The 113,336-nt window shown below is 70.4% G+C and carries 98 protein-coding genes, 3 tRNA genes, 1 other RNA gene and 4 pseudogenes (2 of these 106 cut by a window edge); 51 read left to right on the forward strand and 55 right to left on the reverse strand.

What is annotated here, in order from left to right; translation table 11 throughout:
• Positions 1-129, forward strand: partial view of a WecB/TagA/CpsF family glycosyltransferase gene (locus PGN25_00550; GenBank protein MEH3116144.1) — the final stretch only. Its footprint begins 729 nt before the window's first position; the window shows 129 of its 858 coding nt (coding positions 730-858); the start codon falls outside the window, past its left edge; it ends in the stop codon at positions 127-129.
• Positions 126-1,313, forward strand: coding sequence for a glycosyltransferase (locus PGN25_00555; GenBank protein MEH3116145.1), 1,188 nt, complete (start codon positions 126-128; stop codon positions 1,311-1,313). The genes PGN25_00550 and PGN25_00555 overlap by 4 nt, the downstream gene beginning before the upstream one ends.
• A 311-nt stretch (positions 1,314-1,624) precedes the next feature.
• Here the strand turns inward: PGN25_00555 and PGN25_00560 are convergent, their stop codons facing one another.
• The 7 genes from PGN25_00560 to PGN25_00590 all read right to left on the reverse strand — a co-directional run bounded on the left by PGN25_00560 (position 1,625) and on the right by PGN25_00590 (position 8,382).
• Positions 1,625-2,884 carry a hypothetical protein gene (locus tag PGN25_00560; protein MEH3116146.1) on the reverse strand — a complete coding sequence of 420 codons (1,260 nt, stop codon included), beginning with the start codon at positions 2,882-2,884 and terminating at the stop codon, positions 1,625-1,627.
• A gap of 216 nt (positions 2,885-3,100) precedes the next feature.
• Positions 3,101-3,628 carry a histidine phosphatase family protein gene (locus PGN25_00565; GenBank protein MEH3116147.1) on the reverse strand — a complete coding sequence of 176 codons (528 nt, stop codon included), beginning with the start codon at positions 3,626-3,628 and terminating at the stop codon, positions 3,101-3,103.
• The gene (locus PGN25_00570) at positions 3,628-4,608 is read right to left on the reverse strand and encodes an aldo/keto reductase (protein MEH3116148.1); all 981 of its coding nucleotides are present in this window, start codon (positions 4,606-4,608) and stop codon (positions 3,628-3,630) included. Before PGN25_00570 ends, PGN25_00565 begins: the two co-directional genes overlap by 1 nt.
• A 58-nt stretch (positions 4,609-4,666) precedes the next feature.
• On the reverse strand, positions 4,667-5,371 hold the full coding sequence (locus tag PGN25_00575; protein MEH3116149.1) for a Uma2 family endonuclease: 705 nt from the start codon (positions 5,369-5,371) through the stop codon (positions 4,667-4,669).
• A complete protein-coding gene (locus tag PGN25_00580; protein MEH3116150.1) occupies positions 5,368-6,219 on the reverse strand; it encodes a MoxR family ATPase in 852 nt (283 codons plus the stop codon). Before PGN25_00580 ends, PGN25_00575 begins: the two co-directional genes overlap by 4 nt.
• 264 nt (positions 6,220-6,483) lie before the next feature.
• Positions 6,484-7,137, reverse strand: a complete 654-nt coding sequence (locus PGN25_00585) for a hypothetical protein (protein MEH3116151.1) — start codon at positions 7,135-7,137, stop codon at positions 6,484-6,486.
• A 21-nt stretch (positions 7,138-7,158) separates the two neighbouring features.
• Entirely contained in the window at positions 7,159-8,382 is a 1,224-nt protein-coding gene (locus tag PGN25_00590; GenBank protein ID MEH3116152.1) for an ATPase, read from the reverse strand.
• 313 nt (positions 8,383-8,695) lie between these two features.
• Between PGN25_00590 and PGN25_00595 the strand changes: the two genes are divergently transcribed.
• A complete protein-coding gene (locus tag PGN25_00595; GenBank protein ID MEH3116153.1) occupies positions 8,696-10,585 on the forward strand; it encodes a cation:proton antiporter in 1,890 nt (629 codons plus the stop codon).
• Positions 10,586-10,613: 28 nt separating this feature from the next.
• Here PGN25_00595 and PGN25_00600 read toward each other — a convergent pair whose 3' ends face one another.
• From PGN25_00600 to rnpB, 9 genes and pseudogenes are all read right to left on the reverse strand, one after another.
• Positions 10,614-11,162: a thioesterase family protein gene (locus PGN25_00600; protein MEH3116154.1), complete on the reverse strand. Its 549-nt coding sequence runs from the start codon at positions 11,160-11,162 to the stop codon at positions 10,614-10,616.
• Positions 11,163-11,315: 153 nt separating this feature from the next.
• Positions 11,316-12,692, reverse strand: a complete 1,377-nt coding sequence (gene murD / locus PGN25_00605) for a UDP-N-acetylmuramoyl-L-alanine--D-glutamate ligase (GenBank protein MEH3116155.1) — start codon at positions 12,690-12,692, stop codon at positions 11,316-11,318.
• A gap of 155 nt (positions 12,693-12,847) precedes the next feature.
• On the reverse strand, positions 12,848-13,930 hold the full coding sequence (gene mraY / locus PGN25_00610) for a phospho-N-acetylmuramoyl-pentapeptide-transferase (protein MEH3116156.1): 1,083 nt from the start codon (positions 13,928-13,930) through the stop codon (positions 12,848-12,850).
• Positions 13,931-14,032: 102 nt separating this feature from the next.
• Positions 14,033-15,496, reverse strand: a complete 1,464-nt coding sequence (locus PGN25_00615; protein ID MEH3116157.1) for a UDP-N-acetylmuramoylalanyl-D-glutamyl-2,6-diaminopimelate--D-alanyl-D-alanine ligase — start codon at positions 15,494-15,496, stop codon at positions 14,033-14,035.
• Positions 15,493-16,957: pseudogene (locus PGN25_00620) on the reverse strand (UDP-N-acetylmuramoyl-L-alanyl-D-glutamate--2,6-diaminopimelate ligase). The gene PGN25_00615 and the pseudogene PGN25_00620 overlap by 4 nt, the downstream one beginning before the upstream one ends.
• A 138-nt stretch (positions 16,958-17,095) precedes the next feature.
• A complete protein-coding gene (locus PGN25_00625) occupies positions 17,096-18,955 on the reverse strand; it encodes a penicillin-binding protein 2 (GenBank protein MEH3116158.1) in 1,860 nt (619 codons plus the stop codon).
• A gap of 7 nt (positions 18,956-18,962) precedes the next feature.
• The gene (locus tag PGN25_00630) at positions 18,963-19,394 is read right to left on the reverse strand and encodes a hypothetical protein (GenBank protein MEH3116159.1); all 432 of its coding nucleotides are present in this window, start codon (positions 19,392-19,394) and stop codon (positions 18,963-18,965) included.
• Positions 19,391-20,446, reverse strand: coding sequence for a 16S rRNA (cytosine(1402)-N(4))-methyltransferase RsmH (gene rsmH, locus PGN25_00635; protein MEH3116160.1), 1,056 nt, complete (start codon positions 20,444-20,446; stop codon positions 19,391-19,393). Before rsmH ends, PGN25_00630 begins: the two co-directional genes overlap by 4 nt.
• A 465-nt stretch (positions 20,447-20,911) precedes the next feature.
• An RNA gene (gene rnpB / locus PGN25_00640) (RNase P RNA component class A) lies at positions 20,912-21,320 on the reverse strand.
• A gap of 197 nt (positions 21,321-21,517) precedes the next feature.
• Between rnpB and PGN25_00645 the strand changes: the two are divergent.
• Positions 21,518-21,697, forward strand: a pseudogene (locus tag PGN25_00645) (transposase).
• Here PGN25_00645 and PGN25_00650 read toward each other — a convergent pair.
• Positions 21,696-22,016 carry a hypothetical protein gene (locus PGN25_00650; GenBank protein ID MEH3116161.1) on the reverse strand — a complete coding sequence of 107 codons (321 nt, stop codon included), beginning with the start codon at positions 22,014-22,016 and terminating at the stop codon, positions 21,696-21,698. The pseudogene PGN25_00645 and the gene PGN25_00650 overlap by 2 nt on opposite strands.
• 116 nt (positions 22,017-22,132) lie before the next feature.
• On the opposite strand from PGN25_00650, the gene ligA reads away from it, so the two are divergent.
• Positions 22,133-24,577: an NAD-dependent DNA ligase LigA gene (gene ligA / locus PGN25_00655; protein ID MEH3116162.1), complete on the forward strand. Its 2,445-nt coding sequence runs from the start codon at positions 22,133-22,135 to the stop codon at positions 24,575-24,577.
• A 397-nt stretch (positions 24,578-24,974) separates the two neighbouring features.
• On the opposite strand, the gene PGN25_00660 is transcribed toward ligA, so the two are convergent.
• From PGN25_00660 to PGN25_00670, 3 genes and pseudogenes are all read right to left on the reverse strand, one after another.
• A tRNA-Gln gene (locus tag PGN25_00660) sits at positions 24,975-25,049 on the reverse strand.
• A gap of 90 nt (positions 25,050-25,139) precedes the next feature.
• A pseudogene (locus PGN25_00665) lies at positions 25,140-25,491 on the reverse strand (transposase).
• A 147-nt stretch (positions 25,492-25,638) separates the two neighbouring features.
• Positions 25,639-25,794 (reverse strand): annotated as a pseudogene (locus PGN25_00670) (IS256 family transposase).
• A gap of 127 nt (positions 25,795-25,921) precedes the next feature.
• Here PGN25_00670 and ubiE point away from each other — a divergent pair.
• From ubiE to PGN25_00700, 6 genes are all read left to right on the forward strand, one after another.
• Entirely contained in the window at positions 25,922-26,698 is a 777-nt protein-coding gene (gene ubiE / locus PGN25_00675; protein MEH3116163.1) for a bifunctional demethylmenaquinone methyltransferase/2-methoxy-6-polyprenyl-1,4-benzoquinol methylase UbiE, read from the forward strand.
• A gap of 25 nt (positions 26,699-26,723) precedes the next feature.
• Positions 26,724-28,286, forward strand: coding sequence for a 2-polyprenylphenol 6-hydroxylase (gene ubiB / locus PGN25_00680; protein ID MEH3116164.1), 1,563 nt, complete (start codon positions 26,724-26,726; stop codon positions 28,284-28,286).
• Between the two features lie 163 nt (positions 28,287-28,449).
• The gene (locus PGN25_00685) at positions 28,450-28,932 is read left to right on the forward strand and encodes a DUF6438 domain-containing protein (protein MEH3116165.1); all 483 of its coding nucleotides are present in this window, start codon (positions 28,450-28,452) and stop codon (positions 28,930-28,932) included.
• Positions 28,933-29,372: 440 nt separating this feature from the next.
• Positions 29,373-30,656 carry a bifunctional phosphopantothenoylcysteine decarboxylase/phosphopantothenate--cysteine ligase CoaBC gene (gene coaBC, locus PGN25_00690; protein ID MEH3116166.1) on the forward strand — a complete coding sequence of 428 codons (1,284 nt, stop codon included), beginning with the start codon at positions 29,373-29,375 and terminating at the stop codon, positions 30,654-30,656.
• Between the two features lie 80 nt (positions 30,657-30,736).
• Entirely contained in the window at positions 30,737-30,961 is a 225-nt protein-coding gene (locus PGN25_00695) for a DUF2188 domain-containing protein (protein MEH3116167.1), read from the forward strand.
• Between the two features lie 4 nt (positions 30,962-30,965).
• Complete coding sequence (locus tag PGN25_00700; protein MEH3116168.1) at positions 30,966-31,595, forward strand: hypothetical protein; 630 nt, start codon at positions 30,966-30,968, stop codon at positions 31,593-31,595.
• A gap of 291 nt (positions 31,596-31,886) precedes the next feature.
• Here the strand turns inward: PGN25_00700 and PGN25_00705 are convergent, their stop codons facing one another.
• Entirely contained in the window at positions 31,887-32,894 is a 1,008-nt protein-coding gene (locus PGN25_00705; protein ID MEH3116169.1) for a GNAT family N-acetyltransferase, read from the reverse strand.
• 379 nt (positions 32,895-33,273) lie between these two features.
• On the opposite strand from PGN25_00705, the gene speB reads away from it, so the two are divergent.
• Positions 33,274-34,287, forward strand: a complete 1,014-nt coding sequence (gene speB, locus PGN25_00710; GenBank protein MEH3116170.1) for an agmatinase — start codon at positions 33,274-33,276, stop codon at positions 34,285-34,287.
• Positions 34,288-34,434: 147 nt separating this feature from the next.
• On the opposite strand, the gene PGN25_00715 is transcribed toward speB, so the two are convergent.
• Positions 34,435-35,556, reverse strand: coding sequence for an HD-GYP domain-containing protein (locus PGN25_00715; protein MEH3116171.1), 1,122 nt, complete (start codon positions 35,554-35,556; stop codon positions 34,435-34,437).
• Between the two features lie 406 nt (positions 35,557-35,962).
• Here PGN25_00715 and PGN25_00720 point away from each other — a divergent pair, with 406 nt between their 5' ends.
• A complete protein-coding gene (locus PGN25_00720) occupies positions 35,963-36,145 on the forward strand; it encodes a hypothetical protein (GenBank protein MEH3116172.1) in 183 nt (60 codons plus the stop codon).
• Positions 36,146-36,249: 104 nt separating this feature from the next.
• Here PGN25_00720 and PGN25_00725 read toward each other — a convergent pair whose 3' ends face one another.
• From PGN25_00725 to PGN25_00740, 4 genes are all read right to left on the reverse strand, one after another.
• Positions 36,250-36,933, reverse strand: coding sequence for a GGDEF domain-containing protein (locus PGN25_00725; protein ID MEH3116173.1), 684 nt, complete (start codon positions 36,931-36,933; stop codon positions 36,250-36,252).
• The gene (locus tag PGN25_00730) at positions 36,927-37,475 is read right to left on the reverse strand and encodes a hypothetical protein (GenBank protein ID MEH3116174.1); all 549 of its coding nucleotides are present in this window, start codon (positions 37,473-37,475) and stop codon (positions 36,927-36,929) included. The genes PGN25_00725 and PGN25_00730 overlap by 7 nt, the downstream gene beginning before the upstream one ends.
• A 117-nt stretch (positions 37,476-37,592) precedes the next feature.
• On the reverse strand, positions 37,593-37,931 hold the full coding sequence (hspQ, locus tag PGN25_00735) for a heat shock protein HspQ (protein ID MEH3116175.1): 339 nt from the start codon (positions 37,929-37,931) through the stop codon (positions 37,593-37,595).
• Between the two features lie 59 nt (positions 37,932-37,990).
• Positions 37,991-39,040: a CoA ester lyase gene (locus PGN25_00740; protein MEH3116176.1), complete on the reverse strand. Its 1,050-nt coding sequence runs from the start codon at positions 39,038-39,040 to the stop codon at positions 37,991-37,993.
• 305 nt (positions 39,041-39,345) lie between these two features.
• On the opposite strand from PGN25_00740, the gene PGN25_00745 reads away from it, so the two are divergent.
• A complete protein-coding gene (locus PGN25_00745) occupies positions 39,346-40,647 on the forward strand; it encodes a patatin-like phospholipase family protein (GenBank protein ID MEH3116177.1) in 1,302 nt (433 codons plus the stop codon).
• A gap of 509 nt (positions 40,648-41,156) precedes the next feature.
• On the opposite strand, the gene PGN25_00750 is transcribed toward PGN25_00745, so the two are convergent.
• Both PGN25_00750 and PGN25_00755 read right to left on the reverse strand, forming a co-directional pair.
• Entirely contained in the window at positions 41,157-41,687 is a 531-nt protein-coding gene (locus PGN25_00750; GenBank protein MEH3116178.1) for an HTH domain-containing protein, read from the reverse strand.
• Positions 41,688-42,307: 620 nt separating this feature from the next.
• Positions 42,308-43,405, reverse strand: coding sequence for a replication protein RepA (locus tag PGN25_00755; GenBank protein ID MEH3116179.1), 1,098 nt, complete (start codon positions 43,403-43,405; stop codon positions 42,308-42,310).
• A gap of 753 nt (positions 43,406-44,158) precedes the next feature.
• On the opposite strand from PGN25_00755, the gene mazG reads away from it, so the two are divergent.
• Positions 44,159-45,013, forward strand: coding sequence for a nucleoside triphosphate pyrophosphohydrolase (gene mazG / locus PGN25_00760; GenBank protein MEH3116180.1), 855 nt, complete (start codon positions 44,159-44,161; stop codon positions 45,011-45,013).
• A 133-nt stretch (positions 45,014-45,146) separates the two neighbouring features.
• On the opposite strand, the gene PGN25_00765 is transcribed toward mazG, so the two are convergent.
• The 3 genes from PGN25_00765 to rimO all read right to left on the reverse strand — a co-directional run bounded on the left by PGN25_00765 (position 45,147) and on the right by rimO (position 47,386).
• Positions 45,147-45,314 carry a hypothetical protein gene (locus PGN25_00765; protein ID MEH3116181.1) on the reverse strand — a complete coding sequence of 56 codons (168 nt, stop codon included), beginning with the start codon at positions 45,312-45,314 and terminating at the stop codon, positions 45,147-45,149.
• 112 nt (positions 45,315-45,426) lie between these two features.
• Positions 45,427-45,849: a DoxX family protein gene (locus PGN25_00770; GenBank protein ID MEH3116182.1), complete on the reverse strand. Its 423-nt coding sequence runs from the start codon at positions 45,847-45,849 to the stop codon at positions 45,427-45,429.
• A gap of 190 nt (positions 45,850-46,039) precedes the next feature.
• Positions 46,040-47,386, reverse strand: a complete 1,347-nt coding sequence (rimO, locus tag PGN25_00775) for a 30S ribosomal protein S12 methylthiotransferase RimO (GenBank protein ID MEH3116183.1) — start codon at positions 47,384-47,386, stop codon at positions 46,040-46,042.
• Positions 47,387-47,749: 363 nt separating this feature from the next.
• On the opposite strand from rimO, the gene pabB reads away from it, so the two are divergent.
• The 3 genes from pabB to PGN25_00790 are packed head-to-tail and all read left to right on the forward strand — an operon-like array spanning position 47,750 to position 50,617.
• Positions 47,750-49,150, forward strand: coding sequence for an aminodeoxychorismate synthase component I (pabB, locus tag PGN25_00780; protein ID MEH3116184.1), 1,401 nt, complete (start codon positions 47,750-47,752; stop codon positions 49,148-49,150).
• On the forward strand, positions 49,147-49,773 hold the full coding sequence (locus PGN25_00785; GenBank protein ID MEH3116185.1) for an aminodeoxychorismate/anthranilate synthase component II: 627 nt from the start codon (positions 49,147-49,149) through the stop codon (positions 49,771-49,773). Before pabB ends, PGN25_00785 begins: the two co-directional genes overlap by 4 nt.
• Positions 49,760-50,617: an aminotransferase class IV gene (locus tag PGN25_00790; GenBank protein MEH3116186.1), complete on the forward strand. Its 858-nt coding sequence runs from the start codon at positions 49,760-49,762 to the stop codon at positions 50,615-50,617. The genes PGN25_00785 and PGN25_00790 overlap by 14 nt, the downstream gene beginning before the upstream one ends.
• Before the next feature lie 223 nt (positions 50,618-50,840).
• Here PGN25_00790 and pncA read toward each other — a convergent pair whose 3' ends face one another.
• The 4 genes from pncA to PGN25_00810 form a co-directional block, all read right to left on the reverse strand.
• Positions 50,841-51,467, reverse strand: a complete 627-nt coding sequence (gene pncA, locus PGN25_00795) for a bifunctional nicotinamidase/pyrazinamidase (protein MEH3116187.1) — start codon at positions 51,465-51,467, stop codon at positions 50,841-50,843.
• A gap of 82 nt (positions 51,468-51,549) precedes the next feature.
• On the reverse strand, positions 51,550-52,524 hold the full coding sequence (locus PGN25_00800; GenBank protein MEH3116188.1) for a quinone oxidoreductase: 975 nt from the start codon (positions 52,522-52,524) through the stop codon (positions 51,550-51,552).
• Between the two features lie 130 nt (positions 52,525-52,654).
• Positions 52,655-52,882 (reverse strand): hypothetical protein, encoded by a 228-nt coding sequence (locus PGN25_00805; protein MEH3116189.1) that lies wholly within the window; start codon positions 52,880-52,882, stop codon positions 52,655-52,657.
• A complete protein-coding gene (locus tag PGN25_00810; protein ID MEH3116190.1) occupies positions 52,879-53,082 on the reverse strand; it encodes a hypothetical protein in 204 nt (67 codons plus the stop codon). The genes PGN25_00805 and PGN25_00810 overlap by 4 nt, the downstream gene beginning before the upstream one ends.
• Before the next feature lie 266 nt (positions 53,083-53,348).
• Between PGN25_00810 and PGN25_00815 the strand changes: the two genes are divergently transcribed.
• The gene (locus PGN25_00815) at positions 53,349-54,590 is read left to right on the forward strand and encodes an FAD-dependent monooxygenase (protein ID MEH3116191.1); all 1,242 of its coding nucleotides are present in this window, start codon (positions 53,349-53,351) and stop codon (positions 54,588-54,590) included.
• A gap of 218 nt (positions 54,591-54,808) precedes the next feature.
• Here PGN25_00815 and PGN25_00820 read toward each other — a convergent pair whose 3' ends face one another.
• Positions 54,809-55,261, reverse strand: coding sequence for a DUF488 domain-containing protein (locus PGN25_00820; protein MEH3116192.1), 453 nt, complete (start codon positions 55,259-55,261; stop codon positions 54,809-54,811).
• Positions 55,262-55,458: 197 nt separating this feature from the next.
• Between PGN25_00820 and PGN25_00825 the strand changes: the two genes are divergently transcribed.
• The 6 genes from PGN25_00825 to PGN25_00850 all read left to right on the forward strand — a co-directional run bounded on the left by PGN25_00825 (position 55,459) and on the right by PGN25_00850 (position 62,321).
• Positions 55,459-56,310, forward strand: coding sequence for a GH25 family lysozyme (locus PGN25_00825; protein ID MEH3116193.1), 852 nt, complete (start codon positions 55,459-55,461; stop codon positions 56,308-56,310).
• Positions 56,311-56,595: 285 nt separating this feature from the next.
• Positions 56,596-57,357, forward strand: coding sequence for a Crp/Fnr family transcriptional regulator (locus PGN25_00830; protein MEH3116194.1), 762 nt, complete (start codon positions 56,596-56,598; stop codon positions 57,355-57,357).
• Positions 57,358-57,590: 233 nt separating this feature from the next.
• Positions 57,591-60,326 (forward strand): PAS domain S-box protein, encoded by a 2,736-nt coding sequence (locus tag PGN25_00835; protein MEH3116195.1) that lies wholly within the window; start codon positions 57,591-57,593, stop codon positions 60,324-60,326.
• 159 nt (positions 60,327-60,485) lie between these two features.
• Positions 60,486-60,896 carry a response regulator gene (locus PGN25_00840; protein MEH3116196.1) on the forward strand — a complete coding sequence of 137 codons (411 nt, stop codon included), beginning with the start codon at positions 60,486-60,488 and terminating at the stop codon, positions 60,894-60,896.
• A gap of 84 nt (positions 60,897-60,980) precedes the next feature.
• Positions 60,981-61,193: a hypothetical protein gene (locus PGN25_00845; GenBank protein MEH3116197.1), complete on the forward strand. Its 213-nt coding sequence runs from the start codon at positions 60,981-60,983 to the stop codon at positions 61,191-61,193.
• A gap of 309 nt (positions 61,194-61,502) precedes the next feature.
• Positions 61,503-62,321 (forward strand): class I SAM-dependent methyltransferase, encoded by an 819-nt coding sequence (locus PGN25_00850; protein ID MEH3116198.1) that lies wholly within the window; start codon positions 61,503-61,505, stop codon positions 62,319-62,321.
• A 60-nt stretch (positions 62,322-62,381) separates the two neighbouring features.
• On the opposite strand, the gene PGN25_00855 is transcribed toward PGN25_00850, so the two are convergent.
• The gene (locus PGN25_00855) at positions 62,382-64,460 is read right to left on the reverse strand and encodes a nitrate- and nitrite sensing domain-containing protein (GenBank protein ID MEH3116199.1); all 2,079 of its coding nucleotides are present in this window, start codon (positions 64,458-64,460) and stop codon (positions 62,382-62,384) included.
• Positions 64,461-64,827: 367 nt separating this feature from the next.
• On the opposite strand from PGN25_00855, the gene PGN25_00860 reads away from it, so the two are divergent.
• The 5 genes from PGN25_00860 (at position 64,828) to trmFO (ending at position 73,168) form a co-directional block, all read left to right on the forward strand.
• A complete protein-coding gene (locus PGN25_00860; GenBank protein ID MEH3116200.1) occupies positions 64,828-65,337 on the forward strand; it encodes a hypothetical protein in 510 nt (169 codons plus the stop codon).
• Positions 65,247-68,240 carry an excinuclease ABC subunit UvrA gene (gene uvrA / locus PGN25_00865; GenBank protein MEH3116201.1) on the forward strand — a complete coding sequence of 998 codons (2,994 nt, stop codon included), beginning with the start codon at positions 65,247-65,249 and terminating at the stop codon, positions 68,238-68,240. Before PGN25_00860 ends, uvrA begins: the two co-directional genes overlap by 91 nt.
• A 559-nt stretch (positions 68,241-68,799) precedes the next feature.
• Positions 68,800-69,729, forward strand: a complete 930-nt coding sequence (locus tag PGN25_00870; GenBank protein ID MEH3116202.1) for a transporter — start codon at positions 68,800-68,802, stop codon at positions 69,727-69,729.
• Between the two features lie 617 nt (positions 69,730-70,346).
• Complete coding sequence (locus PGN25_00875; protein MEH3116203.1) at positions 70,347-71,321, forward strand: S1C family serine protease; 975 nt, start codon at positions 70,347-70,349, stop codon at positions 71,319-71,321.
• 404 nt (positions 71,322-71,725) lie between these two features.
• Positions 71,726-73,168: a methylenetetrahydrofolate--tRNA-(uracil(54)-C(5))-methyltransferase (FADH(2)-oxidizing) TrmFO gene (gene trmFO, locus PGN25_00880; protein MEH3116204.1), complete on the forward strand. Its 1,443-nt coding sequence runs from the start codon at positions 71,726-71,728 to the stop codon at positions 73,166-73,168.
• A gap of 74 nt (positions 73,169-73,242) precedes the next feature.
• On the opposite strand, the gene wecB is transcribed toward trmFO, so the two are convergent.
• The 4 genes from wecB to PGN25_00900 are packed head-to-tail and all read right to left on the reverse strand — an operon-like array spanning position 73,243 to position 76,957.
• Positions 73,243-74,379, reverse strand: coding sequence for a UDP-N-acetylglucosamine 2-epimerase (non-hydrolyzing) (wecB, locus tag PGN25_00885; GenBank protein MEH3116205.1), 1,137 nt, complete (start codon positions 74,377-74,379; stop codon positions 73,243-73,245).
• A 20-nt stretch (positions 74,380-74,399) separates the two neighbouring features.
• Complete coding sequence (locus tag PGN25_00890) at positions 74,400-75,434, reverse strand: polysaccharide biosynthesis protein (GenBank protein ID MEH3116206.1); 1,035 nt, start codon at positions 75,432-75,434, stop codon at positions 74,400-74,402.
• Complete coding sequence (locus PGN25_00895) at positions 75,434-76,312, reverse strand: SDR family oxidoreductase (protein ID MEH3116207.1); 879 nt, start codon at positions 76,310-76,312, stop codon at positions 75,434-75,436. The genes PGN25_00890 and PGN25_00895 overlap by 1 nt, the downstream gene beginning before the upstream one ends.
• Before the next feature lie 30 nt (positions 76,313-76,342).
• Complete coding sequence (locus PGN25_00900) at positions 76,343-76,957, reverse strand: glutathione S-transferase N-terminal domain-containing protein (protein MEH3116208.1); 615 nt, start codon at positions 76,955-76,957, stop codon at positions 76,343-76,345.
• 540 nt (positions 76,958-77,497) lie between these two features.
• Between PGN25_00900 and PGN25_00905 the strand changes: the two genes are divergently transcribed.
• The 5 genes from PGN25_00905 (at position 77,498) to PGN25_00925 (ending at position 83,097) form a co-directional block, all read left to right on the forward strand.
• A complete protein-coding gene (locus PGN25_00905; GenBank protein ID MEH3116209.1) occupies positions 77,498-79,753 on the forward strand; it encodes a glycosyltransferase in 2,256 nt (751 codons plus the stop codon).
• Positions 79,750-81,069, forward strand: coding sequence for a glycosyltransferase (locus tag PGN25_00910; GenBank protein MEH3116210.1), 1,320 nt, complete (start codon positions 79,750-79,752; stop codon positions 81,067-81,069). The genes PGN25_00905 and PGN25_00910 overlap by 4 nt, the downstream gene beginning before the upstream one ends.
• Before the next feature lie 15 nt (positions 81,070-81,084).
• A complete protein-coding gene (locus PGN25_00915) occupies positions 81,085-82,263 on the forward strand; it encodes a hypothetical protein (protein MEH3116211.1) in 1,179 nt (392 codons plus the stop codon).
• A 124-nt stretch (positions 82,264-82,387) separates the two neighbouring features.
• Positions 82,388-82,612 (forward strand): hypothetical protein, encoded by a 225-nt coding sequence (locus tag PGN25_00920; protein ID MEH3116212.1) that lies wholly within the window; start codon positions 82,388-82,390, stop codon positions 82,610-82,612.
• A gap of 80 nt (positions 82,613-82,692) precedes the next feature.
• Complete coding sequence (locus tag PGN25_00925) at positions 82,693-83,097, forward strand: hypothetical protein (protein ID MEH3116213.1); 405 nt, start codon at positions 82,693-82,695, stop codon at positions 83,095-83,097.
• 180 nt (positions 83,098-83,277) lie between these two features.
• Here the strand turns inward: PGN25_00925 and PGN25_00930 are convergent, their stop codons facing one another.
• The 4 genes from PGN25_00930 to PGN25_00945 all read right to left on the reverse strand — a co-directional run bounded on the left by PGN25_00930 (position 83,278) and on the right by PGN25_00945 (position 84,592).
• Positions 83,278-83,826 (reverse strand): transposase, encoded by a 549-nt coding sequence (locus PGN25_00930; protein ID MEH3116214.1) that lies wholly within the window; start codon positions 83,824-83,826, stop codon positions 83,278-83,280.
• A gap of 123 nt (positions 83,827-83,949) precedes the next feature.
• Positions 83,950-84,153, reverse strand: a complete 204-nt coding sequence (locus tag PGN25_00935) for a hypothetical protein (protein MEH3116215.1) — start codon at positions 84,151-84,153, stop codon at positions 83,950-83,952.
• Between the two features lie 238 nt (positions 84,154-84,391).
• A tRNA-Arg gene (locus PGN25_00940) sits at positions 84,392-84,468 on the reverse strand.
• 47 nt (positions 84,469-84,515) lie between these two features.
• Positions 84,516-84,592, reverse strand: a tRNA-Pro gene (locus PGN25_00945).
• Between the two features lie 529 nt (positions 84,593-85,121).
• On the opposite strand from PGN25_00945, the gene PGN25_00950 reads away from it, so the two are divergent.
• The gene (locus PGN25_00950) at positions 85,122-86,066 is read left to right on the forward strand and encodes a LysR family transcriptional regulator (protein ID MEH3116216.1); all 945 of its coding nucleotides are present in this window, start codon (positions 85,122-85,124) and stop codon (positions 86,064-86,066) included.
• 49 nt (positions 86,067-86,115) lie between these two features.
• On the opposite strand, the gene PGN25_00955 is transcribed toward PGN25_00950, so the two are convergent.
• From PGN25_00955 to PGN25_00965, 3 genes are all read right to left on the reverse strand, one after another.
• Positions 86,116-86,988 carry an RNA polymerase factor sigma-32 gene (locus PGN25_00955; protein MEH3116217.1) on the reverse strand — a complete coding sequence of 291 codons (873 nt, stop codon included), beginning with the start codon at positions 86,986-86,988 and terminating at the stop codon, positions 86,116-86,118.
• A gap of 303 nt (positions 86,989-87,291) precedes the next feature.
• A complete protein-coding gene (locus tag PGN25_00960) occupies positions 87,292-87,885 on the reverse strand; it encodes a CarD family transcriptional regulator (protein MEH3116218.1) in 594 nt (197 codons plus the stop codon).
• 523 nt (positions 87,886-88,408) lie between these two features.
• Positions 88,409-88,747: a ferredoxin family protein gene (locus PGN25_00965; protein MEH3116219.1), complete on the reverse strand. Its 339-nt coding sequence runs from the start codon at positions 88,745-88,747 to the stop codon at positions 88,409-88,411.
• 475 nt (positions 88,748-89,222) lie between these two features.
• Between PGN25_00965 and PGN25_00970 the strand changes: the two genes are divergently transcribed.
• The 3 genes from PGN25_00970 to greA all read left to right on the forward strand — a co-directional run bounded on the left by PGN25_00970 (position 89,223) and on the right by greA (position 91,484).
• Positions 89,223-89,843 carry a hypothetical protein gene (locus PGN25_00970; protein ID MEH3116220.1) on the forward strand — a complete coding sequence of 207 codons (621 nt, stop codon included), beginning with the start codon at positions 89,223-89,225 and terminating at the stop codon, positions 89,841-89,843.
• A 151-nt stretch (positions 89,844-89,994) separates the two neighbouring features.
• Entirely contained in the window at positions 89,995-90,981 is a 987-nt protein-coding gene (locus tag PGN25_00975; GenBank protein MEH3116221.1) for an oxidoreductase, read from the forward strand.
• A 41-nt stretch (positions 90,982-91,022) separates the two neighbouring features.
• Positions 91,023-91,484, forward strand: coding sequence for a transcription elongation factor GreA (gene greA / locus PGN25_00980; GenBank protein MEH3116222.1), 462 nt, complete (start codon positions 91,023-91,025; stop codon positions 91,482-91,484).
• A 99-nt stretch (positions 91,485-91,583) separates the two neighbouring features.
• Here the strand turns inward: greA and PGN25_00985 are convergent, their stop codons facing one another.
• The 3 genes from PGN25_00985 to xseA form a co-directional block, all read right to left on the reverse strand.
• Complete coding sequence (locus PGN25_00985; GenBank protein ID MEH3116223.1) at positions 91,584-92,528, reverse strand: ribose-phosphate pyrophosphokinase; 945 nt, start codon at positions 92,526-92,528, stop codon at positions 91,584-91,586.
• 152 nt (positions 92,529-92,680) lie between these two features.
• Positions 92,681-92,908 carry a DUF4170 domain-containing protein gene (locus tag PGN25_00990; GenBank protein MEH3116224.1) on the reverse strand — a complete coding sequence of 76 codons (228 nt, stop codon included), beginning with the start codon at positions 92,906-92,908 and terminating at the stop codon, positions 92,681-92,683.
• A 241-nt stretch (positions 92,909-93,149) separates the two neighbouring features.
• Entirely contained in the window at positions 93,150-94,748 is a 1,599-nt protein-coding gene (gene xseA, locus PGN25_00995; protein ID MEH3116225.1) for an exodeoxyribonuclease VII large subunit, read from the reverse strand.
• Between the two features lie 198 nt (positions 94,749-94,946).
• On the opposite strand from xseA, the gene PGN25_01000 reads away from it, so the two are divergent.
• Complete coding sequence (locus tag PGN25_01000; protein ID MEH3116226.1) at positions 94,947-95,258, forward strand: hypothetical protein; 312 nt, start codon at positions 94,947-94,949, stop codon at positions 95,256-95,258.
• Between the two features lie 24 nt (positions 95,259-95,282).
• Here the strand turns inward: PGN25_01000 and PGN25_01005 are convergent, their stop codons facing one another.
• The gene (locus PGN25_01005; protein MEH3116227.1) at positions 95,283-95,498 is read right to left on the reverse strand and encodes a hypothetical protein; all 216 of its coding nucleotides are present in this window, start codon (positions 95,496-95,498) and stop codon (positions 95,283-95,285) included.
• Positions 95,499-95,766: 268 nt separating this feature from the next.
• On the opposite strand from PGN25_01005, the gene purD reads away from it, so the two are divergent.
• The 3 genes from purD to PGN25_01020 all read left to right on the forward strand — a co-directional run bounded on the left by purD (position 95,767) and on the right by PGN25_01020 (position 99,449).
• Positions 95,767-97,062 (forward strand): phosphoribosylamine--glycine ligase, encoded by a 1,296-nt coding sequence (gene purD / locus PGN25_01010; protein ID MEH3116228.1) that lies wholly within the window; start codon positions 95,767-95,769, stop codon positions 97,060-97,062.
• Positions 97,062-97,514, forward strand: a complete 453-nt coding sequence (locus tag PGN25_01015) for a nucleoside deaminase (protein MEH3116229.1) — start codon at positions 97,062-97,064, stop codon at positions 97,512-97,514. Before purD ends, PGN25_01015 begins: the two co-directional genes overlap by 1 nt.
• Positions 97,515-97,763: 249 nt before the next feature.
• Positions 97,764-99,449 carry a methyl-accepting chemotaxis protein gene (locus tag PGN25_01020; GenBank protein ID MEH3116230.1) on the forward strand — a complete coding sequence of 562 codons (1,686 nt, stop codon included), beginning with the start codon at positions 97,764-97,766 and terminating at the stop codon, positions 99,447-99,449.
• A 47-nt stretch (positions 99,450-99,496) separates the two neighbouring features.
• On the opposite strand, the gene PGN25_01025 is transcribed toward PGN25_01020, so the two are convergent.
• Positions 99,497-100,411, reverse strand: a complete 915-nt coding sequence (locus PGN25_01025; protein MEH3116231.1) for an alpha/beta hydrolase — start codon at positions 100,409-100,411, stop codon at positions 99,497-99,499.
• Between the two features lie 360 nt (positions 100,412-100,771).
• Here PGN25_01025 and PGN25_01030 point away from each other — a divergent pair, with 360 nt between their 5' ends.
• From PGN25_01030 to rsmD, 4 genes are all read left to right on the forward strand, one after another.
• Entirely contained in the window at positions 100,772-102,880 is a 2,109-nt protein-coding gene (locus tag PGN25_01030) for an EAL domain-containing protein (GenBank protein ID MEH3116232.1), read from the forward strand.
• A gap of 283 nt (positions 102,881-103,163) precedes the next feature.
• A complete protein-coding gene (locus PGN25_01035) occupies positions 103,164-103,340 on the forward strand; it encodes a DUF1328 domain-containing protein (protein ID MEH3116233.1) in 177 nt (58 codons plus the stop codon).
• A 108-nt stretch (positions 103,341-103,448) separates the two neighbouring features.
• Positions 103,449-105,248 (forward strand): pseudouridine synthase, encoded by a 1,800-nt coding sequence (locus tag PGN25_01040; protein ID MEH3116234.1) that lies wholly within the window; start codon positions 103,449-103,451, stop codon positions 105,246-105,248.
• Between the two features lie 10 nt (positions 105,249-105,258).
• Complete coding sequence (rsmD, locus tag PGN25_01045) at positions 105,259-105,834, forward strand: 16S rRNA (guanine(966)-N(2))-methyltransferase RsmD (GenBank protein ID MEH3116235.1); 576 nt, start codon at positions 105,259-105,261, stop codon at positions 105,832-105,834.
• A 174-nt stretch (positions 105,835-106,008) separates the two neighbouring features.
• On the opposite strand, the gene PGN25_01050 is transcribed toward rsmD, so the two are convergent.
• Both PGN25_01050 and PGN25_01055 read right to left on the reverse strand, forming a co-directional pair.
• Entirely contained in the window at positions 106,009-106,380 is a 372-nt protein-coding gene (locus tag PGN25_01050) for a hypothetical protein (GenBank protein MEH3116236.1), read from the reverse strand.
• Positions 106,373-106,693, reverse strand: a complete 321-nt coding sequence (locus PGN25_01055; GenBank protein ID MEH3116237.1) for a hypothetical protein — start codon at positions 106,691-106,693, stop codon at positions 106,373-106,375. The genes PGN25_01050 and PGN25_01055 overlap by 8 nt, the downstream gene beginning before the upstream one ends.
• Before the next feature lie 276 nt (positions 106,694-106,969).
• On the opposite strand from PGN25_01055, the gene PGN25_01060 reads away from it, so the two are divergent.
• The 4 genes from PGN25_01060 to PGN25_01075 all read left to right on the forward strand — a co-directional run.
• Positions 106,970-107,911, forward strand: a complete 942-nt coding sequence (locus PGN25_01060) for an aldo/keto reductase (protein MEH3116238.1) — start codon at positions 106,970-106,972, stop codon at positions 107,909-107,911.
• The gene (locus tag PGN25_01065) at positions 107,901-108,638 is read left to right on the forward strand and encodes an NAD(P)-binding domain-containing protein (GenBank protein ID MEH3116239.1); all 738 of its coding nucleotides are present in this window, start codon (positions 107,901-107,903) and stop codon (positions 108,636-108,638) included. Before PGN25_01060 ends, PGN25_01065 begins: the two co-directional genes overlap by 11 nt.
• Positions 108,635-109,987, forward strand: a complete 1,353-nt coding sequence (locus PGN25_01070) for an MFS transporter (protein ID MEH3116240.1) — start codon at positions 108,635-108,637, stop codon at positions 109,985-109,987. The genes PGN25_01065 and PGN25_01070 overlap by 4 nt, the downstream gene beginning before the upstream one ends.
• Positions 109,988-110,203: 216 nt before the next feature.
• Positions 110,204-113,336, forward strand: the 5' portion of a protein-coding gene (locus tag PGN25_01075) for an efflux RND transporter permease subunit (protein ID MEH3116241.1). Its footprint extends 98 nt past the window's final position; only the first 3,133 of its 3,231 coding nucleotides appear in the window; the start codon lies at positions 110,204-110,206; its stop codon lies beyond the right edge, outside the window.

The following is a 113,336-nucleotide window of genomic DNA, read 5'->3' on the forward strand; positions in this document are numbered from 1 at the left end:
CAGGCGCTCGCCCTCGAATGGCTGCACCGGCTGCTGAGCGAGCCGCGCCGGCTGTGGCGGCGCTACCTCGTCATGGCCCCGCTCTTCCTGTGGAAGGTGGCCCGCCGGCCCGAGCCGCGCCGGCCATGACCGGGAACCCCTTGCGCGTCCTCATCGTCCACAACCGGTACCAGATCCGGGGCGGCGAGGACGCGGTGGTGGAGCACGAGGCCGCCGCCCTCGCCCGCGCCGGCTGCACGGTCGAGACGCTGATCTTCCACAACGACGCCATCCGCACGCCGCTCGATCGCCTGCGCACGGCCTTCGAGGCGCCGCACGCGCCCCGCGGCATCGCCCGGGTCGTCGAGGCGGTGCGCCGCTTCCGGCCGGACGTGGTCCACGCCCACAACACCTTTCCGCTGGTCTCGCCGGCCGTGCACGGGGCGGTGCGGGCGCTCGGGCCCGTCACGGTGCAGACGCTGCACAATTTCCGCCTCGCCTGCGCCGGCGCCATGCTGATGCGCGACGGCGCGCCCTGCGAGACCTGCCTGACCGGCTCCTCCTACGCCGCCGTGCGCCACGCCTGCTATCGCGGCTCGCGGCTCGGCACCCTGGCGGTGGCGCGGATGATCGACCGGCACCGCCGGGCGGGCACCTGGACGCGGGACGTCGACGCCTTCATCGCGCTGACCGCCTTCGCCCGCGACCGCTTCATCGCGGCCGGGCTGCCGGCACGGCGCATCGTCGTGAAGCCGAACGGCCTGCCCGACCCCGGGACCCCCTCCGATGGACCGCGCGAAGACATCCTGTTCGCCGGGCGCCTCAGCCCCGAGAAGGGCGTGGAGACCCTGAAACGGGCGGCGGCCCGCCTCGCCGCGCCGGTCGATGTCGCGGGCGAGGGACCGTTGCGCGAGAGCCTGGAGGGCGCGCCCGGCCTCACCCTCCTCGGCGCCCTGCCCCGGGCCGAGACGCGGGCGCGGATCGGCCGGGCCGCCGCCCTCGTGGTGCCCTCGCTCTGGTACGAGGGGCTGCCGATGGTGGTGGCCGAGGCCTACGCCGCGGGCACGCCGGTCATCGCCTCGCGGATCGGCGCGCTGGCCCACCTCGTCGAGGACGGGGTGACGGGCCTGCTGGTGACGCCGGGCGACGCCGCCGACCTCGCCCGTGCCATCGAGCATCTGCGGACCCGCCCGGACGAGGCACGCCGGATGGGCGTGGGCGCCCGCGCCGCCTATCTGCGCGACTGGACCGAGGAGGCGACGACCGCCGCGCTGCTGGCGGTCTACCGCGGGGCCCTCGCCGCCCGCGCGGATACGGATCGCGCCATCGCCTGAGGGTCGGCCGCCTCATACCGTTTCCGATCGATCGCTTCGGGTTTGGCCCCCCTCCGTCATCGCGAGCGGCCGCGAAGCGATCCAGGGCGCGACAGATCCGGAAAGGCCGCGCCCTGGTTTGCCACGGCTTCGCCTCGCAAGGACGCAGGACAGGCCGAACTCATCAACCGGATATCGTATCATTCCCGTTCGGAAGGACGGGCGCCCGTCGAACGGCGAACCTCCCATCCACTCCCCCATCTTTCGAGGGGTCGCTCACGCGGCCACCTCGGGATGAGGCCGCGAAGAGGAGGGCCGTGTCGCTCGGGCGCTCACAGCGCGGATTTCCGCGCCGGCTCCGCGGCGGCGGTGCCCGGCGCGCGCGCCGCCAGCCGTTCGATGGCCGCGCTCACCAGCGCCTTCGAGGCGTGCAGCGTGCCGAGTTCGACCGAGGACATCGCCAGCATCACCGGCAGGAGATGCTCGGTCGGCGACCCGTCGTCGCGGAACAGCCCGAGGTCGTCGTCGGGCTTGAGGCCGACGCTGCCGGCGATCCGCGCCGCGTAGTTGCGGATGCGCGTCTCGTCGCCGGCGCAGACCGGGGCCGGCAGGCTGAGATCGAGCAGGCTTCCCTTCGGCAGCGAAGCGGCGATCGAGGGCAGGGCCGCGGCCTCCGCCGCCAGCCGGTCGGACGCCAGCAGGGCGGCGGGATCGGTCGCGCCGGAGCGCGCGGGCGCGCGGGCGGACACGGTGGTGGGCGTCGGAGCGAGGCTGGCGATCCGGGTCGGTGCGTCGGCGATGCCGGTGGCGATGTCGGCGGTGCCCTTCGGGATGGGCGCGATCGGCTTGCTCGAGCCTGCTCTCGCGGCCGCCGGTCTCGCCGCGGCGCGGCCGGGATGCCCGGCGAGGCGCGCGCGGGCGGACCAGGGCTGCACACGCAGGCCCCCCGCCGGAGGTGAGGCGACCCGGGCCACGCCGCCCCGCCCGTGGCGCGCGAGGAAGCGCGCCCGCAGCGTGCGGCCGATCCCCTGCGGCGCGACGGCTGCGGAGATCGCGGGCGCCTTCACCCGCTCGGGGCCTCCCGAGGATGCTCCCCGTGCCGCCGCGACCGGGATCGGGCGCACCGACCCGCACTCGGCCGGAGCCCAGCGCCGCACGATGGCGAGCGCCGTGCGCCGGCCGTGGTCGCGCTGGTAGCGGCGCAGGAGCTGCACCGCCGCGTCCGCGCCGTCCGCGGCGGTGGCGAAGCCGGTATGGCCCTCCGCGTCGCCGCCGAGCTCGCCGGTCCAGCCCGCCTGCTTGATGCACCAGTAATTGTTGAGCCGCACGCAGCGGGCGACGAAGCCGGGCTCGCTCGCGGCGTGCCGCACGACGAAGGCGAGGGAGCCCGGCGCGAGGTTCTCGCCCGCCTGGGCCCGCCAGTTCGACACCGCCCGCGCCACGAGGCCGAGGCTGGGCGGGGCCGCGGGCGCCGCCTCGGCCGTGCGCGGAAGAGTGCGCGCAAGAACGGGCAGGCGCGCCCGCGCCGCCTCGGCCGCTCTCTCGACCTGCGGCATCAGGGTCGTGAGGGCGAGGAGCGTTTCGAGGAGCACGCCGGTCTTCCCCTTCGATGTGTCGGCTCGGCCGTTCCCCGGGGGAACGGCGCAGGGCGGCGAAGGGTTCTGCGCCGATCGTCGGCCGGCGGGCGCTTCTCATACCAAGCTGCATGGAATCCGACCGATGGCCGGCTTCCCTGCGTCCGGCGGACGCCCGCCGCCGCGCCTTCGCGCGGGCAACCGACGATGAGTCGGGATCATCGCCGGTTGGTATCAATCGTCCTCCGTCTCCCCCGCGAGCTGGCGCGGACGCACGAAGTGCAGGAGGCGCCCGCCGCCGAAGGCGACGTCCGCCCATTCCGCGGCCTCGAATTCGAACGCCGCGAGCGCCGCGGTGGGGAACTTTTCACGCAGATCGCGCTGCAGATCCTTCGGTCCCTCGCCGACGAGGCGCAGCGCCAGGTCGCCGAGACCGGGGTTGTGGCCGATCACGAGAAGCGTCTTCGCCGTCGCGGGGGCGGAGCGGATCGCGTCGAGGATGCGCCCGGCCGGTGCCTCGTAGATCGAGGGCACCGTTTCCATCGGCGTCTCCGGACACGCCGCCCGCACCGCCTCCCAGGTCTCCCCGGTGCGCCGGGCGGGCGAGACCATGGCGTGGTCGGGGGTCAGGCCCTCGCGCGCCATGTAGGCGCCCGTCAGCGGTGCGGCCTCCCGCCCGCGGGGATTGAGCGGACGGTCGATATCGGCCACGCCCGGCGGGTAGGCGGATTTGGCGTGGCGCAGGAGCAGCAGGCGGCGCATCACTGGAAGCCGGCCACGGCGTGGGGGACGTAAGGCGCTTCGAGCCGCGCGATCTCGTCCTCGGTCAGGGTCAGATCGAGGGCGGCCGCGGCGTCGTCGAGATGCTGCGGCTTCGAGGCGCCGACGATCGGTGCCGCCACGCCCGGTTTCCGGATGACCCAGGCCAGCGCCACCTGCGCCCGCGGCACGCCGCGGTCGCGCGCCACCTCGGCCACCGCCTCGACCACCTTCCGGTCCGCCTCCACCGTGGCGTCGTAGAGGTTCTTGCCCACGAGATCGCTCTCCTGCCGGGCGCTGCCCTCGTCGAAGTCGCGGGTCAGCCGGCCGCGGGCGAGCGGGCTCCAGGGCAGGAGGGGGATGCCCTGGTCGGCGCAGAGCGGCATCATCTCCCGCTCCTCCTCGCGGTGGAGCAGGTTGAGGTGGTTCTGCATGGTGGAAAACCGCGTCCAGCCGTTGAGGTCGGCGGTGTAGAGCGCCTTGGCGAACTGCCACGCGAACATCGAGGAGGCGCCGATGTAGCGGGCCTTGCCCGCCTTCACCACGTCGTGGAGCGCCTCCAGCGTCACCTCGATCGGCGTGGCGTAATCCCAGCGGTGGATCTGGTAGAGATCGACGTAATCGGTCCCGAGCCGCTTCAGCGAGGCGTCGATCGCCGAGAAGATCGCCTTGCGCGAGAGGCCGCCGGCATTGGGCTGGCTTTTGAGCGGATAATACACCTTCGTGGCGAGCACGATGCTGTCCCGGTCCGCGTACTCCTTCAACGCGCGTCCGACGATCTCCTCCGACGTGCCGTCGGAATAGTAGTTCGCCGTGTCGAAGACGTTGATGCCGAGGTCCAGCGCCCGCCGGATCAGCGGCCGGCTCTCCTCCTCCCGCAGGGTCCAGGGATGCGGGCCCCGCTCCGGCACGCCGTAGGTCATGCAGCCGAGGCAGAGCGGCGAGATGTCGAGGCCGGTGCGGCCGAGTTTTTTCGTGTGCATGGGGCGATCACGCGGCGGAAGGGCGGAGCCGCTTAACTGGGGCGGCGATGCGGGATCGTCACCGTGCGGGATGATCTCCGCCGCGCGGTTTGAGCGGCGTACCCTCGTAAAGCGCCGCGAGCGGGCATTCGAGGCCGAATGCAGTGAGGAGCAGCCGTGTCTCGAATCCGATCAGAGTGTCCGAGCGCCAACCGGAAGCGGTCCGGATCGACAACCGGATCTGTGGCCGCTCCTGCTCGATGATGAGCACAGCCTCGCAGGACGGATGGGTCAGGTAGAGATCGCGCTTGATGTCGATCCATCGACGGTTCGGTCCGGGGATCACGGCCTCGTCGGTGCCCGAGACGATCTCCGCAAGCAGGTAGGCGCGCTCCACGAAGCGTTGGCCCGGCTCATAGTCCGAGCCGATGACCGCCACGTCCGGTTCCGGCCGGTAGGCATCGTCGGCACCGAGTTCGATCCCAGGCCTCTGGCAGGCCAGCCGCGCCGGATCGTGGGATTCGAGGGCGTCGTTGAGCAGCCGTTCGAGGTTGCTGGCGATGCGGTTATGCGCCAGCGAGGCGGGCGCCATCATGATTGGACACCCTGCCACCAGCTCCCATCGTTCGCGATCAGGACGCTGTTCCTGGAAGCGGCGGAAGGCGGGCGCGGACATCGCCTGCGCAGCATGGTCTGCGATTGCGAGCGGCACGACGGTGCTCTCCCGATCATGAGGCCCTTCCATCAGCCTGCCACAACGGCGATCCGAAAGCGATTCCGTCACCCGCCCCGCCCCTCCCGACGCATCATGAAGGCGAGCTTCTCGAACAGGCTCACGTCCTGCTCGTTCTTGAGGAGCGCCCCGTGCAGCGGCGGGATCAGCTTGGTCCGATCGCGCTCGCGAAGCGTTTCGGGCGCGACGTCCTCGGAGACGAGGAGCTTGAGCCAGTCGAGCAGTTCCGAGGTCGAGGGCTTCTTCTTGAGGCCCGGCACCTCGCGGGTTTCGAGAAAGACCCGCAGCGCCTCCTCGACGAGGCGGTGCTTGATGCCGGGGTAGTGCACCTCGACGATGGCCTTGAGCGTCTCGGCGTCCGGGAACTGGATGTAGTGGAAGAAGCAGCGGCGCAGGAAGGCGTCCGGCAGCTCCTTCTCGTTGTTCGAGGTGATGATGACGATCGGACGGTTGACGGCGCGCACCGTCTCGCCGGTCTCGTAGACGTGGAACTCCATCCGGTCGAGTTCGGTCAGCAGGTCGTTGGGAAACTCGATGTCGGCCTTGTCGATCTCGTCGATCAGCAGCACCGGCCGGTGCGGGGCGGAGAACGCCTCCCACAGCTTGCCGCGGCGGATGTAGTTGGCGATGTCCGACACGCGCGGATCGCCGAGCTGCGAATCGCGCAGGCGCGAGACCGCATCGTACTCGTAGAGGCCCTGCTGCGCCTTCGTCGTCGACTTGACGTTCCACGTCAGCAGGGGCGCCCCGAGGCCGCGGGCGATCTCCTCCGCCAGCACCGTCTTGCCGGTGCCGGGCTCGCCCTTCACCAAGAGCGGGCGCTCCAGCACGATCGCCGCGTTGACCGCCGTGGTGAGATCGGGCGGCGCGACGTAGGACTCGGTTCCGGTGAAGCGCATGGGGCCTCGCGTCGGGAGGGGGATCGGCTCGCAGTAACCCGGTGCGGAGCGGATCGGCAACCGGCCCTGGTTTTCTTGGCCAGCCTCAGTCGCCGGCGCCCGCCTCCGCGGGCTCAGGCTTTCGCTCCGCTCGATGCTTCTCAGGACCAAGGTCTTGAGAAGCCCGCTCCGCGCGGCGCTCTTGGTCGTGTCCCTTGGCGCCGCGAAGCCGCTCAAGCGGCTTCGCGCGATGGCCCTGCGTGATCCGCTACCGCTGCCTGTCGCTCAAAGCGCCTTCCCGTCGTGCCACACGCAGTTCGAGGCCAGGATCCCGAGGTTGACGTCCGATTTCTGCGGCTGCGGCAGGGTCTTGCCGTCCATGGCGAGGTCGATCTTGATCTCGACCTGTCCCTTCGACTCGTTCGAGCGGCGGGAGAAGTAGCAGTATTGCTGGAACGGCCGATCCTCGTTGGCCCTGAAGTTCCAGCCGGTGACGATCTGCCCGTCGAGATAGGGCACCTGCTTGAACACCGTGAAGGTGGTGTTCACCGGCGCCTGCGAGGCGGGCGCGGCGTCGGTGCCGAGCTGGGCCTTGGTCGGCGTCGGCACGGCGCCGGCCCGCTGGGGCGGCAGGCCTTCGAGCTTGAGGGTGTTGTCGGTGAGCGTCACCTCGCCCTTGGTCTTCAGCGTCACGCCGGCGAGCGCCGTCTGCATCGCCGCCGCGATCTTTTCCGCCGCCGAGTCGAACTGGTTCATGTACGCGTAGCCGTAGGAGGCGGCGCCGATGCCGATTCCGGCGAGCGCCGCGAAGGCGCCCGCTCCGATCGCCCGCAGCAGGAAGGCGCGGGCGAAATGCATCCGCGCCTCCGCCCGCAAACGGCCGTTGACGTGCTGTGCGAGCACGATGTTCTCGTGCGTGCCCTCGGTGTGGATGCTCATGGCCGGGCGCTCGACAGGGACTTACGCGGTGGCGCCCGCGGGGGCGTTGCCGGACGTGTTGGCGGGGGGCGGGGGCGGCGGCGCCACCGGGGCGGTGCGCCGCTCCAGCGGGATCACCGAGGCGTCCCGCGTCACGGGTTTCGGCTGGGCCAGCGCCATCTCCTGGCGCACGCCTTCGGCGATGGAGGCCAGCAGGTAGGGCGTGGCTTCCGGGTCCACCGCGGCGCCGAGATCGTCCTCGTCCATGAAGGTCTTGCGCACCGAGACCGCCGAGAGCGCCAGGATGGTCGAGGCGAAGGCGGCGCAGAGCGCGGGCACGAACACGAAGATGCGCAGGAAGGCGTGGACCTGCGCGTCGCTCACGTCGATCGGATCGACGCCGTAGACCATGGCGGTGAAGGAGTGGAGCTGCGAGCGGTTGACCGCATTGCGGTAGGCCTGCTCGGCATCGGCCACCTTGCGGTCGGCCGCGCCCCGGTCGAGCAGCCCGCGCGCCCTGCGCGCCTCCTCCAGATCCTTGACGATGGCGCTGCGGTCGCTGCCCGCCTTGGCGACCGCGGCGTTGAGGGTCGCCGTGCGCGGGTCGGTCACGCATTTGAGGTTCGCGTAGCGCATGCCCCGGCTGTTGGTGCCGTAGACGCGCTCGCAGCGCTGCGCCGGCAGGCCGGCGAGCTGCGCGGCGTTCTCGGCCGAGCGCCGCTCGATCTGCTCCAGTTCGCCCGCGTACTGCTCGACCCGGGCGTTGGCGGCCGCGATGCGGGTGTCGATGCTGTCGCGGTCGGCCTGGGCGTCCTTGAGGGCGGTCTTGGCCTTGGCCGCGTCCATCAGGCGGGGATGGAACATCATCTCGCCGAGCTGGGAGACCGACTTGGTGGTCACGCCCGCAGCGAACACGATGCCGATGATCGCGAGCCCCTTCACGAACCACGAGCGCTGCGTGCGCGCCAGGATGCCGAGCGGCACGCGGCACAGTTCGACCGCGGCGTAGACCAGGGGCGCGAGCAGCATGAAGTAGAAGGCACGGTCGTCGCCGTCGCTGTAGGTGTCCGCGAACAGCCACGCGCCGGCGAGCGAGGCGCCGATCACCATGAACTCGACGAGATAGGCGATGGCGACGTAGCCCCACTTGATGCGATAGCCGCGCTCGATGTCGCGCTGGTGCTTCCAGCGCTGCTGATCGAGCACCCACTCGCGCCGCTCGCGCTGCACGTCCCGGCTCGGAGGCTGTCTGCGAAGGAATTTCATGGGCTCAGGACTTGGGCTCAAGACGGCTGCGGGCCTCCGGAGGCGGCGGAACCCGCCACCTCCTAACATCGCGTTACCCGAGCGTAAGCGTGTATTGTGCCGAAGTTGTGCCGGCTGGTCCGATCGGCGGTGGATGGCGGCCGGCGCCGAGCGCCGCAGCGCGCGGCACGGAACCGCGCCGCGAAATCCGCCGCCCGCGGCCGAAAATCGGTTGCCCCGCGCGGGACCTGCCGCCCATGATGGAAACCTCTTCGCGGCATCGAAGCTGCGGGAGGCCCCTTCTCTCCCGTTCGAGCGCCAGCGTAACCAGCCGATGACCGACCCCGTGCAGGCCGGAACCCAGATCGCCGCGGAAGCGGGCACGCATGCGGGCGGCTACCGGGAGGCGATCCTCTTCCTCGTCACCGCCGGCATCGTGGTGCCGCTGTTCCACCGGCTGCGGGTGAGCCCGGTGCTCGGCTTCATCGGCGCCGGCGCGCTGCTCGGGCCGTTCGGCCTCGGGCGCTTCGCCGAGGCGTCTCCGTGGCTTGCCCCCTTCACCATCGGCAACCGGGCCGAGATCGCGCATCTGGCCGAATTCGGCGTGATCTTCCTGATGTTCATGATCGGGATCGAGCTGTCCTGGGAGCGCCTGCGGGTGCTGCGCCGGCTGGTCTTCGGCCTCGGCTCGATCCAGGTGATCGCCTCCGCGGCGGTGATCGCCGCGATCCTCGTCGCCCTGTCGCAGCCGGCGGCCGGTGCGGTGCTGGTGGGGCTCGCGCTGGCGCTCTCCTCCACCGCCGTGGTGCTGCCGGTGCTGGCCGAGCAGAAGCGGCTCGGCACGCCGGCCGGGCGCACCAGCTTCGCCGTGCTGCTGTTCCAGGATCTGGCGGTGGCCCCCATCCTGTTCGCCATCGCCGTGCTCGGCCGCAACGACGGCGGCGACCTCGGCGCCGCCCTGGCCCTGGCCCTGGGACAGGCGGCGATCGCCCTCGCGGTGATCGTGGTGGCCGGACGCGTGGCGCTTCGCCCGCTCTTCCACCTCGTGGCGCGCACCCGCTCGCCCGAGCTGTTCATGGCGGCCTGCCTGCTCGTCATCGTGGCGACCGCGCTGGTGGCGGCGGGCAGCGGCCTGTCGATGACGCTCGGCGCCTTCGTCGCCGGGCTGCTTCTGGCCGAGACCGAGTACCGCCGCGCCATCGAGGCGACCATCGATCCGTTCAAGGGGCTCCTGCTCGGGGTGTTCTTCGTCTCGGTCGGCATGAATCTCGACCCGGCCCAGCTCGTCGCCGCGCCGGGGGCGATCCTCGGCCTGTCGGTCGGCCTCCTCGTCATCAAGGGCGCCGTGGTGCTGGCCGGCGCCCGCGCGATGGGCATCGCCCGGCCGGTCGCCCTGGAGGCGGCGCTGCTGATCGGGCCCGGCGGCGAGTTCGCCTTCGTGCTGATCGGCGGCGCGATGGCGGCGGGCCTCGTCCCCGAGCCGGTCGGCGGCGCGGCGCTCATCGTCACCACCGTGACCATGATCGCGATCCCCGGCCTCGCCGCGCTCGGGCGCCGGATCGGGAAGCGGGTGTCGAAGGAGCAGCTCGGCCGGGCGCGGGCCGAGCCGATGCCGGACCCGCAGCAGAACCGGGTGATCGTGGCGGGCTACGGCCGGGTCGGACGGCTCGTCGGCGAGATGCTCAAGCGCCACGACATCCCCCACATCGCCCTCGATTCGGACCCGGCCCGGGTCGGCGAGCAGCGCCGGCTCGGCAGCCCGGTCTATTTCGGCGATTCGGCCAACCCGGAGATGCTGCGCCGCTCCGGCATCGCCGGCGCCCGTGCCCTGGTGGTGACCCTCGACAACCCGCGCGCGGTGGAGGCGGTGGTGCAGGCCGCCCGCGCCGAGCGGCCGGATCTCACCATCGTCGCCCGCGCCCGCGACGCCCGCCACGCCACGCAGCTCTACGAGATGGGCGTCGACGACGCGGTGCCGGAGACGATCGAGGCCTCGCTGCAGCTCTCGGAGGCGGTGCTGGTCGATGTCGGCGTGCCGATGGGCCACGTCATCGCCTCGATCCACGAGCGCCGCGACGAGTTCCGCACCATGCTCCGGCGCAGGGAGACGGAGGCGCGGCCGGTCTTCCGCGCCCGCCGCACCGTCGGCAAGGGCCGGGAGGCCGCCGAGGCCAAACCCGCCGCGCCGCCGGTCGACGTGCGGCCGGTGGGCGAGAGCGCCTGACGGGGCGTCGTTCCAGGGCCCGCCGCGATCAGGCCGGGGCGGTCGCCTGCCGCAGGGTGCTGCCCGCGGACAGGAAGGCCTCGACCGGCTCCGTCATCGGTGGACTCGCCGCCTCGATCCCGACGGTTTCGAGCAGGGCGCGGATCGGCACGAAGCCGCGCTCCTTCCGGTCGTAGAGGCCGGCCTGGACCAGGGCGATGGCCGCGACGACCCGGGTCGCCCGGACGATCAGGCGATGCTCGATCACGGCGTGGGTGTCGGTCCAGTGCACGAGCCGGGTCTCCAGGTCGAAGGCCTGGAAGGGGCGGAGTTCCCGGCGGAAGCGGATCTGGCCGGCGCTCACCACCGGCGTCCAGCCGTGCCGCAGCACCGGACGCCACAGGCCGGTGCCGATCAGGAGATCGGTGCGGCCGAGATCCATCAGCGTCCAGTAGCGGCCGTTGTTGAGATGCAGCGACGTGTCGAGGTCGTGCGGCCAGACGCGGAACCGCAGGCGCGAGACCCCCGAAGGCAGGCCGAGCTTCGGCCGCCGCCAGGCCGTCGCGATCAGCCAGAGGAGGCGGAGCCAGAGATTCATGGGTCACGTCGATGGTGCGCCGGGCCGGAGGCCGGCACGTTCGCCAAAGGCCGCGCTTTGTCCAGCCCTCGCTTCGGCGCGACGTGAGACCCTCGGGGCCAGCATCCCACCCCGAGCCGCGCTCCACCCGATCGATCGAACCGGGTTCGGTCCTCAGGCGTCGGCGGGTCCGGGCAGCGCGGCGACCAGGCCGCGGAACCGGTCGCCGCGCACCTCGAAGTTCGGGAACTGGTCGTAGGAGGCGCAGGCCGGCGACAGCAGCACGACCGGCGCCGGCGTGCCGGAGGCGCGGGCGGCCTGCGCCGCCGCGGCGGTCGCGGCCTCCAGGGTCTCGCAGCGGGTGAAGGGCACGCGCCCGTCGAGGGTGGCGGCGAAGGCGTCGCCCGACGCGCCGATCAGGTAGGCGTGCGCCACCCGGCCGAACAGCGGCGCCAGCGGCTCGATGCCGCCCTCTTTCGCCTTGCCGCCGACGATCCAGTGGATGTCGCGGAAGGCGAGCAGCGCCTTCTCGGTGGAATCGGCGTTGGTCGCCTTGGAATCGTTGACGAAGCGCACCGGGCCGATCCGGCGCAGGGGCTCCATCCGGTGGGCGAGCCCCGGAAAGCTCCTCAGGCCGGCGGCGATCTCGTCGCCGCCGAGGCCGAGCCGCACGGCCGCGGCGACCGCGGCGGCGGCGTTCTGGAGGTTGTGGTCGCCGAGCAGCGCGGCGCTGCCGGCGACCTGCGCGATCACGGCGCCGTCGGGCCCGCGCACCGCCCCGGCGGCGCAGACGAGATCGCCCGCCGCCGTGCCGTGGCCCTCGACATGGATGCGGATGCGCTCGCCCCGGCGGCGCTCGGCGATGGCCGCGCTGTGGGCGTCGTCCACGCCGACCACCGCGAGATCGGCGCCCGCGACCAGCCGCTCCTTGATCGCGGCGTAGGTCTCCATGGTGCCGTGGCGGTCGAGATGGTCGGGCGTCAGATTGAGCAGGATGCCGATGCCCGGCGCGAGCGAGGGCGTCAGGTCGATCTGGAACGAGGACAGTTCGATCACGTGGACGCGGGTCCCGGCGGGCGGCTCCAGGGACAGGATCGCGGTGCCGATGTTGCCGCCCATCTGCACGTCGCGCCCGGCATGGCGCAGGAGGTGCGCCGTCAGCGCCGTGGTCGTCGACTTGCCGTTGGTGCCGGTGATGGCGACGAACGGCGCGCCGGGCGCGAGCGCCGCCCGCTCGCGGCAGAAGATCTCGATGTCGCCGATGATCGCGACGCCGGCGGCGCGGGCGAGCCCAACGGTCCAGTGAGGCTCGGGGTGCGTCAACGGCACGCCCGGCGCCAGCACCAGGGCGGAGAAGCCCGACCAGTCGGCCTCGCTCGGATCGGTGACGGTGATGCCCTGCGCCCGGGCCCGGTCGCGGCTGGCCGCGTCGTCGTCCCAGGCCAGCACGTCGGCCCCGCCCGCGATGAGCGAGCGAACGGTGGCGAGTCCGGAGCCGCCGAGGCCGAACAGGGCGACCTTCTGGCCGGCGAAGGTGGTGGCTGGCGTCATGGCGATGCTCGCTCGCGGCGGCTTACCGAAGGAAGCGCCTCTCCTCCCCTCCCGTGGGGAGGAGAGGGGAGGTGGGGGTGGTTCAGGATGAGGCGTCCGGGTGCCGTCTGCACCCCTCACCCCGGCCCTCCCCATGAGGGGGAGGGAATGGAGGCTCAGCGCAGCTTGAGCGTGGCGAGCCCGATCAGCGCCAGGATCACGGCGATGATCCAGAAGCGGATCACGACCTGCGGCTCCTTCCAGCCCTTCTGCTCGAAATGGTGATGGATCGGCGCCATGCGGAAGACCCGTTTGCCCGTGAGCTTGAACGAGGCGACCTGGATGATCACCGACATGATTTCCAGGACGAACAGGCCGCCGACGACGGCGAGCACGATCTCGTGCTTGGCCGCCACCGCGATGACGCCGAGCAGGCCGCCGAGGGCGAGCGAGCCGGTGTCGCCCATGAAGATCTGCGCGGGCGGCGCGTTGAACCACAGGAAGCCCAAGCCCGCCCCGATCACCCCGCCGCAGACCACGGCGAGTTCGCCGGTGTCGCGCACGTAGTTCACCTGGAGATAGCCCGCGGTGAAGGAGTTGCCGACGAGGTAGGCGATGACGCCGAAGGTGCCGCAGGCGATCATCACCGGCACGATGGCCAGCCCGTCGAGCCCGTCGGTGATGTTGACCGCGTTGCCCGCGCCCACGATCACGAAGGCGGCGAACGGCACCCAGAACCAGCCGAGGTTCAGGAGCGCGTCCTTGAAGACGGGGAAGGCGAGCTGGTTCTGCAGCGCGGCCGGCGCGTAGACCGAGATCAGCAGGCAGGCCGCACCCGCGATCGCGAATTCGAGCAGCAGACGGAAGCGGCCGGAGAAGCCCTTGTGCGACTGCTTCGTCACCTTGAGGTAGTCGTCGTAGAAGCCGATCGCGCCGAAGCCGAGGGTGACGGCGAGCGTCACCCAGACGTAGTGGTTGCGCGGATTGGCCCAGAGCAGGATCGAGACCACGGCGCCGGCCAGGATCATCAGGCCGCCCATGGTCGGCGTGCCGCGCTTGGTCAGGTGGGTGGCCGGGCCGTCCTCGCGGATCGGCTGGCCCTTGCCCTGGCGCAGGCGCAGCAGCGAGATGATCCAGGGCCCGAACCAGAACACGAAGAAGCCCGCCGTGAACAGCGCGCCGCCGGTGCGGAAGGTGATGTAGCGGAACACGTTGAGGGGCGTGAGCGTGCCGCTCAGTTCCGACAGCAGATAGAGCATGCGTTCGTCCGCCCGCGGCAGTTCTTCTGAGCGTGCCCGGCCTCCTCGGAGCGCGGCGGGCCGGAGGGGCCGGGCGCGAGGGCCCGGCCGGTGATCTGAAGGTCAGCGAACCGCGTTCGGCGAGGCCTCGAGCGGATCCGGCGCGACCGCGTAGCGGGCTTTCACCGCTTCGACAATGCGGACCATGCGCATGGAATTCGAGCCCTTGACCATCACCGCATCGCCGGGCCGCAGGCGCGCGAGGACGGCATCGGTCAGTTCGGCGGCGGTGGGCGCGGCCGCGCCCCGCACCGTCATCGGCAGGGCCTCGAACAGGTGCGCCATCAGGGGCCCGGCGGTGAAGACGAGATCGATGCCGTTGGCGGCGACCGCCTCCGCCAGTTCGCGGTGGAGGCTCTCTCCCGCCGCGCCCAGTTCCTTCATGTCGCCGAGCACGGCGATGCGGCGGCCCTTCGGCCCGGTCTCGATGGCGGCGAGCGTGGCCAGCGACGCGCGGATCGAGGCCGGGTTGGCGTTGTAGCTCTCGTCGATCAGGAAGGCCTCGCCGTCTCCGATCCGCAGGGCCGTGCGCTCGCCGCGCCCGACCGGCGGCTTCAGGGCCGCCAGCGACAGGGCGGCGCGGGCGAGATCGGCCCCGAGCGCGTGGACGCAGGCGAGCACGCCGAGCGAGTTCGTCGCGACGTGCCGGCCGGGCGTGCCGAGCTGGTAGGTGACGGGGAGGCCCATGACGACGGCATCCACCACCGACACGTCGGGCCGGGTCAGGATGCGCTTGGCCCGCACGTCCGCCGCCTCGTGCTCGCCGAAGGTGATGACCCGTCCGGCCTTCGAGGCGCGGGCATGGGCCAGCAGGCGCTCGTAGTTCGGGTTGTCGCGATTGATCACCGCCACGCCGCCGGGCGCGAGCCCGGAAAAGATCTCGCCCTTGGCGTCGGCGATGGCCGAGAGCGAGCGGAAATGCTCGATATGGACCGGCTCGACCGTGGTGATCAGCGCCACGTCCGGCCGCACCATGGCGGTCAGCGGCAGGATCTCGGCCCCGTGGTTCATGCCGATCTCGAACACGCCGAAGCGGGTCTCCTCCGGCATCCGCGCCAGCGTCAGCGGCACGCCCCAATGGTTGTTGTAGGAGGCGACCGAGGCGTGCGTGGCGCCTTGCGCCGCCAGCACGTGGCGCAGGGCTTCCTTGGTGCCGGTCTTGCCGACGGAGCCGGTCACGGCGACGATCGAGGCCCCGGTGCGCGCGCGCGCGGCGAAGCCGAGGCGGCGCATCGCCTCCAGCACGGGATCGTCCCCCTCGCCCGGCACGGTGAGCACCGGGCCGACCCCCTCGAATTCTTTCGCACGCGCGGCCGCGATCACCGCGGCGCCCGCGCCCTTCTCCAGGGCGGCGCGCACGAAGTCGTGCCCGTCCCGCGCCGCGCCGCGGATCGCGAAGAACAGGTCGCCGGGTTCCAGGGTGCGGGTGTCGATCGAGGCGCCGGTGACGGCGCGCGGAGAACCGTGGAAAGAGCCGCCCGTTGCGGTTTCGAGTGCCGCGGGGGTCCAGAGGGGGGCGTCGGTCATCCGTTCAACTCCGCGATCGCGGCGCGCACGGTGTCGCGGTCCGAGAACGGCAGAACGCGTGGCCCCACGATCTGGCCGGTTTCATGACCTTTGCCGGCCACCACCAGCACGTCGCCGGCCTCCAAGTCCCGCACCCCGGCGCGGATCGCCTCGGCCCGGTCGCCGATCTCCTCCGCCCCGGGCGCCGCGGCGCGGATCGCCGCGCGGATCGCGGCGGGCTCCTCGTCGCGCGGGTTGTCGTCGGTGACGATCACCCGGTCGGCGAGGCGCTGGGCGATGGCGCCCATGATCGGCCGCTTGCCGGCGTCGCGGTTGCCGCCGCAGCCGAACACCACGACGAGGCGCCCGCTGGCGAAGGGGCGAAGCGCGCGCAGGACGTGCTCCAGCGCCTCCGGCTTGTGGGCGTAGTCGACGAGGCACAAGCCTCCGTTCGCCTCGCCGATCCGTTCCATCCGGCCCGGCACGCCGGTCAGGCCTTCGAGCGCGGCGAAGACGCCGGCGGGATCGGCCGCGCCGGCGGGGGGTGGCGAGCGCGAGGCCCGCCGCGACCAGGGCATTCTCCACTTGGAAGCCGCCGACCAGCGGCAGGCGCACGCGGTACTCGGTGCCCGCGTGGACGAGCGTCAGCGCCTGCGAAAAGCCCTCCGTGCCGGCGTCGAGCAGGCGGATGGTGCCGCCGCCGCGCCCGGTCGTGCGGACCTCGTGCCCGGCGGCGTCCGCCGTGCCGACGACGCGCTCGGCATAGGCGCCGTCGGCGTTGACGACGACCGGCCGGCCCTTCGGCAGCAGCGCCGTGAACAGGCGGAGCTTGGCTTCGAGGTAGTCCTCGATCGTCGGGTGATAGTCGAGATGGTCGCGGCCGAGATTGGTGAAGGCGGCGGCGGCGAGGTCCACCCCGTCGAGCCGGCGCTGACCGATGCCGTGGGAGGAGGCCTCCATGGCGAGATCCGTGACGCCCTCCTCCGCCAGCCGCGCCAGGGTCCGGTGCAGCGTCACCGGATCGGGCGTCGTCAGCGAGCCGTAGGCCGCGCCCCGGTTCGTGACGATGCCGACGGTGCCGAGGCTCGCGGCGTCGCGGCCCAGCCGCGACAGGATCTGGCGCACGAAGTCGGCGACCGAACTCTTGCCGCTGGTGCCGGTGACCGCGACCACCGTCTCCGGCTGGCGCCCGGACAGGCGGGCGGCGGCGAGCGCCAGCGCCCGGCGGGCATCGGCCACCGCGATCCAGGCGGCCGCGTCGGGGAGGTCGTCGGGGCGCCCCCCCTCCCCGGCCACGGCGACGGCGCCCGCTTGCGCGGCGGCGGCCGCGAACAGCCGGCCGTCGGCGGCGGTGCCGGGCACGGCCACGAACACGCCGCCGGACACGACCCGGCGGCTGTCGGCGGTGAGGCCGGCGACGGGGCGGTCGGCGATCGCGGCGTCCGCTTCCGCAAACAGGTCGCCGAGGGTCGGCTGGCTCATCGGAAAGGGTCCTTGCGGGTCAGGCCCACCGGGTACAGGCCAAAGGCCGATGCGCGAAGGGCGCCGCGCGGGCGATCGAGGCCGGCAAAAACCCCGGGGTGATCGCGACGGGCGAGTGCCCCGGGGGCCGGGCCGCCGTCACGGCCCGTCCACCATGGTCGCATGGTAGGCTCCGAGCTTGACCATCAGCGGGAACGGCTTGACCGGGGGGTCGAACCGCGGCGGCAATCCGAGGATCGGTGCGACACGCTCGATGATCTTGCCCGTCACCGTGCCGGAATTGTAGGCCGCCGTGGCGTAGCCGCCGGTTTCCGGCAGGCCCTGCGGCTCGTCCATGATCGTCAGGAACAGGTATTTCGGCTTGTCCATCGGCGCGGCGGCCATGAAGGTCGTGAACAGGCGGTTCTTGGCGTAGCGCCCGCCGATCACCTTCTCCGCGGTGCCGGTCTTGCCGCCGACGTAGTAGAGCGGGACCGAGGCCTTCCTGGCCGAGCCCTCGGTGGCGTTGAGGCGCATGATGAAGCGCATCGCCTCGCTGGCCTCCGGCTTGATGACGTGGCTGGCCCTGGCCCGCGCCGTCGCCTCGTCGCTCCTGAGGAAGGTCGGCGTCATCAGGTCGCCGCCGTTGATGATGGCCGCCACCGCCGCCGCCGCCTGGATCGGCGCCACCGCGATGCCGTGGCCGAAGGCGATGGTGATGGTGTTGATCTCGGCCCAGCGCGGCGGAAGGATCGGCGAGGCCGATTCCGGCAGCTCGGTGCGCATCCGGTCGAGCAGGCCCATCTTCTTGAGGAAGGCGCGATGGCCGGGCACGCCGACGCCCAGCGCCATCTTGGCCGAGCCGATGTTGGAGGAGTGGGTGAACACCTCCGGCATGGTCAGCACGCGGCCGGTGGCGTGATAGTCGTGGATCTTCTGCCGGCCCCAGTGCAGCACGCCGCCGCGGGTGTCGAAGGTGGAATTGACGTTGTACTTGCCGGAATCGAGCGCCATGGCGAGCGTCATCGCCTTGAAGGTCGAGCCCATCTCGTAGACGCCGACGTTCATCCGGTTGATGCGGTCGTCCGAGAGCGCGTCCTTCGGCTCGTTCGGATCGAAATCGGGGTAGGAGGCGAGCGCGAGAACCTCGCCGGTGGTCACGTCGAGGATCATCGACGCACCGGCCTTGGCCTTGAACTTCTCCACGCCCTTCACGAGTTCGTCGCGCACGGCGAACTGGGCGCGCAGGTCGAGGGAAAGCTGCACCGGCGAGAGGTCGGTCTGCTTCTCCACGAGCCCGAACTCGTTGAGCGCCTTGTTGCCGCGGTTGTCGATGTACTTCTCGATGCCGGCGATGCCGACGTTGTCGAGGTTCGTCGCACCGATGACGTGGGCGGCCGCCACGCCGTTCGGGTAGACGCGCTTGTGGTCGGGCAGGAAGCCGACGCCGGGAATGCCGAGGCGGTGGACCTCGAGCTGCTGCTTCGGCGTGATCTCGCGCTTGATCCAGACGAAGCCCTTCTTCGACGACAGCTTGGCGCGCAGTTCCGCCGCGTTCAGCTCGGGCAGGACGGCGGTCAGAAGCTCGACCGCCTCGTCCGTGTCGAAGGTCAGCGCCATCCGCTTCGGCTCGGCGAAGACCGAGACCGTGCGGATGTCGGTGGCCAGGATCTCGCCGTTGCGGTCGATGATGTCCGGGCGGATCGCCGTGGTGGCGGCGGCCGCCACCCGGTGATCGTCGCTGTTGCTGCCGGGCGTGGCCGCGATCACCACGAGCCGCACGCCGATGGCACCGAACACCGCCGCGAAGGCGAGGCCGACCAGAGCCACCCGGGCGTGCGAGCGCTCGATGGCGAGGCGGAACATGGTCCGGTAGAGCCGCGTCAGGGCCGAGGCCGGCGGCTCGCTCGTCACCACGCGCTCCGGCGCCGGCTCCGCCGCGTCGTGCGCGGCCTCGTCCGGCGAGAACGCTCGCGACGGATCGGGCGACGGGTCATCGGGCGACGGATCCTGGGACAAGGGAACGCTACCTCGAAGCCGCGGGCGGGCGGGTGGAGACGGTGCGGGTGGTGACGGAGCCCGTGGTGCGCGGCTCGTCGCGGGCGGCGGCCGATTTGTCCTTGGGCGTCCCGGTCGGCGTCGCGGTGGAGACCAGCAGGCGGGCGATCTCGTCGCCGCGGTCGGGCCGGTCCGGCAGGTCGGAGAGGCGGGCGAGGTGCCCGTCGCCGATCGGCTCCAGGGCGAGGTGGCGCTCGACCGCCTTCTGGAGCCGGTCGGGCCGGGTCAGGAGCTGCCATTCCGCGCGCAGGACGGCGATGGCCTGCCGTTCCTTGTGCAGGGCGGTCTTCAGCTTGGAGACCTGACCCGCCTGGTAGAGCGTGTCGTACTTGGTCGAGTAGGCGTAGACCGCCGAGCCGATCAGGCCGACGATCGCCAGGACGTTGAGAAGCCGGATCACCGCCGCGTCCCCCGTCCCTTCGCCTCGGGCAGGCTCGCCAGGGTCTCGATCGCGGTCAGCGGCGGCGGCGGCGGCGCATCGGTCCGCTCGGCGGCGCGCAGCTTCGCCGAGCGCGCCCGCGGATTGGCCTCGGTCTCGGCCTCCGAGGGCAGGACCGGCCCCTTGGTCACCGGCCGGAAGCTCTTCGGCGCCGGCCGCTCGACGCCCGGGACGTGGCGCGAGGCCTGCGCCGCCCGGCCGCTGCGGGCGGAGAGGAACTGCTTGACGATGCGGTCCTCCAGCGAATGGAAGGTCACGATCGCGAGCCGGCCGCCGGGCTTGAGCACGCGCTCGGCCGCGTGCAGGCCGCGGACCAGTTCGCCGAGTTCGTCGTTCACCGCGATCCGCAGGCCCTGGAAGCTGCGGGTCGCCGGGTGGATCGGGCTGCCGGGTTCGGGCCGGACCACGCCGGCGATCAGGTCGGCGAGCTGGGCGGTCGTCTCGATCGGCGCGCGGCGGCGCGCCTCGACGATGGCGCGGGCCACCGCCCGCGAGCGGCGCTCCTCGCCGAAATGATAGAGGATGTCGGCGAGCGTGCCCTCTTCGGCTCCGTTCACGAGGTCGGCCGCGTTCCGGCCCTCGCCGCCCATGCGCATGTCGAGCGGCCCGTCCTGGCGGAACGAGAAGCCGCGCTGCGCCTCGTCGAGCTGCATCGAGGAGACGCCGATGTCGAGCACCACCCAGTCGGCCCGCCTCTCGCCCTGATCGGCGAGCAGCGCGCCGAGGTCGCCGAAGCGGCCCTGCACCAGACGCAGGCGGCCCCCGGCCGCGTCCACGAGATCCGCGCCCGCCCGGATCGCGGTGGGGTCGCGGTCGATGGCGACGACCCGCACCCCCGGCTCGGCGCCGAGCAGGGCGCGGGTGTAACCGCCCGCACCGAAGGTGCCGTCGACGGCGAGCCCCGGCCGGTCGAGGGCGAGCGCGGCGAGAACCTCGGCGAGGAGGACGGGGACGTGGCGGGCCGATTCGGTCCCGGCCGTCTCGGATTTCGCCGTGCGCTGTGCCCGGCTCATCGGCACCGCCCCGCCGAACGCCCGCGGAATCCGGAGAAAGCTCGGGCGCCGTCCGACGAGCGATGGGTCATGGGAGCCTGCTGCATGGGCGGACCGCGCGGCGGCCCGGTCAGGTGTGGCGACGCCGATTCGCGGGCGGCTTCGGCCGCGCGCGCGGCGTCTCGCCGGGCAATCTGGGCGAGGGTTGGCCGATCCGAAACAGGGCGTCAACGGGATGGCTCGGGGTAACATGGGCCCTCGAAACGCGTCAACGAGCTTGACCATGCAGGCTGCCCCGATCTGACCGCATCAAGGTTAACCGAGCGTCAATGCGCCGGCTGTCTTCTTGAGGTTTACCATCGCGGCCGCCGGCAGCTCATGCCTCCGACATGCGCAACACGGCGATCCGTTTCTCCGGAGCCCGGAAGCTCTTGGCCGCATCGGGCGGGCCATGCCGAAATCGGAAAGAAGTCTTTGGGCGCGGCGTGGATCAGCCGGCCTGTAAGCCGGGTTCTGTAGGGCCCGCAAGCCAAGGCCTGCGGACGCGGCAGCCATTCCTCTGGGACGGCCGTTACCGGCCGCCTCGAGCAACCAACCCGGGCGACGAGCCTGGAGAGCGGGCCTGCCCTCCCCTCGCGGGGAGAGGCGTGTCGCCCCTATTCGGTTTTGCTCCCGGTGGGGTTTGCCGTGCCGTCCGCGTTGCCGCGTCCGCGGTGCGCTCTTACCGCACCCTTTCACCCTGACCCCGCGGAGGACGAGCCTTTGCGAGGCGGTCTGCTTTCTGTGGCACTGTCCCTGGGGTCGCCCCCGCCGGAGGTTATCCGGCACCGTCTCTCCATGGAGCCCGGACTTTCCTCCCCGCCGCGAACGACGGAGCGGCCGCCCGGCCGGCTGATCCGGGGCACGGATTGCGCCGCGGGGGGCGCGGGGTCAAGGCTGGAAGGGCATTTCTCGGTACGAGGGCGGGCCCACATCGGTGAGCCGGCAGCCGCACTCAGAGCCTGTTTGACAGCGGTGATCCCATCTCGATCCTCATCCTGAGGTGCCGACGCTGTGCGCGACGATCTACAGGCCTGCGTCGCCGCGCATCTGTATACCGGCACGGCCGGACGGATCGAGAACGCGCAGGTCGGGGTGTTCCTGGGCTATGCCGGGTGCCACGGCCATGCACTGATCGACCGGGCTCTGTACCTGTCCCGGTCCTGGACAGACGATCGCCCCCGCTGCCGGAGCGCGCCCGTGCCGGACGCGGTTCCGTTCGCGACCAAGCCTATTGCTGCAACGCCTTCACCTCGCACTGCGCGTACTCGCCGCTCGCCTTGACGTAGGCGTTGAGCTTCTGGACGTAAGCCTCTGCCAGAGGCCGGAAAGCCTGGGCCTGGGCGTTGTAGGCCTTGATCGCGTCGTTGTAGCTGTAGGCTTCCCAGCCGGGGCAGCCGTCCTTCTTGTCGAGGCAGGCGGGCCTTTCGGGAAGCTTCGGCTTCTCCGGTCGCGCCTCCGCCGGCGGGGGCGTCGGCGGCGTGCAGGGGGCGGCGAGCGCCGGTGCCGCGATGCAGGCGAGAGCCAGTGCCGAGAGGGTGCGCCGTACCATGGTCCGTCCCCGAGCCGTCGTTCCGCCGGTTCTGGCCGCCGAGTTGTGGCGGGAATGGGGTCGGACCGGCGCCATCGTTAACGCTCCGTCGCGCGGGATCGGGTAGAAGGCGGGTCATGCCGCGCATGCAAGCCCCCGCCGACATCGAAGCCCTGAACGAGGACGCCGCCCAGGCGCGCCACGCCGCGCTGTCCCGGGCGATCGAGCGGGCCAACCACCTCTACTACAACGAGGACGCGCCCGAACTGACGGACGCGGACTACGACGCCCTGCGCCGCGAACTGGAGGCGATCGAGGCGCGTTTCCCCGCGCTGACGGGCACCACCGAGGCGAGCGCGGGCGTCGGTGCCAGACCGACGGAAAAGTTCGCCAAGGTGCGGCACGCGGTGCCGATGCTGTCGCTCGGCAACGCCTTCGCCGACGCGGACGTGGAGGAGTTCGTCGCCCGCGTGCGGCGCTTCCTCAACCTCGCCGCCGACGAGCCGGTCGCCTTCACCGCCGAGCCGAAGATCGACGGCCTGTCGCTCTCCCTGCGCTACGAGGCGGGACGTCTCGTCATCGCCGCGACCCGCGGCGACGGCGAGGTCGGCGAGAACGTCACCGCCAACGCGCTCACGGTGGACGACATCCCGGAAACGCTGTCCGGCAAGGGCTTCCCTGAGGTGCTGGAGGTGCGCGGCGAGGTCTACCTGTCGCATGCCGATTTCGCCGCCATCAACGCGCGCCAGGAGGCGGCGGGCAAGCCGCTCTTCGCCAACCCGCGCAACGCCGCGGCCGGCTCGCTGCGCCAGCTCGACCCGGCGATCACCGCATCCCGGCCCCTTCGGTTCTTCGCCTATGCCTGGGGCGAGGTCTCGGAGCCCTTCGCCGACACGCAGTCGGCGGTGCTCGACCGCTTCCGGAGCTGGGGCCTGCCGGTCAATCCGCGGACCGGGCTGTGCCGCTCGGCCGCGGAGATGACCGCACATTACCGCGCGATCGAAGTGGGGCGGGCCGATCTCGGCTACGACATCGACGGCGTGGTCTACAAGGTGGACGACCTCGGTTTCCAGCGGCGGCTGGGCTTCGTCAGCCGCGCGCCGCGCTGGGCGCTCGCCCACAAGTTCGCGGCGCAGGAGGCGGTCACCGAGCTCCTGGCCATCGACATCAACGTCGGCCGCACCGGCTCGCTCAACCCGCTGGCCCGCCTCAAGCCCGTGACCGTCGGCGGCGTGGTGGTCTCGAACGCGACATTGCACAACGAGGGCTACGTGCAAGGGGTCGGCGCCGACGGCGAGCCGATCCGCGAGGGCCGCGACATCCGCGTCGGCGACACGGTGACGGTGGTCCGCGCCGGCGACGTGATCCCCAAGGTGATGGACGTGATGCTCGACAAGCGCCCGGCCGACGCCGTGCCCTACGTCTTCCCCGAGACCTGCCCGGCCTGCGGCAGCCGGGCGGTGCGGGAATTGAACCCGCGCACGAAGAAGATCGACGCGATCCGCCGCTGCACCGGCGGGCTGATCTGCCCGGCGCAAGGCGTGGAGCGGCTGAAGCACTTCGTCTCGCGCAACGGCTTCGACCTCGAAGGGTTCGGCCAGACCTATATCGAGGTGCTGTTCGAAGCCGGCCTCGTGAAGCAGCCCGCCGACCTGTTCCGGCTCGAATTCGAGCCCCTGAAGGCGGCGATCGTCGCCCGGCGCGAGGCGCTTTCGGCCCAGCGCCGGGCCGAGGGCGAGCCGCCGCCGAAGAAGCCGGCCAAGAAGAAGGGCGAGGAGGAGGACAAGGCGATCAAGAACCTGCTCGCCGCGCTCGACGCCCGCCGAACCATCCCCCTCAACCGCTTCCTGTTCGCGCTCGGCATCCCGCAGATCGGCGAGTCGACCGCCAAGGCCCTGGCCAAGCGATTTCCGGACATGCCGGCGCTGATGGCGGCGCTCGACGCGGCGGCGCGGGAGCAGGCGGGCCGCGACTGGCTCGAACTCTCGGCGCTCCCCCGGATCGGGCCGGGCACCCGCGACCGGCTGTTCGAGACCCTCGATCCGCTGCCCGGCGAGGCGATGCAGGATCTGAGCCTCGGCGCCCGCTTGCGCGGCCGGCTGACGCCCTCCCAGCGCGAGGCGGTGCTTAGCCATTACGGCAGCGAGGCGGACACGGATGCGGCGCTGGAGCAGGCGGCGACGCAGCGCCCCGGCGACGCCTACCGGCTGTTCGCCGACGACGGCGAGATCGGCCCGGTGGCGACGGATTCGCTGATCCAGTTCTTCTCCGAGCCCCACAACGACGCGGCGGTGCGGGCCCTGCTCGACGAGGTCGGCACCGAGCCGCCCGCCGCCGCGGCCTCGGCGGCGGCCTTCGCCGGCAAGACGGTGGTGTTCACCGGCACCCTCGAAAAGATGACCCGGAGCGAGGCCAAGGCCACCGCCGAGCGCCTCGGCGCCAAGGTCTCCGGCTCGGTCTCGGCCAAGACCGACCTCGTGGTCGCCGGCCCCGGCGCCGGCTCGAAGCTCAAGGACGCCGAGCGCCACGGCGTGACGGTGATCTCGGAGGATGCGTGGCTGGCGATGCTGGCGCAGGCGTGAGGCCGCAGCCCTTGGGCCGACAATGACTCTTGTCATACACTTCGCCGATCGCTCCCGAAGCAGCGGCACTCACAATGCGAAACAGCAAGCCCGTCACCGTTACCCTCGGCGAGATGCAGGAGCGGGTTGAGGCTCGCGTCCGTTCCGGCACTTACAAGTTCGGGATGTCGGCCCCATGGCGGACACCGCGAAAATAAGCACACGACGCTCTTGCCGCAGCTTCGCCATCCAGCGCAGCGCCACGGCAACTATGGAGTCGGCGCCTGAGTGTTCGGCCATGAGCGATGGCGGAGTTTAGCGCGGACTGAAATGAGAATGCTCAGCCGTTACGACTGCGGGGAGGCCAGGACAATCAAATCCCCTGCAAGTCATTGAAAATAAAGGCACATAGAGAGTCTGGCTGGGGCGCCAGGATTCGAACCTGGGAATGGCGGTACCAAAAACCGCTGCCTTACCACTTGGCGACGCCCCATCGGCCGCGAGTCGCCGGTTCTCTAGACGCGCTGGGCGAGACTGGCAACTGGCTTGAGCGCCCCACAAGGGGCGATCGCTTGAAGGGGTGCTTCAGGAAGCCGGTCTCGTCGAGAACCAGCACCGCGTCCGGGTCGGCCAACGTCTCCAGGGCATAGTCCCGCACCACATCGCGCAGGGGCATCCGCATCCCAGCGCCCGCGACCGAGCACCGCCTGCTGACACCAGGGACCGGGATCGCCCGCGGCTTCATCAGCCCGCATCCAGCCGGTCTTGCGCCGCTCCTCGCCGAGTTGCCCGTCCAGGAACGCCCCGGCCGAAGCGGTGACCCGCTCCTGGGTGAACAGCGGCCGCATGCGAGCCTTCACCTCCCGCAGCGACGTGGCCCACAGCCCCAGCGTCGCCTCAATCGAAGGCCCGGCCGTCCATGATGAACGAAGCATGGCACCGCAGGGAGGCAAAACCTCAACTAAAACACAACTGCAATGATAGCCTGGCGCCCTACAATCATAAGCTATTGTTGGTCGTGTCCCCCGGCGTAATGTCGCTTCTGATGCGCCATCACGATCCCTGGTGCAGGCTTGGTCTGATCAGGCTGCCGAGGGGTCATCGCCGATCGGGGCGATGCTTTTCAGCGTGACGTAGCGGACGCGCTGCACGGCCCACTCGTCGTCCTGTTCGAGCAGGATCGCACCGACGAGCTTGACCCGGTGCCGGGCGGGCAAACCCATGCAGGCGAGGACATCGCACTTCAAGCGTGGACGAGGCTTCCGGAAGGATCCAGGCCTGCCGCATGGCGGTTGCGGCCGGCATTCGCTATGAGGCTCGGCCGGAGCCGTCGTCGGCGGGCCGGACAGCGCAGGGTGTGATCGGATGAGCGGAACGGAGACCGGGGTCGGCGAGGAGGCCACCGCCGATTTCGGCTACGAGCGCGTGCGCCTGTCCGAGAAGCAGGGGCGCGTGGACGAGGTGTTCCGCTCGGTCGCGCGCCGCTACGACTTGATGAACGACCTGATGTCGGGCGGCCTGCACCGGGCCTGGAAGTCGCATCTGATCTCGATGCTGCGCCCGTCGCGCACCCGCCCCTACCGCCATCTCGATGTCGCCGGCGGCACCGGCGACATCGCCTTCCGCACGCTTGCCGCGGGCGGCCCCGACACCCACGTCACCGTGCTCGACATCAACGAGGCGATGCTGCGGGTCGGTGCCGAGCGGGCCGGCACCCGGTACGACGGCCGCATCGACTTCGTGACCGGCAACGCCGAGACGCTGCCCCTGCCCACCGCCCATTTCGACAGCTACACCATCGCCTTCGGCATCCGGAACGTGCCGCGCATCGACGTGGCGCTGGCGGAAGCGCACCGGGTGCTCAAGCCCGGCGGCCGCTTCCTGTGCCTGGAATTCTCGCGGGTCGACCTGCCGGTGCTGGAGAGGATCTACGACGCCTACTCCTTCCACGTGATCCCGCGCATCGGCGCGCGGGTGGCGGGCGACCGCGAATCCTACCGGTACCTCGTGGAGTCGATCCGCAAGTTCCCCTCCCCCGACCGCTTCGCCCGGATGATCGAGGCGGCGGGCTTTGCGCATGTCAGTCATCGCCGGCTCTCGGGGGGCATCGTCGCGATCCATTCCGGCTGGAAGATTTCTTGAGTTCGGGCGCGGAGGGGACGCGAGGATGCTAGGCGCCGTCTTCCACCTCGCCCGCGGCGCCCATGTCGGCTTCGTGCTCGCCCGCGAGGGCGGGCTCGCCTTGATCGACGCGGCGCAACTGCCACCGCATCTGCGGCTCGCGCTGAAACTCGGCCGCTCGCTGGAGCGGCGCGGCATCGCCGCCGATCCCGGCGCGAGCCCGCTGGAGCGGGCGCTGACCCGGCTCGGGCCCTCCTACGTCAAGTTCGGCCAGTTCCTGGCGACCCGCCCCGACATCGTCGGCATGGCCGCCGCACGCGACCTCGAACGGCTTCAGGACCGGGTGCCGCCCTTCCCGCAGGGGATCGCCCTGCGCGTGGTCGAGCAGGAACTCGGCAAGCCGGTCTCCGCCCTGTTCACCGCCTTCAGCGAGCCGGTGGCGGCGGCCTCCATCGCCCAGGTCCACAAGGCGAGCGTACTCGACGCCGACGGCACGCAGCGGACGCTGGCCGTGAAGGTGATGCGGCCGGGCGTTCGCGAGCACTTCGCCAAGGATCTCCAGGCGATGCGGTTCATGGCCCGCATCGTCCACGCCCTGTTGCCGGACGCCGAGCGCCTGCGCCCGCGGGAGGTGGTCGAGATCCTGGCCCGCTCCGTGACCATGGAGATGGATTTCCGCCTCGAGGCGGCGGCGATGTCGGAACTCGCCCAGAACACCGCGGGCGACGCGGATTTCCGCACGCCGCGCCCCGAATGGGCGCTGACGGCGCGGGACGTGCTGACCAGCGAGTGGATCGACGGCGTGCGCCTCAACGACCGCGCCGGCATCGTCGCGGCGGGCCACGACCCGAAGGCGCTCGGCCGGGTGGTGATCCAGTCCTTCCTGCGCCAGGCGATCCGCGACGGCTTCTTCCACGCGGACATGCATCCCGGCAACCTGTTCGTCGATCCGCAGAGCCGGCTGGTGGCGGTCGATTTCGGCATCATGGGCCGGCTCGGCCACGCCGAGCGGCGGTTCCTGGCCGAGATCCTGCTCGGCTTCATCACCCGCGATTACCGCCGGGTGGCGCAGGTGCATTTCGAGGCGGGCTACGTGCCGCGCCACCATTCGGTGGACGACTTCGCCCAGGCGATCCGGGCGATCGGCGAGCCGATCCACCAGCGCCGGGCCGACGAGATCTCGATGGCCAAGGTGCTCACGCTGCTGTTCGACGTGACCGCCCTGTTCGACATGAGCACCCGCACCGAACTGGTGATGCTTCAAAAAACCATGGTGGTGGTGGAGGGCGTCGCCCGCTCCCTCGATCCGCAGCTCGACATGTGGACCGGCGCCGAGCCGGTGGTGCGCACGTGGATCACCCGCCATCTCGGCCCCGTCGGCCGTCTGGAGGGCGCGGGCCGCGCGGCACTGACCCTGTCCGAGGTCGTCTCCGACATCCCCGACATCGCCCAGCGCATCCGCCGCATCATGATCCGCCTCGACGAGGAGGGCTCGCGCGACGTCAAGGCGATGGAGCGGATCGCCCGGCTGGAGCGGCGCCGGGCGGTGTGGTCGACGGTGGCCCTGTGGGCGATCGCGGTGGGGGCGCTGGTGCTGGCGTTCCGGTGAAGGGTCTTTTTCCGCACGCCGTTGGTCCTCGTTCGAACACGGCCGGAGCGTGCAGCAACGCACGCTCCCCGGTTCAGAACCTGTCTTCGTATTGCAACCGTTCAGCGAGCCGCGTTCAAACCCATCGTGCAGCCGGCCGGCTGCGCAACGACGGAGTCGAGGAATGAAGGCCGTGAACCGGATCGCGCTGACGCTCGGCGTGGCGATCGGCACCCTGGCCGGGGGCGCGGCGGGGGCGCATCCGGCGCGGGAGACCATCCGCTACGCGGTGTCGCCCTGCTACGGGACCTGCCCGGTCTACAGCGTCGCGGTGACCCCCGACGGGACGGTGACGTTCGAGGGCGAGCGGCACACCGCCGTCCGGGGCAAGCGCGAGCGGCAGGCGGGGCGGCTCGTCTATCGCAGGCTGGCCCGCGCCCTCGCTCCCTACCGCCCCGCTTCGGGTACGAGCGCGCGGACGCAGTGCGCGCAGCAGGTCAGCGACCAGCCCGGCTACCGCATCGCCTGGACCGGCCGCGACGGGGCCGAGACGGTGCTGGAGCATGACCGCGGCTGCTTCTCGCCGCGCAACGCTGCCCTGAACCAGGTGATGGACGCGATGCCGAAGGCACTGGGGATCGGCCCCTGGATCAAGGCCGCCCGCTGACGGCCCTGGGCCGTCGCTCGAAGCCGCTCGGGCGGCTTCGCGGCGCCAAGGGACACGACCAAGAGCGCCGCACGGAGCGGGCTTTTCAGGACGGATGTCCTGAAAAGCATCGAGCGGAGCGAAAGCCCAAGGGGTCGAGATGTCCGCGGAAGCCGGCGCCGGCGACTGATACGACATCCGGTTGATGACTTCGGCCTCTCCTGCGTCATCGCGAGGCGAAGCCGTGGCGATCCAGGGCGCGCCCTTTCCGGACATGCCCGCGCCCTGGATCGCTTCGCGGCCGCTCGCGAGGACGGAGGGGGGCCAAACCCGAAGCGATCAAGCGGAAACGGTATGAGGAGGCTGGCAAAGAAAACCAGGGTCATCGCTTCGAGCGATGGCCCTGTGCCACGGCCTCCCCGCCCTTGACGCGCGCGCCGCGAAGCCCCGTGGTGGCGCCCATGGCTTCCTCCTCTCCGAGCCCCCTCGCCGGCCGCCGCGTCCTCCTCATCGTCGGCGGCGGCATCGCCGCCTACAAGGCGCTCGACCTGATCCGGCGCCTGCGCGAGCGCGGCGCGCAGGTGCGCCCGCTGCTGACCGAATCCGCCCAGGAATTCGTCACGCCGCTGGCGGCGGCCGCGCTCGCCGGGGAGCGGACCCATACCGACCTGTTCGACCGTGAGACCGAGGCCGAGATCGGCCACATCAGGCTCGCCCGGGACGCCGACGCCGTCGTGGTGGCGCCGGCCACCGCCAACCTGATGGCGCGGATGGCGACCGGACACGCGCCCGATCTCGCCTCGACGGTGCTGCTCGCCACCACCCTGCCGATCCTGATCGCCCCGGCGATGAACGTGCGGATGTGGCTGCATCCGGCAACGCAAAGAAACCTCGCCACCCTGAAGGCCGACGGCGTCGCCGTGGTCGGCCCCAACGAGGGGGCGATGGCCGAGGCCGAGTTCGGCCCCGGGCGGCTGGCCGAGCCGCACGAGATCGCCGACGCACTCGAAGCCCTGCTGGCGCAGCGCGCCGCGGGCTCCGGCCTCGGGTTCCTGGCGGGGCGCGAAACCCCGAACAGACCGCTGGCGGGGCGGCACGTGCTCGTCACCTCGGGGCCGACCCACGAGCCGATCGATCCGGTGCGCTACCTCGCCAACCGCTCCTCGGGGCGGCAGGGCCACGCCGTCGCCGCCGCCGCGGCCGAGGCCGGGGCGCGGGTCACCCTGGTCTCGGGGCCGGTGGCGATCCCCGATCCGGCGGGCGTCACGGTCGTGCGGGTCGAGAGCGCCCGCGCGATGCTGGCCGCGGTCGAGGCGGCGCTTCCCGCCGACCTCGCGATCTTCGCCGCCGCGGTCGGCGACTGGCGCCCGGCCGAGACCCGCGCGGGCAAGATCAAGAAGGACGGCAGCGCGCCCCCGCCCCTGCAACTGGTCGAGAACCCGGACCTCCTCGCCACCATCGCCGGCCGCAGCGAGGGGCGCCCGGCCCTGGTCGTCGGCTTCGCCGCCGAGACCGATGCCGTCCTCGACAACGCGCGAAGGAAGATCGCGCGGAAAGGCTGCGACCTGATCGTGGCCAACGACGTCTCGGCGGAGGGCGGGGTGATGGGAGGGGCGGACAACATTGTCCACCTCGTCGCCCGGGACGGCGGTGTCGAGACCTGGCCGAAGCTCGGCAAGGAAGAAGTCGGACGGCGGCTGGTGGCGCGGTTCTCGGAGCTGCTCGCAGCGAGAAGGACGCCATGATCGTCACGGGCGAAAGAACGCCTGGAAACATTTCTCGCGCCCTGCTACCCTATGTTGCACAAGATGGATGAGGCGAGGCCATGTCCAAGAACGATCTGCACGTGGTCCCGCGGGGCGGGAAGTGGAAGGTAAGGAAGGCGGGGGCCACCCGTGCTTCTGCCGTCTTCGATACACAGCACGAAGCGATTGTCCGCGCGAGCGAGATCGCCCGCAGCCAGCAGGCCGAACTCTATATCCACGGTCAGGACGGTCGAATCAGGCAAAAGACCTCGTTCGGCAACGATCCCTATCCTCCGAAGGGATGATGACGTGACAGCCGTCGCGTTTGAGGACTGTGTCTTCATCAACTGCCCGTTTGACGCCGACTACGATCCGCTGCTCCAGGCAATTCTGTTCTGCATTGTCTATCTGGGCCTGACGCCGCGTCTCGCCCGCGAGCGAGCCGACGGCGGGGCCGTGAGACTCGACAAGATCGTCACTCTGATCGAAGGGGCAAAATACTCGATTCACGACTTGAGCCGCTGCCAAGCTCGGAAGAAGGGCGAACATTATCGATTGAACATGCCGTTCGAACTTGGGGTCGATTACGGCTGCCGCAAATATTATGGCGGCAACAGGGCCAGCAAGACAATCCTTATTCTCGAAGAACGCAACTATCGCTATCAGGCGGCTCTCTCCGATCTGGCCGGGTGCGACATCGAGGCTCATGGAGGCAGCTTCGAAACCGCCGTGAGGAAGGTCCGCAACTGGCTGGTCGCCGAGGCTGGCATCAAGGCCCAGGGAGCGGGCGCGATCTTGGACGCCTATGATGCCTTCCAGGGCTGGTACTACAAGAGGCAGCAAGCCGCCGGCTTCTCCGAACAGGACATCCTCGATTACGCAACGCCCGAACTCCTGGCTGCGATGAGGGACTGGGTCGCGTTGGGACGTCCGCTCTGAGCGGTGCCGGATTCCCAGCGGCGGCAAGACGTTCCTTCACGCCGACACGTTTCTTCGCCACCTGCCACGCTTGCTCCGCACGGATTCGTGACCGTCCCTCCACGCGCTTCACAGCGACAGGAGCGACATCATGGCCAAGGCCGCCCGGCACAGCATGGGCACTCCGACGAGCGCGGCCTCGACAGCCGCCACGTCCAGACCGAGCAGTACCGCGACCATGTCGGCGCACACCGAAGCGGCGGCCCCACCGGGCCGATGACGAACGTCTCGGGCGACGCCGGCAGCCCGCGCTCAGATCTGGCGCAGGAACAGGAGGGTCGCGGCGGCGCGGCGGACGACGGGGTTGCGCGCGTAGATCCAGGTCGGTCCGCCCTGGACGACGTTGCGGCTCAGGGCCCGCTTGAAATCGAAGACGCCCCGGTTGTCGGCCGGGTCGACCCCGCCGAAATCGAAGCTGCGGGCCCCCGCCTGCCGGGCCCGCTCGACGATCCGCCACACGGCGAGCGTGGCCGCGGCGGTCGCCCGGGCCCGCTCGTCGGAGGCGGTGAAGAAATCGGTCCAGCGCTCGCGCGCCGTGTGGACGATGCGCACCAGGATCGGCTCCCCGCCCTCGCGGACTTCGAGGAAGAGCAGGTGCGGGTCGCAGGCCGCGAGGTCGCGGTAGGCGGCGGTGTCGAGATCGCCGGTGAAGCCCTTGCGCCGCTGCAGGGCGGCGTACATCCGCACGAAGGTGTCGTAGGCCCGCAGGCGTTCGTCCGGCTCCGTCAGGAAGACGGTGGTCAGCTCGGCATTGGCCTGCGCCTTGCTCAGTTCCCGCCGCCAGCGCCGCTCGGCCGCGGCCAGGATCGCCCCCGTCTCCGGCGACAGGTCGAGCTCGATCGTGTGATCCTTGCCCGCGACCACGGGCACGAAGCGGTGCGCGAGCAGGGCGGCGATGCCCTCGGGATCGTGGGAGCGGTAGCTCTTGATCGCGAGCAGATCCGCCGGGCCCAGGGCGAGATGGTCGAGGAAGGCGCCGAGCAGGGCCTCGGTCCGCCCCTGTCCGCGGGCGGTCGGGACGAAGCCGCCCTGCACCAGGATGCGGCGCACGGGACCGCGGCGGCGCTCCTGGTACTGGAGGTAGCCGAGATCCTCGCCGCCCTCGCCGCACAGGGCGACGCGCCGGACCGACCAGCCGACGCGGCTCTTGTAGGTGCCCCAGATCCGGGACGCGTAGATGCTGGCGCCGGGCTGGCGCCAGAGCGCCTCGTCCCAATCCGCGGCCTCCGAGCGGTCGACGACCGCGACTCGAGCTGCCATGAACCCTCATTCCCCTGTCGGCCCCCCGGGCCGCCGCGGCTGCCCCGTCCGGGGCACCGCTGCGAACCTCGCGGAAGCTCGGGCCGTATCCTAAAGCATCATCCCGAAAGGTGGCTGCCGGCTTTCGGAAAAAGACGATGCAAAAGCAAAAACCGAGAGCATCGTCCTGGATCCGATATCCAGGACGATGCTCGAGCCGTCTTCCTGGCCATCAATGCCCAACACCCGTGAAAAAAGATTCGCGGCCGATGCCGCCCCGCCGCGGTTTCCACCGTCCCGTGGCGGCATCGGCGATGCGGGAAGGCGCTTGAGAAGGCTTGCGGGCGGGCGCCGTCGGCGGCTTGATGCCGGGTCAGATCGGACGCCGGGGAGGAGCATCATGGCGGAAGGCGCGGAAGGAGCAGCGGCCGGCCCGGCGGCCCGGGCAGAGCGGCTGGCGCGGTTCCAGCCGGCCTCGGGGATGGTGACGCCGCGCTTCTCGGGACTCGCGAGCTTCATGCGCCTGCCGGTGCTCGATCCCGGCGCGGCGGCGGGCCGGATCGAGATCGGCCTGATCGGCATCCCCTTCGACGGCGCCACCACCAACCGGCCCGGCGCCCGGCTCGGGCCCCGGGCCGTGCGCGAGGCCTCCACCGGCACGCGCACCCTCAACCACGCCACGGGGGTGGCGCCCTACGCCCTGGCGGCGTGCGCCGATCTCGGCGACGTGCCGGTCAATCCGGTGGACGCCGCCGAGACCGACCGGCGCATCGAGGCGTTCTACCGGCCGCTCGCCGCGGGCGGGATCGTGCCGCTCACGGTGGGCGGCGACCATTTCGTCACCTATCCGGTGCTGCGGGCGCTCGGCGCCGCCCGGCCGCTCGGCCTGATCCACATCGACGCCCACAGCGACACCGACGACGCGCAATATGACGGCACGCGGCTCACCCACGGCACGCCGTTCCGGCGCGCGGTCGAGGCCGGCGTGCTCGATCCGCGGCGCTGCATCCAGATCGGCATCCGCGGCAGCATGGACGCGCCCGACGAGCGGGACTGGGCGCTGGCGCAGGGCATGCGGATCGTCGCGATGGAGGAGGTCTGCGCCCGCGGCCTGCCGGAGGTGGCCGCGGAGGCCCGCGCCGTGGTGGGCGAGGGCCCGGCCTATCTCAGCTTCGACATCGACGCGCTCGATCCCGCCTTCGCCCCCGGCACCGGCACGCCGGAGATCGGCGGCTTCACCACGCGGGAGGCGCTGCATCTGCTGCGGGCCTTGCGCGGCCTCGATCTCGTCGGGGCGGACGTGGTGGAGGTCGCCCCCTCCCTCGATCCCACCGGCATCACGGCGCTCTCCGGCGCCGGCATCGCCTTCGAGATCCTGTGCCTGCTGGCCGAGCGGGTCGCGTCGCGCGGTTGATCGCGCCGCGAAGGACCGGGTTTCGAAAGGGCAAGCCCTTGTCCAAGCCCTTGTCATAAGGGTCCGAGGCAGAGCCCTGGTGGAGAGGGAAGCCGGGGTTTCACCCCGGCGCCCCACAAAGGGATTGATCCCTTTGGAATCCCGGGATCAATCCGGCACGGACGGGCCGTCCGCGGCGGCCCCGGCGCGGAAGATGATCGGGCGGTAGGCCCTGAGCAGGTCGGGATCGAGCTGGCCGGCCTGGGCCTCCATGATCGCGGCGGCTTCGGAGGCGGGGAGCGGCGGGCGGTAGACCCGGCGCTCGGTCAGGGCCGAGTGCACGTCGCAGATCGCCACGAGCCGCACGAGGTCGCCGATCTGCGCCGCCTTCAGTCCGTCGGGATAGCCCGACCCGTCGAGGCGTTCGTGGTGATAGCGCACCACGTCGAGGATCTCGGGCCCGAACGCGCCCTCCTTCGCCAGCAGGTCGGCACCGAGCGCGGCGTGGGTGCGCATCACCGCCCTCTCCTCGGGCGTGAGCGGACCCGGCTTGTTGAGGATGGCGGGCGGGATCAGGGCCTTGCCGACATCGTGCAGGAGCGCGGCCTCGGCGAGCCGTTGCCGGTCGCCGCGGGAGAAGCCGAGTTCGGCGGCGAAGACGGCGACGAAGCCCGCCACGCTCAGGGAATGCTGGTAGACTTGGATGTCGTGGCGCCAGACGAGGTCGAGCCAGGCGCGGATGCCGACCTCGGACACCGTGTCGAGCACGATCCGCGTCCCCTCCTCGGCCTCCGCCGGGCTCGGGGGCCGGCCGGCGGCGGCGTTGTCGAACAGCCGGGTGACGAGGGCGGTCGCCCGCCCCACCCGCGCCGCGGGCGTTCGGCCGCCCGCTTCCCGCGCTCGGCCCTCCGCGACGAGGCGCGTGAGCGCCGGGACGATGCCGGCGGATTGGCGCGGATCGATCACCGTCGGCGCGCCGAACAGGCGGACGGCGGCCCCGTCCTGGGAGGCATTGCCGCGGGCGAGATAGAGGCAGGGCAACCCGCTCTCGCGGATGCGCGCGGCGAGCCGCGCGACCCAGGCACTGTCCCGGTCGGCGGCCAGATCGACGACGAAGGCGGCCGGCCGGCGGGCGGGCAGGGCCGCGCCGGGTTCGATCACGCGGCAGGGCAGGACGAGAGCGATGCCGCGGGCCAGACGCTCCGCCCGCTCGCGGCGGTCGGAGACGAGGACGACGACGTCCTCGCGGCGCGCGTTCTGACGCTCGTGTCGGTCCCGGGGTTCCTGCATCGGTCATCCGTCGGCCGCGAGGCCCGTGCGGACTCGAAGCGGTATCCTCCGCCGGATATAACAAAAGTGTTGCGAAAAGCTTCGCGGTTTCCCGGCGATACAATCCTGACGTATTCGCCGGACGCAGAGCTTCGGCGTCGGAGCGGGGCTGCCGGACCCAAAGGTCCCGTGCGAGGAAACCATTGGCCCGCCGGCCCCCGCGGGACGCGTTCGCACCGCGCCCGCCGCGCCACGAGGCCTGACCGGCCCGCGACCGGAACCGTCTCGCACGAGCGCCCGCCGATCCCTTCGGGCGACGTCCGCGTCGCTGCCCGGAGATGCCGGCCTCTGTTCGATCATCGCCTGCAACCCGGAGGGCCTCGACGGGTTATCCGGTCAAGAGAGTTTCGACGATGGACGCTTCACCATGAGCATCTACCAGATCCGGCAGAAGAAGAGCGGTGCGATCCTCTGGACCGGCAGCGCCGACGACGAGCGCACCGCCCTCGACGCCATGGCCCGCGAGGCCGGCTACGCGGACTATTCCGCCCTTCCCGACACCTTGCGGGCGGCGGGCTTCGAGACGGCCAAGCTCGACCTGATCTTCTGAGATCCGGTCCGGCTTCACCGCGATTGGGGCGGGCCCGCTCGACTCCACGAGAGGGGCGTTGCGTCCATGCGTATGCCCCCTTCGCGTTCAGGGTGCCGCGTGCCTCAGGCGCAGCAGCCGGTCTCGGACGACAAGCGCGCCGAGGCCGGCTCCGGCATCCGCCCGCCCGCGGCACGCGCCACGGGCGGCTCCAGGCGGCGGAGGCGCAGCCGGTCGCGACCGCGGGCCTTGGCCTCGTAGAGCGCCGTGTCGGCGAGCGCCATCAGGGCGTCGAGCCCGGCCGGGCCGCCGCCGAACAGGGCCGCGCCGAGGCTGACCGTGGCGCCGGTCGGCAGGCCCCGGCCGCCCTCGCGGGCCATTCGGACGCGGATCGCCGCGCCGAGATCCTGGACCGCCGCCTCGTCCGACTCCGGCAACAGGATCACGAACTCGTCCCCGCCGAGCCGCGCCAGGACCGCCTCCCGCGGCAGGCAGGCCTCGAGCACGCCGGTGAGCGCCACGAGGATGCGGTCGCCGACGGCGTGGCCGTAGGTGTCGTTGATCGTCTTGAAGCGGTCGATGTCGAGCAGCAGCAATGCGCCCGGCCGCCTCCGACCGCCGGCCGCCATGCTCAGGATCCCGGCCGCCCGGCTCTCGAAGGCGCGGCGGTTGAAGGCACCGGTGAGGGGATCGCGCTCGGCCAGCGCCGTCATCGCTTCCTCCCGGCGGCGGCGCACGACCGCCGCCATCAGCAGGGCGAGCAGCACCTCGACCAGGAGGCCCTCGAACAGCGAGACCTGGATCAGCACGCCCTTGAAGCCGACGAGGCTGACGAAGGCACCGGCACGAGCAGCGCCTTGACGCCGTAGAAGGCGCCGTGGGCGGCGAAGACGATGCCGAGCCCGTCGGAGGCCGCCGTGCGCTCCTCGAACGGCGCGCCCGCGCGGGACAGGAGGCGATGGCCGGCCTTCAGCGCGACGGCGGCGACGAGGGCGGCGTTCGTCATCGCGAAGACCGGGGTGGGATCGATCCCCTTCGGCAGGAGCAGCAGCCCGGCCCAGGGCAGGAGCAGGCCCCACCAGAGCGGCGCGATCCGGCGTCCGGTGAAGCGCGCGGTGCCGGCCAGGAACAGGAGATGGGCGACGACGAGCAGGCCGTTGGCGAACCAGACCCCGGCGAGGAAGGAGGCGGCGCGCGACAGCGAGAGCGCGCTGCCGAGGACGATGACGGCGAAGCCGGCGCTCCAGAGGAGCAGTGCGGGATTGCGCAGCGTCCGCCACTCGACGGCCAGGAAGCCCGCCGCGACCGCGGCCGCCGCAAGGCTCATCAGCAGCATGGTGACCACGTCCATGGCGATTCCGGAACCCGCGGCAACGGTGACGTCGCCCCGTCCAGTAGCGATCGCAGTTGAACAAAGCGTTCCGCGGCTTGCCGTCTCCGCTCTTCGCCCGAGCGCGCGGAAAAACGGTCAGTTCGCGTGGCCGATCCGCATGCGGTAGGCGCCGTCGGCGCTGCGCTCGAACACCTCGGCGATGCCGGCATGGCGCAGGGCCTCGCCGGAGGTATCGGGCACGAGGTTCTGCTCGGAGACGTAGGCGACGTACTCGCTGTCCGCGTTCTCGGCGAGCAGGTGGTAGAAGGGCTGGTCCTTGCGCGGCCGGACCTCCTCGGGAATGGCGAGCCACCATTCCTCGGTGTTGGAAAATTCCGGGTCCACGTCGAACACCACGCCCCGGAACGGGTAGATCCGGTGCCGGACCACCGCCCCGAGGCCGAACTTGGCGGTTCTCATGCTGGTCTGGGTCATGACCGATAGATAGGCCTCGCGCGCCTTCCGTTCCAACGCGGGGCCAACATCCGCGACGATCAGGGCAGATTGTAGACCTTGGCCAGATCCGGGTCCTTCTCGGCCACCAGCCGGGCGAGATCGACGATGACCTTGGCCTGCTTCCAGGTGGCGTCGTCCTGCATCTTGCCGTCGATCATCACCGCTCCGGTGCCGTCGGGCATCGCCTCGACGATACGGACGGCGAAGCTCACCTCGGCCGGGTCGGGGGCGAACACGGTCTTGGCCAGCGCCACCTGGCTCGGATGCAGCGTCCAGGCGCCGGCGCAGCCCATCAGGAAGGCGTTGCGGAACTGCACCTCGCAGGCGGCCGCGTCGGAGAAATCGCCGAAGGGGCCGTAGAAGGCCTTGATGCCGTTGGCCATGCAGGCATCGACCATCTTCGCGATGGTGTAGTGCCACAGGTCCTGCTGGGCGCTCGACCGCTCGGCCTCGCCCTTGGGGTCGGCGATGACGCGATAGTCCGGGTGGCCGCCGCCGACGCGGGTGGTCTTCATGCCGCGCGAGGCGGCGAGATCGGCCGGTCCGAGGCTCATGCCGTGCATGCGGGGGCTGGCCGCGGCGATGGCATCGACATTGGCCACGCCCTCCGCCGTCTCGAGGATGGCGTGGACGAGGATCGGCTTGGCGACGCCGTGGCGCGCTTCGAGCTGGGCCAGCAACTGGTCGATGTAATGGATGTCCCAGGGACCCTCCACTTTCGGCACCATCACCACGTCGAGCTTCGCGCCGACTTCGGCGACGAGGGTGAACAGGTCGTCGAGGATCCAGGGCGAGTTCAGCGCATTGATGCGCGTCCACAGGCCGGTGCCGGAGGCCGCGAAGTCGGTGGCACGCGCCATCTCGACGAAGCCCTTGCGCGCCGCCTCCTTCTGGTCGGCGGGGACCGCGTCCTCCAGGTTGCCGAGCACCACGTCGACCGTCCTGGCCAGCTCCGGCACGCGGGCGCGGACCTTCTCGTTGTGGGGCGGCACGAAGTGGATCATCCGCTCGAGCTTGATCGGCAGTTCGCGGAACGGCTCGGGTGCACCCGCGGCGAGCGGCTGGAAGAAGCGGCGCGGCAGTCTCATCGGATCCCGGTCTCCGTCTTTTGGCGTATGGCCTCCCGGTTAGAGCGCCGCACCGCGCGCGTAAAGCCGACCTTGGTTCACGCCTCCGGCTGGAAGACCATTTCCGGCGCGTCCGAAGCTTTCGCGAAGCATTCAGGCCGCCCGGGCGCCACCCCGGATCGTGAGACGGACGACGAAGGGGACGCGGAACGGCAAAGCTTGCCCGGCGAAGCATTTCGGAGGGGCAAACAGGACGGAACGGACCGCCGCGAACCGTGTTTTCCGGCCGAGGCGGGCTGTCGAACACCGTCGGGAGACGTGCGTCGATGCCGAGACTGTTCAACGAACCGACCCTGCGAAACGTGACCGCCGGCCGGCGGTTCGGCCGGCCCCTCGCCGGCCTCCTCGTCGCGCTGACCCTGTCGCAAGGGGCGCTCGGTGGAGCGCTCGCGGCCGAGCGGGCGAAAAAACCCTCCGACGCGCGGCCGGACTACACCGCCGCCGAGGCCGCGACCGCGCGGCCCGAGGGCCTGCCGGCCTCGGTGCGCATCGCCGGCGACGACGCGACCGCGTTCCAGGCGCTGATCGACGGGGCCCCCCGCGCCTCCGACCCCTGGCTGGTGCTCTCGGGCGGGGGCGAGAACGGCGCCTTCGCCGCGGGCCTGCTCGCGGGCTGGAGCGAGCGCGGCGACCGCCCCGATTTCGGCATCGTCACCGGCGTCTCGACGGGGGCCCTGATCGCTCCCTTCGCCTTCGCCGCACCGACGATGGGAGCCCGGGCCGACGCGGCCCTGCGGGAGAACTACACCGAGATCTCGGCGGCCGACGTGTTCGAGTTCGGCGGGACGCCGGATTCCCTGACCGATACGTGGCCGCTCAAGGAGCGGATCGGGCGCGCGGTGACGCCCGCGCTGCTCAAGGCGGTGGCGGCCGAGCACGCCAAGGGCCGCCGCCTCCTGATCGCCACGACCCAGATCGACAGCGAGCGTCCGGTGCTGTGGGACATGGGCGCGATCGCCCGGCGCAGCGCCGAGACGGGCGATCCCCGCGCGCTCGCCCTGTTCCGCGCGATCGTGCTGGCCTCGACCGCGGTGCCGGGCGTGTTCCCGCCGGTGGCGATCCCCGCCGAGGTGAAGGAAGGCGCGAACGCCAAGTCGTTCGCGGAACTGCACGACGACGGCGGGGCGATGGGCCCGTTCTACCTCGCCCCGGCGGCGGCGGTGGAGGGCGAGACGCGGCTGCACCTGCCGACGAACCGGGTCTACCTCGTCGTCAACAACCGGCTCGAACCGGAATTCCAGATGGCCTCGCGCACCACGCTCTCGGTGCTCGGCCGCACCATGTCGGCGGCGATCAAGGCGCAGACCCGGGCGGCGCTCGCCCTGACCCGGACCTACGCCGAGCGCACCGGCCTCGACCTGCGGGTGGCCCTCATCGACGGGCGCTTCACCAAGACCTCGGAGAAGCCGTTCGACCGGGCCTACATGCAGGCCCTGTTCGCCCACGGCGAGGCCCTGGCCCGCGACGGAAGCGCCTTCACCGAGTCCCATGCCCCCGCCACGGCAGCGGGCCGCCAGGACAGCCGCCGGGCCTCGGACACGACCGGCACCGTCACGGCCTCGCGCTGACGGGAGGGGACTGCCCATCGATCGAGCGACGGTCGGCAGCCTCTTTTCCTTCCGGCTCCGATGGAAACGCGCCGCTCTCCGTCATCGCGCGGCTCGGCGCAAGCGATCCGGGGCACCGCTCTTTCCGGAAAAGCCGCGCCGCAGGAATCGCTTCGCCTGCCGGGATGGTGACGGTGGGCGGCGCTGGACGCCTCGACGGATCCTGCCGGCTGGCGTCGCGGTCCTGGATTGCTTCGCCATTCGGCTCGCAATGACGATGCGGGTCATTCTCCCCGTCCTTTGCAGAGCCTGCTTTGACTGCGGTGATCCCACCTCTCCCCCTCATCCTGAGGTGCCGGAGCGCAGCGGAGGCCTCGAAGGGGGCTCCAGGGATCGCGCGGGATCTGGAACATCCTTCGAGGCCGCTTCGCGGCGCCTCAGGATGAGGTGGGGATGGGAGCAGGGCATTCCTCTCGCCTTGCCGTTGCCTGACGAAGACACGTCGGCCGGTCAAACAGGCTCTGAGCCGCCTATCCCTCCTCCGCATCGGCCGGTGCGTAGACCGCATCGCCCAGGCGCTTCAGCGGGCCGCCGGGGCCGGAGCGCTTCCACAGCCGGGTGTTGAGCGCCGCCACCGGATCCTGCCCCGGCAGGAAGAACCCCTGCGCCGCGATGCGCGCCAGGATCTCGCTGGCGTGGAGCGGGCGGCCCGCCTCCTCCAGCACCGCCAGGGCCGCCTCAATCACCGCCCGGCCGTAGCGGCGGGCGAGCACCGTCTCCGACAGGCCGGCTTCCGGTTGCGCGCCGGGGGCCTGCGGAAAGCGCTCCACGCCGCCCGGGCCGAGGTTTTCGCCCCGGGGGGGGACGGGCTCCGGCACCGCCCGCTGCGGCGCGGCGGCGGGCGTCTCCGTCGGCTCGCTCCCAGCCGAGGCGGGCGGGCCGCCGAGACGGCGGCCGAGATCGAGGTAGAGGAGGAGGTCGGCGATCCGGCGCTCGATCGCGTCGCGCTGCCGCCGCAATGCGTCCAGCCGCGCCTGGGCCTCGGCTTCCGACAGGACCATGATGGCGTGTTCCGGCTGATTGTTCCCGGAATGGGAAAAGGAATGGGAATGAACGATGCCACATTCCGGAATGGAAGACCAGCCGGTTCCATTCCGTCCGGCTCCACCCATGTTCCTTCAATCGAAGGGATGGCGATCTCGTTCCGTTGCCGCGAACAGGGTTCCGTTCTGGCTTATTCCAAGTGCGGCTTTTCCCATCGCCACCGAGATCTTCCACCAGTCGGCGATGAGGATCTCTCAGAGCCTGTTTGACTGCAGTGATCCCATCTCGCCCCTCATCCTGAGGTGCCGCGTGAGCGGCCTCGAAGGGTGCTCCAGATCCCGCGCGCGATTCCCGGAGCCCCCTTCGAGGCCTCCGCTGCGCTCCGGCACCTCAGGATGAGGGTTCAGGATGGGAGTAGGATCTTCCTCTCGCCTTGCCGTTGCCTGACGAAGACACGGTGGCCGGTCAAACAGACTCTCACCGTCGGCCACCCCCGCGACCGCGGGGCGGCGGCGCATCCGCCCGATCGCTGATCCCGACCATCGGTCGGGATCAGCGCCGCTCGGTATTCGGTGAAATTTTTGGAATTCCGGCATAGATGGAATATTCCGTCTCTCCGTCATTCCGAAAAATTCCGTCAGGCGCGCACTGCGGTTGCGGCCGCGCGCGCGGTGCGGGCAGCCTTGGGCGGCACCAGCAGGCTGCCCGGATCGGCCGGGTGGAGCAGCATACCGCCTTCGTCGAGATCGATCCGCAGCCGCGGAAACACTTCGAGCAGGCCGGCGAGGTCGGCCTTGAAGGCTTGGCGGAAGCTGCGCAGGCTGGCGTTCTCGGCTCCGAACTGACGGTGCAGGTTGTCCCAGGTGAGCCGCAGGGGCCGCTGCAGGGCGCGCAGGCGGTAGCCGGTCCAGAACAGCAGGTCGAGCTTGCGCGCCGAGCCGGAGAAGGCGCGCGCCGCGCGGATGTCGACCGGCAGGGCGTGGCGGATCAGGCTGTCGTAGAAATCCTGATGGAACGAGACGGTGCGCTGCCAGACGAGGCCGTCGTCGCCCCGCCGCCAGAGTTCGAGATGGCGAAAAGGGGGCACGTTGAGGGTCGAGGCCTGCCCCTCCCCGTCCCACAGGCCGATCTGCATCGAGCAGGCCGCGAGCCGGTTGAGCTGTTCCTTGAAGGCGCCGATGGTGCCGCGCTCGCCGCCGGTGACGGCAAATCCCATCGCCTTCATGAAGCCCGAGAGGCTGTCGGCGACCTCGATGGTGGGGCTGCGCTGGCGCACCGCCTCGGTGCAGAGGTGCAGGAGCACCAGCCGTGCCTTGGGCCCGTAGGGCAGCCCCTGCGCCTCCATCTCGCCGGTGACCGGGTTCTTCAGGCGCCCCGCCGACAGGCTGAGCGAGTTGCGCCCGTATTCCCGCACGAAGTCGCGGGCGGCGCCCGGATCCCGGTAGGGCAGGCCGCACAGGGCCAGCACCGAGTGGAGGTGCTGGAGGTTCTCCGGCGCCGTCGGCTCGTTCTCGATCACCTCGCGCACGGCGTCGCGGCGGCGGCGGTCGCGGCCCATGGCCTCGCGGCGCCGGCCCTCCGCCCCCGCCTGCGCCCGGGCGGCGTCGCGCTCGCGCTGGCGAAAGAACAGGTGTTCGACGATCGGCGCGAACAGGAACCCGCCCCGCGCCGCCTCCAGCTCCGCCCGCAGGTCCGCATCGCGGATCGCGGCGATCTTGGCCTCCAGCCCCGCCATCACCTGCCCTTCAAGGCCTCCCGCTGCGCGTCACGTCGTGTCGCCTTCCTCAGAGCCGGGCCTCGGACGGAACGCGTCGAGGAGCCTTCAGGGCCGCAACCGATCTGTCGCGATTCGGCTCCGCGGAGTCCCGGGGCCCGCCGGAGTTTTCCCGGGAATCCACGCTTGGGCCCCCGAGTCCTGCACAGGCGCGTCGCCCGCAGGCCTTCGGGGGGCCGCCGGGGGTCACGCAGAGTTCGATGCGTCGGCCGACCCGCCGGAATCCGCCCGCGCAGAGTTCGATACGCCCGCCCGCCGCGGACTTGTCCCCACGATCCCCCGCCCGAACCGGTTTCGCACGCCGAATCCGGTACGCATCCACGCAGAATCCGATGCGGCAGGCCCGGGTCCCAACGCCGAATCCGATGCGCATCCGCGCAGAGTTCGATGCGGCTCCGCGCAGAGTCCGATGCGCAAACAGGTCTCAAGCCACGGTTCGAAAAGGGGTTTTTCAGACACCCTATAACCTGCTGAACTGACTCCAGAAGAATCCTTAACAGATAGCTTTCCTAAGGATAGGCGAGGTGCGTTCGGCAAAACGAACAGCCCTCTCCCCACCGCTTTTCAAGGGGAATAAGAGGAATTTTGCACAGGCTGTGCCCCTCTCCTCCTCCGTTCGAAGCCTTGGCACGGGCGCTGGCTGCACGACGACAGCGGACGATCTATGAGCGGTGGCTTGCCGCGGGCGGGTGGATGAAGAGCGGGACGGGATCGATGGACGGGGCACCGATCGACAGGCTGCTGGCGCTGATGGCGCGGCTGCGCGATCCGGAACGGGGCTGCGCCTGGGACGTGCGGCAGAGCTATGCCAGCATCGTTCCCTACACGATCGAGGAGGCCTACGAAGTGGCCGACGCGGTCGAGCGCGGCGACCGGGCGGATCTGCGCGACGAACTCGGCGACCTCCTGCTCCAGGTCGTGTTCCAGGCGCGGATCGCCGAGGAGGAAGGCGCCTTCCGCTTCGACGACGTGGCCGAGGCGATCTGCGCCAAGCTGATCCGGCGCCACCCGCACGTCTTCGACACGTCCGGAGATTTCCTGCCGCCGGAGCGGCGCCCGACCGACCCGGCGGCGATCAGGGCGGCCTGGGAGATCATCAAGGCGCAGGAGCGGGCGGAGAAGGCGGCGGCCGGCAAGGGAGCCGGCAAGGGGGCCGGCGAGGCGGAAGCGGCGGGTCCGCTGGCCGGGGTGTCGCGCGCCCTGCCCGCCTTGGCCCGGGCCGACCGGATCTCGAAGCGCGCGGCTTCCGTCGGCTTCGACTGGCCGGACGCGGCCCAGGTTCTCGCCAAGGTGCGCGAGGAGACGGATGAGGTCGAGGAGAGTTTGAGCGCGGGCGAGCCGGAGGTGGTGTTCGCGGAGATCGGCGACCTGCTGTTCTCGGTCGCCAACCTCGCCCGTCACGCCGGCGTCGATCCGGAGGAGGCCCTGCGCCGCGGCACCGCCAAGTTCGAACGCCGCTTCACGGAGATGACCGCCCGCCTCGCGGCCGAGGGACGGAGCCTGGAGGACGCCGCCCTCCCCGCCATGGAAGCGGCGTGGCAGGCGGTGAAGCGCGACGAGAAGACGTGAGGCTCAGGTCGGGGATCCCCGAAGAGCCGGCGGGTTTTCAGGGCAGAGCCCTGAAGGCGGCGAAGCCGATTTGCAGGGCTGTGCCCTGCACCCGCGAAAGGACTCGTCCTTTCGAAACCATGACGGCGGCGGCTCAACCCTTCGTCCGCGGTCCGCTCTTCGGCGCCGGTTTCGGACCCGGTGCCTTCGGCTTCAGGCGCTCCACGACCTGTTCCAGGGCGCGCTCGACCGCCGCCTGCTCCGGCGGCGCGGCCTCAGCTTGCGGGCGTTTCGTCCGGCTCGGGTCGCGGCTCTTCGGCATGGGCGCGAGCCTAGACAGGATCGCGGACCTAGGACCACCGGTTGAACCGGTCCCGATACTCCACCGGCCTCGTTTTCCTCAGAGAAAAGCCTTGCGTCTTTTCGGGTTAAGCCTAACGGGGAGTCCCGTCTTCGCGCGCTCTTCGCGCCGCGAACGGCCAATCGATGGCGCGCACGGCATAGAGCGCCCACCACACCATCACCGGCTGAAGCGCGAGGCGCGGGCCGTGATACCACCACGTCTCGGGGATCGGCGGGACGGAGATGCCTTGAACCGCGTGCTTGACGTTGGCGGGGAACACGCAGACCGCGTAGAGCGCCAGCATGATCCCGGTGATCCGCCGCAGCCGCGGCACGAACAGCGCGAGCGCGGCGGCGATCTCGCACAGGCCGGTGCCGACCACCACGCGGCGCGGCTGCGGCACCCAATCCGGCATGATTGGCAGGAAACGCTCGGTCGCGGCGAGGTGGACGACGCCGATGAAGCCGTAGAGGCCGATCAGGCCGAAGCGCAGCCAGCGGCGGTCGTCGCGCATCCCGGTCAGGCGGCTCGGTCGTCCGCGGAGCCCGTCTTGCGCTCGCCCGAGGGCGTGCTGCCGCGGGCGGCCTCGTCGGTCCGGTCGCGCTGCTCGTCCGCCATCCGTCCCTCGCGCCTCGCTCCCGTGTCGTGACGGAGCAACGTTTCGCGTGGGCGGCGGTTCGCCGGGCGCGCCGGACCGTCCTGCCCTACACGGCGATGCCGTGCAGGTCGTAGGCGTCGGCCCGCTCGATCTTCACGGTGACGATGTCGCCCGGCCGGACGGGACGGCGCGAGGCGACGTGGACGCTGCCGTCGATCTCCGGTGCGTCGGCCTTGGAGCGGCCGCGGGCCACGCCCGGCCCGGCCTCGTCGATGATGACGGGGAGGCGCTTGCCCACCTTCGCCCGCTGCAGCTTCAGCGAGACCCCGGCCTGCGCCTCCATGAAGCGGCGCTTGCGCTCGGCCTTCACCTCCGGCGGCACCGGGGCGGCGAGGTCGTTGGCGGGGGCGCCCCTGACCGGCTCGTACGCGAAGCAGCCGACGCGTTCGAGCCGCGCCTCGCGGATCCAGTCGAGCAGTTCCTCGAACTCCGCCTCGGTCTCGCCGGGGAAGCCGACGATGAAGGTCGAGCGGATGGCGAGGTCCGGGCAGGTCTCGCGCCAGCGCCGGATGCGGTCGAGTTGGCGTTCCTGGTTCCCCGGCCGGCGCATCCGCCTGAGCACCGAGGGGCTCGCGTGCTGGAGCGGCATGTCGAGATAGGGAAGGATCTTGCCCTCGGCCATCAGCGGGATGACCTCGTCGACATGCGGGTAGGGGTAGACGTAGTGCAGCCGCACCCAGGCCCCGAGTTGCCCAAGTTCGGAGGCGAGGTCGTAGAAGCGGGTGCGCACCGCCCGGTCCCGCCAGGGGCTCGGGGCGTAGCGGGTGTCGATGCCGTAGGCCGACGTGTCCTGCGAGACGACGAGCAACTCCTTCACGCCGGCCTTCACCAGCTTCTCCGCCTCGCGCAGCACGTCGCCCGCCGGGCGGCTGACGAGATCGCCGCGCAGGCTCGGGATGATGCAGAAGGTGCAGCGGTTGTTGCAGCCCTCGGAAATCTTCAGGTACGCGTAGTGGCGCGGGGTGAGCTTGACCCCCTGCGGCGGGATCAGGTCGAGGAACGGGTCGTGGGCGGGCGGCGCGGCCTCGTGCACGGCCGCGACCACCGACTCGTAGGCCTGCGGGCCGGTGACGGCGAGCAGGTTCGGGTACTTTTCGCGGATCTCGTCCGGTTGCGCGCCCATGCAGCCGGTGACGATCACCCGGCCGTTCTCGGCAAGAGCCTCGCCGATCGCCTGGAGCGATTCGGCTTTCGCCGAATCGAGGAAGCCGCAGGTGTTGACGATGACCACGTCCGCCCCGTCGTGGCGGCGCGACAGTTCGTAGCCCTCGGCGCGCAGATGGGTGAGGATGCGCTCGGAATCGACGAGCGCCTTGGGGCAGCCCAGCGACACGAAGGAGATCCGCGGCGCGGCGGCGCCCTTGCTGTCCGAGGGAGAGGCGGTAGCGGTCATGACGGCTCATTGGGGGCGGGCCTTCGTCGAACGAGGGCCGCGCGTCCTGCATCGATGGCGGTGGATGCGCCGATATAGCCGTATCGTGGCGCGGTTGCGAGCGTGGCCGGAAGGGATCGTCGGAAGCCCAATTCGGCGCGCTCGGCATCGGCTTGTCGCTCGCCATCCATGCCGGGTCGGAGGAGGAGAGTGAAATTTAGAAAAATGGCGATTTCAAAGTGCCTTGTGTCCGTATCCTGAAGTGCCTTCTCAACGCTCTTCCGGGTGCCGCGCATACCCCTCCCGCGGGCCCGGAACGCGGGGGCGATTGACGGACGGGTTCCGCGCGCCCTTGGGTAGGTCACGAAAAAAGCCGCGCAAGGCATGACGACCGAGCCCATGGTCTGGACCCGCGAGATTCCCTTCATCGATCCGGTCGCGGCCGCCGCGCGGCTCGCCCGGTGGCCCGGGCTCGCCTTCCTCGACAGCGCCATGCGGCACGACACGCTGGGGCGCGTCTCGGTGCTGGCCGCCGACCCGTTCGGGCGCTTCCGGTATCGCGACGGCCGCGCCACCCTCGATGGACGGGAGGTGCCGGGCTCTCCCATCGAGGCGTTGCGGGCCTGCCTCGCGCCCTATCGGCTGGCGCCCCGTGCCGACCTGCCGGCCTTTCCCGGAGCGGCGATCGGCTACTTCGCCTACGATCTCGGGGCGAGCCTGGAGCGGGTCGCTCCCCCGGCCCGCCGGGCGGGGCTGACCGACGACATCGCCTTCAACCTCTACGACACGCTGCTCGCCGTCGATCACCGGCGGCGCACCTGTCTCCTGATCGCCACGGGCTTTCCCGAGACCGATCCGCTCGCTCGGGAGAGGCGGGCAAAAGAACGGCTCGACGCCTTCGCCGCCCGGCTCGCCGGCCCGGCCACGCTGCCGGAATGGACCGGCGCCCGGCTCGCATGGCGCTCGAACTTTTCGCAGCAAAGCTATGAGATCGCCGTCGAAAAAGTCCGAAATTACATTCGCGCCGGCGACATCTATCAGGCCAACATCGCCCAGCGCTTCGCCGCCGACCTGCCGCCCGGCTTCGATCCGTTCGCCTTCTACCGTCGCCTGCGCGAGACCAACCCCGCGACCTTCGGCGCCTACCTCGCGTTCGAGGGCCTGACGGTGGCCTCCTCCTCGCCCGAGCGCTTCCTGAAACTGGAGGGGCGGGCGGTCGAGACGCGGCCGATCAAGGGCACGGTGCGCCGTGACCCCGATCCGGCCCGGGACGCCGAGATCGCCGCCGCGCTCGCGCGCAACCCGAAGGAGCGGGCCGAGAACATCATGATCGTGGACCTGCTGCGCAACGACCTGTCGCGGGTGTGCGAGCCGGGCAGCGTGCGGGTGCCGACCCTGTGCGGGCTGGAATCCTATGCCGGCATCCACCATCTCGTCTCGGTGGTGACGGGCACGCTCCGGCAGGGTTCGGACGCCCTCGACCTCATCGGGAAGACGTTTCCCGGCGGCTCGATCACCGGCGCGCCGAAGCTCAGGGCCATGGACATCATCACCGAGATCGAGGGCGATGCGCGCGAGCTCTATTGCGGGACGATCGGCGCGCTGGGCTTCGACGGCGCGCTCGATACGTCGATCGCGATCCGCACCGTGTTCATGGACGAGGCCCGGGCCGTGCTCCAGGTCGGCGGCGGCGTGACGCTGCTCTCCGAGCCCGGCCCCGAATACGAGGAGACGCTGACCAAGGCGGCCCGCATCTTCGCGGCCTTCGAGGAGGGCACGCCGTGATCCTCGTCGTCGACAACTACGATTCCTTCGTCTTCAACGTGGTGCGCTACTTCGAGGAGCTGGGCGAGCGGGTCGAGGTCGTGCGCAACGACGCGCTGGACGTCGCCGGCATCCGCGCCCGCGCGCCGGAGGCGGTGGTGATCTCGCCCGGCCCCTGCACCCCGGCGGAAGCGGGGGTGAGCCTGCCGGCGATCCGCGACCTGTCGGGCGCGGTGCCGATCCTCGGCGTCTGCCTCGGCCATCAGGCGATCGGCGCGGCCTTCGGCGGCCGGGTCGAGCGGGCGGGCCGCCCGCTGCACGGCCACGCCACGCCGATCCGGCACGGCGGCACGGGGCTTTTTTCCGGGCTGCCGCAGCCGATGCAGGTCGGGCGCTACCATTCGCTGATCGTCACCCCGACGCCGGAGATGGAGCGCCACCTCACCGTCGACGCCGCCTCGGGCGAGGGCGAGGTGATGGCCCTCACGCACCGCACGCACCCGACCTGGGGCATCCAGTTCCACCCGGAATCGGTGCTGACCGAGAACGGCCACGCGCTGTTCTCGAATTTTCTCAAGGGCGCCCGCACTTGGCGGGCTCGGCAGGACAGTGCGGAGAAGGCGCCCGCCGATGCTGTGGTGTGACGGGCGGCTGGTCGAGGGCGGCACCCTGCCCTTCGCCATGGGCGATCGCGGCCTGCTGCTCGGCGACGGGGTGTTCGACACGGCTCTTGCCCTTCGGGGTCAGGTTGCCTTCGAGGCCGCCCACGTGGCCCGCCTCGCCGCCGCCGCGGAGGCGCTCGGCTTCTCCGTCGCCCGCGAGCGGATCGCCGAGGCGATGCGGGTGCTGGCCGGCACCGCCCCGCTCGCGGCGATCCGCACCACGCTGACCCGCGGCCCCGGCCCGCGCGGTCTGGCGCCGCCCCCTGAGCCGAGCCCTTTCCTGTTCGGCAGCGGCGCGCCGGCGCGGGCCGCCCTGTTCTTCGCGCCCCTGCGGCTGACGCTCACGCCCATCGCCCGCAACGAGACCTCGCCGGCCGCGCGCCTCAAGACGCTGGGCTATCTCGACGCGGTGCTCGCCGCCCGCGCGGTGCAGGCGCAAGGGTTCGACGAGGCGCTGTTCCTCAACACGAAGGGCCGCGTGGCCTGTGCCGGCACCGGCAATGTCTTCGGGGTTTTCGGGGGGAGGCTCGTGACGCCGCCGCCGGCCGAGGGCGTGCTGCCGGGCATCGTCCGGGCCGAGATCGTTTCGAGGATCGCGCCCGCGCTCGGCGTGCCGGTCGAGGAGCGCCCTCTCCTGCCCTCCGAGCTGGAGGAGGCGGAGGCCCTGTTCGTCACGAATTCGCTGCGCCTGCTCGCGCCCGTGACGGCGCTCGGCGCGCGGGTCTACGACAGCGCGGGGCACGAGACGGTTCGGAGAGTCTGCGCGGCTTTACGGGAGACGGTGGCGGCGGCGTGCGGCGTCGGGGTGGACGCCCTCGACCCGTGATCGCGGATGCCGTGATACGACATCCGGTTGATGACTTCGGCCTCTCCTGCGTCATCGCGAGGCGAAGCCGTGGCGATCCAGGGCGCGACCTGTCCGGACAGGTCGCGCCCTGGATCGCTTCGCTACCGCTCGCGATGACGGTGCGGGCCACCCTCTCCGTCATCGCGAGGCTCGGCGCAAGCAATCCGGAAGCGCGACGAGCGCCGTCTGTGGCGCGACCCGATCAGCCGAGCGCCGTGCCGGCGATGCGTCCGACGCTTGCCCGCTCCATCTGCTCCCAGGCCCGCGCCAGCGAGCCGGCGAGATCGATGCCGCGCACGGCATCCTCGACCACGAAGACGTCGAGCCCCGCAGCGCGGGCGTCGAGGGCGGACCAGAGGACGCAGAAATCGGTGGCGAGGCCGGCGAGGAACAGTCGGGTCAGGCCGCGCTCGGCGAGGTAGCCGGCAAGCCCCGTGCGGGTCTCCCGGTCAGCTTCCAGGAAGGCCGAGTAGCTGTCGATCTTCGGATGATAGCCCTTGCGGATCACCAGTTCGGCCCGCTCCGCCCGCAGGCCGGCGGCCCATTCGGCGCCGTGCGTGCCCTGGATGCAGTGGTCCGGCCAGAGCACCTGTTCGCCGTAGGGCATCGCCACGGTGTCGAACGGCCGCTTGCCCGGGTGGCTCGACGCGAAGGAGGCGTGGCCGGGCGGGTGCCAGTCCTGGGTGAGGATCACGTGGGGCAGGCGTTCGGCGAGCCGGTTGACGGGTGCGATCACCGCATCGCCGTCCGGCACCGCCAGCGCCCCGCCGGGCAGGAAATCGTTCTGCACGTCGATGACGAGCAGAACGTCGTGCTCGGTCAGCTTCATCGCCAAGTCCCGGGATCCAAGGGACAAGTCCCTTGGTGGGGCCGGGCGAAGCCCGGAATCCTTTTATCCCGTGATCCTGCGATCACGGTGTCATCACCGTCGCGCCGGTCGTCTGCCGCCCGGCGAGGTCGCGGTGGACCTGGGCGGCGTCGGCGAGTCTGGCGCGGGCGTGGATCGGGATCTTCACCGCCCCGCTCGCCACGGCCTCGAACAGCTCGGCGGCGTTGGCGTCGAGGCTCTCGCGGGTGGCGATGTGGGTGAACAGGGTCGGGCGGGTGGCGTAGAGCGAGCCCTTGGCGGCGAGGATGCCGATGTCGAAGGCTTCGATCGGGCCGGAGGCCGAGCCGAAGCTCGCGAAGATGCCGAAGGGCGCGAGGCAGTCGAGGGAGGCGGGGAAGGTCGCCCTGCCGACGCCGTCATAGACCACCGGCACACCCTTGCCCCCCGTGATCTCCCGCACGCGGGCGGCAAAATCCTCGTCGCGGTAGAGGATGACGTGGTCGCAGCCGTGCGCGCGGGCGAGCTCCGCCTTCTCGGCCGAGCCGACGGTGCCGATCACCGTGGCGCCGAGATGCTTGGCCCATTGCGTGGCGATGAGGCCGACGCCGCCGGCGGCGGCGTGGAACAGGATCGTGTCGCCGGGCTGCACCCGGTAGGTCCGGCGCAGCAGGTACTGCGCGGTGAGGCCTTTCAGCATCATCGCCGCGGCGGTCTCGTCGGAGATGGCGTCGGGCACGTGGACGACGCCCTTGGTGTCGACCACGACCTCCTCGGCATAGGTGCCGGTGGCGCCGGCATAGGCCACGCGCTCGCCGAGGCGGAAATCGGAGACGCCCTCGCCGAGCGCATCGACCACGCCCGCGCCCTCCTTGCCGAGGGTGAAGGGGAGCGAGGGCGCCTTGTAGGCGCCGGAGCGGAAGTAGATGTCGATGAAGTTGACGCCGATGGCGGTCTGGCGGACGCGGATCTGGCCGGGGCCCGGATCGGCCGAGGGGACGTCCTCGTAGACCATCGCCTCCGGCCCGCCGTACTCGTGCACCCGGATCGCCTTCGGCATCGCGTCCTCCCGCTCGGTCCCGACCTCTTCGGATAGGACGCGAGATATCGGGCCGGTGCGGGCCGGCAAGTGTCAGGCGGCACCTTGCCCGGATTTCTCGGAACGGTTCGCGCCGGCCGCGCGGAGCGCCCTACCCTTCCCGTACGGCGACCTGCATGCCGGTGCCGGACAGGCAGCGCTCGATGCGCTGGGTCAGTTCCGGGGTCAGGGCCCGCACCTGGACATGCAGGGTGCCGGTATCCTCGGGGCGGACGCTGATCCGGTAGCGCAGCCCCTCGTCCTCCATCTGCCGCAGCAGGTTGGTGCTCGCGGTCGTCATCGCGGCGATGTGCTGATCGATCAGCTCCGACTTCATCATCCGCGGCTGCCCTCCCCGCCGGTTCCGTCGCCGCGCCGCGCGGCACCATGCCGGCTCGCCTCGCCCTCGCGCCGCTGCCGGGCGCTCTGGACCGGAGGAAAAAGACGGGCGAGCCCCTGCGCGACGCCCGTGAGCACGGGGTCGAGGGGGCCGGACCGCGCCGGCTCGGTCTCGGGCCGCGAGGTGATGAAGGTCTTCATGTCGAACGCCCCCTCAGACGTCGATGGCCGGTGTGATCCGCGGGCGTCGCGACGAGAGCGCGCACCCCATAACATAGGTTGGCAATGCCGGACGATGGATTTGGTTTCATTCCGGCCCGACACCGCTGCCTCCGATTCCTTCGCCACCCTTGACCGCGCACGCACGGCGCCTCTGTAGGAAGGAGGGAGACCGCAGCCGTCTTCCAACCTCTCCTGCTCCCCTCGCGCGCGCGCCGTGTCGCGGTGTCCCGAAGGAGTCTCCCGTCGTGACGGTCCCGGTGCAGACGTCCTCCTCCCGTACCGCCCCCGCGGGGGCGCCGCCGCGCTTCGAGGTGGCGGTGGTGGGAGCCGGAGCGGCCGGGCTCGCCGCCGCCCTGGCGCTCGCCCGCGACGGCGTGGCCACGGCGCTGGTCGGACGCCACGCCCCCGTCGCCGACGGGCGCACCGTGGCGCTGCTCGACGGCTCGGTGCGCTTCCTGACGGTGCTCGGGGCATGGTCCGAGATCGCGCCGCACGCGAGCCCGCTGGCCGAGCTTCAGATCGTCGACGACACCGGCAGCCTGTTCCGCCCGCCGCCCGCCCGCTTCTCGGCCGCCGAGATCGGCCTCGACGCCTTCGGCTGGAACGTCGAGAGCGCCCGCCTCGTCGAGACCCTGCGAGGCCAGGCCCGCACCACCCCGAGCCTCACCCTGTTCGAGGCGGATTCGGCCGGGATGCGGATCGAGGGCGAGGCCGCGGTGCTGGATCTGGAGGATGGGCGCAGCCTGGAGGCGGGGCTCGTCGTCGGCGCCGACGGGGCGCGCTCGCCCCTGCGCGCGGCTTCGGGTTTGCGCACCCGCGAATGGACCTACCCGCAGGCGGCGCTGACGACGCTGCTCGCCCACGAGCGGCCGCACCGGGACGTCTCGACCGAGTTCCACACCCGCAACGGCCCCTTCACCCTGGTGCCCCTGCCCGGCGGCCACCGCTCCAGCCTCGTCTGGGTCACGGCGGAGCGGGCGGCCAAGCGCCTCGCGGGGCTCGACGACCGCGACCTCGCCGCGGCGGTGGAGCATCGGGCCCGCTCGATGCTGGGCGCCATGCGGATCGACGGTCCCCGGGGGCTCGTGCCGATGCGCGGGCTCTCGGTGGCGAGCCCGGTGGCCGGGCGCCTCGCCCTGATCGGCGAGGCCGCCCACGTCTTCCCGCCGATCGGGGCGCAGGGGCTGAATCTCGGCCTGCGCGACGCGGCGGCCCTGCGCGACGCGGTGTTTTCCGCCCGTGAGGCCAATCGCGATCCGGGGGCGCCGGCCTCGCTCGCGGGCTTCGGCCGGGCGCGGGGCGTCGATGCGCGGCTGCGGGGCGCGGCGGTCGATTGGCTCAACCGCTCGCTGCTCACCGACTTTCTGGCCGTCGATGCCGCGAGGGGCCTCGGGCTGATCGCGCTCGCGGCGATTTCACCGCTGCGGCGCCTCGTGATGCGCGAGGGCGTCCAGCCCCGGCTCGGCGCACCGAGCCTGATGCGCTGAATTTTTTGGGAAGGGCGGGGTCTGATACGCCATCCGGTTGCTGACTTCGGCCTGTCCTGCGTCATCGCGAGGCGAAGCCGTGGCGATCCAGGGCGCGCCCTTTCCGGACCTGTCGCGCCCTGGATCGCTTCGCGGCCGCTCGCGAGGACGGAGGGGGGCCAAACCCGAAGCGATCAATCGGAAACGGTATGACAGGCGCGCGGCCGAACCCCGAAAAATCACAAAAAATCGCCGTAGAGGTCGACCGTCTCGAAGCCGCGCGGGGCCAGCCGCTCGGCGAGCACGCGGCGGTGGCAGCGGGCCGGGTCGCGCTCGAAGCAGAGCAGGCAGACCGGTTGCCGCGCGGCCAGCTCCGCCAGGGCGTCGAGGGCGAGATCGCCATCGGCGGTGTCGAGCACCGCCTCGCAGTAGATCCGGCGCATCAGCCCGGCATCGTGGGCGCGGGCCGCCTCGCGGCCGGATTTGGGCGTACCCAGCCCCCGGTAGTGCTCGTAGCCGAGGCCGGCCCCGGTCAGTCCCGCCTTGAGCGCGCCCTTCGAGAAGCCGCGCTTGCGCGAATTGGCCACCGCCCGCACGTCGGCGAGGACGGCGACCCCGGCCTCCTTCAGCGCCGCGTGCAGGCGCTCCGGCGTCAGGCCTTCGTAGCCGATGGTAAACAGGGTCTTGCGCATCGCGGTCTCGGGGAAAATCCAGGATCGGCAACGTTTTAGGGCGAGGCCGCGCGGCCGTCGAACCGATCCGGCCGCGTCCATGTGCCTGTGATGCAACGCCTTCCGGAATTCTGCCGCAATGCCGGCAAAGTCCTGTTAACCGGATGAAGGGCATCGAATACCCATTGAAGTCGCACGCGAGAAGTGGCGGGCCATCGATGTCGCTGGACACCGGGATTTCCTTGAGCCTCGCGCCGGCTTCCCGCGGATGGCTGAAGCGCGGGCTCGCCGCCCTGATGCTCTCCGGCCTCGCGGCCTGCGCCTCGCAGAACGACTTCTATCCCACCAAGGGCGACGCCAAGCCCCATCCCGGCGTGGCGCGGGCGAAGCAGCACCCGATCCAGGGCATCGACATCTCGAAGTGGCAGGGGCCGATCAACTGGGCCTCCGTCAAGGGCTCCGGCACGCAGTTCGCCTTCATCAAGGCGACGGAGGGCGGGGACCATGTCGACGAGCGCTTCCGCGAGAACTGGGACGGGGCGGGCCGGGCCGGCGTGCCGCGCGGCGCCTACCACTTCGTGTTCTGGTGCCGCTCGGCCGAGGACCAGATGGCGTGGTTCAAGCGCAACGTCCCGAACGATCCGACCGCCCTGCCCCCGGTGCTCGACGTGGAGTGGAACGGCCACTCGGCCAAGTGCCCGAAGAAGCTGCCCAAGGCCCAGGCGCTGGCGATGATCCAGTTCATGCTGGACGAGATGGAGAGCTACACGGGCAAGCGGCCGATCATCTACACGGACATCACCTTCCACAAGGACGTGCTCGAGAACGAGCTGCCCGACTACCCCCACTGGGTCCGCTCCACGGCGGCCGAACCCGAGCAGCGCTTCGCCAACCGCAAGTGGATGCTCTGGCAGTTCACCTCGACGGGCCGCGTGCCCGGCGTGCGCGGCGACGTGGACCGCAACGCCTTCTACGGCAGCCCGACCGAGTGGGCCTCGTTCCTGGCGACCGACTGCGACCCGCGGGAGCATCGGCGCCTGTCGAGCCAGGGGCTGTGCACCGGCAAGTGACGACCGAAGCCGCGCCTCGTGTCGGCGCGAGGCGCACGGCACGTGTCCCCCAAGTCGATCGTGTCATAGGATGTGTTGCTTTTTTGTCTGACCTCATACAGGCTTGCGGAACGACTTGATCACGGATCGGATTTTTTCGTTTTCGATCGCGGATATGTATACTTGTAGACAGACTATGCGTTCGGCTTTGCGCTAGAGGCTCACCCCGAAAGATGGCCGCCGGCCTAGGCACGGGTCGATGCGTCGGAGGCCGCGCAAACCGATACGACGGATTTCGAGCCTTCCATGCCTTCGGCCTCAGAGTGCTGCTTCGAAGGCAACCTGCTGCTGAACTGCCTGAGCCCCGGGGATCGCTCCCTGCTCCTGCCCTTCATGGAGCGGTTCGCGTACCAGCGCGGCGAGACGCTGTTCGCCGCCGGCCGCGAGGTGGACTTCATCAGCTTTCCCCTCGAACAGACCGTGATCACCCTGGTGATCTCGATGATCGACGGACGCAGCGCCGAGACCGCCACGATCGGCCGCGAGGGCGCGGCGGGCGGTGTCGTCAGCAACGGCGGCCTGCCCGCCTCGACGCATGCCCTGATCCAGATCGGCGGCCCGGTCCTGCGGATGGAATCGGTGCGGCTGCAGGAGGCCAAGCGGCAGTCGGAATCCCTGCGCAACCTGTTCACCCGCTACTCCGACTGCCTGCTGGCGCAGGTGCTGCAATCGGTGGCCTGCAACGCCCTGCACCCGATCGAGGAGCGCTGCCTGCGCTGGCTCCTGACCCTGCAGGACCGGCTCGACAGCGACGTGCTGCCGATCACCCAGGAGGCGCTCGCGGCGATGCTCGGCGTGCAGCGCACCTACCTCACCCGCATCCTGCGGATGCTCCAGCAGCAGGGCCTGATCGAGGTCGGGCGCGGGCGCATCACCATCCTCAGCCGGGTGGCGATCGAGGAGGTCGCCTGCGAGTGCCATGCTTGCGTGAAGCGCCATTTCGAGACCGTGCTCGGCGCGGTCTACAGCCCGAGCGGTCGCCTCGTCGCGATCGAGCCGCCGGATTGACGCCGGGCGGCCGTCACCGTGACCCCTCGCCGATCGCCCCCGCACGATGAGACGTGCCTCGCCGAGCGCACGGCCCCCGTCCCGCGGACCGGCCGCGTGCGGAGGCACGGCGTCTCCGCAGGGCGTCTTGTGCGGGACATGTCGGCGATGCACCATCGCGGCAGTCCGGACGATGGACCGCTGCCGGCGGCCTCCGAGGGCCGCCTCGATCATCCGGCTTGCCGGGCCCGTCCATGAGCCGACCGTCCGACGATCGCGCATCGCCCCGTGAGGCCGAGCGGCTGGCCGCCCTGGCCCGCTACGGCCCCTTCGACACGCCGCCTCAAGGCGCACTCGAAGGCGCGTTCGACGATGCCGTGGCGCTGGCCGTGCAGCTCTGCACCGCGCGGCTCGCCTTCGTCGGCCTGGCCGCCGGCGAAGGGCCGTGGATCGAGGCCGGCCTCGGCCGCTCGGTCGCCCGCTCGCTCCGCCGGCACACCCTGGCCGGGCGCGGCGTCCTCGTCATCCCCGATCTCGCCGACGATCCGCGCGCCCGCTCCGACGCGGCGGCGGCGGGCGCGGCGGGGATGCGCTTCTATGCCGGCGCGCCCCTGCTGGCGCCGGAGGGCGTGGCGGTCGGCGCCCTGTGCGTGCTCGACGCCGCGCCCCGGCCGGACGGTCTGAGTCTCGCGCAGGCGGCGGGCCTCGCGGCGCTCGCCCGCACGGTGATGGCGCAGCTCGAACTGCACCGGGGCCTCGCGGCGCGAAGGACCGAGGCCGCGGCGCTGGCCGACGCCGCGCTGCACCTGCGGCTCGCCGTCGAGGCGGCCGGCGTCGGCATCTTCGACTACGACCTCGCGGCGGGCACCCTGACCTGGGACGGACGTACCCGCGCCCTGTTCGGCGTCGGGCCGGACGAGGCCGTCACCTACGAGGGCACTTTCCTGGCGCGCCTCCACCCCGGGGACCGGGCCCGCGCCGACGCCGCCGTGCGGGCGGCCCTGGACCCCGCCGGCTCCGGCCTGTTCGACTGCACCTACCGCACGGTCGCGGGCGACGGCACCCTGCTCGCCTGGGTCGCGGCCCGCGGCACCCTCGTCGTCGAGAACGGCGCCGAGGGCGGCGTCGAAGCGAGGCGGGCGCGCCGCCTCGTCGGCACGGTGCGCGACGTCACCGCCGAGCGGACGGCCCAGGCCGCCGTGGCGGCCACGGAGGAGCGCTACCGCCTCGTCACCCGCGCCACCAACGACGCGATCTGGGACTGGGACCTCACCACCGACCACGTGCTGTGGAACGAGGCCCTGTCCAAGACCTACGGCTGGGCGCCGGAGACGGTCGAGCCGACCGGCCGCTGGTGGCTCGCCCATGTCCATCCGGAGGATCGGGCCCGGATCGAGTCGGATCTCCGCCGCATCATCGACGGCGACGGGCACGACTGGCGCCACGAGTACCGCTTCCGCCGCGCCGACGGCTCCTACGCCGAGGTGCTCGACCGCGGATCGATGGTGCGCGGGCCCGGCGGCGTGCCGCTGCGGATGATCGGCGCCATGCTCGACCTGACCGAGCGCAACCGCGTCGCCGCCCAGCTCCGGACGGTGGTCGAGGGCGCCAATGTCGGCATCGTCCAGATCGATCCGCGCACCCTGGTCGCGCTGGAGGCCAACGCCAAGCTCTGCGCGATCTGGGGCGCCGCGGAGGCCGACATCGTCGGGCACTCCGTCGCCAAGTGGACGCCGGAGGAGGACGCGGCCGAGCGCGACCGGCTGCACCGCCGGCTCGCGGCGGGAGAGATCGTGCGCGAGACCCTGGAGAAGCGCTACCGCCGCAAGGACGGGCGCCTGATCTGGTGCCGGGTCAACCTCGTCTCGCAGGTGCGCGGCGACGCGATCCAGACCACGGCGATGATCGAGGACATCACCGGGGAGAAGCGGGCCGAGGCGTGCCAGAAGGCGCTGATCGAGCTCGGCGACCGGCTGCGCGACGCCGCCGATCCGGCGGAGGTCTCCGCGGTCGCCGCCGCGATCCTGGGGCGGACGCTCGGCCTGTCCCGGGCGGGCTACGCGCCGCTCGGTGCGGGCGCTTCGGACGGCCCGCTCGCGTCGTTTCCGGCCGCGCTGGCACGGCTGGAGCGCGGCGAGATCCTCGCCGTGGCCGACATCGCCGCCGATCCCGGCCTCGCGCCGGACGCGGCGCGCTACGCGGCTTCCGGCACCCGCGCCCTGATCGAGGTGCCGCTGCTGCGGCGGGGCGCGCTGTTCGGCCTCGTCCGCGCCCATGCCGCCGAGACCCGGGCCTGGAGCGCGGGCGAGATCGACTTCGTCCGGGAGGTGGCCGGACGCGTCTCGGCGGCGCTTGCCCGGATCCAGGCGGAGGAGCAGCAGCGCTTCCTCAACCGCGAGCTGAGCCACCGCCTCAAGAACACCCTGACCATGGCCCAGGCCATCGCCTCGCAGACCCTGCGCAACGTCACCGACGCCGCCACGGTCAAGGACGCGCTGCTGGCCCGGCTCGTGGCGCTCGGCAAGGCGCACGACATCCTGCTCTCCGGCGAGGGCGAGGGGGCGGGGCTCGAAGCGGTGATCGCGGGGGCGCTCGCGCTCCACGACGACGGCGAGCCCGACCGCATCCGCCTGTCCGGCCCGCCGATCGAGGTGGGGCCGAAGGCCGCCCTGTCGCTGGCGCTGATGATCCACGAGCTGGCCACCAACGCCGCCAAGTACGGCGCCTTCTCGGTGCCGGGCGGGCGCGTCGGCGTGGACTGGACGGTGTCGCGGGCGAGCGGGCCGGTCGCGGAGCCGGTGGTGACGATGGTCTGGGCCGAGAGCGGCGGCCCCCCCGTCGTGGCGCCGTCGCGAAAGGGCTTCGGGTCGCGCCTGATCGAGCGCGGGCTCTCCGGCGCGGTCGGCGGCGAGACGCGCACGACCTACGCGCCCGCGGGCGTCACCTGCCGGATCACGGCCCCGCTCGCGGGCCTTCGCGAGAGGGAGTGATGCGCTCCCCGCCTCGATCGCGGCGAAAGCTGCGATCACCGGCCTTCCGCAGGGGCGGCCGGATGCCGGCGAAAAGCGTGCGGGCGAAAAGAGTGGGGGGGCGGGGGCAACGAACCGGCGTTTCGCCGCTTGACGGGGGGAGGCCGCCCGAGGAACGCCATGGATCAGCCCGCGCCCCCCGATCCGCGCAGCGACGCGCGGCCCGATCGACGCTCCGATGAACGCCTTCTGGCCCTGGTCGTCGAGAGCGAGACGGTGCTGCGCATCGAGACGGCGGATCTGCTGGCCGAGGCGGGTTTCGAGGTGCTGGAAGCCTGGAGCGCACCGACCGCGATCCGCCAGATCGAGCGCTACGGTGATATCCGCCTCGTGGTCGTCGACGCCGACCTGCCGGAGGGCCGGTTCGCCCTGGCCCGGGATGTCGCCGCGGGCTGGCCGGACCGGGCCGTCGTCGTCCTCTCGGCCGGCCCCCCGCCCGCCCCCGGCGAGCTTCCCGACGGGGTCCGCTTCGGGCCGAAGCCCCTCACCGCGGCCCTCGCGCGCGCGGCACGGGAGCGGCTGGCGGGGTGAGGCAGGCCTATTCGGCCGGCACGGCCTCGCCCTTCCCGCGCCCTTCGGTCCCCTTGCAGCTTGGTATACGGCGACAACACCGCCGTGCTGAAAGGGCTCAAGCCCGGCACGCTGGTGGTGACCGACCATCTCCAGAGCCTGCGCCAGAACCTCAAGGTCGAGCCGCGGGTCGGCGACGAGGTCAGCGCCGTGCGCGACACCCCCGCCCAGGGCGAGGCGCGGCATCGAAACCCTGTTCGACCACGGCGATCCCATACGCCGCCCTCATCCCGAGGTGCCCGCGCCAGCGGGCTGTGACGGATCCTCCGGATGCCGCACGATCCCTGGAACACCCTTGGAGGCCGCTCACGCGGCACCTTGCATGAAGGGGGTGAACGGGATGTTCCCGGTCGAACAGGCACGGAGGGGCGCGGCGCCGGGCGTCATGGATTGGCGGCCGGTACTTCGCGCGGATGGTGCCGCGAACCATAATCCGCCAAAATCCTCGCGCAGGTCCCGCTATGCACCTATACCGAACGTCGTTACCCTGCATGCCCGGCTCTTGGCCGGCTTGAAGCTTCGGTGACGTGGAAAACTGTTTTCGAAAAGACAACCGGTCCACCCAAGATGGTCGAAGCCAAGTATCTCGACGGATCGGCCCTCTACGGCGACGACCTCGCGCCGGGCGAGATCGCGCGATGGTACGCGCAGGAGGAGCAGGGCTTCTACCGGCTCGCGACCGAGGTCTACAAACTCGAAGCCTCCGGCGCGTACAGCTACGAGTACGACGCCCTGAACGCCTTCCACGGCTTCGACCGGCTGCGGGGCCGCCGCTTCGGCACCTGCGTCGCCCTGGGCTGCGCCGCGGGCGACGACGTGGCGCCGCTGGCCGACCGGGTGAACCGCTTCATCGGGATCGAGCCCGCCGAGGAATGGTGGACCGATCGGATCGGCGGCCGGCCGGCGCGCTTCATCAAGCCGCTTCCCTCCGGCGACATCCCGCTGCCCGATGCCGACGCCGACCTGTTCGTGAGCCTCGGCGTGCTCCACCACATCCCCAACGTCTCGCACGTGCTGGCCGAGGCGCACCGCATCCTGCGGCCGGGCGGGCTCATCGTCTTCCGCGAGCCCATCACCTCCATGGGCGACTGGACGAAGGCGCGCTACGGCCTGACGCAGAACGAGCGCGGCCTGCCGCTGCCGTGGCTGCACGGCCGGCTCGACCGGATCGGCTTCGACATCGTGCGCGAGGCGCCCTGCATGACCAACGCGCTGGCCAAGATCGCGGGCAGGATCCTCCCGGGCCATCTCTACGCCCGCCGCGGCTACGTCGCCCTCGACGCGGCTCTGAGCCGGTTGCTCGCCTTCAACATCAGCTATCACCGCACGGCGTTCCTGAAGCGGATCGCCCCCTCGAACGTCTTCATGATCGCGGCCAAGCGCTGAAGCCCGCGCGGGCGAGGCGCCCCTCCCCCTCCCCCTCCCCCTGGCCGGCTCCCTTTTCCCTCAGGCCGCCCGCACCTGCGCCAGGAAGCCGCCGACCTCCCTGCGCAGGGACGCGGCCTGCCGCGCGAGGTCGCTCGCCGCGCCGAGCACCTGGCCCGATCCGGTGCTGGCGTCGTCGGCGGTGCGGGCCACGCCCGCCACGTCGTCCGAGGCGCGTCGCGTCCCTTGCGAGGTCTCGACCGTGGTGCGGGCGATCTCGGCGGTCGCCGCGCCCTGCTGCTCGACCGCGGCGGCGATGTCGCTCGAGATCCGCGACAGGTCGCGGATGGTGCGGGCGATGCCGGTGATGCCCGTGACCGAGGCGCCGGTGGCGGTCTCGATCTCCGCCATCCGCCCGGCGATCTCGTCGGTGGCGCGGGCGGTCTGGGCGGCCAGCCCCTTCACCTCCGCCGCGACCACGGCGAAGCCGCGCCCGGCCTCGCCCGCGCGCGCCGCCTCGATGGTGGCGTTCAGCGCCAGCAGGTTGGTCTGGCCGGCGATCTCCGAGATCAGCCCGACGATCTGGGCGATGCCGTTCGCGGCCGCCGCGAGGCGCTCGACCTCGGCCGCGGTGCGGGCGGCCTCCTCCTCGGCGGCGCTCGCCGCGACCGCCGAGTGGCCGACCTGGGCGGAGATCTCGCGGATCGAGGCCGACAGTTCCTCCGTGGCGGCGGCGATGCCGTCGGAGGAGCGCGCGGCCTGCGCCGAGGCCTGCGCGGCGGAGGCGCCGAGCGACGAGGTCTCGCCGGCCGCCGCGCTCATCGCGCGGGCGGCGGCCTCCAGTTGCTGCGCGGCCGCCGAGACGCCCTCGACGATGCCGCCGACCCGGGCCTCGAAGCCATCGGCCACCGCCATCATCGCCGCGTGGCGGCGGGCGGCCTCCTCCTCGGCGCCGCGCTCCTGGGCCGCGCGGATACGGGCCCGCTCGGCCACGCTGTCGCGGAAGGCCAGCGCCGCGGCGGCGATCGCCCGCAGCTCGTCCGGCCCCTTCACCGGGATCTCGACCTCGGTTTCCCCGCGCCCGATCGCGGTGAGCGCCCGGGCCATCCGGCTCAAGGGGTGGGCGATGGCCGAGCCGAGCCCGAAGGCCAGCGCCACCGAGAGCAGCAGGGTGGCGAACGCCGCCCCGGCCCACAGCGTGACGGCGCGCTCGGCTCCCGTGCGGGCCTCCGCCGCCGCCCGCCCCAGCCCGGCGGTGAGCCGGTCCTCGACGCTCTTCAGCCCGTCGATCCGCTGCGTGGCGAGGCGGAACCAGCCCTTGGCGTCGGTGAAGGCGGGCACTTGGCCGGGCAGCGTGTCGAGGGCGAGGCCGCGGATCCGCGCCACCTCGCGGGCGGCCTCCGAGCCGTTCGCGGCCTCGAAGGCGGCCACGTCCTCCGCCGGGCTCGCCGCCCGGAACAGTCCCTCGAAGGTCGCCTGATCCGCCGCGAGGGCGGTGAGCCGGCGCAGGCCGGGCCCGTCGAGGCTGGCCGCGGCGAACACGGCGGAGGCCGCCGCCCGCTCCTGGCCGGCGAATTCCTTCAGCGCGAGGAAGGCGGACAGGGCGGAGACGCGGGCGCCGATGGCGGGGTCGGCGGCGACCTGCGCCACCTCGCGCACGGTCCCGAGGGCGCCCGCGATGACGCCCGAATAGAAGGCGAGGTTGGCCGGCACCGCCGGTTCCAGACGGTCGACCGCGCCCCGGTGGCGGTCGATTCCGGCCAGACTCGCGCGCAGGGCTGCGGCCTTGCGCGAAGAGTCCGATCCCGCTTGCAGCCCGGCGGCCTCCAGATCCGCGACCAGGGCGGTCCGCGCGGCATCCGTCAGCTTGCGCTGCGCGGCGAGTTCCGGAGCGAACTGGGTGCCCTTCGAGCCGAGATAGAGGCTCGAAGCGCCGCGCTCCTTCTGCGCTTCGTGCACGAAGGCACCGATCCGCACCGACAGGCCGACCAGCTCCTCCATCCGCGCCATCGCCCGGCCCTGCCCCGCCCGCTCCGCGACCGCCACCCCCGCGACGACGCCGAAGGCGAGGCAGGGGATCAGCGCCACCGCGACGATGCGGGCACGCAGGGAAGAGGGCAGCGCGGTGGAGAGGGCAGACGAGGAAACACGCGAACGCATGACGGCACGATCCGGCTAGAAAGCGTCCCGGACCGTGCGACGGTCACGTAAAGTAAAGATTTCACGGGCGTGCAACTGCTTAAAGTTTACGCGATCGCACCATCATTTCACCATCGGCGACGCTGCCCGAGGCAGCGTCAGCCCCCATTCAACGCGGAGAGTTCGTCGATGCCGCCGCCGTCGCGGTAGGCCGCCCTGCCGGTGCGGTGACGCCGGGCCTATCACGGCGGCACCGCCATGCAGGCGCGCCTCGCCGTGGCCGGTTTCCTCTGCGTCGCGCCGGCGTGGTGGCTCACCGAGCGGGCCGGCTTCCTCGCCGGCGGGCTCGTGCTCCTGGCGAACTGGACCCTGCACGCTGATCGTGATCATGCCGCTCAACCATCGGCTCGAAGCGATCGCGCCCGCCGCGGCGGGCCCGGAGGTCCGCACCCTGGTCGAACGCTGGGGCCGCCTGCATGCGGGCCGCTTCGGGCCTCGGTGCGCTCGCGACGCTGATCCTGATCCGGGCGCTCGCCGCATCCGCAACGACTCGAACGTTCAATGCCGGCATTGCCGTCGTACCTGTTCCGTTCTAGTGGTTTCGGGCCGCCCGGAGCCCATCTTCCGTCCCCGGAACCTGTTCTTCGCGCGCGGCACGCCCGTTGCCCGCCCGAACGGATTCGAGGGCGCCACAACCGGGTCGCCCGGATCGCCGCAGAGAACTCTTCGTCCATGGCCACAGCCAAAGCCCGCAAAGCAGAGACCGCGGCCAAGGCCGAAGAACGGACCGACGCGCGGCTCTCCGCCCTGTTCGACGCCGCCGGCCCGGGGCCTCGCGACACGCGCGTCATCGCCGTGCGCGGCGCCCGCGAGCACAATCTCAAGAACGTCGACCTGACGATCCCCCGCGACAAGTTCGTGGTGTTCACCGGCCTGTCGGGCTCGGGCAAATCGTCGCTCGCCTTCGACACGATCTACGCGGAAGGCCAGCGCCGCTACGTCGAATCGCTCTCGGCCTATGCCCGCCAGTTCCTGGAGATGATGTCGAAGCCCGACGTCGATCAGATCGACGGGCTCTCGCCGGCGATCTCGATCGAGCAGAAGACCACCTCGAAGAACCCGCGCTCCACCGTCGGCACCGTCACCGAGATCTACGACTACATGCGCCTGCTCTGGGCGCGGGTCGGCATCCCCTATTCGCCCGCCACCGGCGAGCCGATCGAGAGCCAGACCGTCTCGCAGATGGTCGACCGGGTGCTGGAACTCCCGGAGAAGACCCGGCTCTACCTGCTCGCGCCGGTGGTGCGCGGCCGCAAGGGTGAATATCGAAAAGAAATCGCCGAGTTCCAGAAGAAAGGCTTCCAACGCCTTCGCATCGACGGCGCGTACCACCCGATCGACGACGTGCCGAAGCTCGACAAGAAGCTCAAGCACGACATCGACGTGGTGGTGGACCGCATCGTCGTGCGCGACGACATCGCCTCGCGGCTGGCCGATTCCTTCGAGACCGCGCTCGATCTCGCCGACGGCATCGCCGACATGGAGTTCGCGGACACTCCCCCGGAGGGGCAGACTCCCAAAAAAATCACGTTCTCGTCGCGCTTCGCCTGCCCGGTCTCCGGCTTCACCATCCCCGAGATCGAGCCGCGCCTGTTCTCGTTCAACAATCCGTTCGGCGCCTGCCCGACCTGCGGCGGCATCGGCCACGAGATGCGGATCGATCCCGAACTGGTGATCTCCGATCCCGCGCTGACGCTGAAGCGCGGCGCGGTGGCGCCCTGGGCGAAGTCGACCTCGCCCTATTACGACCAGACGCTGGACGCGCTCAGCCGTCATTTCGGCTTCAAGACGAGTGTGGCGTGGTCGGCGCTGCCGGCGCAGGCCCGCGACGTGATCCTGTTCGGGACGGGCAAGGAATCGGTGCGCTTCGACTACAACGACGGCCTGCGCTCCTACTCGGTCAACAAGCCGTTCGAGGGCGTGATCCCGAACCTGGAGCGGCGCTACAAGGAGACCGAGAGCGACGCGAGCCGGGAGGAGATCGGCCGTTTCATGAGTGCCACCCCTTGCGCCGCCTGCGGCGGCAAAAGGCTCAAGCCCGAGGCGCTCGCGGTCAAGATCGCCGCCCAAGACATCGGCGACGTCACCGCGCTCTCCGTGCGCGAGGCGCATCGCTGGTTCTCCGAAATCTCGGAAAAGCTCACGGACAAGCAGAACGAGATCGCGGTTCGAATCCTGAAGGAAATCCGCGACCGGCTGACCTTCCTCGTCGATGTCGGCCTCGAATACCTGACGCTCGCCCGCGGCTCGGGCTCGCTCTCGGGCGGCGAGAGCCAGCGCATCCGGCTCGCCTCGCAGATCGGCTCGGGGCTGACGGGCGTGCTCTACGTGCTCGACGAGCCGTCGATCGGCCTGCACCAGCGCGACAACGAGCGCCTGCTCGGCACCCTCAAGCGCCTGCGGGACCTGGGCAACTCGGTGATCGTGGTCGAGCACGACGAAGACGCGATCCTCCAGGCCGACTACGTGGTCGATGTCGGGCCGGGCGCGGGCATCCACGGCGGCGAGATCGTCGCGCAGGGAACCCCGGAAGAGCTCCTGAAGGACCCGGCCTCGCTCACCGCGAAGTACCTCACCGGCGAACTCGCGGTGCGCACGCCCAAGGCCCGGCGCAAGCCCGGCCGGGGCATGCTCGGCGTGGTCGGCGCACGCGGCAACAACCTCAAGGAGGTCACCGCACGGATTCCGCTCGGCACCTTCACCTGCATCACCGGCGTTTCCGGCGGCGGCAAGTCGACGCTCGTCATCGACACGCTCTACAAGGCGGCGGCCAAGCGCCTCAACGGCGCGCTGGAGCACCCTGCCCCGTTCGAGCGGATCGAGGGGCTGGAGCATCTCGACAAGGTCATCGACATCGACCAGTCGCCGATCGGCCGCACGCCGCGCTCGAACCCGGCGACCTACACGGGCGCCTTCACCCCGATCCGCGACTGGTTCGCCGGCCTGCCCGAGGCCAAGGCGCGGGGCTACCAGGCCGGGCGCTTCTCCTTCAACGTGAAGGGCGGGCGCTGCGAGGCCTGCTCGGGCGACGGCGTCATCAAGATCGAGATGCACTTCCTGCCCGACGTCTACGTCACCTGCGACGTGTGCAAGGGCAAGCGCTACGACCGCGAGACGCTGGAGGTGCGCTACCGCAACAAGTCCATCGCCGACGTGCTCGACATGACGGTGGAGGAGGCGGCCGACCTGTTCAAGGCGGTTCCGTCCATCCGCGAGAAGATGGAGACGCTGGCCCGCGTCGGCCTGCACTACGTCCGCGTCGGCCAGCAGGCGACCACGCTCTCCGGCGGCGAGGCGCAGCGGGTGAAGCTGTCCAAGGAGTTGTCGAAGCGGGCCACCGGCCGCACCCTCTACATCCTCGACGAGCCGACCACCGGCCTGCACTTCCACGACGTGGCCAAGCTGATGGAGGTGCTGCACGAACTCGTCGACCAGGGCAACACGGTCGTGGTGATCGAGCACAACCTGGAGGTCATCAAGACCGCCGACTGGGTGATCGACATGGGCCCCGAGGGCGGCGACGGCGGCGGCACCGTGGTGGCGCAGGGCACGCCCGAAGAGATCGCCGCGAGCACGGCGAGCCATACCGGCCGCTTCCTGCGCGACGTGCTCGCCCGCCGCCCCACCGGGCAGACACCGGCCAAGGCGGCGAAAACCCCTGCCAAGCCTTCTGCCAAGCCTTCTGCCAAGACGGCAGCGAACAAGACGGCCGCCGGCCGGGGGCGTCAGGCGGCCGAGTAGGGCACCGGCTCCGGGGATCGGCGAGACCGACACAACCCATGTCGGCCGGATTCCCGGCCCCCGGACGATTCCGGTCGGGCCCCGATTCGGGGCGCCGGACCGTTCGTCCGCCGCGCGGCGACGGGGCATGACTCCTGACAGGCCGGCGATGAAACTCCGGTTGCCCGCTCGCGCTTGCGCAATTGCCCTGTCAGTCTTTGCCGAAGAATCCTGTTCGGCAGCAGAAGCCAATGGCTTGATGGCAATGTCCTATTTCGCTGGAATGGCGTCAGAAGAACGGAGGTGGATCAGGCTAAAGCACGTTAAGAGGCCGTTAAGGGCTTGGTTGCTTCGCAGCAAAAATGCGTCTTTTGCGCAACGGTGTGATCCGAACTGCCGAGATTGCAGGCAATCCCCTGTCTTTCGCGGTCGGCCTGTAGAATAGTTCCCGACGTCGAGACTTGAGGTGCGGCCGTAGGGGGCATCGGCCCGGCCAGCCCGCTCTGGGAGCGAGGCAGGCGTGAGGGAGATGCAGGGGCTACGGGGCGGACGCCTGAAATCCTTGGGAAGGAACGAGAAAATGATGAAGAACTGGCTCGCCGCGGGCGCGATCGCGCTCACGGCCGGAATGACGACGACCGTCGCCCAGGCCCAGACGACCACGATTCCCGGTGAGCAGGTCGGTCTCGCCACCGGCGCCCCGCTTCCCGAGGGCGTGTATGCCATCAACACCTTCACCTACCGCAGCCAGGACAATGCGGCGATCGACACCGCCGTCAACATCCCGGTGCTCGTGTGGGCGACCCCGTTCGTGCCGATGGGCGGCCGCCTCGAGCTGCTCGTCGCTCCGCCGACCGTGTTCACCTTCAGCCGTGTCGCGGGCGGCCGTGACACCTCGATCAACGTCGGCACCTTCGTCGGCGCGATCTGGGCGTTCGACCTCGGCGGCAACATCGGCGTCAGCCTGCTCGGCGGTTCGTACCTCAACGAGCTCAACGCCGGCCGCGGCGCCGGCCTGAACCTCCTGGCCTCCAACACCTACCGTGTCGGCGGCGCCGTCAGCTACACCGGCGACGGCTGGAACCTGACCGCCAACCTGACCTACAACTTCTACGACTCGCCCAGCCGCTTCGACGGCCGCAACGGCATCCCCGGCTTCTTCGGTCCGGTGCAGATCTCGGACGCGTTCAACCTCGACCTGACCGCGACCAAGAAGTTCGGCAAGTTCGAGATCGGTGCGATCGGCTACGGTACGGTCAACCTCGACCCGAACCTGCTCGCCTTCGTGAACGACCCGACCAGCCGCATCGGCCGCGGTGGCCGGTTCGCCCTCGGCGGCCTCATCGGCTACGACTTCGGACCGTTCACCGTCCAGGCCTACGTCGCCCGCGACGTCGTGACCTCGGCCGGTCTGTCGGAGAGCACCGACGGCTGGTTCCGCATCATCGCCCCGCTCTACACCCCGGCCGCCCCGGCGCCGGCGCCGACCCCGCTGGTCCGCAAGTACTGATCGGGCCGATCGGAACGGGGGGCGCCGCCGGCACCCCCGGCCACCAGGGTTACGAAGCCGTCCGGCCGCGAGGCCGGGCGGCTTCGTCCGTCGCGTTCACGGAACTCGGACCGACGATACGCAACCGTACGACGGAAGCCCTCCGCATGTCCCCTCCCCACAAGGGGGGAGGAGAGGCGCCTCGGCTCGCCCACGCAGGGTTTCGACCCCCTCATACCAACCGGCGCTGATCCCGACGCATCGCCGGTTGCCCGCGCGAAGGCGTGGCGGTGGGCGTCCACCGGATGCAGGGAAGCCGACCATCGGTCGGCGTCGAGGCAGCCTGGTATCATGTGAATCCAGGAGCCCCGGTCGGGCCCGTCCGCGGCCCGCCGACTGAACCAGCGGCGCGCGGCCCGCCGCCGGAGGCGATGCACGGGCACCGCACGCGATTGCGGTCCGAGGCCGCGGGCCTCGTCCCCGCTCCATGGGGGTGGGACGGGTGTCGGGGGAAACCGCGCCGCCTATCTGAGGGAGGCACCGTCGGTGAAATCCGGGCCTCCCCAGCCGCAAGCCTTCTCGAAAGGCCGGTCCACGCGCGGTGATGGCAGGCGGGGCGCAGGGAATATTTCGAAACGATGTCCGCGCACGGCGAATTCAGGATCCCGGCCGCCCTGCAACCGAAGGCCGGCGACTACGCCTACGATCTGGAACGGGCGCTGACCTCGGTCGTCTCCCTCTCCACCCGGGTGCCGGCCGAGGCCTTCACCGCCGAGACGCTCGGCACCGAGCGGGCGGGCAACGGCGTGGTGATCCGCGAGGACGGGCTGGTGCTCACCATCGGCTACCTCGTGCTGGAGGCCGAGAGCGTCTGGCTCACCACCCATGACGGACGCTTCGTGCCGGCCCACGTCGTCGGCTACGACGGGGAGACCGGCTTCGGCCTGGTCCAGGCGCTCGGCCGCCTCGACCTGCCGGCTCTGAGGCTCGGGCGCTCGGCCGCGCTGAAGGTCGGCGAGCGGGCGGTGATCGCCGGGGCGGGCGGGCGCTCGCACAGCCTCTCGGTCGAACTCGTCGCCCGCCAGGAATTCGCCGGCTACTGGGAATACGTCCTCGACGAGGCCCTGTTCACCGCGCCCTCGCATCCGCACTGGGGCGGCACCGCCCTGATCGGGTCCGACGGCGCGCTCGTCGGCATCGGCTCGCTGCAGCTCCAGCAGGGCGGCTCGGGGGCGGGCCGGGCGATCAACATGGTCGTGCCGATCGATCTCCTGCCGCCGATCCTGCCCGATCTGGAAAGCCGCGGCCGGGCCGACCGCCCGCCCCGCCCCTGGCTCGGCCTCTACGCCACCGAGGCCGAGGACGGCGTCGTGGTGATGGGGCTCGCCGACCGGGGCCCGGCGGAGGCCGCCGACCTGCGCGCGGGCGACGTGCTGACCGAGGTGGCGGGCGAGCCGGTAGCCGACCTCGCCGGTTTCTTCCGCCAGGTCTGGGCGCTGGGCGAGGCGGGCGTGCGCGTGCCGCTCACGGTCAACCGGGACGGACGCCTGACCCGGCTCGCCCTGACCTCGGTCGACCGCGACCGCTTCCTGATGGGGCCGAAGCTGCATTGACCGCCGGCCGCACCGCGCCGCTCCGGCGTCAGCGGCGGGATGCCGCGCTCGCGCAGGGCGCGTTGCACGGCCAGGCCGGCGATGAGGACTCGGCCGGCCTGTTCCTTGTCCATGGGCGACGCCTCGTATCCTGAAAGGGGTTCTCCGCCGGAAGGGCCGGCGTCGAATCGCCCGCCCAGGGCAATCGCTTGAAAGCGATTGCCCTGGCTTTTGCCGGCCTCAGTCGCCAGCGCCCGCCTCCGCGGGCTCAGGTTTTCGCTCCGCTCGATGCTTCTCAGGACCATGGTCCTGAGAAGCCCGCTCCGCGCGGTGCTCTTCGCGCCGCGAAGCCGCTCATGCGGCTTCGAGCGATTACCCTGATCGCCCGCATTGATCGTAGGCCGGGGCGGTTCTATCCCGTCGCGATGACGAACCCGATCCACATCGTCGGCGGCGGCCTCGCCGGCTCCGAGGCCGCCTGGCAGATCGCGCAGGGCGGCCGCCCGGTCGTGCTGCACGAGATGCGCCCCCGGCGCGGCACCGACGCCCACCGGACCGACGGGCTGGCGGAACTCGTCTGCTCGAACTCGTTCCGCTCGGACGATGCCGACGGCAACGCCGTCGGCCTGCTGCATCAGGAGATGCGCAGCCTCGGCTCGCTGATCATGCGCGCGGCCGACGCGAATCAGGTGCCCGCGGGCGGCGCGCTCGCCGTCGACCGCGAGGGTTTTTCGCAGGCCGTCACCGCGGCGCTCGCAGCGCACCCCGACGTCACGATCGTGCGCGAGGAGGTCGCCGGCCTGCCGCCCGAGGCATGGGGCTCGACCATCCTCGCCACCGGCCCCCTCACCTCCCCGGCGCTCGCCGAGGCCGTCGGCGCGCTGACGGGCCGGGATTCGCTCGCCTTCTTCGACGCCATCGCCCCGATCGTCCACCGCGACTCGATCGACATGGGGCGTGCGTGGTTCCAGTCCCGCTACGACAAGGCGGGCCCCGGCGGCACGGGGGCGGACTACCTCAACTGCCCGATGGACCGGGAGCAGTACGAGGCCTTCGTCGCGGCCCTGATCGCGGGCGAGAAGACGGTGTTCAAGGAGTGGGAGGCCTCGACCCCCTATTTCGACGGCTGCCTGCCGATCGAGGTGATGGCCGAGCGCGGACCCGAGACCCTGCGCCACGGGCCGATGAAGCCGGTCGGGCTCACCAACCCGCACGACCCGACCGTCAAGGCCTACGCCATCGTGCAGTTGCGCCAGGACAACGCGCTCGGCACCCTGTTCAACATGGTGGGCTTCCAGACCAAGCTGCGCCACGCCGAGCAGGTGCGCATCTTCCGCACGATCCCCGGACTGGAGAACGCCGCGTTCGCCCGGCTCGGCGGCCTGCACCGCAACACCTATCTCGACAGCCCGCGCCTGCTCGACGCCACCCTGCGCCTGAGGGCGCGGCCGTCCCTGCGCTTCGCCGGCCAGATCACCGGCTGCGAGGGCTATGTCGAGAGCGCCGCGGTCGGGCTGATGGCCGGGCGCTACGCGCTGGCCGAGGCCGGGGGACGCGCACTCGAACCCCTGCCCCCAACCACGGCGCTCGGGGCGCTGATCGGTCACATCACCGGTGGCCACATCACCGGTGGCCATGTCGAGGCGAGCGAGGATGCGCGCGCCAGCGTGCCCCGTTCGTTCCAGCCGATGAACGTGAATTTCGGGCTGTTCCCGCCGCTGGAGCGGATGCCGCGCAACGAGACCGGCCGGCGCCTGCGCGGCCCCGAGAAGGCGGCCCTGAAGAAGCGGGCGCTGACCGACCGGGCCCGGGCCGACCTCGCCGCCTGGATCGCGGGTGAGGGTCTTTCGAACGCAGCGGCGGAATAGAGCGGCTTCGCCGGTTTCAGGGCTCCGCCCCGAACCCCGCCAAAGGGCCGCACGGCCCCTTGGAAACCCGAGACTCAGAAAGCCGAGGGCTTCGACCACACCGTGTGGTTGACCTGATCGATATAGGACAGGACGATCCGCACCACCTTGGTCGAGACCGCGCCGCCCTGATAATCCGGTACGGCGCCGGCGAAGCGGCGGCCCTCTCCGATGCCGTCGCGCACGGCGCGCACCGCCTCGACGAGCGAGGCCTTGCCCAGCGGCGCCACGATCAGCGTGCCGGCATCCATGCCCTCGGGCCGCTCGTGCGCATCGCGGAACGTGACCGCCGGCAGGTCGAGGAGGGCCGCCTCCTCGGCGATGGTGCCGCTGTCGGACAGGACGCAATGGGCGCTCGTCTGAAGCTTCACGTAGTCGATGAAGCCGAAGGGCGGCAGGAAGCGCACGCTCGAAGGCAGGGCGATGTCGCCCACCGCCTCCAGCCGGGCGCGGGTGCGCGGATGGGTCGAGACGACGATGGGCAGGCCGAAGGCGGCGTGCAGGCGGCCCAGCTCTTCCAGGAAGACCCGCAGCCGGGCCGGCGAATCGACGTTCTCCTCCCGGTGGGCGGAGACGATGAAGAACCGGTCCGGTTCGAGCCCGAGCCGGGCCAGCACGTCGGAGGCCTCGATCTTCGGGCGGAACGCGGCCAGCACCTCCTCCATGTGCGAGCCGACCTTGAAGATGCGCTGCCCCGGCAGTCCCTCCGCCAGCAGGTAGCGGCGGGCGTGCTCGGTCAGCACGAGGTTCACGTCGCTGAGGTGGTCGATCACCTTGCGGTTGATCTCCTCCGGCACCCGCTGGTCGAAGCAGCGGTTGCCCGCCTCCATGTGGAAGACCGGGATCTTGCGCCGCTTGGCCGGGATCACGGCGAGGCCCGAATTGGTGTCGCCGTAGATCATGACCGCGTCGGGCCGCTCCTGTTCGAGGACGGCGTCGGCGCGCTCGATCACCCGGGCGATCGTCGCGGCCGCGTTCGGCCCGGCCGCTTCGAGGAAGTGGTCGGGCCGGCGGATGCCGAGGTCGTCGAAGAAGACCTGATTCAGCTCGTAGTCGTAGTTCTGGCCCGTGTGGACGAGCACGTGGTTCGTCAGCCGATCCAGCCGGCGGATCACCAGCGACATCTTGACGAGTTCGGGCCGCGTTCCGACCAGGGTGAGGATCTTGCGCAAGGGGTTCCCCGGGGCGGATGTTACGACGCGGCCCGCGCCCGCGGGGCGGGCTTCAAGGCCTGCTGGATGTAGTCGAGCCTCAGCAGCAGATCGATGATCTGCTGCTGGTTCATCCGTTGCGTGTTGTGCGAGGTGTAGTCGTCGGCGGCCGAGATCGCCGTCTCGCCGGAGGTGAAGAACTTCGAGTAGTTCAGGTCGCGGTCGTCGGCCGGGATGCGGTAGAAGCCGTCCATGTCCTCGGCCCGGGCCATCTCCTCGCGGGAGACCAGGGACTCGTACAGTTTCTCGCCGTGGCGCGTGCCGATGATCCGGATCCGGCTCTTCGCCTCGAAGATCGTGCGCAGGGCCTCGGCGAGATCCTGCACCGTGCAGGCGGGCGCCTTCTGCACGAAGATGTCGCCCTGGCGCCCGCGCTGGTAGGCGAACAGCACGAGATCGACCGAGTCCTCCAGCGACATCAGGAAGCGGGTCATCGCCGGGTCGGTGATGGTGATGTCGCGCCCTTCCTTGATCTGGTTGACGAAGAGCGGGATCACCGAGCCGCGCGAGGCCATGACGTTGCCGTAGCGCGTGGCGCACAGGATCGTGTCGTCCTTGGCCAGCATGCGCGACTTGGCGATCGTCAGCTTCTCCATCATCGCCTTGGACAGGCCCATGGCGTTGATCGGGTAGACCGCCTTGTCGGTCGAGAGCACGACCATCCGTTCGACGCCGGCGGCGACCGCCGCGTTCAGCGCGTTCTCGGCACCGAGGATGTTCGTGCGCACCGCCTCCATGGGGTAGAACTCGCAGGACGGAACCTGCTTCAGCGCGGCGGCGTGGAAGATGTAGTCGACGCCCTTCACGGCCTGCGCGATCGAGTTGTACTCGCGCACGTCGCCGATGAAGAAGCGGATGCGCGGATCGCGCAGCAGGATGCGCATGTCCTCCTGCTTCTTCTCGTCCCGGCTGAAGACGCGGATCTGGCCGATATCCGTGGCGAGGAAGCGCTGGATGACGGCGTTGCCGAACGAACCGGTGCCGCCGGTGATGAGGAGTGTCTTGCCGGAGAACATCAGCGGACTCGTGAGAAGGATTCTTCGTCGAAGCGACGCATGCTGCGGATCAGGTCCGGCCAGGCGGGCGGCGCGTAGCCGGTGGCCGCCCGGAACCGGTCCGAGTTGAGGGAGCGGTCGATCGCCACCGCATCGTCGGGCTCGATCTCGGTCGCGACGCCGTAGACTTGCCCGACGAGGCCGAGCAGGTCGAACTTGCTGATCGGGTCGACGCTGACGTGATAGACGCCGCGTAAGGAAGGGGCCGGCAGCACGTGATCGGCGATCACCCGCACCAGTTCGTCCGTGGTGAGGCCGGAGAAGATCGCCCGCCGGTAGCCGCGCACGCGCCCGCTCTGGGCGAGGAACCACTCGACGAGGCCGTTGCGGCTGCCGGCCTCACGGCCGATGATCGAGGTGCGCAGGGTCACGGCGTTGGGGTAATCGACCTCGCCCAGCAGCTTCGAGCGTCCGTAGAGATCCTCCGCGTCCGGCGCGTCGCTCTCGCGGTAACCGCCCTTGCGGCCGGTGAAGACGCAATCGGTGCTGACATGGACGAGGCGCGCGCCGACGAGGTCGGCGAGCCGCGCCAGCCGATGCGGCAGGATGGCGTTGATGGGAAGCGCGACGAGGGGATCCTCGGCGGAGGCGAGCTGCTTGACGATCCCGACGCAGTTCAGGACCACGGCGGGCCGCACCTCGCGCAGGAAGCCGGCGAGCGCGTCCGGGTTGTCGGCATCGACGCCGAGCACGAGGTTTCGCGCCAGATCCGCCGGAAAGATCCGCTTGGCCGCCGCGGATCGCGCCGAGCCGTGGACGTCACCGGGAAACCGGTCGGAGAGGGCGCGGAAGGCGGCGCTTCCCAGCATGCCGGAAGCGCCCAGGACTGCGATTTTCAATGGTTCATCCTCTGCCGGCGGAGGGCCGCTTCAAGCGGCGCGGAATGCGCCGGATTCCGGCGCGGCGGCGATGGTCATCGAAGGGCGGCTGCGGAAGTCACGAAGCCACGCTGCGAGCAGGCCGTGTCCCGCGTCCCAGCCAAGCTCCGGCGAGCGCCCGTCGAGGTAGTCGAGGGCGCAGGCGATCGCGAGATGTCCGAGATCGACGGGCGCCCGCATCCAGTCCGGTTCCGCCTCCAGCCGGTCGAGGATGGCCGCGATCGCCGCCTCCTGCCGGGCGACGACCCGGGCGATCCGCTCGCCTTCGGGGCCGAGCCGCTCGACGAAGCGGCGGATGACCGCCTCGGCCAGTGCGTCCCCGAGCGCCTCGCGCCGGAGCGTGTCCCAGCGGCCGGCATCGGCCGGCACCAGCCGGTGTCCGGCGAGCTCGTCGAGATAGCGGGCGATGACGGGCGAATCGAACAGGGCCGTCCCGTCGTCGAGCAGGAGCGTCGGAACCTTGCAGGCCGGATTGTCGCGACGCAGGGCCGTATCGGTCCAAGGGTCGACCCGCACGAGGCCGACGCGCGCTTCGAGGCCGAGCTCGGCGATTGTCGCCAGGATCTTTCGCGAGAAAGGAGACCGTGGCGCATAGAAAAGACGCATGGTCGCGTATCCAGCTTCACTTCGTCGACCACATTTCTACCTGGTTCGGCATGGATTCGATGCATGGCGATGAAGATTTCTAAATGAGAAAGATTTATCAATCTCTTGAGGCTATCTTCTGAGATTTCCATGCCGCGTTCCTCAGCTCTCGATGGTGTTCGCCGAGGGAATCTCCGGTGCGGCAGCGATTTCGGATTCTCCGGTGGAAGATCGCTTGCAGGATCGCGTGGTTTCAGGGCGCGGACGGGCGAAACCTTCACGAATCTGCCGCGCCCCGAACGGCTGCGATCGTATAAATCTTAGCGGAATGAGATGGAAGATCAATTTAAAGCAGAAATATCTTTAGGATTGTCATCTCAACTTAGAGTAATTCGATGCAGATCTGCGACTTGCGCTGAAATTCACCCGATCGCAGGCTTTGTTTCGCTGTGCGGGCGCTGGATCTGCCCTCGTGAATGATCTAGGGAGGCGCGCAAGGATGCGGGGTGCATAAACCCTCGGAGCTGCAAGGGCGCATCATGCATCGGGGAATGCTGGGGAATGGATGCGGTGGGCAACCAAGGTGTCGAAAGCCGCGACCGGGCAGTACGACTTGCTTGGCAGGCAGAAGTCGTATCGATTGCAGTGCAACATCTCGGCATCGATCTCCTTGAGCGTGATGGGTCTCATCACGATCGTGAGGATCTGCATGTATGGCTGTCCCGCACGTTCGATCGCAGCCTGATTGCCGCTTCGGGACTCTTCGATCCTGATTTTTACCTGTCCGTGAACGCGGATGTCGCGCAGGCGAAGGTCGATCCTCTTGAGCATTACCTGCAATACGGAGCTGCCGAGGGGCGGCGGCCAAGTGCTGCGTTCGACGGCGCTCTCTACGTCAGCGCCCACGCTGATCTGAGGCAGTCCGACCTCAACCCTCTCGTTCACTACCTCAAGTACGGACTCGGGGAGGGCCGCCTGGCGGGCGTGCCCCGCATCCTTCCGACGCCCGTTAGGGCGGCTGCCGGATCCGGCACGGTGGGCGGCCTCTTCCACCTTCCTGTACATCGGCCGGAACAGAGCCCCTACGTGGCCGTGCTGGAGCAGCATCTCGCTTTGGAGACGCAGGCGCAGGCCCGCGAGGTCGAGGCGGAGGGTTTGCGAGCCCAGATCCGATTGCGGGACGAGGAAACTCGCGCACAAGCCGAGGAACTCGCTGCGGCCCGATCGGCAGCGCAAGGGCGGAAAACGGAAGGCCAAGCTGCTGTGCAGGTGGCGGTGATCCCTCCGGATCCGCCCTTGTCCGATCCCGAACCGGATGCCCTGCTGCCTGGTCTCCCGGTCCGGATCGACAAGGACGCGCCCCGCCCACCCAGGCGCGCCGACCTGGACGGCGAGTTCTGCCTCGTCAAGGCCTTCGGCTCATCGCAGATCTTCCTGTTGAGCGGCCGGTATCCGAGCGTCGTCCGGTATCCAATGCCGCCGCCCGATGGAATTCGGGATCTCGGCTTCGAGTCGGACGCTGTGAGCGAGATTCCGGCCCCCTTTCTCGATACGATTCCCTTCGGAGCGCCGCGCTTGAAAGCGAGGGGCGAGCCGCATATCGTGTTGATCTGTAGCGCATTCGCGTTCGGCCGTGCCGGCCAGACGATCGTTCTCGACGCTCTGGCAGGTGGCTCGAGCCGGACGACGCTGGTCTCGCTTCGCGAAGGGCCCGGGCTGGCGGCTTTCGAAGGCCGTTTCGAAGGCCCGATCGTTCTGCCTGAAACCGAGCCGTTCTACGCGCAGCACGGCCCTAAGGACTGGGCCGCGAACTCGATCGATGGGAATGCCGGTCTCATGAATCGCTTCGGCGGTATGTTGAGATCGCTTGAGGCTCGTGTCGAGGTTCTCACGGAAAGGCTGAGGGATTCGAACGTATCGGCCGTCGTGGCATGCAGCGGCGATCACCCGGACCTACCCCTCGGAGCTGCGTTGGCGCGTCGGCTCGGCGTTCCATTCTGCGCCTATCTGTTCGACGATCCGGTCTTCCAATGGCAGGACGGCCGGTTCGACAGCCCCCATGCGCGCTTGATGGAGCGGCAGTGGATCACCGAGGCCTCTGCCATCCTGACACCAAACGAGGAGCTTGGTCGGACGGTGCGGATACGGAACGAAGATCTCGAGATTCGGTATCCGTTGATCGTGCGTAACCCCATTGGGCACAACATTTCGATTCAATCGGAAGCGCGGCCGCCGAAAGCTGTGGGTGAGCCATGGATCATTGCCTATACCGGCTCGGTATACCACGCTCAAGCTGATGCCTTCCGCAATTTACTTGAAGTCCTTGAACAAATCGACGAGCCGTGGGAGATCCACATAGCATCGGAGCAGGACGCGGAGCGGATCAGGCGTGAGGGCATCGGCAGTCCTGCTATCCGCCTGCTCGGCAGCCTGACCCGTGAGGAAGCCGTATCGCTGCAGCGGCGGGCTGACGTCCTCTTCCTTCCGCTTGCCTTCGAAGCGATCCCGGATGTGATCCGTACGTCTGCTCCGCTCAAGACCGGCGAGTACCTCGCGTCGGGGCGGCCAATCTTGGTGCATGCGCCGCAGGATGCGTGGTTGAGCCGCTTCTTCCGCGAACGCGGTTGCGGGGTTGTGGTCGATCAGCCGAAGACCGAGCCACTCAAAGCCGCCCTGAGCCGGCTGAGACACGATCAGAACCTGCGCCAGGAGCTGCTCCGAGCGCAGGTGAAGAGCGCGCAGGAGTTCAGGCTGGACATGGCGCAGCGCGCTTTCCGGGCAGCGATTGCGAACGTGGTAGCAGAGGGCATTCGATGAAAGGCCCTTTGGTCGGCGAGGATCATCGCCCCCCTCGCATCCTGTTTGTCGCCATGCAGTCAAGCCCTCATACGGCCCGCTGGATCGAGATGATCGCCGACCAAGGGTGGGATCTTCACCTCTTTCCGATCAATGGTGTCGCACCCTGCGACAGCCTGTGCGGCGTTACCCTGCATCAACCACAGATCGCCGCACCACGCCCCGAGGAGCAGATCGATCTTCCGCCTCCGCCCTTCGCACGCGATCGGTCGCCGGGGCTGAGGATCCGTCCGTTCCCACTCCGGTTGCAGGACATCGGCGGGATCGAGGGGCTCCGCACGGGGCAGGTCAGCCTTGGACCTTCGGGGCGGACCGCGCCGGTCAAACAAGGTCCGGCGGCGCTGGCAGCCGTCATCGCCGAATTGAAGCCGGACATCATCCATTCCCTCGAGTTCCAGCATGCAGGCTATCTGGTGCTGCAGGCCCGCGCCCTGTTCGGCGAGCCTTTCCCGACCTGGATCGCGACGAATTGGGGCAGCGACATTTTTCATTTCGGTCACCATGCCGGACACAAGGTTCAAATCCGGCAGATGCTGGAGCAGGTCGATTTCTACTCCTGCGAATGTCATCGCGACATCCTGCTCGCCCGCGATTTCGGTTACCGAGGGCCTGTCCTGACCGTTCTGCCCAATACGGGTGGGTTCGACCTGAACCACTTGGAGGGATTACGGTCCGGCATTCCCGCCTCGCAGCGCAGGCGCATCATGGTGAAGGGCTATCAGCATTTCGCCGGGCGCGCGCTCACGACGTTCGACGCCCTGGAGGGGATTGCTTCCGCCCTGAGGGGGTACGAGATCGTGCTCTATTCGATCAGCCACGAGCCGCTCCAGAGGGCTCAGTCCCTGATCGCCCGGGGTATTCTCGACATCCGCATCGTGGGCGCCGCGACGCATGACGCGATGCTGCGCTACTTCGGCTCGTCGCGCCTCTACGTGGGTACCAGCATCTCTGATGCAATCAGCACTTCCGTGCTGGAGGCGATGGCGATGGGCGCATTTCCGATTCAAACGAACACGTCCTGTTGCGACGAGTGGTTCGACGACGGAGTGGGCGGCTTCATCACCACCCCGAACGACGTCGCTCTCATCCAGAGACGGATCCTGACGGCGCTGCACGACGATGAACTCGTCGACAATGCCCAGCGGATCAACGCGGTGACCGTTCGCGAGCGTCTGGACCGCCGCCGCCTCGCACCTCGATGCGTGGGCTTCTACGAGCCGGCCATCGCGCAGTCACAGCAGGCGGCCCGTGCGCGCCCTTCAGCCGCTCTCTCGTGACCGTTGTAGGCCGTGATGAAACTGCTCCTTCTCGCCGATATCCCACCCTGCCGGAACTACACGGGTGGGCTCGTACTGGCAGAGCAGTGCCGGTTGCTGCCGCGGGGCTCCGTCAGCGGCTTCATCGTGCTCAATCCGCTCCTCAAGCCCGAGCTTTTCACGGACCTGGCCCATCTTCCGTTGGAGATCGCGGACAAGCCGAGCGAGCACGGCGAGTGGGAGCACGGGCTCGACGGTGCCATCGCTGCTGAGCGCCATAAGGCGACGGTGTTGCGCGACGAACTCGTGGCGCGAGCCGTGGCATTCGGACGGCGTGAGAAGGTGACGGCAGTCTGGGCGATGCTTGAGGGCCAGACGATTGTCCGCATGGCGCTCCCGGTCGCGCAGGCGCTCGGTGTACCGCTCTGCACCCAGGTTTGGGATCCCCTGTCGTGGTGGCTGCGCGAGCACAAGGTCGATCCGGTGAACGCGGCCGAGGCTACGGTGCAATTCGATGCCACGCTGCGGGCCAGCCGCGCCTGCGCCACAGCCTCGTGGAACATGGCCGAACACTATAGAAAGACCTATGGCATCCGATCTGTCCCCCTGATCTCAGGCTTTGCCGAGAGCAGCGGGAGGAGGCCGCCACTCCATCTGCACCGGGCCGACGAGGTGACGATTGGGATGATCGGACAGTTCTACGCAAGTGATGCATGGGAAGCATTGATCTCGGTTTTGGATCGTGAGAACTGGCGTATTGGCGAGCGCACGGTGCGAATATACTATCTTGGTGCTGCGCTCGCCGCGGATTCGCACTTTCGCAACCTCGTCCATGGCGGCTGGCTCAGCCCAACGGACGCGATTGATGCGCTGAGCTGCAACGCCGATATCCTGTATTGCCCCTATCCCTTTCGGCGTGACATGGCGGAAGTTGCGAGGATGAGCTTTCCCTCCAAGCTCGTTATGTACGCTGCCGCCGGCCGTCCTATCCTGTGTCACGCCCCTTATGATTCCTCGCCAGCCTGCTACCTCGATCGGAACGGCGCCGGCGCTGTGGTGAACACACTCGACGGCCGTTCTGTTTTCGAAATGATCCGATGGATGGTTGGAGACCTATCGGTCTACGCGCGTTTCGCTGCGGCCGCGCAACAGGCATTCCGCGCCGACTTCACGCATGCTACAATGGCAAGAAACGTCGAGGCATTCCTATCCTGACGGCCGAGGGTTTTTCCGTCACGCTGTCGCCGACGGCAATTCTCAAATCCCGTCTCAGGCACTTTCTCGAACCGAGCTGCGACTGCTCCGGCTGGAAGCGCCCTCACCAACCTAGCAGGATCTGATGCAGCGATCGCGTGAGGAAGCGGAGGAGTTGATCCGAGCCCTGGAAATGGTCTGGGGCGAGCAGTCCAATTTGGCCAAGACCTATCAGGCTGAGGCCGCGGACCTTTGGCGCCTCCACGCAGCACACGAGAAGCTGATTGCCGAGTTGCGCAGTGAAGTCAAGAACCTGCGCGCTCTGCTTGAGGCTTCGACCTCGAAAGATTCGAATACAAGTTTGCCGTAGGAAAGAGTCGAGGCAAGAACTTCGTGTCGTTCGCAATCGCCGTATGATTTTAGGAGCGGCACCTGTCCAGGAGAACAGTGATGCAGACGGCACATACGGAGCTCGACGGGCAGCATTTGAGGGCGCCTGGCACAGGTGACGTTTGGCTCGTATTCCACGGTCTGCGCCACCGGGTCGTCACCCCTTTGGCGCTGCTGGAAAACGATCATGCGACCGAATATGCGGATCTGGAAACGATTGCGGTTGGGCCCGAACTGTCTCCAGAAGCACGTCTCCTGCGCCCTGCAGGCTTGCCCTACGTATATCTCGTCTTCGGGGCACCCAAGACAATTCGCTGTCTCGTTGCAACACTCGAAACGTTCCTCGAATTCAGATTCAGCGCGAGTCGAGTCGTCGATGTTCCTCCGATCGTGCTCGACGCTATCCCGGTTGGGCCTGAGCTACAAGGCGCGGCGGATCGGCTCAATCGGGATGTGTCATCCTGAGTTGCGTGCCATCACGGTCTAGGGAGCTTGATACTATAGGTTGAGAAGCCGGCAGTGGCGAAGCTCGTAACGAGTGTCGCTCGCTACAGCCTCGTTGCGAGCGATCGGAGTGCGATCGGTGATCGAGATCCCCCGTGCGACGCGTTGCGTCGCTCTCAGAGCCTGTTTGAGAACTCTGTTTCATGCGGGATTGTTGAGTGCGTTGGCAGCCACGAGGCAGGCGACGCAGGCCAGGCGACCGGTGGCGACATCGAGGCGACCGGCGCGCTCGCGCAGCAAGCCGCCCCAGTGGCTGAGCCAGCCGAAGGTCCGCTCCACGACCCAGCGTCGCTCCAGCACGACGAAGCCCCTCTGATCCGGGTCCTTCTCGACGACGTGGTGGCGCATGCCGTGGAGGTTGCACCACTCCCGGCAGCGCTCGGCCGTGAAGGCGCCATCGATGATGGCCAGCCGTGGTTCTGGTCGACGCCCACAGCGCCGCCGCTGTCGGCGCGCCAGAGCGCGCATCAGGCTCTCGAACAGCCCCTTCTCGATCCAGCGCCGGAACCAGCCGTAGACCGTGCGCCAGGGCGGAAAGCCAGCCGGCAGCGCCCGCCACCCTCCGCCCGTCCGCAGGTGCCAGGCGATCCCCGCCAGCGCCCGGCGCACGGGCGTCGCATCCTGACGGCTGGGCGGATCGGCTCGTTCCAAGAAGCGAGCCACCTCGTCCAAGCCTGCTTGCAGCACCATGTCCTTCAGACGCGCCTCATGACGCGTCCGATGTCGGTCCGTCCACATCTGCTCTCCACTCCGCCCCGCCAGGCGGAATGCGTGTTGACACACGAGACAGATGGGGACAGCCGGCGGAGGAGCTCAAACAGGCTCTGAGCCGGAGAAGGATCCGAACCCTTCAAAAGCGTTGGTTGACGATGGGATCGGCTTTGGATCCTTGTTCACCACTTCGTCTTCGTCGGTGACAGATTGATCGGGCGTACGGTCGGGATTTTTCGGATAGTTCTGCTCAGAGACAAAGGCGAGCAGCTCGGCATGGCGATCAAGCTGCTTGTCTATGGTCATCCAAATTCCTCGGAGGATCGACCGCCGATACGGTCGAGCTTGGGATAGGCCTTTGTGGCCCGATTTGCAAAGTGTCCTCGCCAATCGGCGAAAGACCATTACGGTTCCAGTCGCGCGCGGCTTGGCCATCCGGCCACGGCGGGCTCGTGCGGAACAACACGTGTCACGCCTCAAGGCCGGTGTGTTCAGCCGAGGTTGCGGGCGGCCTGTCGATGTGGAGACCTGATCGTGAGACGAATGGCGCGCCCGAAAGGATTCGAACCTCTGACCCCCAGATTCGTAGTCTGGTGCTCTATCCAGCTGAGCTACGGGCGCCCTTATTTTACCGCCTCGACGCCTTGAAAGGCGTTTCTCTTCTTGCTTGGTCGGAGTGGCAGGATTTGAACCTGCGACCCCCACGTCCCGAACGTGGTGCGCTACCAGACTGCGCTACACTCCGATGCCGCCCCCGGCGGGCGACGAGCGGGCTTATAGCCGGCACTTCTGGCCGTCGCAAGCGGGTCGTCGCACTTCCCATCGTTTCTTTCGTCCCGCGTGAGGCGACCTGCCCCGGGCGTGGCCGCGAGATACGGCTCAGGTCACTGTTTCCATGGATGCTTTCCGCACGGGGCTTCGCATCCCGGCTGAGCAGATCATCTCGAAATTCCCGTCTTTCCCCTCTGCACGGCCCTGGATGGTCGCTGCATCGCGGCGTAGCGGGAGACCGAGGCTCGCCGGGGCCGGCCTGTCCTCTCGGTGTCCGTCCTCCCCAGCGAGGCCTGTGTGCTGCGACCGTCGATTGCAGCGACATTATTCCATGCGGCGAAACAATTTTTCCAGGCGAAACTCCGGGCGCTCGCTGTGGTTATGCGCGGATGTGATAGACGGCAGGGAGGTTGCGCGTGGCTTTCGATCCGCGGTCGGGCGCACAGTCACGTAATGATTGGGGGGACGGGGTCAAGATGTCGCATCCTCAACTCCTGCGCGATATGGCTCTTTTCGTCGAAGTCGCTCGCCGTAAGAGCTTTAGCCAGGCCGCCGCCGCTCTGGGCATGCCGATTTCTTCCCTGTCGCGTCGAATTACCATGTTCGAGTCGACAGTAGGCCTGCGGCTTCTCGATCGCACCACCCGCAAGCTGGCCCTGACCTCCTACGGCGAGGCCTATCTCGTCCAGGTCTCCCGCCTCGTCGACGAGGCCCAACGGACCTTCGACGACATGATGGCGGTGGCCAAGGGGCCGAGCGGCTTCCTCAAGATCGCCGCGCCGCCGGATTTCTGGGTGCTGCGCCATCTCTCGGGCGTGATCACGGAGTTCTCGGCCCTCCACGAGCACATCCACGTCCACGTCGATCTGAAGCCCGCCCCCGTCGATCTGGTGGGCGACAACTACGACCTCGCGGTGGCGATCGAGGAACCGCGCGAGACCTCGCTGATCGTGCGCAAGGTGGCGGAGGTGGAGAACGGCATCTTCGGCTCGCCGGACTATCTCGCCGAGCGCGGCGCGCCGACGATCCCGCTCGATCTCGAGCAGCATCAGGTCATCGTGCCGATGCAGGGCACCTGCGCCACGTGGAGCCTCACCCGCGGTGCCGAGAGCGTCGCGATCACCGTAGGTGGGCCGCTCTCCTGCAACTCGCTGAGTCTCGCCCGGCGCTTTGCCGTGGCGGGGCAGGGGCTGACCCGGGCCAACGTCATCAACGTCGACAACGACGTCTCGACCGGTCGGCTGCAGCGCGTGCTGCCGGATTGGACCCTGCCCTCGACGCCGGTCTACTTCGTCACGACCTCGCGGCTCCTGCCCGCCAAGGCCCGCAGCTTCATCGATTTCGCCACGAAGCGGCTCGCGGCCGTGCTCGCCAACGCCTCCGGCGAGTCGCGCTACGGCAGCGCTCGCTCGGCGCGCGTCGCCGAGCGGGCCGCCCTCTCCCCCTGAATTGGTTGTCATGGGGGCTTCACCGGCTCCGGCCGGCGGGCTCGTCATCTCACGCGTAGACGCTGCTCGGCGCCTGCGGGAATTTTTCCGCGAGCGCTCGGCGCAGCTTCTCCAGGGCGCGGTTCTCGATCTGGCGGACGCGTTCCTTCGAGATGCCGAGGCGGTGGCCGAGGGCTTCCAGGGTCGCCTGGTCCTCCGCCAGCCGCCGCTCCCGCAGGATGCGCAGCTCGCGCTCGGACAGAACCGTGAGCGCCTGCCGCAGCCAGACCAGACGGCGCTCGCCGTCGACCAGGGCCGAGACCGTCTCGTCGGGCAGGGCCGCACCGTCGACCAGGAAATCCATCCGCTCGGAGGAGGCCTCGCTCTCCTCGCCCACCGGCGCGTTCAGCGACATGTCGGGGCCGGACAGGCGCGCATCCATCAGCGCCACGTCCTCGCGGGACACGCCGATCGCGCTGGCGATCCGGCCGTGGATCTCGGAGCCGACCTGCTCCTCGGTCGATTGCATCAGCCGGGCGCGCAGGCGGCGCAGGTTGAAGAACAGGGCCTTCTGGGCGGAACTGGTTCCCCCACGCACGATCGACCAGTTGCGCAGGATGTAGTCCTGGATCGAGGCGCGGATCCACCAAGTGGCGTAAGTGGAGAAGCGCACGTCCCGCTCCGGCTCGAAGCGGGCGGCCGCCTCCATCAGGCCGACATGGCCCTCCTGCACGAGGTCGGCCATCGGCAGGCCGTAATGGCGGAAGCGGCCGGCGAGCGCGATCACGAGGCGCATGTGCGCGGAGATCAGCCGGTGCAGGGCGCGCTCGTCGCGCGCCTCCTTCCAGGCCACCGCCAGCCCTCGCTCTTCTTCCCTCGCAAGGAACGGCGCCTCCATCGCTGTCCGAATGAACTGACGCCGCATCCCCGCGATCTCTGCCATCCCCGCCTCTCTCTTCAGTTCTTGCGTTCGAGATTGTCGGACCTGATCGCATGGGTATGCGGTTCGGCGAAGCGCGCCGGACCGGACCATGGGATCGAGTCATCCGTGGCAGAGGCACAACACATCCGTGCGACGCTTGTTCCCTGCAGGCGCGTGGCGTCGGGGCGAAGATTTTCAAGAGAGGTGCGGAAGGCGCATGAAAAAAGGGCCCGGCGCGGCGCCGGACCCTCTGGCCTCACGTGGGTTCTGGCCTCACGTGGGTAACGCTGCCGCGGCCCGGATTCGGGCCGCCGGGGCGTGCCCTCAGGCCGCCTCTTCCTGCACGTCGCCGCCGCCCTCGGCTTCCGCCTCGGTCTCCGCATCGGCCTTGGCCCGGCGCGGCGACTTGGCGAGGCTCTGCTCGATCAGCTTGAGCGCCTCGGTCTCGGTGATCCTGTTCACCGAGGAGATCTCGCGCACGACGCGGTCGAGGGCGGCCTCGTAGAGCTGGCGCTCGCTGTAGGACTGCTCGGGCTGAGCCTCGGAGCGGTAGAGATCGCGCACCACTTCGGTGACCGAGATCAGGTCGCCGGAATTGATCTTGGCCTCGTATTCCTGGGCGCGGCGCGACCACATCGTCCGCTTGACGCGGGCGCGGCCGGTCAGCACGTCGAGCGCCTTCCTGACGAGTTCGGGTTCGGCCAGCTTGCGCATGCCGACGCTGTTGGCCTTCGCGGTGGGGACGCGCAGGACCATCTTGTCCTTCTCGAACGAGACGACGAACAGTTCGAGCTTGTAGCCCGCGATCTCCTGCTCCTCGATCGCGGTGATCCGCCCGACGCCGTGCGCCGGATACACGACCGCCTCGCCGGTCTTGAAGCCTTGGCGGCCTGCCGTCGTCTTCTTGGCTGTGGTCATGCGGAATGAGCCTCCACTGTCATCCACGCGGGGGGGCGCATCCACGCCCGCACGCTCGTCACTTTCCGGGGCGGGACACCCGGCGCATGCCCCTGTCCGGCGGCGCGCTGGGGAGGCGCCGTCCGGTTCCCGGGCTTTCGCGTTGCTCCCACCACACGAAGGAACGCGCCGGGAGCGGAATGCTTCCGGCGGTCGATCGCAGCCGACCTCTTTTCCAGGAAGGTGGAACCCGCTTGGCAGGCGAGAGGAGGGGCGCATCGGGCGTGAGCGACGGCGAACCCTCATGTAACACGAACGGGCCGGCGAATCAAAGGATTGCCGGCGCGCGAGCGCGTCTCCGCATGGGAGGATCGTAACCTTTCGCAAGGCGCGGACAGAGCGTCGGCCGATCCGCCCGAGGATCTTTCGGAGTAGGGCGCGGCCAATCCGGAGGGTTCTTCGTTCCGCCGCCTGGCCTGCGGTGAGAAGCCGCCGCGTCGGCCGGCGCCCCCTCCCCCGCCCGATCGGCGGACGGCGGAAGAAATCAGTCGCCGGAGCCGGGATTGGGCGAGAAATGCGCCTCCAGCTTGCCGCTCACCCCGTCCCACTGCTTGGCGTCGGCGGGGGCGTCCTTCTTCTGCGTGATGTTGGGCCAGGTCTTGGCGTAGTCGGCGTTGAGCTTGAGCCAGCTTTCGAGGCTGCCCTCGGTGTCGGGCTTGATCGCCTCGGCGGGGCATTCGGGCTCGCAGACGCCGCAATCGATGCATTCGTCGGGATGGATGACGAGCATGTTCTCGCCCTCGTAGAAGCAATCCACGGGGCACACCTCGACGCAGTCCATGTACTTGCACTTGATGCAGTTGTCGGTGACGACGTAGGTCATGGGCCGTTCGGTCCTTAGATCCGCTTGTCCTCGCGGGGTCGGGCGTGCCTCTCGGCCCGCCACCCGCTGCCTTTGCCGCGGATGCGATCCCTCTCGCGCGGGCGGTGTCATGCGAGCCTGCTCATGCGAGCCGGGCGCCGCCGCTCGATTTGGAAGCGCTCTAGCCCCTGGCCGGTGGGCTGACAAGCGTGCCCTTCCCCCTCCTCTGCCATGCGCGCCGCCGGGAGCCTTTCCGGCAACGCCGGCGCTGGCGCCCGGAGTTCCGTTCCGGGTCCGCGAAGAAAATGGAATGGGTGTGTTCAGTTCTGCGTAGTCTTAGTCGTTGGTTAATTTTACTGTCTTCGACAATCGAGCTTGTCCGGGGCGCAACCTTGGCGGCTATCTGTACGTCGAAAGGCGTGTCTGCCGAGCCCGGATCGGGCCGCGAGACCGCCGAGATCGTACCGAAGCCCGCGTCGTGTTCCGAGGTTGTCCGATGTCCGCCCCCCTGATCCGCCGGAGCCTGCCGCTCCTGTCGCTGGCCTCCCTCGCCCTGCTGTCGGCCGCTCCGGCCCGGGCCGGCGGCTGCGCCAGCGCCGAATGCTACCGCCGCGTCACGACGCCGCCGATCTACGACACCGTCTCGGAGCGGGTGCTGGTGCAGCCGCCGCGCACCGTCTACCGCACGACGCCGCCGGTCTACGACACGGTGTCCGAGCCGGTGCTGGTCGCCCCCGGCGGGCGGCGCTGGGTGACGCGCACCGACGCCTACGGTCAGCTCGTCGGTTGCTGGGTGACCACGCCGCCGCGCTACGCCGTGCAGACCCGGCGCGTGCTGGTGCGCCCGCCGGAGACGATCCCGCACACCCTGCCGCCGGTCTACGCCACGACGCAGCGCCGGGTGCTGGTGCAGCCCGCCCGGGCCGCCTGGGTGCCGGCCGCCGCCCCGGTCGCGGCACCGGGCTTCGCGTCCGGCTTCGGTTTCGGCGACGGTCCCGGCTATGGACCCCTCGGCGTCCCCTCGATCCCCGACGCCATCGGCATCGCCGGGGCTTCCTCGGCCGACGTGGCGGTGGGCCTCGGGTTCTCCCAGGGCAGCATCTACGACGGCTATTGAGTGTCTCTCACAAAACTCCCGCCGCGCTGTCGTCGCCAGAGCGAGCACGGTCGGTGACCGGGAGTTTTGTGAGGCACTCTGAGGCGCGGCCGGCCTTGATTCGAAGGCCGGCCGCCGTAGCTCCCCTGCCGACAGAGGGCGGGAGGAGATCATGGCGGCGTTCCGGGCCTGGGTGATCGAGAAGGGCGAGGCCGGCCAGAGCCTCGCCCTGCGCGATGTCGACGAGGCCGACCTGATGGAGGGCGACGTCACCGTGCGGGTCAGCCATTCCGGCCTGAACTACAAGGACGGGCTCGCCATGACCGGCCGGATGCCGGTGGTGCGCCGCTTCCCCATGATCCCCGGCATCGATTTCGCCGGCACCGTCGAGACGTCGGGGCATCCCGATTACAAGGCCGGCGACGCGGTGGTGCTCACCGGCTGGGGCGTCGGCGAGACGCATCTCGGCGGTCTCGCCGAGCGTGCCCGGGTGCGCGGCGACTGGCTGGTGCCCCTGCCCGAGGGCCTGAGCCCGGCCGAGGCCATGGCGATCGGCACCGCGGGCTGCACGGCGATGCTGTCGGTGCTGGCCCTGGAGCGGCACGGCCTGGCGCCGGAGGCCGGGCCGGCCCTGGTGACGGGTGCCTCCGGCGGCGTCGGCTCGGTGGCGGCGGCGCTCCTGAAGCGCGCCGGCTGGCACGTGATCGCCGCGACGGGCCGTGCCGGCGAGGCCGATTACCTGAAGAGCCTCGGCGCCGCCGAGATCCTGGAACGCGAGGCGCTGGCGGGCGAGCCGCGCCCGCTCGGCAAGGAGCGCTGGGCGGCCGGGATCGACGCGGTCGGCGGGAAGGTGCTCGCCAACGCCCTGTCGATGACGAAGGGCGGCGGCGCGATCGCCGCCTGCGGCAATGCCGGCGGCATGGACCTGCCCTCTTCGGTCGCCCCCTTCATCCTGCGCGGCGTCTCGCTCCTCGGCATCAACAGCGTGACGACGCCGCAGAAGCCCCGCCGCGCGGCCTGGGCCCGGCTCGCCCGCGACCTCGACCGCGATCTCCTCAAGGCGATGACCGAGACCGTGCCGCTGGCGGAAGCGGGCGGCCTCGCCGAGCGGCTGCTGGCGGGACAGGTGCGGGGTCGAACGGTGGTTGAAATCGGCTGAGGCCGTGGAACCGCAGCACGAGCGGAGGTGTTGCGGATCTCATGAGCAGAGCATTCGTCCGTGAGCCCGAGGGTGGCGAGGCCTTCGAGGACCTGCCCGACCGTCCGATTTCCGCCCACCCCAACTACGTGACGCCGGAGGGACTCGCGCGGATCGAGGCCGAGGTGATGCGCCTGGACGCGGAACTGTCCGGTCTCGCGCCGCAGGACAAGGCCGGCCATGCCCGCATCGCGCGCGACCTGCGCTACTGGAGCGCGCGGAAGAACTCGGCGGAGACCGTCGAGGCGTTCGAGGGCGACACCGTGCGCTTCGGCGCGACCGTGACCGTGCTGCGCGAGGACGACACCCGGCAGACCTTCCGCATCGTCGGCGAGGACGAGGCCGACCCGGCCGCCGGCTCGATCTCCTACGTCGCGCCGCTGGCCCGCGCGCTGACCGGCAAGGGCGTCGGCGACACCGTCACCGTGAACGACCACGCGTTCGAGATCGCCGCGATCCGCTGAACGGCGGACGTCGGAGGTTTCGAAAGGAGGAGTCCTTGTCATAGGGTCCAGGGCGGAGCCCCGCCAAAGGGACGATCCCCTTGGAAACCCGGATTCGGATCAGGTGAACAGGCTCGACACGCTCGATTCCGTGGCCGTGCGCCCGATCGCCTCGCCGAGCAGCGGCGCGATCGAGATCACGCGGATGTTGCGGGCGAGCTTCACGGCCTGCGTCGGCAGGATCGAGTCGGTGATGACCAGTTCCTTCATCCGCGAGGCGGCGATGCGGGAGACCGCGCCGCCCGACAGCACCCCGTGGGTGATGTAGGCGGAGACGTCCCTGGCGCCCGCGTTGAGCAGCGCCTCGGCCGCGTTCACCAGCGTGCCGCCGGAATCGACGATGTCGTCGACGAGGATGCAGGACTGGCCCGCCACGTCGCCGATGATGTTCATCACCTCCGACTCGCCCGCCCGCTCGCGGCGCTTGTCGACGATGGCCAGCGAGGCGTCGATGCGCTTGGCCAAGGCGCGAGCGCGCACCACGCCGCCGACATCCGGCGAGACCACCATGCGCTCGCCCGGCGCCAGGCGCTCCTTGATGTCGCGCACCATCACGGGGGCGGCGAACAGGTTGTCGGTGGGGATGTCGAAGAAGCCCTGGATCTGGCCGGCGTGGAGGTCGAGGGTCAGCACCCGGTCGGCGCCGGCCTCGGTGATGAGGTTGGCCACGAGCTTGGCCGAGATCGGCGTGCGGCCCGAGGTGCGCCGGTCCTGCCGGGCGTAGCCGAAATAGGGGATCACCGCCGTGATGCGCCGCGCCGACGACCGGCGCGCGGCGTCGATCATGATCAGCAGTTCCATCAGGTGGTCGTTGGCCGGGAACGAGGTCGACTGGACGATGAACACGTCCTCGCCGCGCACGTTCTCCTGCAGTTCGACGAAGATCTCCATGTCGGCGAAGCGCCGGACCATGCAGCTCGCGAGCGGAAGTTCGAGGTAGGCGGCGATCGCTTCCGCGAGCGGACGGCTCGCGTTGCCCGCGATGATCTTGATGGACGACGTCATGCCGGGCGTCTCTCGGCTCGCTTTTCAAGTCACTCGCGGGACGCGCGCGAAACGATTGCGTCCGAGACCGCACAAGCATCCGGCCGCGCGGCTCATACCAGCGGGGCCGGTCCGTCACAATGGTTTCATGGTCCGGCCCCGCCCCGCCGCGATCACGGTTCGAGCAGGCGGTGCAGGTGGACGATGAAGTAGCGGGTCTGGGCGTTGTCGACGGTGGCCTGCGCCTTGGAGCGCCATGCGGTCTGGGCGGAGGCGTAGTCGGGAAACACGCCGACGATGTCGAGAGCCTTCACGTCGCGGAAGCGCACCCCCGAGACATCCTCGAGTTCGCCGCCGAACACGAGGTGGAGCTTCTGGTCCGAGTCGATCGTCGTGGTCACGCGCCTCTCCTGCCGGATGCCGGGGCCCGCCGCCGGTCAGGCAGGAGCCGTGCCGCTCGGTCGCAGAGGCGGCCGTGTCGGTCAAGGTGCCCGTCGCGCAGGGAGGGGGTGACGCGGGGGCTGGGCGCAAAGCCGGTTCCGGCCCCGCGCGGTCGGCGCCTGTCCGATCCGCGGACGGAAGCTTTGCGGTCGATTTCCAACAGGGTCGATCGCCCGACGCGGTTCGCGGTCAAACAGGCCTTCAGAACAGCGAACCTTGCCGCGCGGCGGCCTCCGGTGCCGTTTCCGCGGCCTTCGGTGCCGGCTCGGGCGCGGCCCGGCGGGAGGGACGCTTCGGGCGTGACGGGGAAGGCGGGACATCTGTCGGGGCGTCGGCCGCAGCCTCGGGGCGCGAAAAGACCGCGCCGTCGGCGAACTGGAGTCGGAGCCGGGCGGATCTCGCGGCGGCCTCGGCCGAGCGCACCGGCAGGCCGTCGGCATCGCGCACCAGGGCATAACCGCGGGCGAGCACGGCCTTGTAGCTCAGCGCCCCGAGCAGGCCCGCCTGCGCCCCGAGCCGGTCGCGGCGGCGCTCGATGATGCGGGTGATCGCCGCGCGCGGGCGGTGGTCGATGCCGACGAGCCGGGCCCGCGCCTCGGCCAGCGCGATGGCCGGCGAGCGCCGGGTCAGCCGGTCGGCGAGGCGGTTCAGGCGCTCGCGGGAATCGCGGGCGTTGGCGGCGAGCGCCGGCCGCAACCGCGCGTCGGCGAGGTCGAGGCGCTGCCGCTTGGCCGCGAGGAAGGCGTCGGCGCCGGGAATCGCCCGCACCAGCGCCCGGAAATCCGCGCGCTCGCGCTCGATCCGCCGCAGCATCGTGCCCGCCTGCCGGGCGCCGAGGTCGTGGATCTGGGCCGCCAGTTCCGCGCGCACCGGCACCGCCATCTCGGCCGCGCCCGTCGGCGTCGGCGCGCGCCGGTCCGAGGCGAAGTCGATCAGCGTCGTGTCGGTCTCGTGGCCGACGGCGGAGATCAGCGGGATCTCGGATTCGGCGGCGGCGCGCACCACCGCCTCCTCGTTGAAGGCCCAGAGATCCTCGATCGAGCCGCCGCCGCGGGCGACGATCAGCACGTCCGGGCGCGGGAGGGGCCCGCCTTCTGCGCGTTGCACCGATGCCGACCGGGGGCCGGCCGGGATCTTCGGGAGGGCGTTGAAGCCCCGGATCGCCGCGGCGATTTCTTCTGCCGCCCCCTCCCCCTGCACCCGCACCGGCCAGACCAGCACGGGGCGGGGGAAGCGGTCCTCCAGCCGGTGGAGGATGTCGCGGATCACCGCGCCGGTGGGCGAGGTGACGACGCCGATCACCCGCGGCAGGAACGGGATCGGCCGCTTTCGGCTCGCCTCGAACAGCCCTTCGGCCGCGAGCTGGCGCTTGCGCTCCTCCAGCAGCGCCATCCAGGCGCCGATGCCGGCGGGCTCCATCGAATCGACGACGATCTGGTACGAGGACTTGCCGGCGAACGTCGTGATCTTGCCGGTGGCGACGACCTCCAGCCCCTCCTTCGGCTTCTGGCGCAGGCGCCCGAGCACGCCCTTCCACACCACCGCGTCGATCTTGGCCGTGCCGTCCTTGAGCGAGAAATAGGCGTGGCCCGAGCCGTGCGGTCCGCGATAGCCGGAGATCTCGCCGCGCAGCCGCACATGCCCGAAGGCGTCCTCCAGGGTGCGCCTGAGGGCGGCGGCGAGGTCGCCGACCGACCATTCGGGGGCGTTGGCCTGGAGCAGCGCCGCGGGCGCCGGCTCCCCCGGCGGCGGCACGGCGGCGGCAGAGGTCGCAGGACGTGGCGGGGGCACGAGCGGCATGGGGCCGGACGCTAGGGAACGGGCCGGACGAGGTAAAGGCCGACGGGCCGATCGGCTGGGGAACGCGCGGCGGGTGTGGCGCCGGAGCCGCTTCCTCTCTCGTCTCGGACCCTATTCCGCCAGCCTCCTCGCCGGTGCCGTCGCAGCGTAGAAATCGAGCGCATTCGCATCTTCAAAGGATCTCGGACCGATCCGAGCGTGCGCCTCGACGAGGCGATCCTGCCGGTGCGCGACCTGCGCGAGGCGGTCACCAGCCGCATCGCGCTCGAACTCGGCAGCCCCTGCGCGCGGCCGGGCACGGCATCGCTCGATGCGCCCTGGCGGGAGTTCGGCACGGTGCCGGGCGGGGTCACCGACGCGCTCGAACCGCTCGATCAGGTGCGCATCCTCGGCCACGCCTTCCACCCCTGGTGGAGCGGCTGCCGCGGCCGTTCCGGCTCGGCGGCCGGGCCTGGGCGAAGGGCGCGCACACCCTGCACGAGACGGCTTTCCGGATGCGCAGGGCGTTGAAGGGCGAGACGAAACCGCCGGCGATCAGATCAGACGGGTGAGGAGCAGCGCCGCGGTCAGGGCCGGCGCGGCGGCGGCCGCCATCGCCCAGGGCCAGACCGGAGCGAGGCGGGAGCGCCGGTTGTCGTTGGCGGCCCGGGGGGCCGTGCGGCGGCGGACCACGTAATGCGACAGCCGAACGATCTCGTGCTCGCGGCGCGGGCGGGGGGGAGAGACGATCGAGTGGCGACAGATCGGCATGGCCATCGACAACAGGTGAGCCGGGCCAACCGTTCCGTCCCCGGAGGCGCGGGACATGCGATTTCGCGCGGCGGGCGGAGATCACGCCGCGGTTTCTCACGATCCGCCCGAGGGGCCGTGCCTTGAGGCGTCATGCGGCGGGTTCTCCCCTGCATCGCTCCCCTGCATCGCCCCCTTGCCTCGCCCCCTTGCCTCGCCCCCTTGCGTCTTCGGGGCCGACGCGAAACGCTCTTTCCCCGGCCGGCGTTTTTTGGGAAGGGATCTCGTCATGACCGAGCCCCTCTCCATCCTGCTCATCGGTTCCGGCGGGCGCGAGCACGCCCTGGCCTGGGCCATCGCCAAGTCGCCCCTCTGCGCGCGGCTGTTCGTCGCCCCGGGCAATCCCGGCACGGCCCGGCACGGCGAGAACCGGCCGGATCTCCCCGTTTCCGATCACGCGGCCGTCGCCGCCTTCTGCACATCCGAAAAAGTCGGGCTGGTGGTGGTGGGGCCGGAGGCGCCGCTGGTCGCCGGGCTCGTCGACGACCTGCAGGCCGCCGGCATCCCCGCCTTCGGGCCGACGCGGGCGGCGGCGCAGCTCGAAGGCTCGAAGGGCTTCACCAAGGATCTGTGCGCCGAGCACGACATCCCCACCGCCGCCTTCGCCCGCTTCACCGAACCGGAGCCGGCGCTGGCCTACCTGCGCACGCGGGGTGCGCCGATCGTGGTCAAGGCCGACGGGCTCGCCGCCGGCAAGGGCGTGACGGTGGCCGAGACCTTGCCCGAGGCCGAGGCCGCGGTGCGGGCGATCCTCGACGGCAGCGCCGGCGGGGCCCTCGTCATCGAGGAATGCCTGTTCGGCGAGGAGGCGAGCTTCTTCGCGCTCTGCGACGGCACCCGGGCGATCCCGATCGGCACGGCCCAGGACCACAAGCGCGTCCACGACGGCGACCGCGGCCCCAATACCGGGGGCATGGGCGCCTACTCGCCGGCTTCCATCGTTACCCCGGACATCGCCGACGCGGTGATGGCCCGGATCATCGCGCCGACGCTCGCGGGCATGGCGGCCAGGGGAACGCCGTTCGCCGGCATCCTCTATGCCGGGCTGATGCTGACGGACGAGGGCCCGAAGCTGATCGAGTACAACGCCCGCTTCGGCGATCCCGAGGCGCAGGTGCTGATGCCGCGCCTGTCAGGCGATCTCGTGCCGGCCCTGCTGGCGGCGGCCCGGGGCGACCTGTCCGGTGTCGCGATCGGCTTCGAGGACGCGCGCGCCGCGCTCACCGTGGTGATGGCGGCGCCGGGCTATCCCGGCGCGGTCACCCGCGGCAGCGAGATCCGCGGGACCGATGCGGCGGAGGATGGGGGCGCCATGGTGTTCCACGCCGGCACCCGCCGGGACGGCGACCGGCTGCTCGCCGATGGCGGCCGGGTTCTCGCCGTCACGGCGCTGGGGGGAAGCGTGCGGGAGGCGCGGGCGCGCGCCTACGCGGCGGTGAAGCGGATCGACTGGCCGGAAGGGTTTTTCCGCAGCGACATCGGCGGCCGGGAGGTCGCGCGGGAGGCGGCCTCCGGGGGCGATTGATGCCCGGTTTCCTCGACCTCGCCTTCGCCGCCGCCCGTGAGGCCGCGGCGCTCGGCGAGGTGCCGGTCGGCGCGGTGGTGGTGCGCGGGGGCGCGGTTCTGGCGGTGGCCGGCAACCGGCCCCGCGCGCTTCACGATCCCACGGCCCATGCCGAGATCCTGGCGATCCGCGCCGCCTGCGCCGCGCTTCGGGACGAGCGGCTGACGGCGTGCGACCTCTACGTGACGCTGGAGCCCTGCCCGATGTGCGCGGGCGCGATCGCCTTCGCCCGCATCCGCCGGCTCTACTACGCCGCCTCCGACCCGAAGGGCGGCGGCGTCGAGCACGGTCCCCGGGTGTTCAACCAGCCGACCTGCCACCACGTGCCGGAAGTCTATTCGGGGTTTCGCGCCCGGGAGGCGGCGGACATGTTGCGGGTGTTCTTTTCCGGGCGGCGTGCAACCGTGCGGTGAGCGTTAGACGCTGGTGCTGATGTAGGATTGGGGCAGTGACGCGTGGACGCTGTTCTTGTGTCATGTTTCTTCGCAAGCGGGAAGGCAGATCTCGGCGCGAGACGTTGACTGTCTTGATCTGCGATCAAGCGCGCGAGTAGGGGAAAATTCGATCTTTGTTAACGATCCTGCTTAATCGTGCTGCCGTCGAACGACCCAACTGGCCCGTGCGCGGCGGACTATTTGGCCCTTTACGCGCCGAACCTCACCATGCGCCTGACGCTCAAGGTCACACTCGTCGCCCTTTTCGGTGGCGTCGCCCTCATCACCGCAGGCCAGGGCGCCATCTCGCTGATGGAACTCTCGTCCATTCGCCAGCACGTGGGCGAGGTCGCGAAGAACTGGCTTCCTTCCGTCGTGACGGTCAACGAGATGAACGCCGCCGCGAGCCAGATGCGCCTGCGGCAATATCGCATTGTCACCACCTCCACCGACCCGGAGAAACTGGCCGCGAACCGGGCCCTCTACGACACGGCGGCGAGCGCGATGGCGGATGCGCGCAGGCGCTACGAGCCCCTGATCTCGTCGTCCGAGGAGCGGGCGCTCTACGAGCAATTCTCCCGGCTGTGGGCCAGTTACGAACAGGCGAGCCGGCACCTGATCGGTCTGATGGAGCAGGGGCGGCGGCCGGACGCCATGGCGGAACTCGTCGGACCCGACCTGCTCAAGCTGTACTCCGAGTCCGGCGAGGTTCTGACCCGCGCGGTCGCGCTCAACCGGGAGGGCTCCCAGCGCGATGCGGACGTCGCCGTGAGCGGCGCCGATGCCGCCTCTCAGATCGCCATCGTCTCGATGGTGCTCGCGATGCTGGCGGCCATCGGGGCGATGGTCTTCGGCTTCCAGCGGATCTCGCGCCCGATCACCCGCATCACCGGCATGATGGGAGCGCTCGCGGCCGGCGACACCGATGCGCCGGTGCCCTATCGCGAGCGCCGGGACGAGATCGGCGCGATGGCCGGCGCGGTTCAGGTGTTCAAGGACAACCTGATCCGCACCCGGGCCCTGGAGGAGGAGAGCGCGCTCGCCCGCGCTTCGGCCGAGGAGCAGCGCAAGGCCGGCATGCGCAGCATGGCCGACGGTTTCGAGACGGCGATCAGCGGAATCATCGGCACGGTGACCGCGGCGGCGACCGAGCTGCAGGCCACGGCCCAGAGCATGTCGGGGACCGCCACCGAGACGGCGTCCCAGTCCGTCACCGTCGCCTCCGCGGCCGAGGAGGCCGCCGCCAACGTGCAGACCGTCGCCGCCGCGGCCGAGGAACTCGGCACCTCCGTGCAGGAGATCGGCCGTCAGGTGGCGAATTCGTCCGAACTGGCCCAGGCCGCGGTCGGGGAGGCCGGCGACACCGGGGCGCTGGTGCAGGACCTGTCGAGCGCGGCGGCCAAGATCGGCGACGTGGTGGCGATGATCTCGACGATCGCCGCCCAGACCAACCTGCTGGCGCTCAACGCCACGATCGAGGCGGCCCGCGCCGGCGAGGCGGGGCGCGGCTTCGCGGTGGTCGCGGCCGAGGTCAAGCAACTCGCCGACCAGACCGCGCGGGCCACCAGCGAGATCGCGCAGCAGATCGGCACGATCCAGGGGGTGACGGGCCAAGCGGTCGCGGCCATCGGCGGCATCGCCGGCCGCATCCGCGAGATCAACGGCGTCGCGGCCGCCATCGCCGCCGCGGTGGAGCAGCAGGGGGCCGCGACCCAGGAGATCGTGCGCAACGTCGCCCAGGCGGCGACCGGCACGGGCGAGGTGACGACGAACATCTCGGGCGTGGCCGTCGCCGCCGAGGAGACGGGCGCGGCGGCGAGCCAGGTGCTGGGGGCGGCCTCCGAACTGTCGCGCCAGTCCGAACATCTCTCGGCCGAGGTGGGCCGGTTCCTGGCCACCGTGCGCGCCGCCTGAACCGCCTGACGGAAAGCGGGTGCCGGCACCCGCTTTCGGGGGCCGCGTCACCCCGCCAGGAAGCTCCGCAAAGCCCGCAGCGTCGCCTCGGGCGCCTCCTCGGCCATGAAATGGCCGGAGGCGATCCGCCCGCCCTCCGCCTTCGGCGCAAGGGTCCGACGCCAGACCGCGAGGGCGGGCTCCGGCTTGTCCTTGTCGAGATAGGCCTCGCTCGCGAGCACGAGCACCGGCATGCCGAGCGTCCGGCCGGCGGCGCGGTCGTCGCGGTCGGCGGCGCGATCCGGCCCGTCGGGGCCGCCCGCCCGGTAATCCTCGCACATCGCGTGGATGCGCTCGGGCACGGTCCAGGCCTGACGGTAGAGGGTCAGGGCGCGCGGGTCGAAAGCCGAGAGGTCGTGCGCGGCGCTCCACGCGCGCAGCAGCCCCTCGAAATAGCCGTCCGGGTCGCGGCGGATCGCCTCCTCCGGCTCCGGGGCGGGCCGTGCCAGGAACGGCCAGTGCGGGTTCGCGCCGGGCTTGGCCGCGATGCGGTCCCACTGCACGTCGGTCGGCACGATGTCGAGGAGCGCGAGGCGCTCGATCCGACCGGGCTCGTCCAGCGCCAGCCGGTAGCCGACCCGCGCGCCGCGGTCGTGGCCGGCGAGCGCGAAGCGGGCGTGGCCGATCCGCTCCATCACCGCGACGATTTCGGCCCCGAGACGCCGCTTGGCGTAGGCGTTCCCGCCCTGTGAGTCCGGCGCCGCCGACCAGCCGTAACCCTTCAGGTCGAGGGCGATCACCCGGTGCGTCCGGGCGAGGGTCGGCGCCAGCCGGTGCCACATCGCGTGGGTCTGGGGAAAGCCGTGCAGCAGGAGGAGCGGCGGTGCCTCCGCCGGCCCCCCGGCCCGGCCGAACCAGCGGCCCGACGGCCCCTCGATCCACAGCGGCTCGAAGCCCGGAAACAGCGCGTCGCCTTCCGCCATCCGTCCGTTCTCCCGTCGGCAACCGTTTGCAGGTCCTCTTCCCGGAATGGCTCCCGGTTCGGCGTCGGAACGCCGGCCGAAAGCAGGATCGGGAGCCGCGGCCCGGCCCCACGGGGGCGGCACGAGGAACAACCCTTCCCGGCCTCGATGGCTCCGGGAGCGGCCCGCATCACCTTCGGGCCAATCCGTGCCGCCTCGGATGACCAGACGGCTCGGTGGCCTGTCCCGGCGCCGGACCGGGGCCGAACCGGGCGGCGATGCGCACGCTCCGGGCGCGGTTCGGACGGACCGATCAAATGATGAGGGCAGACGGAATCTTTACAATTCGCGCGGAAGTTACGTTGGCTCTGCGGTGGTGCCATGCCCCTGAACGACCTCGAAGAATTTGCACGGATCGCCTTCGACTGGCTCTGGGAGACGGATGCCGGGGATCGCTTCCGCTACATCTCCGCGGGAGCCGAGCGGGTCCTGGGCCGCCCGCCCGAGAGCATGATCGGCATCGAGCGCGCCGCCTTCGCCTGCGGCGAGGACCCGAAGGGTCTCGACGCCTACCGGGAGGCGCTCGCCGCCCGCCGCCCCTTTCGCGAACTGACCTACGTCTACCGCCATCCCGACGGTGGATCGCGCTGGTTCGAGATCAGCGGACGGCCTCACCTCTCGCCCGAGGGCACCTTCCTCGGATACCGCGGCGTCGGCAGCGACGTCAGCGAGCAGCACCGCACCCGGCTCGCCCTGGTCGAAGCCCATGCTCAGCTCAGCGAGCAGAACCGCCGCTTCGATGCGGCCCTGGAGAACATGAGCCAGGGCCTGTGCCTGTTCGACGCGGAGCAGCGCCTGATGGTGTGGAACCGGCGCTACCGGGAGATCTTCGGCCTGCCCGAGGAGGCGCTCCGCATCGGCATGAGCCAGCGGGCGATCATCGAGACGCTGGTGGCGCTCAAGCGCTACAAGGCGGGCGCGACGGTCGATTCGGTGAGCGAGGGCACCCGCACCTCGCTTCTCTCGGAAGGGCTGAAGCCGGTGCTGCGCGAACTCGCCGACGGGCGGGTCGTCGCCGTCACCCACCGGCCCATGGCCGGGGGCGGCTGGGTGGCGACCTTCGAGGACGTGACCGAGCGGCGGCGCAACGAGGCCCGCATCGTCCACATGGCCCGCCACGACGGGTTGACCGATCTGCCCAACCGCACCTGCCTGCGCGAACTCGGGAGCGAACTGATCGAGGCGATGCGGACGGGCGAGGGCGGGCGGCTGGCCGTGCTCTGCCTCGACCTCGACCGCTTCAAGCCGGTCAACGACAGCTTCGGCCACGCGGTCGGCGATGCCCTGCTGCGGGCGGTGGCCGAGCGGCTGCGGGCGCATGTGCGCGGGCGCGACGTGGTGGCCCGGCTCGGCGGCGACGAGTTCGCGGTCCTCTCCCGCATCGAGGACGCGGCCGGGGCGGCCACCCTCGCCGAGCGCCTGATCGGCGTGGTCGATGCCCCCTACCTCCTCGACGGGATCACCGTCGAGGTCGGCATGAGCGTCGGCATCGCGCTGGTCGACGCCGAGGCGTCCGCCGTCGGGCGCGACATCGAGCGCCTGCTGAAGGAGGCCGATCTCGCCCTCTACGAGGCGAAGGCCGGGGGGCGCGGCAGCTTCCGCCTGTTCGAGCCGCAGATGGACGAGTCCGTGCGCGAGCGGCTCGACCTCGAACGCGAGCTGCGCGAGGCGCTGGCGCAAGACCGCTTCGAGCTGCACTACCAGCCGCTGGTGGATCTGGCCGACGACCGCATCACCGGCATGGAGGCGCTGGTGCGCTGGCGCCATCCCGAGCGCGGATTGGTGAGCCCGGCGGTGTTCATTCCGCTGGCCGAGGAGACCGGCCTGATCGTGCCGCTCGGCGAGTGGGTGCTGCGGCAGGCCTGCCGCGATGCCGCCGGCTGGCCGGGCGGGATCAGCGTCGCCGTCAACGTCTCGCCGATCCAACTGCGCCATCGCGGCTTCGCCCAGAGCGTGCTCGCGGCGCTGGCCGGCAGCGGCCTCAAGGCGACGCGGCTCGAACTGGAGATCACCGAGAGCGTGCTCCTCGACGACACGGAGGCCAATCTCGAGACGCTCCACACCCTGCGCAGGCTCGGCGTGCGGATCTCGATGGACGATTTCGGCACGGGCTACTCCTCGATCAGCTACCTGCGCCGCTTCCCCTTCGACAAGATCAAGATCGACCGCTCCTTCGTGCGCGACTGCGCCGCGCAGTCCGAGGCCGGCGCGATCATCCGCGCCATCGTCAGCCTGGGTGCCAGCCTCGGCATCACCACGCTGGTCGAGGGGGTCGAGACCGAGCCGCAGCTCGCCACCGTCCGGGCGGAGGGCGCGCAGGAGGTCCAGGGCTACCTGTTCAGCCCGCCCCGGCCCGCCCACGAGATCGCCGCCCTGCTGGGGGGCGGAATGCATTTCGACAAGGCGGAGACCCGGACGATGGCCGCCTGAGCCTCGCCATCCGCTCCGTCGCGGAACACGGGGCTCGATGCCGCCGTTGCCCCTCCGGCCCCGGATCGCGACGCGGGCGCCGATGCGGCGGCGCGGGGAGAGCACCGTCCCGAAAGGTGGTTGCCGCCTTTCGGAAAAAGGCGATGCGAGAACGATGATGGCGCCCCCACCTCCGGGACATCGGTTTTCGGCGCCGCCGACGGAACGATTTGGGGAGCTTGGCAATTTTCAAGGCCAGGACAGGCTTCAAGACACCGTCCGGAACGGATGTCAGGAGGATACCATGATCGGTTGGGCCATCACCTTTCTCGTCGTCGCCCTGGTCGCCGCGCTGCTCGGCTTCGGGGGCATCGCCGGCACCGCCATGGAGGCGGCCAAGATCGTGTTCTTCGTCGCGATCGCGCTGTTCCTGATCTCGGCGGTGCTGGGCGCGGTGCGCGGGCGTTCCCCGCGGCTGTGACGACGCCCCGGACCCGCGAGGTCCGGCGGCAGGGTTCGACGGAAAGGGCGGTCCCTCGGGGCCGCCTTTTCCTTTTCACGCGACCCGCCGCTCTGGTAAGGGGCGCGGATGACCGACATTCCAGACCCCGCCCCGGCCGTGCCCGCGAACCAGCCCGCCGCGCCCGAGGGCGAGCGCATCGCCAAGGCCATCGCCCGCGCCGGCATCGCCTCCCGCCGCGACGCGGAGGCCCTGATCGAGGCCGGCCGCGTCACCCTCAACGGCAAGGTCCTGACCTCGCCGGCCCTCAACGTCACCGACTCCGACCGCATCACGGTGGACGGCGAGCCCCTGCCCGCCCGCGAGCGGACCCGGCTGTGGCTGCTGCACAAGCCGCGCGGCGTCGTCACCACCGCCCGCGACCCGGAAGGCCGCCAGACCGTGTTCGACGGGCTGCCCGACGACCTGCCGCGGGTCGTCGCCATCGGCCGGCTCGACATCAACACGGAAGGGCTGCTGCTGCTCACCAACGACGGGGGGCTCGCCAAGGTGATCGCCCATCCCGATACCGGCTGGCTGCGCCGCTACCGGGTGCGCGCCTTCGGCGACATCACCCAGGCCGATCTCGACCGCCTGAAGAAGGGCGTGACCGTCGACGGCATGGAATACGGGCCCGTCGAGGCCACCCTCGACCGGGTGCAGGGCGACAATCTCTGGCTGACGCTCGGCCTGCGCGAGGGCAAGAACCGCGAGGTCAAGCGCATCCTCGAACATCTCGGCCTCTCCGTGAACCGGCTGATCCGGCTGTCGTTCGGGCCGTTCCAGCTCGGCGATCTCGAAGTGGGGCTCGTGGAGGAGATCCGCACCAAGGTGCTGAAGGAGCAACTGGGAAAAAGCCTCGCCGAGCAGGCCGGCGTCGATTTCGAGAGCCCGGTGCGCGAGGCCATCGCTCCGTTCGGCAGTCCGAAGAAGACGGCCCGTGCCGCCGCGGCCGAGGCGCCCGCGTCGCGGGGCCGCCAGGGCGCGCGCGAGGAGGGGCGCTCGGAAGGACGTTCCGGCGCCCGGGGCGGGGCGGCCGTCCGTCCGCCGCGCGACCCCGCCCGTCCCGCCGCCTCCCGCGCCGCCGCGCGCCCGGCGCCGCGGGCGCCCTCGCCGACCGTGTGGCGGGCCGACGACGAGACCCGCCCCCGCGCCGCCAGGGTGCCGCGCCGCGGCACGGACCCGAAGACCGCCCGCGCCGCCGCCGCCGAGCGCGGCCGCGAGCGGGTCGGCGCGATCCAGGCGGCCGGCGAGCGCCGGGTGCTGGTGGAGCGGCTCCAGCCCTCGCCGGAGACGCCCGCCCCCGAGCCGCACCGCCGCGTCAGGTTCCGCACGGACGAGGATCGGCCCGAGCGTCGGGAGAGGCCGCGTGAGGAGCGCCCCCGTGAGGACGGGCCGCGCCGTGCCGCGCCGGAGGGCGAGGCCCGTCCCCGCCGCCGCGAGGCCGGGGAGGCCGCCTCGACCGAGCGGCGCGGGCCGCCCCGCGAGCGCCGGTTCGATGCCGAGGGGCGTCCGCCGCGGGAGCGGAGCGAGGGCAGGCCCCAGCGCGACCCGCGTGACCGCGGCGAGGGCGCACCCCGCCGCGAGCGCCCTGCCGAGGCGCGTTCCCCCGAGCGCCGCGGCCCCCCGCGCGACCGTCCCCGCGGCGCCGAGGGCGAGCGGCCGGCCCGTCCGCCGCGGGGCGCCGACGTGCCCGAGCGCGCCGGTGGTTTTCGCAAAGGTCCGGGCGGCAAGCCCGGCTTCAAGGGCGGCGCCCGCGACGGCGGCCGGGGTGGTTTCGGCAAAGGTGGTTTCGCCGGCGGCAAGCCCGGTGGAGGCCGTCCCGGCGGCGGCAAGCCGGGCCCGCGCGGGGGCGGGCGCCCGGGCCGTCCGCCGCGCGGCGAGGCCTGAGGCCTGACCCGTGCGGATCGTCGGGGGGGAATGGCGCGGGCGCCGGCTCGCCGGGCCGAAGGCGGAAGGCATTCGCCCGACCTCCGACCGCCTGCGCGAGGCCCTGTTCAACGTGCTGGCCCATGCCTACGACGACGCGGCCGAGGGCGCGGTGGTGCTCGACCTGTTCGCGGGTACCGGGGCGCTGGGCTTCGAGGCGCTGTCCCGCGGCGCGGTCCGGGCGATCTTCGTGGACGAGGGGCGCCAGGCCGGCGCGCTGATCCGCGACGGGATCGCCGTCCTCGGCTGCGGGAGCCGCGCCCGGCTGGTCCCGCGCGACGCGACCCGGCTCGGACCGGCGACGGACGGGCCGGCGACGCTCGTCTTCTGCGACCCGCCCTACCGGAAGAACCTCGCCCCCGCCGCGCTCGCCGCCGCGGCGGGCGGCGGCTGGCTCAACCCCGGCGCGCTGGTCCTGGTCGAGGAGGCCGCCGAGGCCGGCCCGGTCCTGCCGCTGGGGTTTTCCGAGCTGGAGCGGCGCAGCTACGGCGAGACCGTGGTAACGTTCGGCCGGTTCGAAGTTCAGGGTGGGTCTGCCTCCGTATAGCTTAGCTAGCAGATCGCGCAGAGCGGGCAGGTGTTCCCGATACATGACCCTTCTGCAAACGCTCGCGCTCTGCATCGATCGCGGCAGCGCCACGCCGAATACTACGCCAGCCAAACCAAGCTGCTACCAGAGCGAACAGGGGCGGGAAAATTAGCCAGAGATAATTCATATCCGTCACCTGAGTCCGTCGAGCATGGTTCTACCCCAGCTATGTAAGCCTGCTGCGACCAAAGCCCAAACGATCATGGTGATCATGGTCACTTGCCCTTCCGGCGGAGCAGATGCGAGCGGGAAACTCAGACCAACGATTGGAAGCAAAAATCCTCCACCGAAAAGCGCGATGGCGGTGTTGTTCGCCGCGGATGCTGTGAGTTTGGTCTTCTCATTATGAATCAGAATCTGCCTTTTGAGGAATTCTTGTTCGAGATCGCCGGTTTCGCCGCCGCCTCCAGGCGGATTCGCTGAGAGTGCTAGGCCAGAAGGAGTCGGATTTGTTTCCCATGGAAGGGGCAGGCCTGTAACCTTGCTGACGGTGGGTTCAGTCATTTCCCGCACTGCCGGTAGGGAGTTCTCCTCTTTTGGATCGAAGATAGTTGTAGATGTGTGTTTCTCTGAACGTGTTTATGTTACCGCAATTTTTGCATTCCAATAAAACAAGTGGAACCACGCCAGATAGGGTAAAATCATCAGTTCTTTGTGTTATAAATCCGGGAACTGTTCGCGCATCAAGGACTGCTACTGTAAAATCTTTTGCCCCGCACAGATGACATGTTTCGGATAATCTCTTGTCCACAAAATATTCTATTGCATCAGAGTGAGTTACTCTCTTATAGTTGTTGGGGTTTTTGTTATTATCCATCGATTTCGCTCCGGGATTTGCTATGACATGACATATTTATCAGCGCTTTTGTATCAATAAAACTTGCGCCCGTAGTCCGAGTGAGGCGATTTATGGGGACGCTGTCGATTTGCCGAGGTAGTATTTCAAGTTGCATTGGTCAATGTGTCGCGGGGGACGACAGGTACTATCAGGTAAAGTGGCTGTGCCGCCGCATCTCATGGTCCGCTTACCTCTTTGCCCGCTGCCGCCCTATCTCGCTCGGGCCACCCCCGTCCGCGAAGGAGGCCCGTGCCCATGCCGACCGTCCTACCGCCCGTCCCGCCGCTTTCCCGCCGAACCCTCCTGCAAGGCGCGGCCTCGGTCGCCGGGATCGGCCTCGCCCCGGCCCTGCCGCGCCCGGCCCGGGCCGCGGACGCCCTGATCGCCCGGCCGATCCCCTCCTCCGGTGAACGCCTGCCGGCCATCGGCATCGGAACCTCGCGCCGCTACGAGGTGACGGTGACGCCCGAGGCCATGGCCCCCTTGCGCGAGGCGGTGGAGCGCTTCGTGGCGCTCGGCGGCCGGGTGATCGACACCGCCCCGAGCTACGGCACGGCGGAGGACGTGCTCGGCGTCATCGTGAAGGGTTTACGCGAAAAGATCTTCCTGGCGACCAAGGTCGCCGGGCGCGGCCGGGAGGCGGCCGAGGCCGAGACCGAGCGCTCGTTCCAGCGCCTGCGCACGGACAGGATCGACCTGATCGCGGTGCACAACCTGATCGACACGGGGGCCAACCTCGCCGTCCTGCGCGGCCTGAAGGAGAAGGGCCGCATCCGCTACCTCGGCGTCACGGTCTGGCGCGACGAGCAGTTTCCGGAGCTCGAAGCGGTGATGAGGCGGGAAAAGCTCGATGTCGTGCAGGTGAACTACGCCCTCGACAGCCGGCGCGCGGCGGAGCGCATCCTGCCGCTGGCGGCCGAGCGCGGCGTGGCGGTGATGGTCAACGTGCCCTTCGGCCGCGACCGCCTGTTCAAGACCGTGAAGGACAGGCCCCTGCCCGACTTCGCCGCCGAATTCGGCTGCCGGAGCTGGGCGCAGTTCTTCCTCAAATACGTGCTCGCCAACGAGGCCGTGACCTGCCCGATCCCGGGCATGGCGAAGGTGAGTTACGTCGAGGACAACCTCGCCGCCGCGACCGGGCGGCTGCCGGACGCCGCCGAGCGGCGCAAGATGGAGGCCTTCATCGATGCGGTCTGATCTTTTTGGATTTTCTCTGGGTCGACGCGGTGCGCTGGCGCTGCTCGCCGGCACGCTCGTGCTTCCGGCCCTCCCCGCTCTCGCCCAATCCGAAAACACCAAGAGAATCGGGATCGTCGGGGCCGGCAACATCGGCGGGACGCTCGGCCGCCTCTGGATCGGGGCGGGCTACGAGGTGTTCTTCGCCTCCCGCCATCCGGAGGCGCTGAAGCCGCTGGTCGAGGGACTCGGGCCCAAGGCGCGGGCGGGGACGCCGGCGGAGGCCATTGCCTTCGGCAACGCCGTGCTGATCGCGGTGCCCTACAAGGCCTATCCGGAACTCGGCAAGGAGAATGCCGCCGGCCTGAAGGGCAAGGTGGTGATCGATGCCGGCAACGCGGTGAAGGCCCGCGACGGCGCGGTCTACGACGAGGTCGCGCGCGACGGCATCGGCGCCGTCTCGGCCAAGTACCTCGCCGGCGCCCGGGTGGTGCGGGCCTTCAACGCGGCGAACTACCGGGTCTTCCAGAAGAACGCCGGCCGCCCCGCGCCGCGCATGGCGGTGCCGATCGCCGGCAACGATCCGAAGGCGCTGGAGACCGCCCGCACCCTGGTCTCGGATGCCGGCTTCGACCCCGTGGTCGTCGGCGAACTGAAGGCCGCCGACACCTTCGCCATGGGCTCGCCCGGCTTCGGGCACGACCTCTCGGCGCCGGAACTCAAGGAGAAGCTCGGGGTCAAGCCTTGAGCGAGGCCCCGGCCTCGCCGGTCGCGACCCGCCTCGCCCGCCTCGTCGACGTGAGGCCGGGCGAGGGCCCGGCGCTGGCGTGGTCCTGGGCCTACATCTTCGCCCTGCTGGCGAGCTATTACGTGCTGCGCCCGATCCGCGACCAGATGGGCGTGGCGGGGGGCCTGGAGAACCTGCCCTGGCTGTTCCTGGCCACCCTCGTCGGCATGCTGGCGCTGAACCTGCCCTTCGCGTGGCTGGTCAAGCGCCTGCCGCGGGCGCGCTTCGTGCCCCTCACCTACCGCTTCTTCATCCTCAACATCCTGATCTTTGCCGCCCTCATCGCCGTCGCCGAGGGCGAGGCGGCGGTCTGGGTCGGGCGGGCCTTCTTCGTCTGGCTCTCGATCTTCAACCTGTTCGTGGTCTCGATCTTCTGGGCCACGGTGGTGGACGTGTTCTCGACGGACCAGGGCAAGCGCCTGTTCGGCTTCATCGCGGCCGGCGCCACCCTCGGCGCCATCTGCGGCTCGGCGGTGACCGCGACGCTCGCCCGCGACGTGCCGACCTGGGCGCTGCTGCTGGCCGCCGCCGTGCTCCTGGAGGCGGCGGTCTTCGCCATGCGAGGGCTCGCGCGCCTGATCGGGCGGCTGCACGAAGTGCCGGAGGAATCCCGCGCGGGCGAGACCATCGGCGGCGACGTGTGGGCGGGCATCCGGCGCACCGTCGCCTCGCCCTACCTCCTCAACATCGCCCTGTTCCTGGCGCTGTTCTCGATCACCGCGACCTTCCTGTATTTCGAGCAGGCGGGGATCGCCAAGCGCAGCTTCCCCGACCGCGGTGCGCAGACCGCCTTCTTCGCCGGCGTCGATCTTGCCGTGAACGCGCTCACGCTCGGCATCCAGCTCTTCCTCACCGGCCGCATCACGAAGGTGTTCGGCGTCGGCGTGACGCTCGCGCTGCTGCCGGCGGCGAGCATCGTCGGCTTCGCCGCACTCGCGCTCTCGCCGACCGTGGCCTCGGTGGTGGTGATCTACGTGCTGCGCCGCGCCGGCAACTTCGCCATCGCCCGGCCGGTCCGCGAGGTGCTGTTCACGGTGGTGCCGCGCGAGGACCGCTACAAGGCGAAAAGCTTCATCGACACGGTGGTCTACCGCCTCGGCGACCAGCTCGGCGCGTGGTCCTATACCGGGCTCGCCGCGCTCGGCTTCGGCGGCCACGCGGCGGCCGTGGCGGCCTTGCCGCTCTCGGCGGCGTGGCTCCTCAACGCGCTCTGGCTCGGCCGGGCGCAGGCGCGGCGGCAAGAGGTGGCACAACAAGAGGCGGCACGAACGGGGGACATCCCGGCGCCGATGCCACCAAGAACGGCCTGATCTCGATTGTTGCAAAGGTTGTGTTCAGTCTAACCTGCTTCCGTCGGGCGGACGGGGCATGCCCGGACGGTGGGGACGGGCGGCGATGCGGCATCGCGGCACGCCTGCGTTTCCGGAAGCGATCGGACATAGAACAGAAACAGTGACCCTGCGGTATCCGCCGGCTCCCTCCGTGCCGCGGCTCCGGCAGGCTCGGCCGACATCCACCGGAGACCCATGGGACTCGTCCAGTACGCCCTCAAGTTCCGCATCACGACCTACGTCCTCGCCGTGCTGATGATGCTGGGCGGGGTGGGCGCGATCGTCGTGACCCCGAAGGACGTGCTGCCCGCGGTCGACATCCCGGTCGTCGTCGTGGTCTGGACCTATACGGGCCTGTCCGCGCCGGAGATGGAGAAGCGGATCACGACCTATTCCGAGTTCGGGATCTCCAACAACGTCAACAGCATCGCCCGGATGGAATCGACGAGCCTCCAGGGCACGTCGGTGATGAAGATCTATTTCGACCCCACCGTCAGCATCGATCTCGCCATCGCTCAGGTCGTCTCCTCGACGAACTCGATCCGCGCGCTGATGCCGCCGGGCGTGCAGCCGCCGGTGATCGTGCGCTTCTCCGCCTCCTCGGTGCCGGTGATCCAGCTCGCGCTGACCTCGGCCAAGGACAGCCTCAACAAGGTCTACGACTACGCGCAGTACCGCATCCGCCAGCGCCTGACCCAGGTGCCGGGCTCGACCCTGCCCTCCCCCTTCGGCGGCGCCCCGCGACAGGTGATGGTCGATCTCGACCTGCACGCGCTCCAGGCACTCGGGCTCACCCCGCTCGAAGTCACCAACGCGGTGACCTCGCAGAACCTGACGATCCCCTCCGGCCTCGCCAAGATCGGCGAGCAGCAATACCCGGTGCAGATGAACGCGACACCGGACGCGATCGCGGCCTTGAACGAGATCCCGATCAAGCTGGTCAACGGCCAGCCGGTGCTGGTGCGCGACGTGGCCTATGTCCGCGACGGCGGCCCGCCGCAGGTCAACGTGGTGCGTGCCGACGGGCAGGCCTCGGTGCTGATGCGGGTGTTGAAGAACGGCACCGCCTCGACGCTCGACGTCGTCAACAACGTCAAGGCGGCGTTGCCCGACATCCGCGCGGCGGCCCCCGAGGGCATGGAGATCAAGCCGCTCTTCGACCAGTCGGTGTTCGTGTCGAACGCGATCGAGGGCGTGTGGCACGAGGCCGTCATCGCCGCCTGCCTCACGGGGCTCACCATCCTCCTCTTCCTCGGCTCGTGGCGCTCGACGCTGATCGTGCTCGTATCGATTCCCTTGTGCCTCATGACCTCGCTGGCGCTGCTCGCCGCCCTCGGCCACACCATCAACGTGATGACCTTGGGCGGGCTGGCGCTCGCGGTCGGCATCCTCGTCGACGACGTGACGGTGGCGATCGAGAACACCTACCGCCTGTTCGAGGAGGGCAAGCCGTTCCGCAACGCCGTGGTCGAGGGCGCGGCCGGCATCGCCAAGCCGGCGCTGATCTCGACGCTCTCGATCTGCGCCGCCTTCGTCTCGGTCTTCGCGCTGACCGACACCCCAAAATACCTGTTCACGCCGCAGGCGCTCGCGGTCGTGTTCGCGATGCTGACCTCCTATCTGCTCACCCGCACCCTGGTGCCGGTGCTGATCGACGTGCTGGTGGCCCGCGAATACCTCCGGCACCACGGCGGCGACGGGGAGGCGCCGCGCCGGGGCCGGATCGAGCGGGCGCTCGGCTGGCTGCTCTCTCCGGTGTTCCGGCTGGCCGGCACCTTCCGCCGGGGCTTCGAGGCGCGGTTCGAGCGGTTCCATCGCGGCTATGTCGGGCTGCTGCACGCGGTCCTGCGCCATCCCGTCGTCACGGTGACGGTCGTCGGCCTGCTGTTTGCCGGCACCGGCGGCCTGTTCGTCTTCACGGGGCAGGACTACTTCCCGCAGGTCGAATCGAGCCAGATGACGCTGCACCTGCGCACCCGCCCCGGCATGCGCATCGAGACCGCCGAGCAGGTCTTCGCGCAAGTCGAGACCGTGGTGCGGGAAGTGATCCCCGAGAGCGAGATCGACCAGATCCTCGATAACATCGGCATCCCGTCGAACAACTACAACTTCGCCTTCTCCGACGGGTCGTTCGTCTCCTACAACGACGGGCAGATGCTGATCGATTTGAAGGACGAGCACGGCTCCATCGCCGAGTACCAGAGACGCCTGCGCGAGACCCTGCGGGAGCGCTTCCCCGACATGGTCGTCTACTTCCAGCCCTCCGACATCATCACGCAGATCCTCAATTTCGGAGTCATCGCGCAGATCGACGTGCAGGTCTCGGGGCGCAACACGGTCAAGGATCTGGAGGTCGCCCGGCGCATCGAGGCGCGGCTGAAGGAGACCGCCGGCCTCGTCGACGTGCACCTGCACCAGATCGTCGATCAGCCGCAGTTCTTCGTCGATGTGGACCGGCGGCTCGCCTCCGAACTCGGCCTGACCCAGAACCAAGTGGCGCAAAGCCTCAACGTGTCGCTGTCGGGCTCCTTCCAGGTCAACCCGAACTTCTGGACCGATCCGAAGACCGGCATCCCCTACCAGCTCTGGGTCCAGACGCCGGAATACCGCAACGACTCGCTCACCGCGCTGCAGAACACCCCGCTCTTCGCCCGCGCCAACGCCGCCAACGGGCCCGGCGCTCTGACGCTTCTGTCCAGCATCAGCACCATCACCCGCCAGCCGACGCAGACGGTGATCAACCACGTCAACACCCAGCCGACCTTCAACGTCTACGCGGCGGTGCAGGATCGCGACCTCGGCGCGGTCGCCCGCGACATCGACCGGATCGTCCAGGAAGAGCAGAAGGCCCTGCCGGCCCCCGACAGGATCAGCGTGCGCGGGCAGATCGAGAACATGCGCGCCGCCTTCTTCCGGCTGGAGGTCGGCCTCGGCATCGCTCTGATCGCGGTCTACCTGCTGATGGCGGTGAACTATCAGAGCTGGGGCGATCCCTTCGTGGTGCTGGCCGCGCTTCCCGTCGCCTTCTGCGGCATCGTCGCCAGCCTGTTCATCACCGGCACCGCCTTCTCGATCCCCTCGCTGTTCGGGGCGATCATGTCGGTGGGCATCGCGTCGGCCAACTCGATCCTGCTCGTCACCTTCGCGCGTGAACACCGCGAGGCCACGGGCTGCTCGGCCCGTGAGGCGGCCATTGCCGCCGGCGAGACCCGGCTGCGGCCGGTGCTGATGACGGCGAGCGCGATGTTCCTGGGGCTGGTGCCCATGGCGCTCGGCACCGGCGAGGGCGGCGAGCAGAACGCGGCCCTGGCGCGGGCGGTGATGGGCG

Origin of the sequence: Methylorubrum populi (assembly GCA_036946625.1) — a bacterium.
In the GTDB taxonomy this organism is placed as follows: domain Bacteria; phylum Pseudomonadota; class Alphaproteobacteria; order Rhizobiales; family Beijerinckiaceae; genus Methylobacterium; species Methylobacterium populi_C.

Excerpts from the sequence above, each read along its gene's own strand:
- PGN25_00555 (MEH3116145.1), top strand. The coding sequence starts at position 126 with ATGACCGGGAACCCCTTGCGCGTCCTCATCGTCCACAACCGGTACCAG.
- PGN25_00565 (MEH3116147.1), bottom strand. The coding sequence starts at position 3,628 with ATGCGCCGCCTGCTGCTCCTGCGCCACGCCAAATCCGCCTACCCGCCG.
- PGN25_00570 (MEH3116148.1), bottom strand. The coding sequence starts at position 4,608 with ATGCACACGAAAAAACTCGGCCGCACCGGCCTCGACATCTCGCCGCTC.
- PGN25_00580 (MEH3116150.1), bottom strand. The coding sequence starts at position 6,219 with ATGCGCTTCACCGGAACCGAGTCCTACGTCGCGCCGCCCGATCTCACC.
- PGN25_00585 (MEH3116151.1), bottom strand. The coding sequence starts at position 7,137 with ATGAGCATCCACACCGAGGGCACGCACGAGAACATCGTGCTCGCACAG.
- PGN25_00590 (MEH3116152.1), bottom strand. The coding sequence starts at position 8,382 with ATGAAATTCCTTCGCAGACAGCCTCCGAGCCGGGACGTGCAGCGCGAG.
- PGN25_00595 (MEH3116153.1), top strand. The coding sequence starts at position 8,696 with ATGACCGACCCCGTGCAGGCCGGAACCCAGATCGCCGCGGAAGCGGGC.
- PGN25_00600 (MEH3116154.1), bottom strand. The coding sequence starts at position 11,162 with ATGAATCTCTGGCTCCGCCTCCTCTGGCTGATCGCGACGGCCTGGCGG.
- murD (MEH3116155.1), bottom strand. The coding sequence starts at position 12,692 with ATGACGCCAGCCACCACCTTCGCCGGCCAGAAGGTCGCCCTGTTCGGC.
- mraY (MEH3116156.1), bottom strand. The coding sequence starts at position 13,930 with ATGCTCTATCTGCTGTCGGAACTGAGCGGCACGCTCACGCCCCTCAAC.
- PGN25_00615 (MEH3116157.1), bottom strand. The coding sequence starts at position 15,496 with ATGACCGACGCCCCCCTCTGGACCCCCGCGGCACTCGAAACCGCAACG.
- rsmH (MEH3116160.1), bottom strand. The coding sequence starts at position 20,446 with ATGAGCCGGGCACAGCGCACGGCGAAATCCGAGACGGCCGGGACCGAA.
- PGN25_00650 (MEH3116161.1), bottom strand. The coding sequence starts at position 22,016 with ATGGTACGGCGCACCCTCTCGGCACTGGCTCTCGCCTGCATCGCGGCA.
- ligA (MEH3116162.1), top strand. The coding sequence starts at position 22,133 with ATGCCGCGCATGCAAGCCCCCGCCGACATCGAAGCCCTGAACGAGGAC.
- ubiE (MEH3116163.1), top strand. The coding sequence starts at position 25,922 with ATGAGCGGAACGGAGACCGGGGTCGGCGAGGAGGCCACCGCCGATTTC.
- ubiB (MEH3116164.1), top strand. The coding sequence starts at position 26,724 with ATGCTAGGCGCCGTCTTCCACCTCGCCCGCGGCGCCCATGTCGGCTTC.
- PGN25_00685 (MEH3116165.1), top strand. The coding sequence starts at position 28,450 with ATGAAGGCCGTGAACCGGATCGCGCTGACGCTCGGCGTGGCGATCGGC.
- coaBC (MEH3116166.1), top strand. The coding sequence starts at position 29,373 with ATGGCTTCCTCCTCTCCGAGCCCCCTCGCCGGCCGCCGCGTCCTCCTC.
- PGN25_00695 (MEH3116167.1), top strand. The coding sequence starts at position 30,737 with ATGTCCAAGAACGATCTGCACGTGGTCCCGCGGGGCGGGAAGTGGAAG.
- PGN25_00705 (MEH3116169.1), bottom strand. The coding sequence starts at position 32,894 with ATGGCAGCTCGAGTCGCGGTCGTCGACCGCTCGGAGGCCGCGGATTGG.
- speB (MEH3116170.1), top strand. The coding sequence starts at position 33,274 with ATGGCGGAAGGCGCGGAAGGAGCAGCGGCCGGCCCGGCGGCCCGGGCA.
- PGN25_00715 (MEH3116171.1), bottom strand. The coding sequence starts at position 35,556 with ATGCAGGAACCCCGGGACCGACACGAGCGTCAGAACGCGCGCCGCGAG.
- PGN25_00720 (MEH3116172.1), top strand. The coding sequence starts at position 35,963 with ATGAGCATCTACCAGATCCGGCAGAAGAAGAGCGGTGCGATCCTCTGG.
- PGN25_00730 (MEH3116174.1), bottom strand. The coding sequence starts at position 37,475 with ATGGACGTGGTCACCATGCTGCTGATGAGCCTTGCGGCGGCCGCGGTC.
- hspQ (MEH3116175.1), bottom strand. The coding sequence starts at position 37,931 with ATGACCCAGACCAGCATGAGAACCGCCAAGTTCGGCCTCGGGGCGGTG.
- PGN25_00740 (MEH3116176.1), bottom strand. The coding sequence starts at position 39,040 with ATGAGACTGCCGCGCCGCTTCTTCCAGCCGCTCGCCGCGGGTGCACCC.
- PGN25_00745 (MEH3116177.1), top strand. The coding sequence starts at position 39,346 with ATGCCGAGACTGTTCAACGAACCGACCCTGCGAAACGTGACCGCCGGC.
- PGN25_00750 (MEH3116178.1), bottom strand. The coding sequence starts at position 41,687 with ATGGTCCTGTCGGAAGCCGAGGCCCAGGCGCGGCTGGACGCATTGCGG.
- PGN25_00755 (MEH3116179.1), bottom strand. The coding sequence starts at position 43,405 with ATGGCGGGGCTGGAGGCCAAGATCGCCGCGATCCGCGATGCGGACCTG.
- mazG (MEH3116180.1), top strand. The coding sequence starts at position 44,159 with ATGGACGGGGCACCGATCGACAGGCTGCTGGCGCTGATGGCGCGGCTG.
- PGN25_00765 (MEH3116181.1), bottom strand. The coding sequence starts at position 45,314 with ATGCCGAAGAGCCGCGACCCGAGCCGGACGAAACGCCCGCAAGCTGAG.
- PGN25_00770 (MEH3116182.1), bottom strand. The coding sequence starts at position 45,849 with ATGCGCGACGACCGCCGCTGGCTGCGCTTCGGCCTGATCGGCCTCTAC.
- rimO (MEH3116183.1), bottom strand. The coding sequence starts at position 47,386 with ATGACCGCTACCGCCTCTCCCTCGGACAGCAAGGGCGCCGCCGCGCCG.
- pabB (MEH3116184.1), top strand. The coding sequence starts at position 47,750 with ATGACGACCGAGCCCATGGTCTGGACCCGCGAGATTCCCTTCATCGAT.
- PGN25_00790 (MEH3116186.1), top strand. The coding sequence starts at position 49,760 with ATGCTGTGGTGTGACGGGCGGCTGGTCGAGGGCGGCACCCTGCCCTTC.
- pncA (MEH3116187.1), bottom strand. The coding sequence starts at position 51,467 with ATGAAGCTGACCGAGCACGACGTTCTGCTCGTCATCGACGTGCAGAAC.
- PGN25_00800 (MEH3116188.1), bottom strand. The coding sequence starts at position 52,524 with ATGCCGAAGGCGATCCGGGTGCACGAGTACGGCGGGCCGGAGGCGATG.
- PGN25_00805 (MEH3116189.1), bottom strand. The coding sequence starts at position 52,882 with ATGATGAAGTCGGAGCTGATCGATCAGCACATCGCCGCGATGACGACC.
- PGN25_00810 (MEH3116190.1), bottom strand. The coding sequence starts at position 53,082 with ATGAAGACCTTCATCACCTCGCGGCCCGAGACCGAGCCGGCGCGGTCC.
- PGN25_00820 (MEH3116192.1), bottom strand. The coding sequence starts at position 55,261 with ATGCGCAAGACCCTGTTTACCATCGGCTACGAAGGCCTGACGCCGGAG.
- PGN25_00825 (MEH3116193.1), top strand. The coding sequence starts at position 55,459 with ATGTCGCTGGACACCGGGATTTCCTTGAGCCTCGCGCCGGCTTCCCGC.
- PGN25_00830 (MEH3116194.1), top strand. The coding sequence starts at position 56,596 with ATGCCTTCGGCCTCAGAGTGCTGCTTCGAAGGCAACCTGCTGCTGAAC.
- PGN25_00835 (MEH3116195.1), top strand. The coding sequence starts at position 57,591 with ATGAGCCGACCGTCCGACGATCGCGCATCGCCCCGTGAGGCCGAGCGG.
- PGN25_00840 (MEH3116196.1), top strand. The coding sequence starts at position 60,486 with ATGGATCAGCCCGCGCCCCCCGATCCGCGCAGCGACGCGCGGCCCGAT.
- PGN25_00850 (MEH3116198.1), top strand. The coding sequence starts at position 61,503 with ATGGTCGAAGCCAAGTATCTCGACGGATCGGCCCTCTACGGCGACGAC.
- PGN25_00855 (MEH3116199.1), bottom strand. The coding sequence starts at position 64,460 with ATGCGTTCGCGTGTTTCCTCGTCTGCCCTCTCCACCGCGCTGCCCTCT.
- PGN25_00860 (MEH3116200.1), top strand. The coding sequence starts at position 64,828 with ATGCCGCTCAACCATCGGCTCGAAGCGATCGCGCCCGCCGCGGCGGGC.
- PGN25_00870 (MEH3116202.1), top strand. The coding sequence starts at position 68,800 with ATGATGAAGAACTGGCTCGCCGCGGGCGCGATCGCGCTCACGGCCGGA.
- PGN25_00875 (MEH3116203.1), top strand. The coding sequence starts at position 70,347 with ATGTCCGCGCACGGCGAATTCAGGATCCCGGCCGCCCTGCAACCGAAG.
- trmFO (MEH3116204.1), top strand. The coding sequence starts at position 71,726 with ATGACGAACCCGATCCACATCGTCGGCGGCGGCCTCGCCGGCTCCGAG.
- PGN25_00890 (MEH3116206.1), bottom strand. The coding sequence starts at position 75,434 with ATGTTCTCCGGCAAGACACTCCTCATCACCGGCGGCACCGGTTCGTTC.
- PGN25_00900 (MEH3116208.1), bottom strand. The coding sequence starts at position 76,957 with ATGCGTCTTTTCTATGCGCCACGGTCTCCTTTCTCGCGAAAGATCCTG.
- PGN25_00905 (MEH3116209.1), top strand. The coding sequence starts at position 77,498 with ATGGATGCGGTGGGCAACCAAGGTGTCGAAAGCCGCGACCGGGCAGTA.
- PGN25_00910 (MEH3116210.1), top strand. The coding sequence starts at position 79,750 with ATGAAAGGCCCTTTGGTCGGCGAGGATCATCGCCCCCCTCGCATCCTG.
- PGN25_00915 (MEH3116211.1), top strand. The coding sequence starts at position 81,085 with ATGAAACTGCTCCTTCTCGCCGATATCCCACCCTGCCGGAACTACACG.
- PGN25_00920 (MEH3116212.1), top strand. The coding sequence starts at position 82,388 with ATGCAGCGATCGCGTGAGGAAGCGGAGGAGTTGATCCGAGCCCTGGAA.
- PGN25_00925 (MEH3116213.1), top strand. The coding sequence starts at position 82,693 with ATGCAGACGGCACATACGGAGCTCGACGGGCAGCATTTGAGGGCGCCT.
- PGN25_00930 (MEH3116214.1), bottom strand. The coding sequence starts at position 83,826 with ATGGTGCTGCAAGCAGGCTTGGACGAGGTGGCTCGCTTCTTGGAACGA.
- PGN25_00935 (MEH3116215.1), bottom strand. The coding sequence starts at position 84,153 with ATGACCATAGACAAGCAGCTTGATCGCCATGCCGAGCTGCTCGCCTTT.
- PGN25_00950 (MEH3116216.1), top strand. The coding sequence starts at position 85,122 with ATGGCTCTTTTCGTCGAAGTCGCTCGCCGTAAGAGCTTTAGCCAGGCC.
- PGN25_00955 (MEH3116217.1), bottom strand. The coding sequence starts at position 86,988 with ATGGCAGAGATCGCGGGGATGCGGCGTCAGTTCATTCGGACAGCGATG.
- PGN25_00960 (MEH3116218.1), bottom strand. The coding sequence starts at position 87,885 with ATGACCACAGCCAAGAAGACGACGGCAGGCCGCCAAGGCTTCAAGACC.
- PGN25_00965 (MEH3116219.1), bottom strand. The coding sequence starts at position 88,747 with ATGACCTACGTCGTCACCGACAACTGCATCAAGTGCAAGTACATGGAC.
- PGN25_00970 (MEH3116220.1), top strand. The coding sequence starts at position 89,223 with ATGTCCGCCCCCCTGATCCGCCGGAGCCTGCCGCTCCTGTCGCTGGCC.
- PGN25_00975 (MEH3116221.1), top strand. The coding sequence starts at position 89,995 with ATGGCGGCGTTCCGGGCCTGGGTGATCGAGAAGGGCGAGGCCGGCCAG.
- greA (MEH3116222.1), top strand. The coding sequence starts at position 91,023 with ATGAGCAGAGCATTCGTCCGTGAGCCCGAGGGTGGCGAGGCCTTCGAG.
- PGN25_00985 (MEH3116223.1), bottom strand. The coding sequence starts at position 92,528 with ATGACGTCGTCCATCAAGATCATCGCGGGCAACGCGAGCCGTCCGCTC.
- xseA (MEH3116225.1), bottom strand. The coding sequence starts at position 94,748 with ATGCCGCTCGTGCCCCCGCCACGTCCTGCGACCTCTGCCGCCGCCGTG.
- PGN25_01005 (MEH3116227.1), bottom strand. The coding sequence starts at position 95,498 with ATGCCGATCTGTCGCCACTCGATCGTCTCTCCCCCCCGCCCGCGCCGC.
- purD (MEH3116228.1), top strand. The coding sequence starts at position 95,767 with ATGACCGAGCCCCTCTCCATCCTGCTCATCGGTTCCGGCGGGCGCGAG.
- PGN25_01015 (MEH3116229.1), top strand. The coding sequence starts at position 97,062 with ATGCCCGGTTTCCTCGACCTCGCCTTCGCCGCCGCCCGTGAGGCCGCG.
- PGN25_01020 (MEH3116230.1), top strand. The coding sequence starts at position 97,764 with ATGCGCCTGACGCTCAAGGTCACACTCGTCGCCCTTTTCGGTGGCGTC.
- PGN25_01025 (MEH3116231.1), bottom strand. The coding sequence starts at position 100,411 with ATGGCGGAAGGCGACGCGCTGTTTCCGGGCTTCGAGCCGCTGTGGATC.
- PGN25_01030 (MEH3116232.1), top strand. The coding sequence starts at position 100,772 with ATGCCCCTGAACGACCTCGAAGAATTTGCACGGATCGCCTTCGACTGG.
- PGN25_01035 (MEH3116233.1), top strand. The coding sequence starts at position 103,164 with ATGATCGGTTGGGCCATCACCTTTCTCGTCGTCGCCCTGGTCGCCGCG.
- PGN25_01040 (MEH3116234.1), top strand. The coding sequence starts at position 103,449 with ATGACCGACATTCCAGACCCCGCCCCGGCCGTGCCCGCGAACCAGCCC.
- PGN25_01050 (MEH3116236.1), bottom strand. The coding sequence starts at position 106,380 with ATGACTGAACCCACCGTCAGCAAGGTTACAGGCCTGCCCCTTCCATGG.
- PGN25_01055 (MEH3116237.1), bottom strand. The coding sequence starts at position 106,693 with ATGGATAATAACAAAAACCCCAACAACTATAAGAGAGTAACTCACTCT.
- PGN25_01060 (MEH3116238.1), top strand. The coding sequence starts at position 106,970 with ATGCCGACCGTCCTACCGCCCGTCCCGCCGCTTTCCCGCCGAACCCTC.
- PGN25_01065 (MEH3116239.1), top strand. The coding sequence starts at position 107,901 with ATGCGGTCTGATCTTTTTGGATTTTCTCTGGGTCGACGCGGTGCGCTG.